Here is a 115,343-nt window from a genome sequence, read left to right on the forward strand (position 1 = left end):
GGCATCGTCGGCTCGCGCAACGCCTCGATCGCCGGTGCGAAATTCGCGGCGATGGTGGCACGCGACTGCGGCCGGGCTGGATATACCGTGGTCTCCGGCCTGGCGCGCGGCATCGATACATCAGCCCACCGGGCGAGCCTCGACACAGGCACGATCGCGGCGCTCGCCGGTGGCCTCGACCAGCCCTACCCGCCGGAGAATGTCGGCCTACTCGAAGAGATAACCGACGGCAACGGCCTGGCGGTGAGCGAGATGCCCTTCGGCTGGGAGCCCCGCGCCCGCGACTTTCCGCGCCGCAACCGGCTCATCGCCGGCATCGGGCTCGGCCTCGTCGTCATCGAAGCGGCATCGCGTTCGGGCTCGCTGATCACGGCACGGCTTGCCGGCGAGTTCGGCCGTCTGGTGTTTGCCGTGCCCGGCTCACCGCTCGATCCGCGTTGCCATGGCACCAACGGCCTGCTGAAGGACGGTGCTTCGATCGTCACCGCACCCGCCGATGTCATTGAGGCCCTGGCGTCGCTTGCGCAATTCGACCTGTTCCCGTCATCGATGGCGGAAGAGCCTGCGCGTGACGGCAAGTCGATATCGGTGCCACCCGGCGATTCCGATCGAAACCGCATCATCGATGTGCTCGGGCCGACGCCGGTCGAGATCGACGACGTCATCCGCCATACGGGCCTGTCGGCATCCGCGGTCTATCTGATCCTTCTGGAGCTTGATATTGCCGGCAGGCTGCACCGGCAGCAGGGCGGCCTCGTCTCGCTTTCCGATTGAACCTTGCGCGACATCAGGCGGCGGCTACGCGAATTGCCGAACCCTGTATCGAAAAACCTTTGATAACCTATCTAAAATTGTATTTTCCCGATAATCTCCCCTCGGCTGCAACAGATGCAAGAGGTAAAATTGTAGCAAACCCCTTGACCGCGGCGATTTCCCTGTCCATGTCGGAGGGCCGATATCCAAGTTGCGGTATGTGTTGCGCTGGTTTCAACGCTGGCGTCGCTTCCTTTTTAGAGAATCATCATGAATGTTGTAGTGGTGGAATCGCCTGCCAAGGCCAAGACGATCAATAAGTATCTGGGTCCGGGATACAAAGTGCTCGCCTCCTTCGGTCATGTGCGCGATCTGCCTGCCAAGGATGGCTCAGTCCTCCCCGATCAGGATTTCGAAATGCTTTGGGAGGTCGACAGCGCCTCCGCCAAGCGGATGAAGGACATTGCCGACGCGGTGAAATCCGCCGATGGCCTGTTTCTCGCAACCGACCCGGATCGCGAAGGCGAAGCGATTTCCTGGCACGTTCTCGACATGCTGAACAAGAAGCGCGTGCTGAACGGCAAGCCGGTCAAGCGCGTCGTCTTCAATGCGATCACCAAGAAGGCGGTGCTCGACGCGATGGCCGATCCGCGCGACATCGACGTGCCGCTGGTCGACGCCTATCTCGCGCGCCGCGCGCTCGATTATCTCGTCGGCTTCAATCTTTCGCCAGTGCTCTGGCGCAAGCTGCCCGGTGCGCGGTCGGCCGGCCGCGTTCAGTCTGTGGCGCTTCGCCTGGTCTGCGACCGCGAATCCGAGATCGAGCGCTTCATTTCCGAGGAGTACTGGAACATCTCGGCGCTTCTGAAGACGCCGCGCGGCGACGAGTTCGAGGCAAGGCTGGTTTCGGCGAACGGCAAACGTCTGCAGCCACGCGCGATCGGCAACGGCGAAGATGCCGGCCGGCTGAAGGCATTGCTCGAAGGTGCGAGCTATGTCGTCGATACGGTCGAGGCGAAGCCGGTCAAGCGCAACCCCGGACCGCCGTTTACGACCTCGACGCTGCAGCAGGCCGCCTCCTCCAATCTCGGCTTCTCCGCCTCACGCACCATGCAGATTGCCCAGAGGCTCTATGAGGGAGTCGATATCGGCGGCGAGACGGTCGGTCTCATCACCTATATGCGAACCGACGGCGTTCAGATGGCACCCGAGGCGATTGATGCGGCGCGCAGCGCCATCGTCGACCAGTTCGGCGAACGCTACATGCCGGAAAAGCCGCGCTTCTACTCGACCAAGGCGAAAAACGCCCAGGAGGCGCACGAGGCGATCCGCCCGACCGATTTCTACCGCTCGCCCGACCGTGTGCGCAAATTCCTCGATGCCGACCAGATCCGGCTCTACGAGCTGATCTGGAAGCGCGGCATCGCCAGCCAGATGGCGTCTGCCGAGATCGAGCGCACGACGGCTGAAATCACCGCCGACAACAAGGGTGAGAAGGCCGGGCTTCGCGCCGTCGGCTCCGTGATCCGCTTCGACGGCTTCATCGCCGCCTATACCGACCAGAAGGAGGATGGCGAGCAGAGCGACGATGGCGACGAGGATGGCCGCCTGCCGGAGATCATTGCGCGCGAAACGCTCGCCAAGCAGAAGATCAATTCGACCCAGCATTTCACCGAGCCGCCGCCGCGTTATTCGGAAGCCTCGCTCATCAAGAAGATGGAAGAGCTCGGCATCGGCCGCCCCTCCACCTATGCTGCGACCCTCGCGACGCTGCGCGACCGCGACTATGTGACGATCGACAAACGCAAGCTGATCCCGCAGGCCAAGGGCCGGCTGGTGACGGCTTTCCTCGAAAGCTTCTTCACCAAATATGTCGAATACGACTTCACCGCCGACCTCGAGGAAAAGCTCGACCGGATTTCGGCCGGCGAGCTGAACTGGAAGCAGGTGCTGCGCGATTTCTGGAAGGATTTCTTCGCCCAGATCGAGGACACCAAAGAACTGCGCGTCACCAATGTGCTCGATTCACTGAACGAGGCGCTGGCACCACTCGTCTTCCCGAAACGGGAAGACGGCAGCGATCCCAGAATCTGCCAAGTCTGCGGTACCGGTAACCTGTCGCTGAAGCTTGGCAAATACGGCGCCTTCGTCGGCTGTTCGAACTATCCGGAATGCAACTACACCCGCCAGCTCTCTTCTGAAAACGGCGGAGACGCAGACGGCGCAGCACTTAACGAGCCGAAGAACCTCGGCACCGATCCGACCACCGGCGAGGAGCTGACGCTGCGTTCCGGCCGCTTCGGCCCCTATATCCAGCGCGGCGACGGCAAGGAAGCCAAACGCGCTTCGCTGCCGAAGGGTTGGAAGCCCGAGGACATCGACTATGAAAAGGCGATGGCGCTGATCTCGCTGCCGCGCGATATCGGCAAACATCCAGAATCCGGCAAGATGATCTCGTCCGGCATCGGCCGCTATGGGCCGTTCCTCCTGCATGACGGTTCCTATGCCAATCTGGAAACCGTCGAGGACGTGTTCTCCGTCGGCCTCAACCGCGCCGTGACTGTTATCGCCGAAAAGGCAAAACAGGCCCCGGGCCGGGGCGCGCGCGGCACGCCGGCGGCGCTGAAGACACTCGGTGATCATCCAGATGGCGGCGCCATCACCGTGCGCGACGGCAAGTACGGCCCCTATGTCAACTGGGGCAAGGTCAACGCCACACTGCCGAAGGGCAAGGATCCGCAGGCGATCACCGTCGAGGAGGCGCTCGCGCTGATCGCCGAAAAGGCCGGCAAGGCACCTGTGGGCAAGGCGGCCAAGGCGAAAGCCAAGCCGAAGGCGGCAGCCGCCGACGCCAAGGCCACCAAGACGGCCGCCAAGCCGAAGGCAACGAAGGCGAAAGCGCCCGCGAAATCGAAAAAGAGCTGACGTGAGCAGGATACCGCGCGATAGAACGAACCCTGCGGGCAAGCGTCCGGGCAAGATCGGCCGCGCCGGCAAGGATGCCCCCGCCGTCGAGCCGCTGAACATCGTCCATGGCGCGCTGCCTTCGCGCGAGGTGATCCTGCGCTTCATCGCCGATCACCCGCAGAAAGCGTCCAAACGCGAACTCGCCAAGGCTTTCGGCCTGAAGGGCGACAACCGTGTCGAACTCAAGCACATGCTGCAGGAGCTCGAGCAGGAAGGCATGCTGCAGAAGAACCGCAAGTCGCTGATCCGTCCCGGTGCGCTGCCGCCCGTCACGGTTCTCGATATCACCACGCGCGACAAGGATGGCGATCTGATCGGCCGGCCGGCGGAATGGCCGGAAGACCAAGGCGTAGCACCCGCCGTCAGCATCCGCCAGCAATCGCCCGCAGGCCGCCAGGGCAAGGGCAAGGCGCCCGTCGCCGGGCTCGGCGACCGCATCCTGGCGAAGATCTTCCCGGCCGTCGATCGCGGCGGGCCAGCCTATACGGCGCGGATCATCAAGGTGATCGACAGGCGCCGCGGCGCCTCGATGGGCGTTTTCCGCACGGCACCGGGCGGCGGCGGCCGTCTGCTGCCGATCGAACGGCGCGGCGAGGAGATGGTGATCGATCCCGACTTCACCGGCGGCGCCACGGACGGCGATCTGGTCGAAGTCGAAATCGCCCGTCTCGGCCGTTTCGGCCTTCCGCGCGCCAAGGTTCTCTCCGTCGTCGGTTCCGTCGGTTCGGAAAAGGCGATCTCGATGATCGCGATTCATGCGCACGGCATCCCGCATGTCTTCCCGCCGGCCGTCATCGCTGAGGCGGACGCCGCAAAACCGGCCAGCATGTCGCATCGCGAGGATTGGCGCGACGTGCCGCTGATCACCATCGACCCGGCCGATGCCAAGGACCATGACGACGCCGTCTATGCCGAGCTCGACCCCTCGCCCGACAATCCCGGCGGCGTCATCGTCACTGTCGCGATTGCCGACGTCTCCTGGTATGTCCGCCCCAATTCACCGCTCGACCGCGAGGCGCTGAAGCGCGGCAACTCGGTCTATTTCCCGGATCGCGTCGTGCCGATGCTGCCGGAGCGCATCTCCAACGATCTCTGCTCGCTGAAGGAAGGCGTCGACCGTCCGGCGCTCGCCGTGCGCATGAGCTTTTCCGGCGAAGGCCGCAAGATCGGCCACACTTTCCATCGCATCATGATGAAGAGCGCGGCCAAGCTGTCCTACCAGCAGGCCCAGGCAGCGATCGACGGCAAACCGGACGATCAGACCGGACCGATGCTCGAGCCAATCCTGAAGCCGCTCTGGCACGCCTATGAGGTGATGAAGCGCGGACGCGACCGGCGCCAGCCGCTCGAACTCGACATGCCGGAGCGCAAGATCCTGCTGAAGCCCGACGGCACGGTCGACCGGGTCGTCGTGCCGCCACGGCTCGACGCGCACAAGCTGATCGAAGAGATGATGATCCAGGCAAACGTCTGCGCCGCCGAGACGCTGGAAAAGAAGCGGCAGCCGCTGATCTATCGCATTCATGACGGCCCGACGCTTGCCAAGCAGGAGATCCTGCGTGAGTTCCTGGCCACGCTCGGCATCTCGCTTGCCAAGGGCGGCAACATGCGCGCCAACAACTTCAACGGCATCCTGGCGAAGGCGGACGGCACGCCGCACCAGACCATGGTCAACGAGATGGTGCTGCGTTCGCAGAGCCAGGCGATCTACGGCCCTGAGAATATCGGCCATTTCGGCCTCAATTTGATGAAATACGCCCACTTCACCTCGCCGATACGCCGCTATGCCGATCTCATCGTGCACCGCGCGCTTGTCGGCTCGCTCGGTTTCGGCGAAGGCGGCATCACACCCGACGAAGAGGCGGCGCTCGACGATATCGCCGCCGAAATCTCGACCTTCGAGCGTCGGGCGATGGCAGCCGAGCGCGAGACCGTAGACCGGCTGATCGCGCATCACCTCAGCGGCCGCGTCGGCGAGGAGTTTGCCGGACGGGTCTCGGGCGTGACGAAATCGGGGCTTTTTGTCGCCCTGCCAGACTATGGCGCCGATGGTTTCGTCCCTATATCGACGCTCGGCACCGATTATTTCATCTATGACGAGGCGCATCAGGCACTCTCGGGTGAACGAACAGGGCTCGGTTATCGCCTGGGCGATAGCGTTGCCGTGAAGCTTGCCGAAGCGATCCCGCTTGCCGGCGCGCTGCGTTTCGAGATGATCAGCGAGGGCCGCGAGATGCCTGCAGCGGTGCGCTCCTTCCACAAGGCGGGCCGCCGCGACAGAGGCCAGGTCCGCAAGAAACCTGGAACAAGGCCGCCACGCGGACGCCACTAAGCATCGCGCCGAAAGCGGACGCTGGTTTTCGGCAAAACGCTGCAACAACGAAGATCGCCGGCGTTGGACGTGGTTCACAAGACGAATCCGACGCTTTCGGTCTGAAAGAGGAACATGCGATGAGCACACCGACCGATCCGGTTGCCCGCTACGGGGATGCGCCCGAGGTCGAGCGTCCGCTTGGGCGCTCCATCATGCGCGGGCTGATGAACCGGTGCCCGGCCTGCGGCAACGGCAAGCTCTTTCGTGCCTTCCTGAAACCGATCGATCATTGCGCGGCCTGCGGCGAGGCGATGCATCACCAACGCGCGGACGACCTGCCGCCTTATATCGTCATCCTCGTCCTCGGCCACGTCGTGGTCGGCGGCTATATGCTGACCGACATGACTTTCGTGCTGCCGGTCTGGGTGCATATCGCCATCTGGGCGCCGATCACCGTCATCACCGCGCTTGCCTCGATCCAGCCGATCAAGGGCGGGGTCATCGGTCTGCAATGGGCGCTGCGCATGCACGGCTTCGGTGGCGAGAGTGACGGTCCGGACGATTATGACATCCCCGGCCGGCCGAATTAGCGCCTTCACCTTCCAGACATATTTAACGTGTAGTGCCAGCCCTCCACCGACCACCACCCGAATGCGAGAGCCGAAGATCCTCAAGACCTGACATGGTAAGCATTTCTTGCCCCAACGGGCTTTACATTCCGCAGATGGTCACTCACATCGGAAATACTGCGAAGCGGCATCCGTCACCTGGATTTGGCACGTCTGTGTCTATCTATCTGACGGGAATCGGCCGTTTCGTTCGCGCAGCTTTCTAAGGATGGATAAATGTCTCAGCCGAGAACCGGCACACCGGGCGATGTCGAAGAAATCCATTGGCCTTCTCTGGTGGCAGCCATCTCGTCCATATCTGCCGTTGGCATAGCAATCGGCCTCGGTCTCCCGCTTCTCAGCATCATCCTCGAAAAACGCGGCATCTCGTCCACCCTGATCGGGCTCAACACGGCGATGGCCGGGGTCGCGGCGATGGCCGCCGCACCGATCACCACCAAACTCGCCCATAAATACGGCGTTGCGCCGACAATGCTCTGGGCCGTGCTGATTTCGGCGCTGAGCGCGCTCGGTTTCTATTACGCCCAGGATTTCTGGATGTGGTTTCCGCTGCGCTTCGCCTTCCATGGCGCGACGACGACGCTGTTCATCCTCTCCGAATTCTGGATCAACGCCGCTTCGCCGCCTTCCAAGCGCGGTTTCGTGCTCGGCATCTATGCGACGGTGCTTTCCCTTGGCTTTGCGGCCGGACCTCTGCTCTTTTCGGTCCTCGGCAGCGACGGCATCTTCCCATTCCTGATCGGCGCCGCCGCCATCCTGCTTGCGGCCATCCCGATCTTCATCGCCCGCGACGAGAGCCCGGTGCTCGAGGAAAAACCGGAGCTGCATTTCATGCGCTACGTTTTCCTGGTGCCGACGGCGACGGCGGCGGTCTTCATCTTCGGCGCGGTGGAGGCCGGCGGGCTGTCGCTTTTCCCGATCTTTGCCGTGCGCGCCCATTTCACCGAATCGCAGGCCGCGCTGCTGCTCACCATGATGGGCGTCGGCAACGTCATCTTTCAGATCCCGCTCGGCCTGCTTTCCGACCGCATCGCCGACAAGCGGCCGCTTCTGGCCGGCATGGCGCTGATGGGCTTCATCGGCTCGATGATGTTGCCGCTACTGCTCGACAACTGGCTTCTGATGGCCGGGCTCCTGCTTTTCTGGGGCGGCTGCGTCTCAGGCCTCTATACGGTCGGCCTCAGCCATCTCGGCTCGCGGCTGACCGGCTCCGATCTTGCGGCAGCCAATGCTGCCTTTGTCTTCTGTTATGCGATGGGGACCGTGGCCGGTCCGCAGGCGATCGGCGCGGCGATCGATGTCGCTGGAAATAACGGGTTTGCCTGGGCGATTGCCGCTTTCTTCGGTCTTTACGCCCTACTTTCGGGCATCAGACTGATGTTCATTCGAAAACGGGCTTGACTTTTCGGGCGGGATTCGTAGTTTCGCGCCAGGATTTGCCGTGGAGCCCATCCGGCTTCCACGGCTTTCATTTTCTTAAAGGCAGGACGACCATGGCCAAGGCTACAACAATCAAGATCAAGCTGCTGTCGACAGCCGACACCGGTTTCTTCTACGTCACCACGAAGAACAGCCGCACGATGACGGACAAGATGACGAAGACGAAGTACGACCCGGTTGCAAAGAAGCATGTCGAGTTCAAGGAAACCAAGATCAAGTAATCACTTGGCCTGACGGATTTCACAAAAGCGCGCGCTTTCGGGTTGCGCGTTTTTTATTGTCCGGCTTTGTGGTTTTCAAGATGATAGCGCAAACAGACAAAACGCCGCCCTTCCATCGTCGGGAAGTGGCGGCGTTTTCTTGAAAGGGGGTCGGCCAGCATGCAAAACGGCACGAGGAACCGCTATAACTTGCCTACTAGCCGACCGACCCCACGACCCAGGAGATGCGGCGGACCTGAGCATCATGGGGTATCGACAACTCCTCAACGGGAGCGCTTCTCTTATGAGCCGATAATTTGCGCAAAAATGAAAGAAAATCAACAAATTCTTAATGATGAATTTTCTCATCTTGATTCTATGGTTAAAAGTCCAGATTTGGGACATACAAAGATTTGTCGTCTCTGCTTTGGATCGAAGCGTAGCACCTGCTCTTTCCAAGAAATTCGACAATATAACTTAATAACTTACGCCACCCCTCCCCTTACGTGAGGTGACGCCGCCGCAATCTATTTGACCCTGTCGGCGGCAGGCATTTTTTATAGTCTTCATTTCATTTTGAGCTACGGCCTGACGCTCTCAAGACTATCGCGCGGCGCCACATCCGCGGCAACGCGGCGAGTCCATTTTTGAGCTATTGAGCTGCAATTTTTTCGCCCCGCAGTGCACAGGCGAAGATTAAAAATCGGTAACAATTCGCTTACCGCAGTGGAAAACCCGCAACTGGCGCATATGGCGGCAAGTGATTCGTCAGGCGGCTGCGGCGACCACACGGTTGCGGCCGGTATTTTTGGCCTCGTAAAGGGCCAGATCCGCCTGTTTCATCAGCTGGTCCGGTGTCAGCACCGACGTAATGCGCGAGGCGATGCCGAACGAAGCAGTGACATTCAGCGCTTCTCCGGCGTGTTTCAGCATGAAGGGAGCGTTTTCGATCGCCGCACGCAGGCGCTCGGCGACGCCGGCGGCAATTTCCGGCGAGGTGTCGGGCATCACAACAACGAATTCCTCTCCACCGTAGCGGCAGGCGAGATCGGCACCGCGGATGGTCGAACGGACGCGATTTGCGAATTCCCGCAGCACCTCATCGCCGCCGTCATGGCCGTAGGTGTCGTTCACATGCTTGAAGCGGTCGATATCGGTGATCAGCACCGAAAGCGGCCGGCCCCGCGCCATAGAACGGTTGAAAAGCACGTTCAGGTGATTGTCGAGATAGCGCCGGTTATAAAGGCCGGTCAGCGGATCGGTCACGGCAAGCTCGATCGTCTGCTTGACGCTGGCGCGCAGCCGGTCGTTGTAGCGCTTGCGGCGGATCTGCGTCAGGCTACGGGCGACCAGTTCGTTGGGATCGACCGGGCGGATGATGTAGTCGTTGACGCCGAGATCGAGCGCGCGCACGACCATGTCGTCAGCGCCTTGCTCAGTGATGATCAGGACCGGCAGAAAGCGCGTGCGCTCCAGCGAACGCAGCTGCGAGCAGAGGCGAAGCGGATCGTAATCGTCGAAGTTGGCATTGACGATGACGAGATCGAAGGCGCTTTCGGCCGCCTCGAAGAGGGCGGCCTGCGGATCGGAGAGGGCAAGCACGTCGGCGACGGGCTTCAGCGCCTTGATGATGCGCTCCTGCGAATTGGCGCGGCCGTCGACGAGCAGGACCTGAGCGGTCTCGTCGGCGCGGCCCTCGCCTGCCCGCGTGAGGTCGTCGATGCCCATCGTATGGGCGGTGTCGGCGCGGATGCGCAGCTCATCGCTCAACGTCTTCAGCCGCAGCAGGCTCTTCACCCGGGAGATCAGCTGCAGATCGTTGACCGGCTTGGTGAGAAAATCGTCAGCGCCGGCCTTCAGGCCGCGTACGCGATCGGTCGGCTGGTCGAGCGCGGTGACCATGACGACTGGAATATGGGCGGTCTTCTGGCTGGCCTTCAGCCGCTCGCAGACCTCGAAACCGTCTATGCCGGGCATCATGATGTCGAGCAGAATGAGATCGACTTGATTGCGCTCGCAGATCGCCAGTGCCGTGTAGCCGTCCGCTGCGGTCATCACGTCGAAATACTCCGCAAGCAGCCGCGCTTCGAGCAGCTTCACGTTGGCCGGAATATCGTCAACCACCAGTATTCGCGCAGTCATAAGCGTCTTTCCGATGCGTCAGGCATCGCCCAGATAGGTCTTGATCGTCTCGATGAATTTCGGAACCGAGATCGGCTTTGAAACATAGGCCTCGCAGCCGCCTTGGCGGATCCGCTCCTCGTCCCCCTTCATCGCAAAAGCCGTAACGGCGATGACGGGAATCACGTGCAGCTCGTCGTCTTCCTTCAGCCACTTCGTAACTTCGAGGCCGGAGACCTCGGGAAGCTGAATATCCATCAGGATGAGGTCGGGACGATGCTTGCGCGCCAGATCGAGCGCCTCCATGCCGTTTCTGGTCTGGATCGTCGTATAGCCGGACGCCTCGATGAGGTCGCGAAAGAGCTTCATGTTGAGCTCGTTATCTTCTACAATCATCACCTGTTTGGGCATGACAAGCTGTCCCTACGTCCGTTCGCGCAGCGGTTCGTCCCATGACAAAGGCACATGCGGACAAATAGCTCCGTGAAACCGATAGCGCACGCTACCGGTATTTGGTTGAAGAAAAGGTAACTTACCCAGCGAAATGCAAAGCAACTTCAAGACTTCGAAACAACAGGCTGCCGACCCGCACGAGACGGCGATCGCCGTGCTCGGCTGGCTTGCCGATGATCCCGAAATGTTCGGCCGCTTTCTCGCCCTGACGGGTGTGGCGCCCGGCCAGGTGCGCAACGCCGTCAACGATCCCGGATTCCTCGCCGGCCTGATGGATTTTCTGATGAACCACGAACCGACAGCCATGGCCTTCTGCGCGGCGAGCGGCATAAGCCCGGAGACGGTGACCGGCGCCTGGCAGCATTTCTCTTCGCCGGGCCTCGATTCCGGAGAATACTGATCGTGGCCTCCGAAGAATTCGATATCTCGCACATCCACCTCGGCGAGCGGCCGTTGATCGTCTGTGACGTCGACGACGTCGTGTTGCAGTTCATCGGTCCCTTCCAGCTTTTCCTTCAGAGCCGGGGCCACACGTTTCTGCCGCGATCGTTCCGGCTTCATGGCAACATCGTCTCGCAAGCCGACGGCGTGGAGATCGAAGATCATGAGGTCAGCCGGCTGATCGAGGAATTCTTCGAGGCCCAAGAGCTGTGGCAGACGCCGCTCGACCGCGTGGTCGAAACGCTCGACCGACTTTCGGAAGAGGCCGACATCCTTTTCCTGACAGCCATGCAGCCGCGCTTCCAGGACCAGCGCCGTCGGCTGCTCGACAGGATGGGCCTGCTGTTTCCGCTGCTTGCCACCGAACAACCTAAAGGGCCGATCGTTCACGCATTGCATGCCAGCCGCTCCCTTCCCGTCGTCTTCATTGATGATATGGCGCGCAATCTGCATTCCGTTAGGGAACACGTCGCCGATTGCCTGCTGATTCATCTGATGCCGAACTCGCCCGTCCATCGTTTCGCGCCAGCGGCGGCCGACGACATCACCCGCGCCACCGACTGGACGCACGCGGCCGAGCTCATCGAGGCGCATTTTGTTTCCGGCACGTTCACGCGCGCAGTTCCAGCCGCATGAGCGGACGACCGTCCTTGCGCCGCGCTACTGTCTCGAAACCGGCCGCATCGAAGATCGCCGTCGAGCCGATGCAGAGCGTCACTGATTTCGACTGCTTCACATGATCGATCGGACAGGCTTCGAGCAGCCGTGCTCCCTGGCGCCGCGCATGGTCGATCGCGCAGGCGAGCAGGCGGTGGCTCATTCCCTTGCCGCGCAGTTTGGGCAGCAGGAAGAAGCAACTGACGGCCCAGATAGATGGATCCTGCGCATCGCCCTCTTCCAGCGGCCGCGAGACGGTGCGCGGCGAATTGAACTGCGCGGCACGTCGTGGCGCGGCCCGACCTGCACCCAGGCGACCGGCGCGCCCTCGGCATAACAGAGGATGCCAGGCGGCGGACCCGCCTTGATCCGTCCCCGCATATGCGCCTTGCGTTCGTCGGCCGCCATCTCAGTCCTTATCGCATGCGGCAGGCGCAGCGCCACGCACCAGCAATTATAGAAGGCACCCTGCGGCCCGAAGACGATTTCGAAATCGTCCCAGCGTTCTGGCGTTACCGGCTCGAAACGAAGATCGTTATCCAAAGGCAAAGCTCCCGCCCTCTCTTGAGACTCGGAAGCTTAAGGCGTAATGTCCCGGCGTTCAATCTTTGTTCTCATCATGACGCCCGCGCCTGACAAGACACCCGGCTTCTGTCGCGACTGCCTTGCCGAGCAGAAGGGCGAGGCGCGCCGCTGCGTTTCCTGTGGCAGCCCCCGTCTCGTGCGCCATCGCGAACTCTACGCATTGACGCTTGCACATATCGATTGCGACGCCTTCTACGCAGCAGTGGAGAAACGCGACAATCCGGAGCTTGCCGACAAGCCTGTCATCATCGGCGGCGGCAAACGTGGCGTGGTTTCCACTGCCTGCTATATCGCCCGTATCCACGGCGTGCGTTCGGCCATGCCGATGTTCAAGGCGCTGGAGGCATGCCCTGAGGCGATCGTCATCCGCCCCGACATGGAGAAATATGTCCGTGTCGGGCGCCAGGTGCGCGCCATGATGCAGGATCTGACGCCGCTGGTGCAGCCGCTATCGATCGACGAGGCCTTCCTGGAGCTCGGCGGTACCGAGAGGCTGCATCACGATCCGCCGGCGCGTACGCTGGCCAAATTCGCTCGTCGCATCGAAAGGGAGATCGGCATCACCGTTTCGGTCGGGCTTTCCTACTGCAAATTCCTCGCCAAGGTCGCCTCCGACCTGCAGAAGCCGCGCGGCTTTTCGGTCATCGGCCGCGAGGAAGCGGTAGAGTTCCTGGCACCGCGTCCCGTCACCACGATCTGGGGCGTCGGCAAGGCCTTTGCGGCGACGCTGGAGGCGGACGGCATCCGCACCATCAGCCAACTACAACAGATGGAGGAGAACGACCTGATGCGCCGCTACGGCAGCATCGGTCAGCGGCTCGCCCGGCTGTCGCGCGGCATAGACGACCGCGAAGTGCATCTCAACGATGCGGCCAAGAGCGTTTCGTCCGAGACGACTTTCTTCGACGATATCTCACGTTATGACGATCTGGTGCCGATCCTGCGCAACCTCTCCGAAAAGGTCTCCTGGCGGCTGAAGAAAAACGGCATTGCCGGCCAGACCGTGGTTCTGAAGATGAAGAGCGCCGATTTCAAATCGCGCACCCGCAACCGCAAGCTCGAAGACCCGACCCAGCTTGCCGACAAGATCTTCCGCACCGGGCTCGAGCTTCTCGAAAAAGAGACTGACGGTACGAAGTTCCGCCTGATCGGCATCGGCGTCACCGATCTCGGCGATGCCGCCCGCGCCGATCCGCCCGATCTGATCGACCAGCAATCGGGCCGGCGAGCGGCGGCCGAAGCGGCGATGGACAAGCTGCGCGACAAATTCGGCAAGCGGACGGTCGAGACCGGCTATACGTTCGGCAACAGCAAGCGCGATCACTAGCGCATAACCCCGAAAATCTGCATCGATTTTCGGGGTTATGCGCAGATTCAAAGTGATAGAGCGTCCTTAGCGCGTCAGAAAAGACGCGCGGCGCTCTAACGCGTGAGGCCTGCCAGCCAGGCGGCCTATAAAATCTTCCTTAAACTTCGTCCCATAATGTGCCGGGCAAGTATTGCGTATGGTTGGGTATCATGTTCTCGCGTCTCGTCTTCGGCCTCGGCTTGCTGTCGGCCACCGCACTCGTGCACCCTGCTCTTGCCGCGGATGCTGCGCGCACGCTGCAGATCTTCGTCTCGAAGGACAAGCAGTCGCTTGCGGTCTATGACGGCACCGAGGTCGTCGCGACCTCGAAGGTCTCGACCGGCAAGGACGGCCACACGACGCCGAGCGGCATCTTCTCGGTGCTGGAAAAGCAGAAATACCACGAATCCAATCTCTATTCGGCGGCCCCGATGCCGTTTATGCAAAGGCTGACCTGGTCCGGCATCGCGCTGCACGAATCCAATTCCGTGCCGCGTTATCCAGCCTCGCATGGCTGCGTGCGCATGCCTGGCGCCTTCGCAAAAATGCTCTATGGGATGACCGATCCCGGTGTCCCCGTCATTATCAGCGACGGTGAACTGGTGCCGCAGCCAATCGATCATCCGACCCTTTTCCATCCGGATGCACCGGCGGCGATGCCGCTGCTTTCGGACGTCGAACTGCGGCCCTCCATGCCCGACAGCCCCGAGAAGCCGGTGCAGGTGGCGATGAACGATACCGCTGCGATGCCGATGCCGGCAGCGCAGCCGATTGCGGCGCCCGAACCCGAGCCGCCGTCCGAGCCGATCAGCATGCTGATTACGCGCCGAACGCTCCGCGAGACGGTGATCGACATCCAGACCCTGCTCAACCAGCTCGGTTTTTCCGCCGGCAATCCGGACGGCCTGCTCGGTCCGTCGACCGTGCAGGCGATCAAGGCTTTCAAGACGCTGCGGCCGGCGGAATTTGCCGCCGACAAGAGCCTGGTCTCCGACACGCTCCTCAGAGAAGTCTATGCCGCGGCTGGCAAGGGCGAGCCGCCGAACGGCGTCATCATGGTGCGGCAGGCCTTCAAGCCGATCTTCGAAGCGCCGGTGACGATCACCGATCCGGGATTGGCGCTCGGCACACATTTCTTCACGCTGCATGCAGTCGATGAAAGGGCCGGCACGGCCGACTGGCTCGGCATCACGCTCGAGAACAATCTGTCTCGCGAGACGATGAAGCGGCTCGGCATTACCAATCAGGAAAGCTCGATCATCACAGGCAAGCCGATCGCCCGTTCGCTCAGCCGGATTACCATCCCCGATGAGACCCGCCGCAAGATCGACGCCCTCATCGCGCCCGGCTCGACGCTGACAATCTCCGATACCGGCCTCGGCCGGGAGACCGGCGAAGGCACGGATTTCATCACAATAACCCGCGGGTGATGGCCATCACGCTAGAACAGGATGATTTTAAGCCGGGTCGGCCTAAAATCTGAATCCTGTTCAACACTAAATAGTTAGAGCATGATGTCGCCCGAAAACCGCTCACACTTTTCGGCATCATGCTCTGATGCGTGTCGCCCAAAAGTGCGCAGCGGTTTCGTGATAAAAACATGCACAAATCAAAGACTTAAAGCGCGTCACATGAATCCGGATTGTCGCGGCGCGCTTTAGGCTGATCAGACAAGCTCGACGTCGACGACGCCGGGGGCGGCGCGAAGGGCGGCGGCGATCTCCGGCGTGATGCGGTATTTCTCCGGCAGCGCCACTTCCACCTCGCGTTTGCCCTCCTCCTTGATGACGATGAAGGAAACGAGGCCGTCGCCCTTGGCGTTCAAATGGCCGGCAACCATTCTCAGCGGTCCGGAATCGCGGACATAGACGCGCAGCGCCTTTTGCATCTGCAGCGACTTTTCCTCCAGCGACTGGATCGTCTGGATGCGCAGGCCGATGCCCTCCGGCCGCTCCTCGCCCGTCGCCGTCAGCACGAAGGATTTGCCTGACTCCAACACGTCGCGATACTGGTTCAGCATTTCCGAAAACAGCACCGCTTCGAACTGGCCCGAAGAATCGGAGAAGACGATGATGCCCATCTTGTTGCCGGTGCGAGTCTTGCGCTCCTGTTTGGAGATGACGGTGCCGGCAAGGCGCGCATTGGCCGCGCCCTGTTTGATGGCGGCGGAAAACTCGGCAAAGGTCTGCACCCGCATCTTCTGCAGGATGTTGTTGTAGGAATCGAGCGGGTGGGCTGTGAGATAGAAGCCCAGCACCTGGAATTCCTTGAGCAGCCGCTCGGAGGGGAGCCAGGGCGAGAACGGCGGCAGGGAGATCTTCTCAGGCCCCGACGTCAACGTACTGCCGAAAATGTCCGACTGGCCGCTCAGCTTGTTCTCCTGGGCGCGCTGGGCATAACCGAGAATGCGGTCGAGGCCGGCTGCTAGCTGGGCGCGGTCCAGGTCGAAACAATCGAAGGCGCCGGCATAGATCAGGCTTTCGAGCACGCGGCGATTGACCTGACGCGGATCGATGCGCAGGCAGAAATCCTCGATGCTGGCAAAGGGCTTGTCGCCACGCACCTCGACGATATGGTCGACGGCGGATTCGCCGACGCCCTTGAGGGCGGCGAGCGCGTAATAGATGCGGTTGTTGCCGGTCTCGAAATGGCGGAAGGAGGTCTGCACCGAGGGCGCGATCACCTCGATGCCGAGGCGCTTGGCATCCTGGCGGAAATCATTGACCTTTTCCGTGTTGGACATGTCGAGCGTCATCGAGGCGGCGAGGAATTCGACCGGATAATGCGCCTTCATGTAGGCCGTCTGGTAGGAGACGATGGCATAGGCGGCGGCATGCGACTTGTTGAAGCCGTAATTGGCGAACTTCGCCAGCAGTTCGAAGATATTGTCGGCCTGCGGCTTCGATACGCCATTCTTGACCGCGCCAACGACGAAGCGTTCGCGCTGCTGGTCCATCTCGGCCTTGATCTTCTTGCCCATGGCGCGACGCAGAAGGTCGGCTTCGCCCAGCGAATAGCCGGACAGCACCTGGGCGATCTGCATCACCTGTTCCTGGTAGACGATGACGCCCTGGGTTTCCTTGAGCAGGTGGTCGATCATCGGATGGATCGATTCCAGCTCTTCGTCGCCGTGCTTGCGGGCATTGTAGGTCGGGATGTTCTCCATCGGGCCGGGACGGTAGAGCGCCACCAGCGCGATGATGTCCTCGATGCAGTCCGGCTTCATGCCGATCAGCGCCTTGCGCATGCCTGCACTTTCCACCTGGAACACGCCGACCGTCTCGCCGCGCGACAGCATCTCGTAGGTCTTCTTGTCGTCGAGAGGAATGGCTGCGAGATCGACCTTGACGCCGAGCTTGGCGACGAAATCGACCGCAACCTTCAGCACCGTCAGCGTCTTCAGGCCGAGGAAGTCGAACTTGACGAGGCCAGCCTGCTCCACCCATTTCATGTTGAATTGGGTGACCGGCATGTCCGAGCGCGGATCGCGATACATCGGCACCAGCTTGGAAAGCGGCCGGTCGCCGATGACGATGCCGGCGGCATGGGTCGAGGCATGGCGGTAAAGCCCCTCGATCTTCTGGGCGATGTCGAGCAGCCGCGCGACAACAGGTTCTTTCGCCGCCTCCTCCTGCAGCTTCGGCTCTTCCTCGATCGCCTTGGACAGCGGCGTCGGATTGGCGGGATTGTTCGGCACGAGTTTGCAGATCTTGTCGACCTGGCCATAGGGCATTTCCAGCACGCGGCCGACGTCGCGAAGGGCGGCGCGCGCCTGCAATGAACCGAAGGTGATGATCTGCGCCACCTGCTCGCGGCCATACTTGGCCTGGACATAGCGGATCACCTCTTCGCGGCGATCCTGGCAGAAGTCGATGTCGAAGTCGGGCATCGAGACGCGTTCCGGATTGAGGAAGCGCTCGAACAGCAGCGAAAAACGCAGCGGATCGACGTCGGTGATCGTCAATGCATAGGCGACCAGCGAACCGGCGCCCGACCCGCGGCCGGGACCGACCGGAATGTCATGCTGCTTGGCCCATTTGATGAAGTCGGCAACGATCAGGAAGTAACCGGGGAAACGCATGCGCTCGATGACGCTGAGCTCGAATTCCAGCCGCTCGCGATAATCCTTCTCCTCGTAACCCGGCGACATGCCCAGCGTCGAAAGCCGCATGTCCAGCCCTTCGACCGCCTGGCGGCGCAACTCGCTCGCCTCGGCGCGCTCGGCCTCCTCGGCATCGTCGGTGGCACCGGTGAAGCGCGGCAGGATCGGCTTTCGCGTCTTCAGCACGAAGGAGCAGCGCCTCGCGATCTCGATCGTATTTTCCAGCGCTTCCGGCAGGTCGGCGAAGAGCTTGGCCATTTCGGCCCGGCTCTTCAGATAATGATCCGGCGTCAGCCGGAAGCGGCTGTCGTCGGAGACGATGGCGTTGTGCGCGACCGCCATCAGCGCATCATGGGCGTCGTAATCGTCGCGTGTCGGAAAGAAAGCCTCGTTGGTCGCAACCAGCGGCAGGTCGTGGGCATAGGCGAGCCCGACAATCTTCTGTTCGTGCCGCTTGTCGTAAGTGCCGTGCCGCTGCAGCTCGACATAGAGCCTGTCGCCGAAGAGACGCTTCAGCGTGAGCAGCCGGGCTTCCGCCTGAGCGGGATGGCCTTCCTTGATCGCCACGTCGACCGGCCCGGTCAGGGCGCCGGTCAATGCGATCAGCCCTTCCGTGCCTGCCTCCTCCAGCCAGGAGGCGCTGATATGAACGGCCTGATTGCTCTCGCCGCCGAGATAGGCGCGGCTGACGAGATCGACCAGCCTTTCGTAACCGGCATCCGTCGCAGCGAGAAGAACGATCGCCGGCAGCTTGACCAGGGCCTGCTGGCCACCGCGCTTTTCCGTTTCCAACCCGTCTTCCATGTCGATCGAGACCTGACAGCCGATGATCGGCTGCAGGCCGTCCTCCATCGCCTTCTGGGAGAATTCGAGGGCAACGAACAGATTGTTGGTGTCGGTAATCGCAATTGCCGGCTGGCTGTCGCCGGTCGCCTTGTAGAGAATCTTCTTCAGCGGCAGTGCGCCCTCGAGGAGCGAATAGGCGGAATGGACCCTCAGGTGGATGAAGCCCGGCGTGCCGCCGGTCGCCTCACCCGTTGAACCCTTTGCCGTATCCGCCATGACATGCCTTCCCAATCACCCGAATGAATCGGACGCATTGTCGGCATAGAGGGCGATGATGTCCAGAAGAAGTCCCGCATCCGGACCGCATGATGACCATGCGGTCCCCTGAAAACTTTAGAGCGCCATGACGATGAGCGAGAAGCTGGCAACGAACATTGCGATGGAGGTGAATGCTGCGATATCACGGATCATGTCAGTCATCGGGCTCTCCTTTACTCGTTATGTTTTCACTTTGTTCCATGTATGTTCTATTGTCAACAGGAATCTTTTCCTTCTTTCTTGTGTTTGAAAAATGCCGGGATGCGCACCTTCGAATCGCTGGGAGCCAGTACCCGATGATATGGGCGGCAGCTGTCCCTTCTGGCCTGCCACAGATCGGTCATGGCGCCTAGACGGCCAGCCTCCTCGAGGCGACCCGTTTATTTCAAATCTTTGTTCCTCTTTTGTTCTTTACACCTCGCAGCATATTTGCCAGCATCCAGCCAAGAAGAGGAGAACGAGATGTTCGATATTCCGATGCTGAACGAATTCGTCGTGGAGGCGAAGGCTGCGACCTATGTCGGCGGCGGCGTGGCGCGCGTACCCTGCCGGCCGAGCTCCCACGATATCGGTTACGAACGCGGCGACTGGCGCTATCTCGACAGCTATTTCGGCGGCACCGATTTCGCTGGACAGGAGGTGGTGTGGCTTGCCGACGAGCCCATCTGGGCGATGAATTATTTCGGCTGCGTCATCGCGCCGAAGCTCATCGACGGCACAGTAGCCGGGACGGTGATCAAGGCTGCACTTTCGGCGATGTATCGAGAGGGCCGATTTCTTGGCGGAATGGAATTCGACCATCCGTTCGGCCGCTATCTCGATCGCAACGAAGGCGGCTGCGAGCGGTTCAGCGGCCACGAATGCATCATGGTCGGCGGCCAGAAGGCCTATGCGCTTGATTATCGCGGCGGGCTGATCGTGCCCTGATCACAGCCTTAAAGCGCATCGCGTCAATCTGGATTCATGCGATGCACATTAAGTCTCTGATTTATGCATGTCGTTATCCCAAAACCACTGCAGGCTTTTGGGCGACATGCATCAGAAATCGACGATCTTGCCGTCGGAGATCGTCACGCGCCGGTCCATGCGGCGGGCGAGCTCGTGATTATGGGTGGCGATGACGGCAGCAAGGCCGGACTGGCGCACCAACGCTTCCAGCGCATCGAAGACGTAGCTTGCCGTTTCGGGATCGAGATTGCCGGTCGGCTCGTCGGCAAGAAGAAGAGTCGGCGCATTGGCGACGGCACGGGCAATCGCAACACGCTGCTGCTCGCCGCCGGAAAGCTCGCCCGGGCGATGCGAGCCACGATGGCCGATGCGCATATAATCGAGAAGCTGGCCGGCCCGCTCTCCGGCTTCCTTCCAGGACAGCCCGGCGATCAGCTGCGGCATCATGATATTTTCGAGCGCCGAGAATTCCGGCAGCAGGTGATGGAACTGGTAGACGAAGCCGATTTCACTGCGGCGGATCGCAGTGCGTTTCTCGTCGCTCAGGCCGTCACAGGCATGGCCGTTGATGTTAACTTCACCGCCGTCCGGATGCTCCAGCAGGCCGGCGATATGCAGCAGCGTCGATTTGCCGGTGCCGGAGGGCGCGACAAGAGCGACGATCTCGCCCTTCGACATCGAAAAATCCGCGCCCTTCAGGATCGGGAGCAGCGTATGGCCCTGCCCGTATTGGCGCTCGACGCCGGTAAGCTTGAGAACGACGTTGCGATTCATGAAGGCGGCATTCCTTATTCGTAGCGCAGGGCCTGCACCGGATCGAGCCTGGAGGCACGCCAGGCCGGGAAAATGGTCGCGATGAAGGAGAGCGTCAGCGCCATGACGACGATCGAGATCGTTTCGCTGAGATCCATCTCGGCCGGCAGCTGGCTGAGGAAATAGACCTGTGGATTGAAGAGCACGGTGCCTGAGATCCAGGAGAAGAACTGGCGGATGGATTCGATGTTGACGCAGACGAGGACGCCGAGCAGAACACCGGCAATGGTACCCACGATGCCGATCGCCGCCCCGGTCATGAAGAAGATGCGCATGATCGCACCGGCGCTGGCGCCCATGGTGCGCAGGATGGCGATATCGCTGCCCTTATCCTTCACCAGCATGATGAGGCCGGAGATGATGTTCAGAGCCGCCACGAGCACGATCAGCGTCAGGATCATGAACATGACGTTGCGCTCGACCTGCAGCGCCGAGAAGAAGGTCTGGTTGCGCTGGCGCCAGTCGGTGATGGCGATCTGGCGGCCGGCTGCCTCCTCCACCTTGGGCCTTAGATTGTCAATATCGTCGGGGTTGTCGACGAAGAGCTCGATCGACTGCACCAGTCCCTCGGCATTGAAAAAGAGCTGCGCTTCCTCGAGCGGCATGAAGATGATCGAGGAGTCATATTCCGACATGCCGATCTCGAAGAGCCCTGAGATCTTGTAGGACTTGATGCGCGGATTGACGCCCATCGGCGTGATGTCGCCTTCCGGCGAGGTCAGCGTGATGAGGTCGCCGACGCGCAGACCGAGCTGGTCGGCCATGCGGGTGCCGATCAGCACGCCTTCGCCGGAGGCATAACCCACCATGTCGCCTGATTTGATGTTGTCGGAGATCGTCTTGAGCTTGGTCAGGTCCTCGGCGCGCGCGCCACGCACCAGCGCACCGGTGCTGCCGCCGGCCTGGGCGGAGGCGAGCACCTGGCCTTCCACCAGGGGTAGCGCCATCTTGATGCCGGGTACGGCGGCGAGCTTGCCGCTGAGGACAGGATAATCGGTGAAGGGGCCGTCGACCGGCTGGACGATCATGTGGCCGTTGATGCCGAGAATACGCGAGACGAGTTCGGTGCGGAAGCCGTTCATCACGGCCATGACGATGATCAGCGTCGCAACACCCAGCATGATGCCGACGAAGGAGAAGCCGGCGATGACTGAAATGAAGGCCTCCTTGCGGCGGGCGCGCAGATAACGCCACGCCACGAGGCGTTCAAAGGTGGAAAATGGCTTGCCAGCCGGACCCAAGCCGGATTTTGAACTCCGGTCCACTGCTGCCTCTGCCATTTCGCCTCCGTTTCCTAAGCCACAAACCGATTGATCGCCGCTTCGATGGTCATCGTTTCGCGGGCGCCGGTCTTGCGGTCTTTCACCTCAACTTCGCCGTTTGCGACCGCGCGCGGGCCGGCGATGATCTGGACAGGCACACCGATCAAGTCGGCGGTCGCGAATTTGGTGCCGGCCCGGTCGTCGGTATCGTCGTAGAGCACATCCTTGCCGGCCTTGGTCAGCGCGGCATAGATCAGCTCGCAGGTATCGTCGCAGGCCTGATCGCCCGCCTTCATGTTGATCACAACGATATCGAAGGGCGCGACCGATGCCGGCCAGATGATTCCGTTATCATCATGCGATGCTTCGATGATGGCGGGAACAAGGCGTGTCGGGCCGATACCGTAGGAACCCATGTGAACGAAGTGTTCCTTGCCATCAGGTCCCTGCACTTTCGCGCCCATCGGCTCGGAATATTTCGTGCCGAAATAGAAGATATGGCCGACCTCGATGCCGCGTGCCGACAGGCGGTCGCCTTCGGGAACGGCGTTGAAGGCCGCCTCGTCGTGCATTTCCGAGGTCGCCGCATAGAGCGAGGTCCACTTGTCGAAGATCGCCTGCAAACCCTCGACACTGTCGAAATCGGTATGTTCACCAGGAATATCGAAATCGACGAAATCCTTATGGCAGAAGACCTCGGATTCGCCCGTGTCGGCGAGGATGATGAATTCATGGCTGAGCTTGCCGCCGATCGGGCCGGTGTCGGCGCGCATCGGTATGGCGCGCAGGCCGAGCCGGTCGAAGGTTCTGAGATAGGCGGCGAACATCTTGTTATAGGAATGCTCCGCCCCTTCGCGCGTCAGATCGAAGGAATAGGCATCCTTCATCATGAATTCGCGCGAGCGCATGGTGCCGAAGCGCGGACGGATCTCGTCACGGAACTTCAGCTGGATATGATAGAGATTAAGCGGCAGGTCCTTGTAGGACTTGATGGAGGAGCGGAAAATATCCGTCACCATCTCTTCGTTGGTGGGGCCGTAGAGCATCGGCCGATCCTGACGGTCCTTGATGCGCAGCATCTCCTTGCCGTAGGCGTCATAGCGGCCGCTTTCCTGCCAGAGCTCGGCCGATTGCAGGGTCGGCATCGAAAGCTCGATGGCGCCGGCACGGTTCTGCTCCTCGCGGATAATGGCGTTGACCTTGTCCAACACGCGTTTGCCCAGCGGCAACCAGGAATAGATGCCCTGTGACTGCTGGCGGATCATGCCGGCGCGCAGCATCAGCCGGTGCGAGACGATTTCCGCCTCCTTGGGATTTTCCTTGAGGATGGGCATGAAATAACGGGACAGACGCATGGCGGATTCCGGAGCAGTTGAGATCCCGCGGCAGGCGGAATCGAAGGCGAGTGTTGATGTGGGAGCGTTCATAGCCGCTTCGCGGCAGGAAGGAAACCCGCAACGGATGTCGGCAACCTCCCGGAAGCGCATGTTCGCACCCGCAAAATGGAAGGGCGTGAAAAAGCGCGTGTTTATAAGGACTTGAACGAAAATCTTGTCAACAGAAAAATTTTGCTAGAGTGTAGCAAAAATGCAAAAAAAGCTGATGACAAAGCCCAATGTTTGAGCTAGTTTTAGCTCACAAAACAGGCAGGGAGTTAAATTCTTGCCGAATTCGCGGTCAAGTCTTGGGAGGATCAGATCTTAGGCGCGCTCGTCGCAGCCCCGGCAACGGTTACAGATCACGCGATACTTAAAACAAGGCTTTTAGCCTTGTTTTTTTTTGGCATTTCGGCCTCGCCCCATCCAAAAGTCCCGCCGACTTCCGTAACGGGATGATCCTCATTCCGTTACGCGAGCTCTTTGCCGCAACAGCATGACGCTGGTATGACGAAGTTCGCTTTCATTAAGCTTGCATCTGCTCAAAGTTTGAGCAAAAGCCACAGTTCAATAGAAGCTGGGGCCGAGTTGCGGCAGTGCGTCGAAGCCCCAGCCGAAATAGGTGTCGCAGACATACCATAGGCCGTAGATCAGAGCCGAAATCAGCGTCGTCAGTGAAAACACGAAAGCAGCGCGAAACCGGGTGGGCGCGCTCGGAACGGTGCCGAGCACCACGTCGTTGTCGTCCGCCTGGGTGCGCAGGCCGATCGGCAGGACGGCAAAAAGCGTCATCCACCAGATGATGAAGTAGACGGCAAATCCCTGAAGAAAGATCTGGAGCATTATGGTTCCCGTTGATGCCGCGCTGATATCGCGTCCTTATACGGCGGAATGGCGACCAACTCAAAGCAGGCGAAGCGTTTAACCGCCTTCTGGTCACTCTGCCGCAGCAGGGCTATCACTCTGCCGCAGGCTCAGGCCTGTTCGAGTTCGATCAGCGTGCCGAAGAAATCCTTGGGATGCAGAAAGAGCACCGGATTGCCATGCGCGCCGGTTTTCGGCTGGCCGTCGCCGAGCACCCTGGCACCCGCCTCTACCAGTCGGTCACGGGCGAGAAGAATATCGTCCACCTCGTAGCAGATGTGGTGCATGCCGCCGGATGGGTTCTTTTCGAGGAAGGCTGCGATCGGCGAAGTATCGCCGAGCGGCTGCAGCAATTCGACCTTGGTGTTCGGCAATTCGACGAAAACGACGGTGACGCCATGCTCCGGCAGAGCCTGCGGCTGCGATACGGCAGCACCCAGCCTATCGCGATAGGCCGCCGTCGCCGCGGCCAGGTCGGGCACGGCGATGGCGATATGGTTGACCCGGCCGAGCATGGTCAGACCCTGGTGACGAAGGCGGTGACGACGGGCTTCTTGCCCCAGGCCTGGTTCGCAGCAGAGCGAATGGCGCGGCGCACGGCCTCCTGCAGCATATCGATATCCTTGCGACGGGCGCGCGGAATGCTCTCGATGGCGCTGATCGCGGCGTCGAAGAGGGTGTCCTCCATCTCCTCGCCCTCGTCGTCATATACCGGCAGGCCGATCGAAACGAGATCGGGATCGCCGACGATGTCATAGCGGGCGTCGAGCACGACGTTAACAGCGACATGGCCGACATAGGAGAGCTTCTTGCGCTCGCCGATACCCATCTCGTCGAAATCGCCGATCAGCGTGCCGTCCTTATAGATGCGGCCATGCGGCGCCTCGCCGATCACCTCGACGGGACCGGGCGCCAGCCGTAGGATATCGCCGTTGCGCACGCGCGGCACCACGGCGATGCCGGATTGCTCGGCAAGTTCCTTGTGCGCCGTCAGATGCGTCGCCTCGCCGTGCACCGGCACGACGATCTTCGGCCGCGTCCACTCGTACATCCTCTGCAACTCGTTGCGGCGCGGATGGCCTGAAACGTGGACCAGCGCCTCGGTATCGGTGATGATGTGCACACCTTGCTCGACGAGGCCGTTCTTGATGTCCTGGATCGCCTTCTCGTTGCCGGGAATGGCGCGCGAGGAAAAGACGACGATATCGCCTGCCGCAAACGCCACATTGCGCATCTCGTCGCGGGAGAGCTTGGCAAGTGCTGCCCGCGCCTCGCCCTGGCTGCCGGTCAGGATGACGACCACCTTGTCGCGCGGGATATAGCCGTATTCGTCCTCGGAGATGAAGGGCTTCACGCCTTCCATCAGGCCGATGTCCTGGGCGACGTTGACGACGCGCTTCAGCGAACTGCCGAGCAGCAGCACTTCACGGCCTGCCGCCTCGGCAGCCTCGGCAACGGTACGGATGCGCCCGACATTCGACGAGAAGGTGGTGATCGCCACCCGGCCCTCGGCATTCTCGATGATCTTACGCAGGCTTTCGGACACATCCTTCTCGGAGGGCGAAACACCGTCGCGCAACGCATTGGTGGAATCGCACATCAGCGCCAGCACGCCCTCGTCGCCGAGTTGGCGGAAACGTGTCTCATCGGTTAGGGGGCCGAGCGAAGGCTCGTGGTCGATCTTCCAGTCGCCGGTATGGATGACATTGCCGACCGGCGTGCGGATCATCAGCGACATCGGCTCGGGGATCGAATGGTTGACGGCCACACCTTCGATGCTGAAGGGGCCGACATTGATCGTATCGCCTGCCTTGAACGGCGTCACCGGCACTTCGCCGATCGTCGCCTTCTCGAAATTGCGCTTGGCTTCGAGCAGGCCTGATGTAAAGCCAGAGGCATAGACCGGCACGTTGAGGCCGGGCCAGAGGTCGGCGAGCGCACCATAATGGTCTTCATGCGCATGGGTGATGATGATCGCCTTGAGGTTCTTTCGTTCGCTGGCGAGGAAGCGGATATCGGGCAAAACGAGGTCGACACCCGGCAGGTCAGGCCCCGGAAAAGTGACGCCACAATCGACCATGATCCACTGGCGATGCTCGGGCGGGCCGTAGCCATAGAGAGCGAGATTCATGCCTATCTCGCCAACGCCGCCCAGAGGCAGGAATACCAGTTCGTCCTGTTTCGCCATAATTTTCGTTTGTTCCGCTATCCAAAAAACACATCACCGGCAGCAATGGGCATTATCCTGCCAGCGCCGGTATCGAGCATCAACAAGCCATTATCATCAATTCCCGCGAATTGTCCGGAAATCGATCTGTCCGGCAAATTCACCGTAATCTTTTCGCCGATGCCGCAGGCGATCGCGCGCCAGAGCGCCGTGATCTCGCCGATGCCGCGGCCCTGGTCCCATATTTCAAGCACTTCCGCCGTGGCGGCGAAGAGGTGCGCGAAGAGTTCCTCCGGCGAAGCCGCGCTTCCCTGCTGGCGCAGGCAGGTGACCGGGTAAAGCGGATTGTCCGGCATCACAGAGATATTGATGCCAATGCCGACGATCAGCGCGTAACGTCCGTCCGGCAGCCCCTCACCTTCGACGAGAATGCCGCAGGTCTTCTTTCGACCGATGAGGATATCGTTCGGCCATTTGACCTCGAGCGGTTCGGCACCGGGCGGCAGCACCCGGCGGATCGCCTGATGAACCGCAACGGCGATCGCCAGCGGCAGAGAGCCCAGGCGCTCCATCGGGGCCGGGTCGATCAGAAGAAGAGAAGCGTAGAGATTGCCGCGCTCGGAAACCCAGAGCCTGCCGCGGCGGCCGCGGCCGCCCGTCTGCCTCTCGGCGGTCACCCAGAGATTGCCGCCATCGCCCGCCCGAGCCCGGGCGAGGCATTCGCTGTTGGTAGACGATGTTTCCGACAGAGCCTCGTGCCTGAAATCGCCGAGCGATATCCGGCGCCGTCTGTCGGAAGCCATCAAAAGAGCGTCGCAGCGGCAAGCTCTGCCGCGCCACCGATCGGGCCGCCGATGAGGACATAGGCGGTGACGAAGAGACCGGAGAGACCGAAGACCAGACGCAGCGTTCCGGAGACACGGGCGAATTCGCCGGTCGCCTCATCGAACCACATCAGCTTGATGACACGCAGATAGTAGTAAGCGCCGACGACCGAGGCGAGAACGCCGATGATGGCGAGCGCATAGAGCTTGGCCTCGATGGCGGCAACGAAGACGAAGTACTTCGCGAAGAAGCCGGCGAGCGGCGGGATGCCGGCGAGCGAGAACATCAGCGCCGTCAGCACCACGGCCATGAACGGGTTCGTTGTGGAGAGGCCGGCGAGATCGTTGACCTCCTCGACGACGGTGCCGTCCTTGCGGCGCATCGACATGATGATCGCAAAGCTGCCGAGCGTCATGACCATGTAGATGACCATGTAAAGCATAACGCCGGTGACGCCGGTCTGGTTGCCGGCGGCAAGGCCGACCAGCGCATAACCCATATGACCGATCGAGGAATAAGCCATCAGCCGCTTGATGTTCTTCTGGCCGATCGCCGCAAACGAGCCGAGCAGCATCGAGGCGATCGAGATGAAGACGACGACCTGCTGCCAGTCCGCCAGAACCGGCTGGAAGGCAGTGATGACGATGCGGGTCATCATCGCCATGGCGGCGACCTTGGGTGCTGCGGCAAGGAAGGCGGTGACCGGTGTAGGCGCGCCTTCATAAACATCCGGCGTCCACATGTGGAAGGGAACGGCAGAGATCTTGAAGGCGATGCCAGCGAGGATGAAGACCAGGCCGAAAATCAGGCCGAGCGAACGCGCACCCTCGACGGACAGCGCCTGGGCAATCTCGGAGAAGTGGGTGTGGCCGGTGAAGCCATAGACCAGCGACATGCCGTAGAGCAGCATGCCGGAGGAAAGCGCGCCGAGGACGAAATATTTCAGGCCGGCTTCGGTCGACTTCAGGCTGTCGCGGTTGATCGCGGCGACGACATAAAGCGCCAGCGACTGCAGTTCCAGCGCGAGATAGAGCGAGATCAGGTCGTTGGCCGAGATCATCAGCAGGATGCCGAGGGTCGCAAGCACCAGGAGAACCGGGAACTCGAACTTGTCGAGCTGATTTTCGCGGGCGTGGCCGATCGACATGAACATGGCAACCAGCGAACCGATGAGCGCCACCAGCTTCATGAAGCGCGAGAAGCCGTCGGCCATGTAGACGCCGCCATAGGCAAGGCCTTCTGCCGGCACGAAGAGCAGCCACAGGCCGGAGGCCAGGAGCAGGACGATGGCCAAGCCGGTGACGACAAGGCCCGACCGCTCGCCTGAGAAGACGCCGACCATCAACAGGACAAGGGCGCCGACCGCGAGGATGAGCTCCGGCGCGGAAAGATGCAGACTGAGGAGAATTGTTTCAGCGGTCATGTCCAATAAGTCCCGTCATCATTTCATAGACAGCGCAACATTCTGCGCTGCGTGCACGGCGGCCGTGTAGTTGTTGACCAGCAGATCCACCGAGGCGGCCGTCGCATCGAAGACCGGAGCCGGATAAACGCCGAAGAAGATGGTCAGCGCGACCAGCGGGTAGAGGATCAACTGTTCGCGTCTGGAAAGATCGAGCAGCGCCTTCAGCTTCTCCTTCTCCAGCGCGCCGAAGATCACCCGGCGATAAAGCCAAAGCGCGTAGGCGGCCGAGAGAATGACCCCAGAGGCGGCAAAGAGCGCTACCCAAGTGTTGACCCGGAAGACGCCGATCAGTGTCAGGAATTCACCGATGAAGCCCGACGTGCCGGGAAGCCCGACATTGGCCATGGTGAAGACCATCATCGCCACGGCATATTTCGGCATGTTGTTGACGAGGCCGCCATAGGCGTTGATCTCGCGGGTGTGGGTACGGTCGTAGACGACGCCGACGCAGAGGAAGAGCGCGCCGGAGACGATGCCGTGCGAGAGCATCTGGAAGATCGAGCCCTGGACGCCCTGCATGTTGGCGGCAAAGATGCCCATGGTCACGTAGCCCATGTGCGCCACGGAGGAATAGGCGATCAGCTTCTTGATATCGTCCTGCATCATCGCCACCAGAGAGGTATAGATGATGGCGATGACAGACATGGCGAAGACGAGCGGCGCGAAATAATCGGACGCCACCGGGAACATGCCGAGCGAGAAGCGGATGAGACCGTAGCCGCCGAGTTTCAGCAGCACGCCGGCCAGGATCACCGAACCTGCCGTCGGCGCCTGAACGTGGGCATCGGGAAGCCAGGTATGGACCGGCCACATCGGCATCTTCACCGCGAAGGAGGCGAAGAAGGCAAGCCATAACCAAGTCTGCAGCGCCGGCGGGAACTTGTAGGCAAGCAGCGCGGTGATATCGGTCGTGCCGGCCTGCCAGTACATCGCCATGATGGCGAGCAGCATCAGCACCGAGCCGAGCAGCGTATAGAGGAAGAACTTGTAGCTCGCATAGACGCGGTCCTTGCCGCCCCAGACGCCGATGATCAGGAACATCGGAATGAGGCCCGCCTCGAAGAAGACGTAGAAGAGCACGATATCGAGCGAGACGAAGACGCCGATCATCATCGTTTCGAGGATGAGGAAGGCGATCATATATTCCTTCAGGCGCTTCTCGATCGAGAGCCAGCTCGCCAGCACGCAGAAGGGCATGAGGAAGGTCGACAGGATGACAAACAGCATCGAGATGCCGTCGACGCCGACGTGGTAGCCGATGCCGGTGCCGAGCCAGTCACGCTTTTCGAGCATCTGGAAGCCCGGATTGGCATTGTCGAAGCCGGTCCAGATGAAGAGCGAAACGACGAAGGTGAAGACGGTGGTGATCAGCGAGATCCACAGCACGTTCTTCCGGCCGGTTTCGCTCTCACCGTTCATCAGTAGCAGGAGCACCACGCCGACCAGCGGCAGGAAGGTGACCGTTGAAAGAATAGGCCAATCGGTCATCAGAAGGAACTCCCGAGCATCATCCAGGTAACGAGCGCCGCAATGCCGATCAGCATGGCGAAGGCGTAGTGATAGAGGTAACCGGTCTGCAGGCGAACCACACGATCGGTGACGGCGACGACGCGGGCGGCGACGCCGTTCGGGCCGTAGGTGTCGATGACGCCGACATCACCCTTCTTCCACAGGAAGCGGCCGAGCGCCTTGGCGGTGCGGACGAAGAGGAAGTCGTAGAGTTCGTCGAAATACCACTTGTTCAGCAGGAACTGGTAGAGCACGCGGTGCTGCTGCGCCAGGATACGCGGCGTCTGCGGCGAGCGGATATACATGTACCAGGCGGTGACGAAGCCGAGCACCATGGCGATGAAGGGGCTCAAAGCCACAAGCGCCGGCACATGGTGGAACTCTTCGACCAGTTCGTTCTCGGCGCCGGTAAAGAGCGCACCCTTCCAGAACTCGGCATATTCCTCGCCGTAGAACCGGCCCTCGAAGAAGTAGCCGGCGAAAACTGCTCCAATTGCGAGGAGATAGAGCGGCACCAGCATGACCTGGGGCGACTCGTGGACGTGGTGCATCACCTCGTGCGAGGCGCGCGGCTTTCCATAGAAGGTCATGAAGATCAGGCGCCAGGAATAGAAGCTGGTGAACAGAGCCGCGATAACCAGCAGCGAGAAGGCAAAGCCCGAGACCGCCGAATGCGAAGCATAGGTCGCCTCGATGATCACGTCCTTCGAATAGAAGCCGGCAAGACCGAATGGTGTGAAAGGAATGCCGACGCCGGTGATTGCCAGCGTACCGACAATCATCATACGGAACGTCCACTTAATATGCGGCCGCAAGCCGCCCATGTAGCGCATGTCCTGCTCGCCATCGACGGCATGGATGACCGAACCGGCGCAGAGGAAGAGCAGCGCCTTGAAGAAGGCGTGGGTGAAGAGATGGAAGATCGCCGCGCCATAGGCCCCTACCCCGAGCGCCACGAACATGTAGCCGAGCTGCGAGCAGGTGGAATAGGCGATGACGCGCTTGATGTCGTTCTGCACGAGGCCGACGGTTGCCGCGAAGAAGGCGGTGATGGCGCCGATCACGGTAACGACAACCAGCGCATCCGGCGACAGTTCGAAGAGCGGCGACATGCGGGCGACGAGGAAGACGCCGGCGGTGACCATGGTGGCGGCATGGATGAGAGCCGAGACCGGGGTCGGGCCTTCCATGGCGTCAGGCAGCCAGGTGTGCAGCAGGAACTGCGCCGACTTGCCCATCGCGCCCATGAAGAGCAGCAGGCAGATGCCGGTCAGCGCATGCGCCTTGTCGAGCTGCATGCCGAAGAGATTGAGGAACACCTCGCCCGCTTCGCCGCCGCCTTCATGCGGAGCGAAGTTCGAGGCATTGGCGAAGATCGTGTCGAGATTGATCGAGCCGAACAGCACGAAGACGCCGGCAATGCCGAGCACGAAGCCGAAGTCGCCGACGCGGTTGACGATGAAGGCCTTCATTGCCGCAGCCGTCGCCGACGGCTTCTTGAACCAGAAGCCGATCAGCAGATAGGAGGCGAGACCGACGCCTTCCCAACCGAAGAACATCTGGGCAAGGTTGTCAGCGGTCACCAGCATCAGCATGGCGAAGGTGAAGAGCGAGAGATAGGCGAAGAAGCGCGGGCGATGCGGATCGGTATGCATGTAGCCGATCGAATAGACATGCACCAGCGTCGAGACCGTGTTGACGACGATCAGCATGACGGAGGTCAGCGTATCCACGCGCAGCGACCAGGAGACGTCGATGCCGCCGGACTGGATCCAGCGCAGCACCTCGACCTTGATCGGGCCACCTTCGGCATGGCCCATGCCGACGGTGAAGAAGACAACCCAAGACAGGATGGCGGCGATGATCATCAGGCCGCTGGTGACATATTCCGAAGCCTTGGCGCCGATCGAGCGGCCAAAAAGGCCGGCGACGATTGCACCGATCAAGGGAAGAAAGACGATAGCCTTATAGAGGAACATGAGCCACTCAGCCCTTCATCATATTGACGTCTTCGACCGCGATCGAGCCGCGGTTGCGGTAGAAGACAACGAGAATTGCAAGACCGATCGCCGCTTCGGCAGCCGCGACCGTCAGGATGAACAGCGCGAAGACCTGCCCGACGATGTCGTTCAGGAAGGAGGAGAAGGCGACCATGTTGATGTTGACGGCGAGCAGGATCAGTTCGATCGACATCAGGATGACGATGACGTTTTTCCGGTTCAGGAAGATGCCGAAGACGCCGAGCGTGAAGAGGATGGCGCTGACCGTCAGGTAGTGGGAAAGTCCGATGACCATGTTCTTTGTTCCTTGACCTGCCTTTAGACGCCCTGCCCGGGCTTGACCGAAACCACCTCGACGGCGGTGGCGGGCGTGCGGGCAACCTGCCTGGGAATATTCTGCCGCTTGATGTTGGTGCGATGCCTCAACGTCAGCACGATCGCGCCGATCATGGCGACCAGCAGCACCAGACCGGCGATCTGGAAGAAATAGACGTAGTTGGTGTAGAGCACGTCGCCGAGAGCGGCGGTATTGGTGCGCTCGCTCAGCGCCGGGATCGGCATGGCGACTGATTTGGCGATCTCAGGCGAGATGACGCTGCCACCGATGACGACGATCAGTTCGGCTGCGAGGATCACCCCGATCAGCCCGCCGATCGGCGCATATTCGAGAACGCCGGCCCTCAGTTCGGTGAAGTCGATATCGAGCATCATCACCACGAAGAGGAAGAGCACGGCGACGGCGCCGACATAGACGACAAGCAGGATCATCGCCAGGAATTCGGCACCGAGCAGCAGGAAGAGGCCAGCCGCATTGAAGAACACCAGGATCAGGAAGAGAACCGAGTGAACCGGGTTCTTCGCCCAGATGACCATGAACGCCGACGCCACCGCGACAAAGGCGAAAAGATAGAAAAATAGAGCCTGCAGACCCATGTTGGTGCCTTTTTCATCTTCCCCCGGGCAGCCGGGAGTTTCCCTGCCCGATGGAGCTTTCCCTGGCGCTAACCGGTAAAGCTCCTGTGCATGTTGACCGCGACAGGAGCACCTGTGCTCCATCGCGGCATTTCAAAATCTCAATCAGCGGTACGGCGAGTCGATCGCGATGTTGCGAGCGATTTCGCGCTCCCACCGGTCTCCGTTATCCAGAAGCCGCGCCTTGTCGAAATAGAGCTCTTCGCGGGTTTCCGTCGCAAATTCGAAATTCGGGCCTTCGACGATCGCGTCGACCGGGCAGGCTTCCTGGCAGAAGCCGCAATAGATGCACTTCACCATGTCGATGTCGTAGCGCACCGTACGGCGCGTGCCGTCATTGCGGCGGGGACCCGCCTCGATGGTGATCGCCTGGGCAGGACAGATCGCCTCGCAGAGCTTGCAGGCGATGCAGCGTTCCTCGCCGTTCGGATAACGGCGCAGCGCATGCTCGCCGCGGAAACGCGGGGAGACCGGGCCTTTTTCGAAGGGATAGTTGATCGTCGCCTTCTGGCGGAAGAAATAGCGCATCGACAGAAAGAACGCGCCGACGAATTCCTTGAGAAACAGCGAGCTGATGGAGCCGGACAAGCTTGCCATCTTCAACCTCCAATTTTGCCGGAAACAAGAGCGGGCATGATCATGCCCAACCCGTCAGTTTCAGCACGAATGCAACGATGACGACCATGGCGAGCGACAGCGGCAGGAAGACCTTCCAGCCGAGGCGCATGAGCTGGTCGTAGCGGTAGCGCGGAACGAAGGCCTTGACCATCGCGAACATGAAGAACACCAGGCAGGCCTTCAGCGTGAACCAGATGATGCCTGGGACCCAGTTGAGGATCCAGATATCGACCGGGGGCAGCCAGCCGCCGAGGAAGAGGATCGTCGTCAGCGCGCACATCAGGCAGACGGCCGCATATTCGCCGAGCATGAACATCATGTAGGGCGAGGAGCCGTATTCGACCATGAAGCCGGCAACGAGTTCCGATTCAGCTTCCGGAAGGTCGAAGGGCGGACGGTTCGTCTCGGCGAGTGCCGAAATGAAGAAGATGATGAACATCGGGAAGAGCGACAGCCAGTGCCAGTCGAGGAACGACGCCGGCAGGCCGAGCATGGTGCCGAGGCCGGTATGCTGCGCATTGACGATATCGGTCAGATTCAGCGAGCCGACGCAGAGAAGCACGGTGACGATGACAAAGCCGATCGAGACTTCATAGGACACCATCTGTGCCGCCGAGCGCAACGCGCCGAGGAACGGATACTTCGAGTTCGAAGCCCAGCCGCCCATGATGATGCCGTAAACCTCGAGCGAGGAGATCGCGAAAATATAGAGGATGCCGACATTGATGTTGGCGATCACCCATCCGTCGGCCAGCGGCACCACCGCCCAGGTGGACAGCGCCAGAAGCACCGTCACCAGCGGGGCAAGCAGGAACACCGCCTTGTTGGCGCCGGCCGGAATGATCGGCTCCTTGAAGACGAACTTCAAAAGGTCGGCGAAGGACTGAAACAGGCCGAAGGGACCGACGACGTTCGGCCCGCGGCGCAGCTGCACGGCCGCCCAGATCTTGCGGTCGGCGAGCAGCACGTAGGCGATGAAGACGAGCAGGCAGACGAGCAGCAGCAGCGACTGACCGATCATGATGATCGCCGGCCAGACATAGGTCGAAAAGAAAGAATCCATAGTCCCCTGCCCTTACTCTGCCGCGACTTTGAAGTTGTTGCGGGCCAATGCCGAGCACTCCGCCATGACAGCCGAGGCACGCGCTATCGGGTTCGTCAAATAGAAGTCTTTCACCGGCGACGCAAACCCGGATTTGTTCATCTTGCCGGCTTTTTTCGCAACTGCGGCAATTTGGGCGCTATCGGTTTCGGCGATCTCGTCGATGGCGGCGAAATGCGGGAAAGCGGCATAGAGGCGGACACGCAATTCACTCAACGAATCGAAGGGAAGCTTCTTGCCGAGCACGTCGGAAAGGGCACGGATGATCGCCCAGTCCTCGCGGGCGTCACCCGGCGCAAAACCTGCGCGATTGCCCATCTGGACGCGGCCCTCGGTGTTGACCCAGGTGCCGGACTTTTCGGTATAGGCTGCCGCCGGCAGGATGACGTCGGCATGGTGTGCGCCGTTGTCGCCATGCGAGCCGATATAGACGGTGAGCTTGGCCTTCTTGGCGGTGAAGTCGAGTTCGTCGGCACCGAGCAGGAAGAGCACGTCCATCGCCGTCAGCATCTCGGCAGCGTTGACGCCCTTGGTGCCCGGCACGAAGCCGAGATCGAGGCCGCCGACACGCGAGGCAGCGGTATGGAGGACGGCAAAGCCGTTCCAGCCTTCGACGACCGCGCCGACCGAACCGGCGAGCTTGGCAGCACTGGCGAGAACGCCGGCGCCATCGGTGCGCGACAGCGCGCCCTGGCCGATGATGATCATCGGCTTGGCAGCGTTCTTCAGGACTTCGGCGAAGGCGTGGGTGCCGTCGACCAGATCCTTCAGCGTGTCGGGACCGCCGCCGAGGTAATCATAGCTGTAGCGCAGTTCACCCGGCTCGCCGATCACGCCGATCGGGAACTTGCCGCGGCGCCAGCGCTTGCGGATGCGGGCGTTGAGGATGGCGGCCTCGAAGCGCGGATTGGCGCCGATGATCAGCAGCGCATCGGCCTGGTCGATGCCCGATATGGTCGGGTTGAACAGGTAGCTTGCACGGCCGAGCGACGGATCGAGTGCCGCCCCATCCTGGCGACAGTCGAGATTGGCTGACCCCAGCGACTTCACCAGTTCGGAGAGCGCATACATCTCCTCGACGGAAGCGAGATCGCCGGCGATAGCGCCGATCTTGTCGCCCGAGGTCGCGCCGACCGCGGCCTTGATGGCGCCGAAGGCTTCGGCCCAGGTAGCGGGCTGCAGGCGGCCGTCGCGGCGAACATAAGGCCGATCGAGGCGCTGGGTCTTCAGGCCGTCCCAGATGAAGCGGCTCTTGTCGGAGATCCACTCTTCGTTGATCGTCTCATTGACGCGCGGCAGGATGCGCATGACTTCGCGGCCGCGGGTATCGACGCGGATCGCCGAACCGACGGCATCCATGACGTCGATCGATTCGGTCTTGTTCAATTCCCACGGGCGCGCGGTGAAGGCGAAGGGCTTCGAGGTAAGCGCGCCGACCGGGCAAAGGTCGACGACGTTGCCCTGCAGCTCGGAGGTCATCGCCTGTTCGAGATAGGTGGTGATCTCGGCATCCTCGCCGCGGCCGATCAGGCCGAGTTCCGAAATGCCGGCGACCTCGGTCGTGAAGCGGACGCAGCGCGTGCAGTGGATGCAGCGGTTCATCACCGTCTTGACGAGCGGGCCGATATACTTGTCTTCGACGGCGCGCTTGTCTTCCTGATAGCGCGAGGTGTCGATACCAAAGGCCATCGCCTGGTCCTGCAGGTCGCATTCGCCGCCCTGGTCGCAGATCGGGCAATCCAGCGGATGGTTGATCAGCAGGAATTCCATCACGCCTTCGCGGGCCTTCTTGACCATCGGCGTGTTGGTGAAGACCTCAGGCAGTTCGCCGTTAGGGCCGCCGCGGATATCGCGCACGCTCATGGCGCAGGAAGCCTGCGGCTTCGGCGGTCCGCCCTTTACCTCGACGAGGCACATGCGGCAATTGCCGGCAACCGACAGGCGCTCGTGGAAGCAGAAGCGCGGAACCTCGGCACCGGCATCCTCACACGCCTGCAATAGCGTGAAATGATCCGGAACTTCGATCTCGTTGCCGTCAATCTTCAGTTTTGCCATCGTCGCTCAGTCCTGTTTCCCGTTTGCCTGATGACGGCAAACAAACCTATTTTTGCAACACTCTCATTGCCAAGCCGGATCTTTCGTCCTGCCGACATCTGATGTCGCCCAAATTCTCTGTCGCGCATTCCAGACCCGGAACCCGCACCGGCATCTGCAGCTTGAGGTCCCCGCCCGTCCGCCGATCTGCCCATCCTTCCGGCCGATTGCACGGCCGGACAGTTCATTTCTTCCTGCGGCCCCGTCCCGCCAGAATTTTCGCCTGACCGGTCCAGTCGTCACGGCCGATGCGGCCGTTAAAGCCGAGTTCGGCGTCGAGCCGGGCGATTTCCTCGTCGGTCCAGGCGGCGATCTCAGCGAAGTTGCGAATGCCCTTGGCATTCAGCACCTGCTCCAGCTTCGGGCCGATGCCGGCGATCAGCTTCAGATCGTCGGCCTTCCTACGCGCAACCGGTTTTGCCTTCACAGCCGGCTTTGGTTGGCTGGTCTTCACTTGGCTTGCTGGCTTCGTGTGGCTGGCTGGGGTCGGCTCGCTGACCGGCTTGACAACAGTCAGGGTCGGCCTTGCCTTCTTCTCGGTCGGCGGCTTAGTGAAAGCCCTGACATCCGGGCGAATATTCTCCGGCCGGATATCGACATCGGGCTTCAGTTCGTCCGGCGGCGTGTCATCGAGGGCGGCCGCGACCTTGCCGGTCGTTTCCAGGGCGCTCTGGAAGGCGCCGAAGAAGGCGCCCGCCATTTGGGTCGAGAAACCGAAGCCGATCGCCGTTGCGGCAGCAAAGGCTGCAGCGGGATGCGCCATCAGCGGATGCACCGGCATCGCCCGTGCATTTTCCAGCATCTCGGCGGCAAGACGGCCGAAACCGGCCGCGAAATCGGTGACTTCTTCCTTCTTCCCAACCTTGGATGCGTTGTCCGCCATGATTATTCAGCCGCCTCCAGAACCGCACCGTGATCGAGGGCGCTTGCCGTATACTGGTCGATGCGCTTTTCGATCTCGGGACGGAAGTTACGGATCAGACCCTGCACCGGCCATGCGGCTGCATCGCCCAGCGCACAGATGGTATGGCCCTCGATCTGCTTCGTCACCTGGAACAGCATGTCGATTTCGCGCTTCTGGGCATTGCCCTTGGCCATGCGTTCCATCACGCGCCACATCCAGCCGGTGCCTTCGCGGCAGGGCGTGCACTGGCCGCAGCTCTCATGCTTGAAGAAGGCGGAGATACGGGCGATCGCCTTGATGACGTCGGTGGACTTGTCCATGACGATCGCGGCGGCAGTACCGAAGGAAGAGCCGACGCCGCGCAGGCCGTCGAAATCCATCGGGCAATCGATGATGTCCTTGGCCGGAACGATCGGGCAGGACGCCCCGCCCGGAATGACGGCAAGCAGGTTGTCCCAGCCGCCGCGGATGCCGCCGGCATGGCGGTCGACCAGTTCGCGGAAGGTGATACCCATTTCCTCTTCGACCGTGCACGGCTTGTTGACGTGGCCGGAGAGCATGAACAGCTTGGTGCCGACATTGTTCGGGCGGCCGATGGCCGAGAACCAACCGGCGCCGCGGCGCAGGATCGTCGGCGCAACAGCGATCGATTCGACATTGTTGACCGTCGTCGGGCAGCCGTAGAGGCCCATATTGGCCGGGAACGGCGGCTTCAGGCGCGGCTGGCCCTTCTTGCCTTCGAGGCTTTCGAGCAGCGCGGTTTCCTCGCCGCAGATATAGGCGCCGGCGCCGTGATGGACGAAGATGTCCATGTCCCAGCCGAGCTTGTTGTTCTTGCCGAGCAGGCCATAATCATAGCATTCGTCGATCGCCGCCTGCAGCGCTTCGCGCTCTCTTATATATTCGCCGCGCACATAGATATAGGCCGCATTGGCACCCATGGCGAAGCTCGCGATGACACAGCCTTCGATCAGCGTATGCGGATCGTGGCGCATGATATCGCGGTCCTTGCAGGTGCCGGGCTCCGATTCGTCAGCGTTGACGACGAGGTAATGTGGGCGGCCGTCGCTTTCCTTCGGCATGAAGGACCATTTGAGACCTGTGGGGAAACCGGCGCCGCCACGACCGCGAAGACCAGACGCCTTCATCTCGTTGATGATCCAGTCGCGGCCCTTTTCGAGGATCTGCTTGGTGCCGTCCCAGTGGCCGCGGCTCATCGCGCCCTTCAGGGATTTGTCCTTGAGGCCGTAGATATTGGTAAAGATGCGGTCTTTATCTTGTAACATGCTTCACCTCTTACCGCGGCTTCTTGCCGAAGACCTTGATATATTCCGCTTCCCCGCCCTTGGCGAGCGCCTTGGCCTGCTTGACCCAGTCATCGCGCTCGATGCGGCCGCGGAAGTTCAGGTAGCCGTCGACCCATTCGCGTTCGGCCTTCTTCCAGCCTGCGACCTGCGCAAAGGTGAAGATGCCGATTTCGTTCAACGTCGCCTCGATTTTCGGGCCGACACCCGAGATCATCTTCAGATCATCCGGTGCGGCAGGCTTTTCGACGCCGGCCGGACGGTTCTTGTCGGTCAGAGCAGGCTTTGCCGCAGGGGCAGCTTCAGCCTTGACGGCAGCTTTCGGCGCCGGTTCGGCGGCCGCAGTGCCTGATATCGGCTGCTGCTCGGCAGCCTTTGCGTTTTTCGCAGCCGCCTTCGGCGCCGTTGCCGGCGTCTTCAGGGCAGCATTGGTCTCGGCATCGGTGCTCTTCGGGCGGGCGGCCTCGGAGGGCGGAACCGGCGCGGCGTCGACTGGAGCCGACACGGTTTCGGTATTGGCCTTCTTGGCGCGCGTCCTTGCCTTCGGCTCTTCCGTCGTCAGCGAGGTCAGGCCGCCTTCAGGCGCCGAAAACACGCGGTCGATCTGGGTGCCGGGCTTGATGCTGGCGCCATTGCCGGCGGCAAAGACGTCGATGATCTCTTCGAGACGCTCGGGCGTCAGGTCCTCATAGGTGTCCTTGCCGATCATCACCATCGGGGCGTTGACACAGGCCCCGAGACATTCGACCTCTTCCCAGGACAACGTTCCTTCGGCGTTACGCTCGAAGGCATGGGCATGGATCTTGCTCTTGCAGACCGACATCAGCACTTCCGAGCCGCGCAGCATGCAGGGCGTCGTGCCGCAGACCTGGACATGGGCGCGCGTTCCCACAGGGTGCAGCTGGAACTGCGTATAGAAGGTCGCGACCTCGAGCACTCTTATATAGGCCATGTCGAGCATGTCGGCGATCTTTTCGATCGCCGCGCGCGTGACCCAGCCGTCCTGCTCCTGCGCCCGCATCAACAGCGGAATGACCGCCGATTGCTGGCGGCCGGCGGGGTATTTCTGGATCGTCTTGTCCGCCCAGACCGCATTCTCATCGCTGAAGGCGAATGCGGCAGGCTGGAATTGATCTTCGGCTAATCGACGAACGGACATTCTTCCTCACGCCTTGTCAGTTTAGGGTTCCACACCGCGAAGCGGTCAAAGACTGCATTTCGCAGGCATAGGCCGACTGGTCTTTTTGCATAAACACTACGAATTTGCTGCCGTTCGGAATGGCAGCCTTGATCTGATAGCCCTTGGACAAAAGCTCGCCCATGGACGATTGCTGCGCCGGCGGCGTCTCTTCCTTACGGCCCAGCGGCGTGCCGAGGCCATCGGACTCCTGAGCCGAAACCCCGGATGCCGAAAGAAGGATTACGACGGCCAGCGGCAGAAGCTGCATCAGCGGTCCACCTCACCGAAGACGATGTCGAGCGAGCCGAGGACGGCCGCGACGTCGGCAAGCTGGTGGCCGCGGCACATGAAATCCATGGCCTGCAGATGGGCGTAGCCCGGGGCGCGGATCTTGCAGCGATAGGGCTTGTTGGTGCCGTCGGAGACCAGATAGACGCCGAACTCGCCCTTCGGCGCCTCGACGGCGGCGTAAACCTCGCCGGCCGGCACGTGGTAGCCTTCGGTATAGAGTTTGAAGTGGTGGATCAGCGCTTCCATCGAACGCTTCATCTCGCCGCGCTTCGGCGGCACCACCTTGCCGTCAATCGACGAGAAGGGACCGGTCTTGGCATCCGAGAGCAGCCGGTTGACGCATTGCTTCATGATGCGAACCGACTCGCGCATCTCGATCATGCGGATCAGATAGCGGTCGTAGTTGTCGCCATTCTTGCCGATCGGAATGTCGAATTCGAGATCGGAGTAACATTCATACGGCTGGGCGCGACGCAGATCCCAAGCCGCACCCGAACCGCGCACCATGACGCCGGAGAAGCCCCAAGCCCAGCATTCCTCCAGCGAGACGACGCCGATATCGACGTTGCGCTGCTTGAAGATACGATTGCCGGTCAACAGGTTGTCGATGTCGTCGAGCGCCTTCAGGAACGGGTCGCACCAGTTGCCGATATCCTGCACGAGCTGTTCGGGCAGATCCTGGTGGACGCCACCCGGACGGAAATAGGCGGCGTGCATGCGTGAGCCGCTGGCGCGCTCGTAGAACACCATCAGCTTTTCACGCTCTTCGAAGCCCCAGAGCGGCGGCGTCAGCGCGCCGACGTCCATGGCCTGCGTCGTGACGTTCAGAAGGTGCGAGAGTATACGACCGATTTCCGAATAGAGAACGCGGATCAGCTGGCCGCGAATCGGGATCTCAATGCCGAGCAGCTTTTCGACGGCCATCGCATAGGCATGTTCCTGGTTCATCGGCGCGACGTAGTCGAGACGATCGAAATAGGGCACGGCCTGAAGATAGGTCTTTGTCTCGATCAGCTTCTCGGTGCCGCGATGCAAAAGGCCTATATGCGGATCGACACGCTCCACAATTTCGCCGTCAAGCTCCAGGACAAGACGAAGAACGCCATGCGCCGCCGGATGCTGCGGTCCGAAGTTGATGTTGAAGTTGCGGACGTTATGTTCTGTCATGGCGATGGGCTCGCGTTCTCAGATAACCAGTGAATGGCGGGCTAAGCCCACCAGCCGCCTTGAATTTATTGCTTCGCTTTTTCGTCGCCGGGCAGCACATACTCCGTGCCTTCCCAAGGCGACATAAAGTCGAAGTTGCGAAATTCCTGCTTCAGCTCGACCGGCTCGTAGACGACGCGCTTTGCGGCGTCGTCGTAACGCACTTCGACGAAGCCGGTGGTCGGGAAGTCCTTGCGCAGCGGATGGCCTTCGAAGCCATAGTCAGTCAGGATGCGGCGCAGGTCCGGATGGCCGGTGAAGAGCACGCCATACATGTCCCAGGTCTCGCGCTCGAACCAGTCGGCACCTGGATAGACGGGGCAGGCCGACGGAACCGGCGTATCCTCGTCGGTCGCGACCTTGACGCGGATGCGCAGGTTCTTCTTCGGCGACAACAGGTGGTAGACGACATCGAAACGCAACTCGCGCTGCGGCCAGTCGACCCCGCAAATATCGATCAGGTTGACGAAACCGCATTTGGCGTCGTCGCGCAGGAAGGTCAGAAGCGCGACCAGGTTTTCACCCGTCGTCGTCAGCGTCAGCTCGCCATACTTCATCTGCGATGCGGCGATCAGGTTGGCGCGCGCTTCGCCAAGGTAGGACGCAAGCTCAGTCAGGGCTTCACTCATATGCCTTGTCCTTAACCCTTAGCGTTCGATCGTGCCGGTACGCCGGATCTTCTTCTGCAGCAGAAGCACGCCATAAAGCAGCGCCTCTGCCGTGGGGGGACAGCCCGGCACGTAGATGTCGATCGGCACGATGCGGTCGCAACCGCGCACCACCGAATAGGAATAGTGATAATAGCCGCCGCCATTGGCGCAGGAGCCCATCGAGATGACATAACGCGGCTCGGGCATCTGGTCATAGACCTTACGCAGCGCCGGCGCCATCTTGTTGGTCAGCGTGCCGGCGACGATCATCACGTCGGACTGGCGCGGCGAGGCGCGCGGCGCAAAACCAAAGCGCTCGACGTCGTAACGCGGCATCGACAGCTGCATCATTTCGACGGCGCAGCAGGCAAGGCCGAAGGTCATCCACATCAGCGAGCCGGTGCGGGCCCAGTTGATCAGCTCGTCGGTGGAGGTGACGAGAAAACCCTTGTCGGCGAGCTCGTTGTTGATCTCACCGAAAAATGGGTCGTTGCTGCCGATCGGCTTGCCGGTCGAAGGATCGATGATCCCTTTTGGCTGCTGTGCGACGAGCGGCTGATTGCTCACAGGGGCTACTCCCATTCCAGGGCTCCCTTCTTCCATTCATAGATAAAGCCGATGGTCAGCACGAGAAGGAAGACCATCATGGACCAGAAGCCGAACCAGCCGATGGCGCCGAAGGAAACGGCCCAGGGGAAGAGGAAGGCGACTTCGAGGTCGAAGATGATGAAGAGGATCGACACGAGGTAGAAGCGGATGTCGAACTTCATGCGGGCGTCGTCGAAAGCGTTGAAGCCGCATTCGTAAGCCGAGAGCTTTTCCGAATCTGGCGCTTTGAAAGCCACGGCGAACGGCGCGATGAGCAGCGCCAGACCGATCACGAGCGCAATAGCAATGAAGATAGCGATTGGAATATAAGAACTGAGTAGTTCAGTCATCATGTTCATCCCTGCTTGCCGGAGACGCCAGGTGGCGCATTTGGGCAAATGCCCGGCAAGCGAACGTGCGTTGCAACAAGCCGTGGTTAGCGCAGCCGAAGCCCCGGCGCAAGACTTTTACAGAAGCAATTCGACGAGTAGCCGAGGGACACTATCAAGCACATGCAATGATGTCGCGACAAATCCGCGCAAGCCGCTTCAGCGCGCATGCCTGACCACTGGAAACTGCATAGCTTTCAAGAGAAATGGCGCGAGTGACGGGGCTCGAACCCGCGACCTCCGGCGTGACAGGCCGGCACTCTAACCGACTGAGCTACACCCGCGCATTGATCGGCCATTTTGCGGCCGCGAGGAAGAAGAGAACCGGACAAACGACAAATCGCATTTGCGTTTTACAAGACTTGAAATGGCGCGAGTGACGGGGCTCGAACCCGCGACCTCCGGCGTGACAGGCCGGCACTCTAACCAACTGAGCTACACCCGCAATTCATTTCAAGCAGTCCGGATGCCTTCGCACCCTCTCCAAAACGGCTGCCCGTTTCGATGAGCGGCTAACTACGGGGTTCGCCTTTTAGTGTCAAGCAGGTTTGGAGACAAAACCATGACAGTCCGTGAAATGTTTCTGCGGGTTGGGTGCCAGACGAACAAAAGCCGGCACTTCCGTCTTCCGCAGCGATGCTCAGGCGCAGACGCAGCGCCTTCGAAACGGAGATGCTCGCCGCCCTCCCCTCACTTTTCCACAGCCGAGCCAAACCTAAGCGGCATTGAAGACACGGGACCACCGCCAAAAAAATCAAAAAATCTTCACAAACACTCTTGCGGTTTTGCCGCGATCCGCATAGATCACGGCCACCAACGCGGCAGGCCGATCCGGCTTCGTTTGCGATGGGCGATTAGCTCAGTTGGTAGAGCGCCTCGTTTACACCGAGGATGTCGGGAGTTCGAGTCTCTCATCGCCCACCATTTTCAATCTTTCCTGCTGCTTGTTCATCGGAATTAGACTCCCGAATTAGCTCGCTAATCCGATCAGGATCTGCGCAAGGTGTTTTGTCAGGAGACACCTCATGAAAACCGTTGCCATCATCTCTACGCTGCTTCTCGCCAGCGTGGCTGCGCCGCCGTGCATTGCCAGAGAGCCAGCGCAAGAGGTGTTCCTGTCTGCCGGGGATCAGGCGATTACAACCTCGGGAGAAACCCCGGCGCGTGAAGCCAGAACATATCTGCTGAGAATGCAGTCCGATCTGCCGATTAATTTTTCGGTCGATGCCGACAATTCAGCCTGCAGCTTGGAAATCAGCAAGGCCAGCCAGCGCGGCGTCTTAAGCACCATCAGCCGATTCCCCGCGTCTTTCAGAGACAGCGGTCAAAGTGGCGACAGATATACGTTTTCGTTTTTCCAAAATCGCGTTTCATTTATGAGCGGCGCCCGGTGCGCCTTCTCATTTTCTCTCACGCAGAAGTGACTGTGGGGTGATGGGCATCCCTCGCCGTTTGGAGGACGCCCATCGTCTGCCATTTCATGGCGATTACATCCACGCCGAAAACCCACCCGCTGCCTATCGCTTCGTCACGACTCTCCGTATCCGGTGAACTGGCTGCCGATGCCCCCGTTCGGCGGCACACCACGGTCCGAGTTCTGGGCAGGACTGCGTTCTCGAGGCAGCATGCGGCAAGACGTTCCGGCGCAGCAAGGCGTACATCCCGGCAGCTTCAGATGCGCGCCGTCCCGCCAGCGCTCCGTAAAACGGACTACTCCCAGCCACCGCGCCACCTCCTATTGGGCGAATGGATAGGGGCCGGCAAAAGTGGGAGAATTCGCCGCCCGGAAAGTCTCCGCGCTTGAAGGTTCATCACGCCTGGAGGTGTGCCATGAGGACCCTGCGCTCCGTATTGATGCTGTGCATCGCGATTGCCCTTGGCACGCCAAGTGCCACATACGTCGCCCTGCCCGGATATGCATTCAAGACGAATCCGACATGCCAGCGCCACGAACCAAAGACGAAATTCGACAAGAGGTGCGACTGGCCGAGGGTGGGCTTCAAGAACTTTACGCCCCCGCTTGTGACCGTGCTTGGGATCTGAGGATCTTGGAACGGCGCCGGATGCGCTTTCTCATTTTCTCCGACTGAGATGTGAGAGCGTGATCGGGGTAATGAGCATCCCGCTGTCCGGTGGGTGCTCATGGCCCACCATTCATCCCTTCGCCAGTTCTTTATCCACAGCGGAAACCAGCCGCGAATCGTCCGCCGTCACGTCAGGCGCGAAACGGGCGGCGACTTTGCCGTCGCGGCCGATCAGGAATTTCTCGAAGTTCCAGAGGATGTCGTCCTCATCTCCGCCTGTCATGCCATGGGATTTCAGGCGTTCGCGCATCGGGCCGTCACCCGTCGTCGCGACACCCGACTTGGTCAGCTGCCGGTAAAGCGGGTGCTGGGCCTCGCCCTTGACCGAGATCTTCGAGAAGATCGGGAAGGTGACGTCATAGGTGCTGGTGCAGAAATCGAGGATCTCGGCGTCGGTGCCGGGCTCCTGACCCTTGAAGTCGTTGGCGGGGAAAGCTGCGATGACGAAGCCGCGCTCGCGCTTTTCCCCATAGAGCTTTTCCAGCCCCTCATATTGGACGGTCAGCCCGCATTTCGAGGCGACATTGACGACCAAGAGCACCCTGCCCCTGTATTCGTTGAGCGTGGTCTCACGACCATCCACAGTCTTGACCGGGATATCCAGCACGTTGCCCGTCACGGGAACCTCCAATTTCGTAAGGATATGTTTCGCCCAAGCTTACCGATATCGCCGCCGTTGTCATCAGCGTCGGGATCAACTTGGCTTCCACAGGACGCCGGTGCGGCTTCCGGCCGCACCGGGCCTTAGCACCTCAGGCGGGAGACGTTTCCTTCACGTCGTCGAGCAGGAAGTGCACGACGAGATAATCCGTCTTGTAATGGCGGCCACTGTCCGACACGGAATCGACGCTGCCGCCGTCCTTCGGGTGCCACGCGTGGTAATGGGGATTGGTGGTGATCAGCGTGATGGCCTTGCCATCTCTTTCACCAAGCCGGAAGCGCATCTCGGCGAGCGGCCAGATCCGCTCGTAATCCTGCATGGTGATTCGCGCCTTCAGCGCCTTGCGCTGCAGCGGCGCTTCGCCGGCCTCGGCTGGTGTTTCCAACATCACCTCCTCAGCTCCGCTGATGATGGCGTTGAATTCTTCAGGCCACATGCGTCTCATGAAATCGCTCCTCCCGAGGCTTTTTCGTCAGTTCACAGATGGAACTTAGCGGTTTGTCCGAAAGAAGCAAATTCCTGTCATCCGGTTGTCATCGGTGCCGGCTGCTCCTACCTTCCCGTCAAACCGCATCAGGGCTGTCAGTCGCCCGCAATCCCGAGATCAGAAATGAAGACACGTGAAGAAAGGCAGGTGCTCCGGGCGAGCATGCCGCGCACTCCGCTCAGCGCCTATCATATGGAAAACGCCCGGCTGCTGCCGGATCGCGGCGAATTGCTTTATCGGATCCCGAACGGCGGCATCGGCGTCGAGGTCGGGGCAGCCTTTGGCGAATATACGGCGGAGATCCTGGAAAAGAATCGGCCGGCGCAGCTCTACCTCATCGATCCCTGGTCAATGGATCGCTACAGCTCCGGGCTCGATGCGATCCACACGAATTTCGCGGCCGAGATCGCGGCCGGCCGGCTGCATCTGATGCAAGGCACATCGCTCGACAAGCTTGCCGAATTCGAGGACGATTTCCTCGATTGGGCCTATATCGATACCGACCATTCCTTCGAGCTCACCTGGCAGGAACTCCTGCTCTGCGAAAAGAAGGTGAAGCGGACGGGGCGTATTGCCGGGCATGATTTCTGCACCGGCAATACGGTCAAGCCGATCGTCTATGGTGTCGTCGAGGCGGTCACCAAATTCTGCAAGGATTACGGCTGGCAATTCGAGTTCCTGACGGTCGAATCGCACGCGCATTTTTCCTATTGCCTGAAACGGCTCTGATCAGCTCACATTTTACCGGAATATTGCTCGTCGCTGACCTTTTCCATCCAGTCGACGTGGCTGCCGTCCAGCGCTTCATGGATGGCGATATGCGTCATCGCCGTGTCCGGGGCAGCGCCGTGCCAATGTTTTTCGCCTGGCGCGAACCAGACGGTATCGCCGGGGCGGATCTCGCGGATATCCTCGCCCCAGCTCTGGGCGAGGCCCTTACCTGATGTCACGATCAGTGTCTGGCCGAGCGGATGCGTATGCCAGGCCGTGCGGGCGCCGGGTTCAAAGGTGACGGAGACCGCCCTCGCCCGTGCCGGCGCCGGCGTTTCCATCAGCGGATCCTGGCGAACGGCGCCGGTGAAATAGTCGGCCGGTGGCTTCGTCGAAGGGCGAGAGCCGGCGGGTTTGATCTCCATGATCTTTCCTTTTCCATTCATTGCGGTTGAAGCCTTATATCGCGACGATATTTCATCGAGGCGACCAATCAAAGCCGGATCGGCAATTGCCGCGGACTCACCCGCCTGATAGTTCCAGTGGCTTTCATCACCAAAGCGCGTCACATCGTGCTTGATTCATGCGACGCGCTTTGGCTCTTTGTTTTTATGCATGTCGTTGTCCCTGCACACTTCCGGGCGACATGCAGTAGGGAGGATTTTTCATGAAACACCATGCTTTTGGCCGCATGCCCTTCACCGTCACCAATGTCGGCTTCGGCGCCTGGCAGATCGGCGGCTCCTGGGGCGATATCAGCGAGGCGGACGGGCGCGCTGCGCTCAATGCCGCGCTCGATGCCGGCATGACCTTCATCGATACGGCTGACGTTTATGGCGACGGGCGCTCGGAAAAGATCATTGCCGACGTGCTGAAGACGCGCGGCGGTGTGCGTCCGATGGTCGCTACCAAGGCGGGCCGCCGCCTCAATCCGCATGTCGCGGAAGGCTACACCAAGGCTAATCTCGAAGGTTTCATCGACCGCAGCCTGACGAATCTTGCCGTCGACAGTCTCGACCTCGTGCAGCTCCACTGCCCGCCGCGTGAGGTGCTTTACCAGCCGGAGGTCTTCGAGGACCTGAACGAGCTGCAGAAGGCCGGCAAGATCAAGGGTTACGGCGTCAGCGTCGAGAAGGTCGAGGACGGTCTGAAGGCGATCGAATATCCCGGCGTCGTCAGCATCCAGATCATCTACAACATCTTCCGCCAGCGCCCCGACCATCTGTTCTTCCAGGAAGCACGCCGCAGGAACGTGGCGATCATCGTCCGCGTACCGCTCGCCAGCGGTCTTCTCTCCGGAAAGATCACCCGGGACACACATTTCGCCAGCGACGACCACCGCAATTTCAACCGCAACGGTGAAGCCTTCGATGTCGGCGAGACCTTTGCCGGCGTGCCCTTCGAGATCGGCCTGCAGGCGGTGGAAGAGGTGCGCAAGCTGGTGCCCGAGGGCGCCACCATGGCCGCCTTCGCGCTCCGCTGGATCCTGATGAGCGACGCCGTCACCGTCGTCATCCCCGGCGCGCGTAACGCCGAGCAGGCCAAGGGCAATGCGGCGGCTGCCGATCTGGCGCCGCTTTCGGCCGATGTCATAGCGGCAACGCGCGAGATCTACGAGCGGCTGATCGCGCCGCATGTGCATCAGCGCTGGTAGGCCGTCCGACATTTCGAAACGAAAATGGCCGGGCGAATACCCGGCCATTTTCGTGTCATCGATCCGTCAAGGTCAGTTGGTGGGCTCAGTTCGTGCCGACGAGATCGACCGGAAAGAACAGGGTCTCGCCGGAGGAGTCGCTGACGCCGTCATTGTCGGTGACCGTGTAGGCCTTGCCCGATGCGTCGAAGCTGAAGCCTTCAAGCTTGTCCAGCACATAGCCGTTAGTCGCGGTCTTCAGCTCACCGAGGAAGTCGTGGGCTTCGGTCTTCTTGACGACCGGTAGCTCGCCGCCGAGCTTGGCGGGCTTCAAGTCTGAAATCGCGACCTTGTAGAGCTTCTTCAGCCTGGCGGCATCACCGACGAGGTTGTCGCGCTCGATGATGTAGACGCTGTCGCCCTGAGCCGAGATTTCCGACAGGCCGACCCAGCCGCTTTCCGTCTTGTCGAGCGGATAGCGCACAGCACCCCATTCCTTCTTCTTCGGATTGTAGGAGACGAGCTTGACGAAGCCCTTCTCGTCATCGCTCCACTCACGCTGGACCGCCATCCAGAGCGTCGCATCGTCGCCGGTGCCGACAATGGTCACGCCTTCGAAGCCGTAGCGGATTTCGTTGGCGACGAGCTCCTTCGGCAGGGCAATCTCGGCCTTGATGTCGCCCTTGGCATTGACGTTGTAGAGGGCATGCGGAACGAGACGCTCGCTGTAACCTTCCGAGGCGAGCCAGAAGGAGCCGTCGGCAGCAGCCGCGATGCCTTCGATGTCGAGCTTCTGGGCCGGGGCGCCGTCACGCTTGACGACGAGGGCGTCGGTGATGACGGCCGGCTTCTTGCTGGCATCGATCGTGTAGATCGTCGGCTGCGAGCCCAGAACGCTGTCGCTGACGGCGTAGAGCATGCCCGGCTTGCCCGGAACGGCTGCGAGACCCGAAAGGGCTGCAAAGCCGATCGGATTGCCGTCCTTCTCGGCGGAGACGATCTGCGGATAGGCCTTTTCGCCTTCCGAGCGCTCGTAGATCATCACATGCGAGCGCGCGCCGCCATCCTTGCCGAGGTCGAGTTCGTTGGCAGTCGCGAGGAGATTGCGCTTAGGGATGGCGATCGCGCCTTCCGGCGAAATGCCGGACGGCAGCAGCTGGACAAGCTCGGGATCAGCGCCGGTATCTTTGTAGACGCCGACGACCGAAGCACGCTCGGCGAGCAGGAAGAAATACTGATCGTCCCCGAACTTGGCGGCTTCGAGGCCTTCCGGCTCGACGCCCTTCGATCCTGACCGGCTTTCCGGATAGTGGCCGATATGGGCGACGGCGCGTTCGAAGGATGCGCCCGATTCGTAGAGAAGCTTGCCCGTCTTGTCGAAGATGGTGAAGCCGCGCGAGCCGCCCTGGTAGTCGCCTTCATTGGCGACGACAAGGCGGTTGTCGTCCAGCCACTTCACGGCGTCGGGTTCGCGCAGCACGCCTTTGGCTTCGCCCGAGAATTTCAGGGCGCCGTCACGCTTGGTGTCGATACCGGTGAGATCGACGCTGCCGGCGGAGAAATGCGTCTTCACTTCAGCCGTGTTAGCGTCGATGATGACGATCTCATTGTTTTCCTGCAGCGTCAGAGCAATCTCGTTCAGGCTGTTGAAGGCGACGAATTCCGGCTCCGGATCCTCCGGGGCGACGCCGGCAAGCCCGGTCAGCGCCACGTGCTTGATAGTGCCGCAATCGACGGTGCCGTTCTTGACCTGGAAGACGACGAGGTCGCCAGCCGGCATTTGCGGGATCTTGCCGTCATTGACCTTTTCGTCGCGCTCGTTTTCGATCGCGATGGTGCCGAGCGTCTTATCCTTGTTGAGGGCGATCGAATCCGGCTGGCCGCCGAGATCACAGCTGTTCTCGATCTTCTTGGTCGCCACGTCGACGATGGCGAGACGGCCCGAGGGCTTCGCCTTGCTTTCGGAGGTGTTGACGGCAACGAGCGCATTGTCGGCGCTGGAGGTGACCGATGTCGGCTCGCCGTCCATGATCACCGCGCCGCCGGCCTTCGGAGCCTTGGCATCGGTAATGTCGATGAAGCCGATCGCGCCGAGCGGGCTGTCGCTATAGATCAGCGTGTTGCCGTCGTCGGTCGCGGTGATGATTTCGGCGGAGCTCACCGAAAGCGTGTCCTTGTCAGCCGGCAGGTTTTGCGCAACCGGAAAGGAAGCGATGCGGTTGAAAACCGGTTCGGCCGTGGCAGGAAAGGCAACGGATGCGAGAAGCACGGCAGCAAGCGCTGCCTTGCGCGATGAAATTGTCATGAAATCCCCCATGTGTCGAACATTCGAAACAGGAGTTTTCTGCGGGAGCGACATGACAGAGGCATGACAGAATCGACATTTTGTACCTGAGCGCGTCAGGCTGGTTTGCGCTCCCGGCGCATCTCGTTTCGCATGATGAAGAGCGAGGCACACAGGATGAGAGCCGCTCCCAGCCAAAGGTAACCCGCCGGCGCATAGCCAAAGAACAGCCAACCGGCCAGCACGTTCAACGGCAGCTTCAGATCGTCGAACGGCTGGACGTAGGCGGCATCGGCTGCGGCATAGGCAAGCGTCAGGAAATACTGCGCTGCGGCGGTCAGCAGCCCCGCCAGCAAGAACAGGGCAAGGGTTGCGCCCGTCGGCACTGCAAAACCTGCCGCAAGCGCCAGCCCGCCGTTTATCGGGGTCAGCAGAACGAGCAGCCAGACGGTGATCGTCTCCGGTCGTTCAATGCCCGTCAGGCTTTTGGTGATCAGCGACGAGGCGCCCCACAGCATCGCCGAGAGCACAGGCAGGAGTGCCGCCCAGCCAAAGCCGTCCGACCATGGCTGCAGGATGATCATCGCTCCGGTGAAACCCGCCGCCGTCGCGGCCCAGCGGGCCGGGCCGACGCGCTCACCGAGGAAAAGCCGGGCACCCAGAATGATGAAGAAGGGCGAGGTCATCACCAGTGCGATCGCCTGCCAGATCGGCACGGCGGCAAGGCTGGCGACCCAGGCCTCGACGCCGAGCGCGGCAAGCGCGACGCGCGCGAGGTGACGCCAGGGATAGTGCGTGCGCATCGCCGCAAGGCCGAGCCTCTTAAGGAACGGCACCGAAAACAGGAAGGCGAAGCCATATTGCCAGAAGGCAGCCGACGCCGAGGGAAAGGCAAGCTTCATCGTCAGCCATTGGGTGACGACGTTGAGAAGCGAAAAAGCAATGCCGGCAAGCACCATCCAGAGTGCACCGACAACGGCGCGGGACGGCGAGACTGCAAGGGAAGTCTGATTCATGTCTTTCATCCAAAACAGGGACCAACATAAATCAGGACGCATAAGCCACGACCAAGCGACACAGGACAGACCCCTGCCCTTCGCACGACCGACACTCATTCTCTTCCATCCGGACTTTAACCGTCGGCTCCGGAATCGCACCGGATCTGCTGACCCTTCCCCCGCTTGGACACGAGGGAAGGCGCTCGCGGGCTCGAGCCGAAACTCTTACCGCCGGTGGGGAGTTTCACCCCGCCCTGAGAACAGAAATGTCGTAGATCAAAGCCCGCGCGGCGGCAAGAGTGCTCCTAGAAGCAAAAGGGGTCCGGCAAAGCCGAACCCCTCTCAAATCCTTCACAACCGGTCTCGTTTCCGGCTGACGGATAATATCATATCAGCCGTTGACGGCGTCCTTCAGGCCCTTGCCAGGCGTGAATTTGGGCACGTTGCGAGCCGGAATGTCGACTTCAGCGCCCGTCGACGGATTACGGCCCTTCGTTGCGGCACGATGAGAAACGGTGAAGCTGCCGAAACCCGCGAGGCGGATGTCGCCCTTGTTCTTGAGTTCAGCCTGGACAACGTCGAAAACCGCGTCAACAGCGGAAGCCGCGTCAGACTTCGTCAGTCCTGCCTTTTCGGCTACTGCGGACACGAGTTCATTCTTGTTCATGTTTCCACCCCTTTCTAAATGGTATGAAACGACTCAAAAGTAAGCTAGGCGCAGAATAGGTTTCATCAGGCCCGCCGAAAACCCAAAAGCCCTGCAAATCAAGGAAAAGCAAGCGTCTACATGACGTTTTCACAAAAAAGGCTGGCGTTTCCGCCAGCCTTTTTGCGTGTTTTGCCCCAATTGGGCGTAAATGTGGCAAAGGCCACTCAATGCGCTATGGTTGCGCCTGTCTCATCGAGGCCTTCGACCGTTGCGATGACGGGCGTTTCTACCGTGCCGTCCCATTCGATCGGCTCCGGTCGCCGGATCAGCGCATGCTTGATCACCTCGCCCATGCGGGATACCGGGATGATCTCCATGTTGTTCTTCACGTTATCGGGAATCTCCGCCAGGTCCTTGGCGTTTTCCTCCGGAATCAGCACCTTCTTGATGCCGCCGCGAAGCGCTGCGAGCAGCTTTTCCTTGAGACCACCGATCGGCAGCACACGACCGCGAAGGGTGATTTCACCGGTCATGGCCACATGCCTGTCCACCGGGATGCCGGTCATGATCGAGACGATCGCGGTTGCCATGGCGACGCCGGCCGAGGGGCCATCCTTCGGCGTCGCGCCTTCCGGCACGTGCACGTGGATGTCGCTCTTGTCGAAGCGCGGCGGCTCGATGCCGAAATCGACGGCGCGCGAGCGGACATAGGAAGCCGCTGCCGAGATCGATTCCTTCATGACTTCCTTCAGATTGCCGGTGACCGTCATGCGGCCCTTGCCCGGCATCATCACGCCTTCGATGGTCAGCAGCTCACCACCGACTTCCGTCCAGGCAAGACCGGTCACGACGCCGACCTGATCCTCGCCCTCTGCTTCGCCATGGCGGAAGCGCGGGACGCCCAGGTAGTCGGAGATGTTGGCAGCCGTCACATGAACGGCCTTCGTCTTGCCCTTGATGATCTCGGTGACCGCCTTGCGGGCGAGTTTCATCAGTTCGCGTTCGAAGTTGCGGACGCCGGCTTCGCGGGTGTACTGCTGGCTGATCGCCATCAGGGCGTCGTCGCTGACCGAGAATTCTTCCGGCTGCAACGCATGTTCCTTGATGGCCTTCGGCAGCAGGTGCCGCTTGGCGATTTCGCGCTTTTCATCCTCGGTGTAGCCGGCGATACGGATGATCTCCATGCGGTCCATCAGGGGCGCCGGAATATTCAGCGTATTTGCCGTCGTGATGAACATCACATCCGACAGGTCGTATTCGACTTCCAGATAGTGGTCCATGAAGGTCATGTTCTGCGCCGGATCGAGCACTTCCAGCAGGGCCGAGGACGGATCGCCGCGATAATCCTGGCCGAGCTTGTCGATCTCGTCGAGCAGGAAGAGCGGGTTGGACTTCTTCGCCTTCTTCATCGACTGGATGACCTTGCCGGGCATCGAGCCGATATAGGTGCGGCGGTGACCGCGGATTTCAGCTTCGTCACGAACGCCGCCAAGCGCCATGCGGACATACTCACGGCCGGTCGCCTTGGCGATCGACTGGGCGAGCGAGGTCTTGCCGACACCCGGAGGACCGACGAGGCAGAGGATCGGGCCCTTGATCTTGGTGGCACGGGCCTGTACGGCCAGATATTCGACGATGCGCTCCTTGACCTTGTCGAGACCGAAGTGATCGGCTTCGAGGATCTTCTCGGCATTGTTGAGATCGGCCTTGATCTTCGACTTCTTGCCCCAGGGGATGCCGAGCAGCCAGTCCAGATAGTTGCGCACGACGGTGGCTTCCGCCGACATCGGGCTCATCTGGCGCAGCTTCTTCAGTTCCGCATCGGCCTTTTCACGGGCTTCCTTGGACAGTTTGGTCTTGGAGATGCGCTCTTCCAGTTCGCTCATCTCGTCGCGGCCTTCCTCGCCGTCGCCGAGTTCCTTCTGGATCGCCTTCATCTGTTCATTCAGGTAATACTCGCGCTGGGTCTTCTCCATCTGGCGCTTGACGCGCGAGCGGATGCGCTTTTCGACCTGCAGGACCGAGATCTCGCCTTCCATGAAGCCGAGGGCCTTTTCGAGGCGCTGCTTGACGCTGGTGGTCTCCAGCATCTCCTGCTTCTCGGTGATCTTGATCGACAGATGCGAAGCGACCGTATCGGCGAGCTTGGAATAGTCGTCGATCTGGCTGGCGGCGCCGACCACCTCGGGCGAAATCTTCTTGTTGAGCTTCACGTAGCTCTCGAATTCGGAGACGACCGAACGCGACAGGGCTTCCAGTTCGACCGGATCGTCATGCGGCTCCTCGAGCACATGGCCGAGCGCCTCATAGAAATCCTCGCGGCTGGTATAGGTGTCGATCTCGGCGCGGGCGCGGCCTTCCACCAGAACCTTCACGGTGCCGTCGGGCAGCTTCAAGAGCTGCAACACGTTCGCCACGGTGCCGACATTGTGGATCGCGGAAGGATCCGGATCGTCGTCGCTGGCGTTGATCTGCGTTACCAGCATGATCTGCTTGTCGGAACCCATGACCTCTTCGAGCGCACGGATCGACTTTTCCCGTCCTACGAACAGCGGCACGATCATATGCGGGAAAACCACGATGTCGCGCAGGGGCAGAACAGGGTAGGCAGTGCTGCTCGCTACAGACGTTTTCTTCGTCATTTTATGTCCTTTCCATCGTCCCGTTGCCGGGCTCTTTGCACGGCCGCTTGGGACCGGCCGGCACTCTCACTTGTTGCTACAAGTGGAGGTTCTGACTACGCTTTTCAAGCCACGCAAACGCCCGCGTCCCTCGGATGTGACAGCTTTATTACAACGGAACGCCAACACTATGAAGCGCGTGGCTGGACCGGCGCTTACCACTTCCGACCCGGCTAAAATACAAACGCCAGCAAGAGACTTACGGAATCATTGCATGATTGCCAAGCACTACCCCTTGCGCAACATCGGCAAAGGCAATGTCGGTTCCCACCGGCAAATACTAGCAGCGCTTCGCATGGTTTTTCAAATAGAAAGGGGCCTGCCTATGGCAAGCCCCCAAAATAATCACACGAAAGCCCAAGCTCACGCCGAAGCGTTGGCTTTTTCTTCCTGGCGATCGGCATAGATGTAAAGCGGACGGGCCGAACCGCGCACCACTTCCTCGGAGATGACGACCTCGCGCACCCCTTCCAGCGTCGGCAATTCGAACATCGTGTCGAGCAGGATCTTCTCCATGATCGAGCGAAGGCCGCGGGCGCCGGTCTTGCGCACGATCGCCTTGCGGGCGATTTCGCGCAGAGCATCCTCGTGGAAGTTCAGTTCCACGTCTTCCATCTCGAACAGGCGCTGATACTGCTTGATCAGCGCGTTCTTCGGCTCGGAGAGGATCTGGATCAGCGCGTCCTCATCGAGGTCTTCAAGCGTCGCCAGAACCGGCAGACGGCCGATGAACTCAGGGATGAGGCCGAACTTGACCAGATCTTCAGGCTCCAGTTCGCGCAGGACCTCACCGACGCGGCGGTCATCCTGCGACTTGACGGTCGCACCGAAGCCGATCGAGGTCTTCTCGCCGCGGGCAGAGATGATCTTGTCGAGGCCGGCAAAGGCGCCGCCGCAGATGAACAGGATGTTCGTCGTGTCGACCTGCAGGAATTCCTGCTGAGGATGCTTGCGGCCGCCCTGCGGTGGAACGGAAGCGACCGTGCCTTCCATGATCTTCAGCAGTGCCTGCTGCACGCCCTCGCCCGAGACGTCGCGGGTGATCGACGGGTTGTCGGACTTGCGCGAAATCTTGTCGACTTCGTCGATGTAGACGATGCCGCGCTGCGCACGCTCGACGTTGTAGTCGGCCGACTGCAGGAGCTTCAGGATGATGTTTTCGACATCCTCGCCGACATAACCGGCCTCTGTCAGCGTCGTCGCATCGGCCATGGTGAAGGGAACGTCGATGATGCGGGCGAGCGTCTGGGCAAGATAGGTCTTGCCGCAGCCGGTCGGGCCGACGAGCATAATGTTCGACTTCGCCAGTTCGACTTCGCCGTTCTTGGAGGCATGCGCCAGGCGCTTGTAATGGTTGTGAACGGCGACCGACAGGATCTTCTTCGCCTGCCGCTGGCCGATGACGTATTCGTCGAGGACCTTGATGATGTCCTGGGGCGTCGGAACGCCGTCACGGGACTTGACCATCGAAGACTTGTTCTCCTCGCGGATGATGTCCATGCACAATTCGACGCATTCATCGCAGATGAAGACGGTCGGTCCGGCAATCAGTTTCCGGACTTCGTGCTGGCTCTTTCCGCAGAACGAACAATAAAGCGTGTTCTTGGAGTCGCCGCCGTTGCTGCCGCTGACCTTGCTCATATCACTTTCCTTCCAGCACGCCGCATTTCAAGGCGAAATCGCGGTCCACTCTATCAGCTCCTGGCGGCACTCCGTTTCCGGAGCCTTTGCCGAGAAGGGCTTCAGGGGGTACGAACCGGGCCCAACCAATCATGTCCGGGTTCCGGCGGCAACGAATTCCCCTTCGAATGCCGAATGCTATGTCATAAAAATTCAACATAGCATTAATAGTTACTATTAGCGTCTTCGTCGCCGTATGAAAGCCCCTGTTCAATCACAAATGGGATAGAACTGTGGCGACAAAAACACCATCCCTATTAATTACTAGGCCTGTTCGCCTTCCATTTCGAGGCGCGACGTCAGAACCTTGTCGATCACGCCCCAGCTCTGGGCTTCGTCCGCATCCATGAAATGGTCACGATCGAGCGTCTTTTCAACTTCTTCGTAGGTGCGGCCGGTGTGCTTTACGTAGACCTCGTTCAGGCGGCGCTTCATTTTGAGGATGTCGCGGGCGTGCCGCTCGATGTCCGAGGCCTGCCCCTGGAAGCCGCCCGAGGGCTGGTGCACCATGATGCGGGAATTCGGCGTGGCAAAGCGCATGTCCTTGTGGCCGGCAGCCAGCAGCAGCGAGCCCATGGATGCGGCCTGGCCGATGCAGAGCGTCGAAACCGCGGGCTTGATGAACTGCATCGTATCGTAGATCGCCATGCCGGCCGTGACGACGCCACCGGGCGAATTGATGTAGAGGGCGATTTCCTTCTTCGGGTTTTCGGCCTCGAGGAAGAGCAGCTGGGCGCAGACGAGCGTCGCCATATGGTCTTCGACGGCACCCGTCAGGAAGATGATGCGTTCCTTCAACAGGCGGGAATAGATGTCGTAGGAGCGTTCACCGCGGTTGGTCTGTTCCACGACCATCGGCACGAGGGCCATTGCGGTATCGACTGGGTTTCTCATGTGCGTCCTTTGTCAACGTCTCGCCGGCCGGCGCCGGGAATCAAAGAAAAATATCTTACCCCTACATAGAGTGTCCCGGCCCTCCTCTTCAAGACACGCATGAGGATAACGTTAAGAAGGCGGGGCAAGGCGGCTCCAGGCAGCCTCTTTCCCCCAAACGCCTGTTAACGGCGAGCCCTTGCTACGATCTCCCCCGGCTTTTCTCCATGACAGTGTGAAGGAAGGCTTACTCTATTCGACTGTGCTCATACACGTTTACCCAACGGAAAGCCTACCGGCAGATATCGGCCTGAAACAATGCCGCAGCGCAGCGACATTAAGGAACTGGCGAGCTTCCTCGGCAAGGATGAGAACCGACAGACAAGGGGTTGCTGCCGTGTTCAATATTGCTACAGGTCTCGCCATCTGGTGTTCCGAGGCCATGACGCTCGCTTTGGTGCTGTTCGTCGCCTGGCGCCATAACGTCAGGAACGAGGCCTATCTCTATTGGGGCTTGGGCTTCCTCCTGACCGGTATTGGCTTTGCGATGGTCGCGCTGCGCGGCGAAATCCCCAGCGTGCTTTCCATAGAGGCGGGCAATGCCATCGCCCTGCTCGGCCAGAGCGCCTGGGTGGCGGGTTTTCTGGCGCTCGACCGCAAGCGGATCGAATGGTGGGCGCTGCTGCCGCCGGTCATCTGGCTCGCCGGGGTCTTCCTGCCCTGGGTCAACAGCGATTATTCAAACCGGGTGGTGCTCTATAACCTTGCTTCAGCGACGGGTGCGACGGCACTTGCCATGGCGGTCGCCGCCGGCGACATGCGCCGCGAGCGTACCCGCGTCAAGCTGATGGGCGTGTTCGTCATCCAGGGCTGCCTGTGCTTCGGCTCAGCGCTGATGATGGCGCTGACGCTGCCGAGCGATATCGAAGCGACCAATCTCGGCGGCGCCTCCGCCATGGCCAGCGCCTTCCTGCTCACAATCGCCTTCGCGTTCACCTGCCGGCTGATCATGGAGCGCTCCGAACGGCACCTGCGTGCGCTCACCCTGACTGATTCGCTGACCGGCGTGCTCAACCGCCGCGGCCTGCTCGGCTATTTCGACGGCATCCAGGAAAAGGCCCATGACGACCAGCGCCAGGTCGCGGTGATGCTCTTCGATCTCGACCATTTCAAGCGTGTCAACGACCGTTTCGGCCACCAATCCGGCGATGCAGTGCTGACCGCATTCGCGCGGATGGCCCGCCAGTATATTCCAAACAACATCTTCGGCCGCATGGGCGGCGAAGAATTCGCCGCCTTCGCCGCGGTCACGGACCAGACGGAAGCCGAGGCGATCGCCGAAGCGATCCGCACCGAATTCTGCCGTCTTCCCGTCAGCACCGGCGAAGCGATCGTCCCGGTCACGGTCAGCATCGGCATCGCGCTTGCCTCCTCGATCGAAGCCAATATCGACAAACTGATCTCGGCCGCCGACCGGGCGCTCTATGCGGCGAAGGCGGCCGGCCGCAACTGCACGGTCACCTTCGGCGAAGCGGAGGCCGCTGCCCCGGCACCGGCCACGCCGAGCGGCACCGCCGGCGAACTCGTGCCGACGGTCGACGACCAGGTCGAGGCGCTGCGACGCATGGGTACGCTGTCACGGGCCGGGTAGTCCTGGGTCCCTCACCCCGCATCTTTCCGAGGCTCGGCAAATCCGATAAGCCTCGTGGCATGATGATCCCATCCTTTCTCTCGATCGACCGCGCCAACCGCCATGTCTCGCTGGACGGCCGCAATCCGGCCTTCTACGGCAACCCGAATGCCGTCTATGCCGCACTTCACGCCCATTGCCCGACCTTCTACTGGAGTGAGCAGAAGCAGTGGTTCTTCACGGGTTACGACCATGTAAACGGCCTGCTGCGCGACCGCCGCTTTGGCCGGCAGATCCTGCATATCGCCAGCCGCGAGGAGCTCGGCCTTGCCGAGCCGATGCCGCATCTTGCCAGTTTCGATCTCTCGGAACGTTATTCCCTGCTCGAACTCGAACCGCCGGAGCACACGCGGCTGCGCACGCTCGTCAACCGCGCCTTCGTCTCCCGCCATGTCGAGAAGATGAAACCGGAGCTTGCCGAACTCGCCAACCGGCTGATCGACGGTTTCGCGGAGAAGCGTGAGGTCGAGCTACTCTCGGCCTTTGCCGACATCATCCCGGTGACCATGATCGCCCGCATGATCGGCATTCCCGAAGAGATGGGACCGCAACTGCTTACCTGGTCGCACGCCTATGTTCGCATGTACATGTTCGGCCGCACGCGCGAGCAGGAGGAGGAGGCCGAGCGGGCGGCGAAGGAATTTTCCGACTACGTCAAAACGGTCATCACAGAACGCCGCGCCGAACCGCGTGACGACCTGCTGACCCACATGATCCATACCGAGCACAAGGGCCAGTATCTGACCGATGAGGAGCTCGTGTCGACGACGATCGTGCTGCTCAATGCCGGGCACGAGGCGACCGTGCACCAGATCGGCAATTCCGTGCGTACCATCCTCGACAGCGGCTGCGATCCGGCAGAACTCTTCCGGGACGAAGCGACGACAGAGCGCACCGTCGAGGAAACCTTGCGCATCTGCGCGCCGGTCCACATCTTCCAGCGCTGGGCGCTGGAGCCTGCGGAAATCGATGGGGTCTCCTTCAAGCGCGGCGACAAGGTGAGCCTCATCCTCGCCGCCGCCAATCTCGACCCGACAAAATTCACCGATCCGCTGACCTTCCGGCCCGATCGTAACGAGGCGGCGAACCTCTCCTTCGGCGCCGGCATCCATTTCTGCATCGGCGCGCCGCTGGCGCGGCTGGAGCTCAACGTCGTGCTGCCGATCCTGTTCGAGCGGCTTGCCGGCCTGAGGCTAGCGAAGACGCCGGTGGTCAAGGATGTCTACCATTTCCACGGGCTGGACCGGCTGGATTTGCAGTGGTGATCCATCCCTCGCAGAGGTGATCCACCGCGCGAGGATCAACCGTAACGTCCGGTAATGTAGTCTTCCGTACGCTTGACCTTCGGCGACTGGAAAATCTCAGCGGTCGGGCCGTATTCGACCAGCTCGCCCAGATACATGAAGGCGGTGTTATCGGAGATGCGGCTTGCCTGCTGCATGTTGTGGGTGACGATGACGATGGTGAACTCCGTCTTCAGCTGGGCGACCAGCTCTTCCACCTTGGCGGTCGAGATCGAGTCGAGGGCGGAGGTCGGCTCGTCGAGGAGAAGCACCTCGGGGCGAAGCGCCACGGCACGCGCGGCTTTTGAAATGCTGCAGAGGGCAACCGGTCCAGGTTAACGGTCAGGACATCGGGCAGCGAATGAAAGGGAGCCGTGTTCAGCGGTCACCGCTCTGCTGGAACGCCGGCGACAAGCCATCAATACCGAGCATATTGCCACGATCTTGGCGGCATCATGCGGCTGACTCTTCTTCCAGTTTACTGGATATGTCATATGCCGACATAGGTTTTCCAATCAGATATCCTTGAAGCTGGTCGCAGCCGGCATCGCGCAAGATCGCCGCCTGGCGGGTAGTCTCGATACCTTCCGCGGTAACCGGAATCCGCAGCGCGGTCGCGAGCGAGATGGTTGCCCGAAGAACATCGGCGCCATTTGCACCTTCGTCGAGAGCCCACACGAGCGAGCGGTCGATCTTCATGCGATCAAACCCGAACTGCCGCAAGGCGCCAATGCTTGCGTAGCCGCAGCCAAAGTCGTCGAGCGCGAACTTAATGCCGACGCGTTTGAGCTGGTCTATCGACCGCCGGGCCTGATCCGGATTGGTCATCAGAACACCTTCGGTGATTTCCAATGTCAGGCGGTTTGGATTGAAATCAAGCTCCTGCAGGACCGAGATCACTTCTGCGGCAAATTCCGGATTGCAGAGCTGGATTGGCGAAACGTTCACCGACAATGCCAGATCGGGCCAGCTCTTGGCATGCTCGATCGATGTTCTCAGCATGTGAACGCCGAGGGCATCGATGAGGCCGCACCTCTCGGCAAGAGGAATGAAAATCTCCGGGCTGATGTTTCCGGTTGCAGTTCGCCAGCGCGCCAGTGCTTCAAGACCAGTCACAGCGCCGGTCGAAGCCGAGACGAGAGGTTGGAAAACGGCTTCGATTGCGCCGCTGTTGATGGCGCTCTTCAACAGGCCCTCCAGTTCGGCGACCTGTTGGCGTTCCCGGTCCAGCTCGGGATCGTATTCGATTGCCTGGCCTCTGCCATTTGCCTTGGCCCGATAGAGGGCCATGTCTGCTCTGCGGAGAAGCTCCAGGGGCGGGACGTCGCCGTTGCGAGCAGCGGCTCCGATGCTTGCGCCAATTTCGATCGTTCGCCCGTCGATTTTGAAGGGCTCGGCAAACAGTGCCAAAATCGTCTTTTCGATCTCTCCGCACGGGGCAGAACCGATGTGTACCAGCGCAAATTCGTCGCCCCCGAGCCGCGCCACGGCAATGATTTCGGGGTGGCAGCCTGTCAGCGCCTTCGAAACCAACCGGATCAAATCGTCCCCCACCGCATGCCCCCAGGCATCGTTGACGGCCTTGAAGCCATCAAGGTCGACTAAATAGAGCCGGGGTGGCGGAGAGCCAGAATTATCCAGCTCTGCCAGCAGGTTGAGAAGCCCATGTCTGTTCAACAGGCCACTCAAGCTGTCATGGCCCGCTTCGAAAAGCGCTGTTTGCGCCAGTTGGCGCAGGCGCCGCGCCTCGGAGGCCCCAACCAACAGAACGCCGATCAAGAATAGCGAAAGGATGACGGTAGAAGCTGCAAGATAAGGATAGACCTGATGAAACACGGCGCTTCCGGGCGCTTTGCTGGGCCAAACGAGATAGCCGATGACGGCTCCCTTCATGTCGGTGATCGGCGTATTCAGGGATCCCGGCTTGGGCGTCGTCTCGAGGCTCAGCCCCTCGAGTTCATGTTCGTTGGAGAGAGTGTCGAGAACCTCCGACGTAAACTCCTTGTAGAAAGTCAGCACGCTGAACTTCGGAACCTCGACGGCGGCGTCGAACGGCTGGATCGCCTGCGAGGCGATCAGCGCTATACCGCTTTCGGTCTTGATGAAATTGACCACCGGCGCCTTCGCCGGATCTGCAGCCGCATTGATCTGCTGATAAAAGGCTTCCCCGAAAAACGTGCCCGGCTGGAAGGGCTTGCCCTTGGCATAGGCCGAGACGACCGAAGACCGCTCAGGGCCGGTCACTATCGCACCGTCATAAAGCGCGTAATCCTCGCTGGTCTTTCCCCAATTCTCATAGGCCCAATCCGCGGCGGTGGGAGACGAGATCGCGCTATAGGCATCGTCCCATACGGCGTTATCAGTCGTTGTCGCGCCGAGGCGAGCCACAAACGCACCGATTGCCGCGCGGGCGGCGCGACTGGCCCTGGCATCATCGATCTCGTTGGCCGACCGGGTCATCGTGACGACGACGTGTGCCACAAGGCCAGTCAGGACGAGGGCGACGACAAGGAAGCAGACCGTTGTCGCGATGATGGAAGACGTCTGGGTCCGAACGTGCCGACCTGCAAGATTCGACGACATGCAAATTCCGAAAAGATTAATTGCAAGGCCATGTCTGTGGGACGGCAGGAGACATCATGTCCGCAATGCGCTGCAGATAAGGTTTAGCATTTGACGATGTAGGCACGATTAATGGGAATGGTTAAAAGCGTTCTATCCCGGAAACAGGCGCGGCCATTCGCTGAAAGACGGGCCATCATCGCCGCAAATCGGGACAAGCGCGGAATCGTCAACGTCGATTTTCTGGCCCGCTCAAACCTTGATCACATAATCCTTGCGAGTCGTTTCAACGACTTCCCACGTTCCCTTGAAGCCGGGTCTGAGGATCATCCGGTCGCCCGCCTTCAGATGAACCGGCTCACCGCCGTCCTCCGTCACGATCGAATGGCCGGACAGCAGGCTGAAATATTCCCACTCCTCGTAGACGATCCGCCACTTGCCCGGTGTCGCCTCCCAAATGCCGGAATAGAGGCCGCCTTCGGCCTCCTCCAGATTCCAGGTACGGAAATGCGGATCGCCCGAGATGATCCGGCCGGGCTCCGGGGCGCCGAACTCGGGTTCGACGCCGTCGATGCTGAGGGTGATGTAATTTGCCGTGGTCACATGGGTCCCTCTGATCTCAGATGTGGTTCGTCACATACCTTTGACACGTACCCATTTGAAATCGTAGAGTTTTTTCAGTGGAGGCGTCAGGTACGTCTGGTTGTTTCCTCACATACCTTTGCTCAAGTATGTGCCTTTCGTCAAATACCCTTGAGCAACTCTGCAACCGCAAGTTAAACCATTGTTTTCTTGACGATTTATCGCAGGCTTGCCTTGCGCCGAACTGGCTGTCGTACAGCCGCGAGGGGAGGACGATGAGAGTTGTTGTTTCCGAAACCGTAGTCGTTGAGTTCCAGAGCTCATGACCCGCACCTACGAACAGCTTATCCCGCGCGCCTAAAGGGAGAAGCTCGAGCTAGCCCTTGAAATGGGCCAAGGTTACGTCCTCGATCTTTCGGACCGGACCTTCAACGATTTCTTCTATGAGAGACTGGGCATCGACCCAGAGACTGAAGGCCGCCTCTTCAACGGGCGCGGCACGTCGAAAGCGAAGCGCCTTAGGTCCTTCATTGAGCGCCCCCCGGCGTCCTTAATTGCGAAGCTGCTCCGCGAACTCTGGAACTATCGCAGCTCCATCGCCACCCGTGCGACGACGCCCGCTGATCAGGTGCTCGAGGCCAGCTATTTCATCACCGTTGGCAGGTTCGAAGGGGTAAGCCAGGACATCGACAGCTCGGTGATCGAGTCTTTCGAACCCAGTGAAACACTCGACGAACTCGTGGCATCAATCCGCCGCGACCTCGACGCCAAGAAGCCGCACGCCGCGCTTGATCGACTTCACACATACTGCATGAAGCGCTTCGCATCACTGGTCAGAAAGAATGGCGGCGGAGAGTGGGCGGGTAGCGTTGCCGACGGCGAGAACGTGCAGGCGTATCGCGAAGACCGAGCCTGCTCACAACTCCGTCTTGCCCTCCTCCACTCGCTCCCGCCTCGCCTGCAGTCGGTCGAACTTGCCAAAATCGGTCATGATGCTAACGAGAACGCTTCCAGTCCAACCGAAGGTGAACAGGCCCGACATACCGATGATAGGACCGAGCAGACGCCATCGGTCTGGAAGAGTGACGTTGCCCTCGCCGAGAGTGGTATAGCTTTCGAGGACGTAGTAGTAGCTATCGCGCATCGAAGGGATAATGTCCCTGACATACAGGGGAACTGCCCAAATAAGAGTCTCCGCGAAGTGCAGAACCGCTAGCGCGGCGATTGTTACGGCGAGCATCAAATTCAGCCGCCAATGCGGCGTGGCTGGGGTGACGTGTGCCCATGACTTGCTGAACTGAAGCCCGATGCTTCGGATTCCGACGCCATGCACAAAGATCACAACGATCAAAAACACGGTGCCTACAAGAATCTCCAGAACTGGATTCGGGTGGGTGAGATGGTCCAATCGTTTGCGTCCTCAGTGATCAGCCTGCGGTGGGACGCGTCGTGCGAGCGTCCCACGACCGAACCCAGCGCGAGCATGGACTTTGCCCTGAGTGCTAGTAGCAGGGCGGATACGGATAATAGCCACATGCCGGAGGCGGGTAATAACGTCGCTCCGCAGCGGCCGCACCAATCGCCGCCCCCGCCACGACGCCCGCCCCATAGTACGCGCCTGGATGGGCGTACCATCCGCCACGCCAAACCGGCGCGCGGAACCCAGCGCCTCCCACGGCGACGCCCCCATAGGGACCACGTGCCGCGAACCAGTCGATAAACAGCGATGCGGGCCCATCGGCTCCGGCGAGGTCCCCTTCGAGCACTGCTACGTCGAACGTCAGGTCTCCGCCCTCAAGCTTCGGCATTTTCAGGACGACCACCGCGTCGGCAACGGAATCACCCTTGGCGCTGAGTACCGATATCGTCGCGTTGGGTGGGTCCTTCGCGAAGCTGTCGGGCCCCTCACCCCATTGCTTGATGAACTCGGAGGTCAGCACGTGGCCCGCCGATCGGACCGGGCGGTCGGCAAACACGATCGACACCGCCGAGATGCCACTCATCGTTAGCTTGCCACCCTCGAGCTTCGCCCCACCGGAATTCAGCACGGCAAGCGACGGCACCATTTTTGACTTGGTCGCTCCTATCGTCTTTTCCGCTGGAGCCGAAATGGCGTCCTGCGCGAAGACAGGCGATGCCGCTAGAAGGCTCGCCGCGACGGCGATCATGCTTATTGCTGAGAGTCTTAGCATCATACATCCTCCAGTTTGATTATGACCACTCCCTATTTCAGGAGCCCTAGATTGATCAATTGAACGCGCCTGTTGTCGGCAGACTCCGGGTGACCGGGCTCGATCGGCCATTCCTCACCGGCCCCAACCGAGAACAGGCGATCAGGCGAAACTGCGAAAGTCGTTGACAGCGCCTCATTGATCGCGTCGCCTCGATCAGTTCCTTATACTCGGCGATACGCTCGTCGCGCTCTGGAGCGGTTGATTGCCTCCATCGCTCTTCTTCATTGTTGGCAATTTCGAAGTCGTCGCAGAGGTCGCGAAACCCCTCATTGCGCGCGGCGAGTTCATCAATGACTTTGTCGCGCTTCTCGAAGGCGCGCTTTACGAATCCAACACCGTTCCCCATCCGTTTTTATCCATTCGTATATGTCGCCTGACATCAGGCGCTCATGACGTATTCGGCTCCCGATTTAGAACGCAGCCACCCGCTCGACGAACCAGAATGCCGACATCGCACCGATTGCGTATGTCGCCGTCGTGAAGGCATTCCGTCCCAGCCACTCCGGATATCTCGTCTGCCTCACCAACGCGATTAACCCGATCACAGTGGCGATGAACATCAACTGCCCGATCTCGACGCCTACATTGAAGAACAGCAAGGCAAGCGGAATGTCCCCTGAAGGAAGGGCCAGTTCAGACAGTGCCCCCGCGAACCCCAGCCCGTGCAGCAGCCCGAACGCAAAGGCGACCAGCCAAGGGCGTTTCGCAGTGAGGCTGGCCTGCCCATTCTGAATACGAATGATCTCGCAGGCGAGCAGCAGGATACTGAACGCGATCGCGGCTTCCACGGGCGGCCCGGGAACGTGCACAAAGCCAAGGGTTGCCAGCGTCAGTGTGATGGAATGCGCCGCGGTAAACGCCGTCACCGTCCACAAAAGCGCCCGCCAGCTTCGTACGATGAACATCAGCGCCAGGACGAAGAGAAGATGGTCGTAGCCAAAAAGGATGTGCTCGATACCGTGCACGATGAATATCCTCGCCACATCGAGCCGTCCAGGTCGAGCCGCGACGTCGACCCACGGCTGGGACGGATGGATCATGGCCGTCATCACGGCCCCGTCCAGCAGGCGGGTACGCACCAGCACGTCGGTAATCGTTGCCTGCAGACCTACGAATTCGACGCGCTTGCCCGCAAGGCTCCCGTCCACCGTTTCGACGACGCGGCTCTCCACAAGAGAATCCGGAAGTTCGCGCTCGGCAGGTGGCGTCACGTTGCGAACACTGTCGGGGAACCGCAAGGCCACGGGAAGACGCATGCCCGAAAGCAGGGGTGTGCGCCAGACGACCTTGAAGCGGTTGGCCGTCATCTCGTCGATCTGAAGATAGGCGGGTCGTATCTCATGTGCTGTAGCCAGCCCAGCTTGCGCCAGGAAGGCCGCAGTGACAGCCAGGAATATCGTTGCCACTATTCGCCGGACGTTCATTGTGCCGACACCTCAAGTCCCAGATTGTACCCAGGGGGAACCTGCAAGTCTTGGAAGTCTGCTGCTTCGATTGGGGGAACAATGACAGAATAGCGGGACCGCGTCTCCTCCAGGGAGGTGCGCTTTATTTCTTGATACTGGTCCCGAACCCAGCCGGCCTTCACGTTGGGCATTACCTCAGCGTAGGTCGGGATGCGCCCCGGCTCGATGGAATCGATCCAGACGAGATGCCACCCGTAACCTGATTTAACGGGACCAACCCACTTGCCCGCTGGAAGCTGGAACAGCGCCTTGGAGAACTCAGGCCCGAATTCCTTCGCCATCTGGTCGGGGGTGGCGTCGCCATAGTGGTTCTGGAACATGAAGGGGTCGCCGACCGCTGCAACTTCACTGGAGTCGGGTGATTTTCCTCCCAACAGAGCTAGAGCTGCCGCCGCGACCCCCTCGGTACCCCTCCCGTGTTTGTCCGTGGAAAAGTAGAGATGGCGGAAGGTAGCATGGGCGGGTAGCGCGAAGGTCTCCGCGTTCTTGTCAAACCATGCCTTCAGATCGGCATCCGTCGGTTCCTGCATGGAGGCAACATCCGAGGCGAGGAAGTCCATCTTCTGCGCCAGTCTGCGCTTGACCACCTCGTCGTCGCGGTCAAGACCGAGGGCTACGGCTTCCCGGAAGAGGATTTCCTGCGTCACCTTCTGGTCGACAAGACCGCGAATCTGCTCGGGTGTCGGGGACGACCGTCCCTGCGCCAGCCAACTGATCGCCAGTTGCCGCAGGTCGTCCTTCGTCAGAACGATCTGGTGCGTATTCGCCGCCTCTTCCTGTGACGGCGTCAGCAGGTGGTATGCGCCGAACAGGACCGCACCAACGACGAGGAAATGGAGCAGCGGTTCGCGGAGGACTCGCCGCCACCCGCTCATTGGCGACTCCCTTATCCATACATGACTGGCTTCAGGTGCGATGGGAAACAGTTCCACAGCGACTGCCTCCGTTTACTGAATGACGGCCTGGACTTCATAGTTGGCGTAGCCGAATTCATTGCTTCTGGCGGCCACGAATTTATCTCCCGATGTGTAGACGGTCAGCTCGAACGGGCTCCCGTCGATCTTGGTGATGATGTGGCCATTCTTGATCTCGTAGTCGGCCGTCGATCCAGAGGTGCTCGGATGCATGATCTGCAAGACGTCGTCCGCGCTCGGCGCGCCACCGTTCAACTCGGTGATGACGCGTTGTCCATGCTCCCCAAACAGAACATCGAAAGTCTTCCCGGTCACCCTGTTGCGAACTTTTGCCGTCTTGCCAACGACGAGTTTCTTCAGTCGATCATCTGTGAGCGCGACAGCTCCTGCCTTGGTCAGGTCTTCGACGGTTAGGCCGCGCTCCGCCTTGGCGACGGCAGCAGGCGTCGGCGTGTACCAGATCGGCGACGTCCACGCGCGCTCCTGAACCGTCGCGGCCACGCTGCTGGGCGGAAGTATGCCGAGCTTGGCGGCGTCATATGTGCTCCAGCGCGGTGTCGGAATTTGGAGAACACGCGAGTAGTAGAAGGCGTGCAGGCTGGGGTCGAACTCCGGGTCTGTCCATACGGCCTTCAGTTCCACCGCGCCGATGTCGTTGGTGTAGGTCGCCTTTGTGATATCGACCGTGCTTCCAATCGGTGGCAGTTTCCCGGTGACCGGATCGGGCTGGCGGTTTCCAGCCCAGGCGACGTCGAATATCTTTTCGAATATCTGTCCCTGTTTCGTCCAGCCCTTGACGATCTGGATGCGATCGAGATTGCCGTCGTCGGGGTCTTTCACCGCCGACACGATGAAGGAAGGAACCTTGTCGTCGGCGGCAGGAAGATCGCCGCCCATCGGCACACCGCTGGCATAGGCGGTCTTCGCCCAATCCGCATTGGCGAGAACACCCTTGTCATAATCCCAGCCGCCGAACATCCGTGCCTGGATGCGCACGCCGCTGGTGGCGTAGACCTCCTTGCGTTGCATGGCATTGAAGATGGAGTCGCGGGTGTTCTGTTCCGCCCAGACGACGGTCAGACCAGAGGTTCCTGTTTCGAGGACATTCATTCCCGACGCGACCGTACCCGCCAGTCGGGCGGCAGGGGTCGCGTCGATGAGGCCATGATCGCCGAAAAAGTTCGACTGCGAATAGGCCGTGACCGTGTTGTGCGAGTCCCCAGCACCGACCACCCCGAACTTGTAAGGGTTGTAGCCGCGGGTCGCTTGCAGGGCCAAACCGTTCTCGTAGGCTTCACGGGCATAGCTGCCGTGAATTTTAGCCGTACTGTTATCGATCCCGATCAGGTAGTTCATGATCTCGAAGTTGGCGAACTCGTCATTCGGCGAGAGATCGGGATGAGTTTCAGACGCACCCTTTACCTGCTTGAGTTCCGTCAACGGCTCGTTGGTCATTCGTTGTTGCGCCCAGGCGGCGTCGAGCGGATTGCCCTTGCTGTCGACATCGGTGGGAAACATGATGCCGTTCGACAGGTTCGCATTGTGGGAGATGGCCAGCACCTCGTTTCCGGCCTTTCGCTGACCGTCCATCCAGGTCCAGAGGTCTTCCGGATGGTCTGACTCGAGAGCCGAGAACGGCGCGGGCGGCACCTTCGCACAGTCCTTGAAGAAAACGTTGCGATGCATGTTCTGGTTATTGGGCATTGATGTCCACTCGTACGAGCAGAATGCAGTGAACTGGCCCGGTTTGTTGTACTTGTCAGCGATGGCGACGTTCTGCTTCCAAATAGAACCAGTAAGTTCCGGGTTCACCAGCTCGGAGAGCGGCTTGCCGCTGGCTATGCTGTCCGCCAGAAACGAGAAAATCTTCGTGGCAGGATTATCTTTGGTCACCTTCAACTTCGCCGCGATCGGCAGTTTGCTGACCGGAGACGTGGGATCGTTAGCAAGCCTGATGACGCCGACATATTCCGAGTGATCGGTCACACCCTGAAAATCGAGGGGCGTCTTGATCTTAACGTCGAACCCGGCCGGATGCTTGATGGTCTGGCCCATCGAGTACTGGTAGGCCTCTTCCGGTCCGGTAACCGTGTTGCCGATGATGTAAGCGTCCAATGACCAGCTCGTGTGCTGGTGGGTCTGCCCGAAGTATGCATGCCGCTCCTGCGCCGAAGCCGCTCCGACGCCCACCGTTAAAACCGTGGAAGATAACAAGAGAATTAGGAGATTCGACTTGCGCATTGCTTCGACCCTTCATGAGTTGAGGTTTGCAGTCGTCATTGGAAGTTCAGCGGACAAGCTCGATTTCGGTTGGACGCCATTCCTTCGTGAAGAAGGGTTCGAGCGGGCTGTAGAGCCGCAGGATCGTGAACCAGCCCTTGCCGGGAACCGTCTGCACCCAGTTGCCTCGCTTGACGTATTTCGGCTGATCGGGGCCGAAATAGATCGTGATAGAGCCATCCGCGGCTGCGAGTAACGAGACCGTTCTTCTAAGCGCCGTCATGATGTTCCCTCGGTTGCAGACCTATCATCCAGCGGCTCTGTCATGCTGACTCAGGACACGGAGCTACTCATCGTGACCGTGCATCGCGAATGCGCAAGTATGTAACGGTAACATACGGGGTAGTTGGTGGTACGGGACGCTATGTTCGAAGCCATTTCTTGGATGGCGGAACTTCGGGTAGGTAAGAACTTGAGTGGTGTAGGTACGTGGACGGCGGTCGACATCTGCAGCAAGTTACATCTGACGAAGGTAATGAAATCTGTGGTAGAAAGTCCCTCAAGAGCGCGTGAGGTGCAAGGCCGTGCAGAACGAATTGCCGCCAGGAGCCGCCGCTGCCTCGCCGCGTCCTGCTTCCAGTCCCGAAGAAATACGCGCTCAGCTCGACCGCATCGTCAGAAGTCCTGAATTCCCTCCATCGGGTCGAAGCGTCGCATTTTTCATCTATGTGATGGAGGAGGTCGCGCAGACCGTATCAACGGCTATTCCAGTGTTCAAACGCGGCGCGGGGTTCGCGCCCGGTTGTGCGCATCGAGGCCGGACGGCTGCGTCGGATACTGGAGCGATACTACCTCGTTGCAGGGTCAAAACGACCCGATCCTGATAGACATCCCGAAAGGCGGATATGCGCCGTCTATCCGCTGGCGTGATCTGGCTCCAGATGCTGTCGTGGTCATGTCTGAGGAAGACGCTGCGATGGCGACGGCAGGCCCTGGCCTCCGCCTGCCTGCCGTGCGACGGAGATGGCTGGCTCTCGCACCGGGAGCGGTCGTCATCGGAAGCAGCTACGCGCTGGCCCAGCAATCTATCTCGACGAGGGGCGTTTCAGGTTCAATACCAAGGCCGACGCTGCAACGCCGATCGAACGCAGCCTTAGAGCGGCGCGCCGAGCATAGGGTTCCTCATTTCAAACTGCTACTCGCCTGTCAGCGTAGCGTTGCCCGTGCGAGATCACGTCGTGGGCCTGCAAAGCATAGGCTACGATTGCTAAAGCTCGTCTGCCTGCGACACCGGAGACAATGGTCGACCATAGGGCTCGCGTGATGTCACCATAATCTGGTCGTTCACCAGTGGCCGGGCGAGCGTCTTCGCTTCCTTCCAGTGCGTACGAATCCAGACATCCGTTTCCTCCTTCGTTAGGAGCAGGACCGGCATTGCCTTCTGATGGATCGGCTTGACCACATCGGGCCGACAAGACACACCCTTGGCGCTGTTCGTGTCTACGAAAGACTGTTTTCTGGCGATTCGGACGACTGTGGCCATTTGACATTATATCTTGGTGGACGCTGCTACAGAGGACGAACCGTCGATAAAACTAAACTCGCTCCACAAACGGTAAGATTACTTCAGACACTCGAGCCCGTTCGTCTGTTTTGAAAACCAACAAGTGTAACCCTTGGCTGCCGTTTATAAGCGAATTGTCGGTCCGAGATCGACGTCTTCCATTCAGCAGGACCGCGAGGTCTTGAAAAAGCGATGACAGCCCTCGTGATGTCGGCACGGTAGCGCTCCCGTGCGTTTCGCACGAGACACACCGAGTTCTTTATTTTTCACGGCTCCTTTCGAGCGCTTTTGGAGACGACCCCGATAAGTGGCCCCTTTGTCGGCGCTTCTCCAGCGCAGATTTGCCACCTCGATCTCGGTGCAGGCGTTAACAAAACCGCCGTTGAGCACAACCAAAAAAAATTTCGCAAGGTCGATTTTTTGAAGATTCGGCCGCCGAAAACGCCCTGTTTTCAGGGGTTTCTCGGCGGCCGAATCATTGCAACCAGTTTAAAAAAGTTGTCAAAGGAACTGACGTACGTGTCAGAGGTATGTGACGAACCGCATCAGATCTTCGAGAGCGCCTGTTCAAGATCGGCGATGATGTCCTTGACGTCTTCGATGCCGACGGAAAGGCGTACCACGTCGGGGCCGGCGCCGGCAGCGATCCGCTGCTCGTCGGTCAACTGCCGGTGCGTCGTCGAGGCCGGATGGATGACGAGCGAACGGGTGTCGCCGATATTGGCAAGATGGGAAAAGAGCTCCAGCCCCTCGACCAGCGTCTTGCCCGCCTCATAGCCGCCCTTGACGCCAAAGGTGAAGACGGAGCCTGCGCCCTTCGGCGAGTAGCGCTGCTGCAAGGCATGGTTCGGGTCGTCGTCGAGACCGGCATAATTGACCCAGGCGATCTTGCTGTGCGCCTTCAGCCACTTCGCGACGGCGATCGCATTGTCGCTGTGGCGCTGCATCCTGAGCGGCAGCGTCTCGATGCCGGTCAGGATCAGGAAGGCGTTGAAGGGCGAGATCGCCGGCCCGAGATCGCGCAGGCCGAGCACGCGGGCAGCGATCGCAAAGGCGAAATTGCCGAAGGTCGCGTGCAGGACCATGCCGTTATATTCCGGCCGCGGGCTCGACAGCATCGGGTAATTGCCGGATTTCGACCAGTCGAAGGTGCCGCCGTCGACGATGAGGCCACCCATCGAGTTGCCGTGGCCGCCAAGAAACTTCGTCAGTGAATGCACGACGATGTCGGCGCCATGCTCGATCGGACGGATGAAATAGGGTGTCGCCATCGTATTGTCGACGATCAGCGGCAGGCCGTGGCGATGCGCGACGTCGGCGATGGCAGCGATATCGACGAAGGTGCCGCCGGGATTGGCCAGGCTCTCGATGAAGATGCCGCGCGTCTTGTCGTCGATCTGGCTTTCGAAGCTTGCCGGATCGGCGGCATCGGCCCAGCGCACCTGCCAGCCGAAATTCTCGAAGGCGTGGCCGAACTGGTTGATCGAGCCGCCGTAGAGCTGGCGGGCAGCGATGAAATTCTCGCCAGGACGCATGATATTGTGGAAGACGATCACCTGCGCCGCATGGCCGGAGGCGACGGCAAGGGCGGCCGTGCCGCCCTCGAGCGCTGCGACGCGCTCCTCGAGCACGGCCTGTGTCGGGTTCATGATGCGGGTGTAGATGTTGCCGAAAGCCTGCAGACCGAAGAGGGCGGCGGCATGATCGGAATCATTGAAGACGAAAGCGGTCGTCTGGTAGATCGGCGTTACCCGCGCGCCGGTCGCCGGGTCGGGCTGCGCGCCGGCGTGGATCGCCAACGTGTTGAATCCCGGATCATTCTTGGCCATGTCGTCCTCCCGTTATTGCTGACGGGAGGGATCATAGCCTCTCGCGAACGAAAGTTAATCGCGATCCGTTTCAACCCATGGGCGTTCCGTGGAAAATCCGTCTCCGCGAACCGCAACTCAGGCAATGAGACGAGGATATTCGATCGCGGGGCAGCGGTTCATCACCACCTTGATGCCGGCGGCCTCCGCCTTTGCCGCTGCCGCATCGTCGCGGACACCAAGTTGAGACCAGATGATCTTCGGCAGCGGCCTCAGCGCCAGCGCCTCCTCGACGACTCCGTCCAGATATTCGGAAGCGCGAAATACGTCGACCATGTCGATCGGCATGGGAACGTCGGCGAGCCGGGCATACACGGTACGGCCCTGGATCTGTTTGCCCGCCTGCCCCGGATTGACAGGAATGACCTCGTAGCCGCGCGACAACAGATAGCCCATGACGCCGTTGCTCGGCCGGGCCGGATTGGGTGAGGCGCCGGTCAGCGCGATGGTCTTTACCGAATGCAGAATTCCGGCCAGGTAATCATCCGTGTAGACGTCGTGATTCATATCCGTTTCTCCACTCCCGAAAGCCCTTCGCCACGGCGCGCAGTTTTTTTGCGTTTCCGTGAAACCGGCTGGGCATCTTTTCCGTATATATGAATGGATACTCCCTGAGGATGATTCGATGAAAAAAATCGCTCTTGCCCTCATGCTCGTGCTCGCCGCATCGCCGGCGCTGGCGATCTCGCGCTACAATCCGCTCACCATGAGCTGTGCCAGCGTGCGCGCCGCCATCCACAATCAGGGCGCCGTCATCTTCCGCTACCAATCTCCCCGTGGCTTGCCGCTCTACGATCGCTATGTCCGCAATAGCAATTATTGCGACGCGACCGACTATGCGGAATGGACGCATATCCCCTCAAAGGACAATCCGCGCTGCCAGGTCCTGAACTGCCAGAGCATGGACAACCTTGACGGGATGCTCTTCGTTCCGCATCATCAGCTTTGATGTTTTCAACGTCATGACAGCCGCCGAAACTGTACGTCTTTCGCGTTTGCGAAAGGTTTTGGCTCAATTGTGCGCTGCGATTTCTTGAAGATTGCACAATCGGAAGCTTCAATTTCCCCCTATGTCAAAGCTATAGAATAATATCTATATTTCAGCAGCATAGAATAATCGGCTCCCTCGCTCCTGTAGATATTTTCTCTTTTTGTTCGTGGTAATTCCGCTCTTTGTTCTTCCATCCATTAGAAACATCTCATAGTTGAAAGGATCGCGCGGATTGAACGCATGTCGCGCGCACGTAAAAATTGCTCCAATGCCCCGCCATTGTTCACATAGTGGAAGGATGCTATTCGACATATGAACGCATAAGCGACCGCAGCCGTACATTTTCGTGCAAATCCCAGTTGTCTTTTCAGGAATTTGAAACGCCGAAGGCGAGACGTATTCCGCTTCCTGTCATCCTTTCCGGATTTACTCCCTTGCCTCTCGACGTCATCCTGCTCGTTCTCTTCGGCGCACTGCTGCACGCGACATGGAACGCCATCGTCAAGGCGGGGAGTGATAAATCCCTGGATGCGGCGCTGATCTCTGCCGGCGGCGCTGTTTCGGCGTTGCCTTTCCTGGCGTTCCTGCCGTTGCCGCACGCCTCGGCCTGGCCGTTCATCGGCGCCTCTGCCATCCTGCAGTTCGCTTATTTCCAGTTGGTCGCCGCCGCCTACCGGGCCGGCGATATCGGTCTCGTCTATCCGCTGATGCGCGGCTGCGCACCGCTACTGATCGCCGCGACAAGCGGTTTCATCCTGAAGGAAAATCTTTCCAGCGGCGCCCTTGCCGGCACGATGACGATTTGCGCCGGCGTCCTCACGCTCGCTCTGGAGGCACGGCGCGGCAGCAGCCGCGCCGTCATGCTGTCGCTTGCCAATGCCTGTGTCATCGCCAGCTACACCTATGTCGACGGCATCGGCGCGCGTATCTCCGGCAATGCGGTTTCCTACACTTTGTGGATGTCGCTGCTGCCACCCGTCCTACTGTTTTCCTGGGCGGTTTCGCAACGCGGCACTGTCGCCGTCGTGCGTCACGTTCGTCGCAACTGGTGGCGCGGCCTCATCGGCGGCGCCGGCTCGATCGCCTCCTATGGGCTGGCACTCTGGGCGATGACGAAAGCCCCGGTCGCGACCGTCGCAGCGCTGCGGGAAACCGCGATCCTCTTTGCGCTGGTGATCTCGATCACCGTCTTCAAGGAAAAAGCCAGCATCTGGCGCTACGTCGCCGGCGTCGTCATCGCCATCGGCGGGCTGATTTTGAAACTGGCGTAGTCACTCGCCCTTCCAGTCCGGCTTGCGCTTGCCGAGGAAGGCACCGATCCCTTCCTGAGCATCCTGCGTCAGCATGTTCTGGACCATCACCCTGGCGGTATAATCATATGCCGCCTCCACTGGCAGTTCGAGCTGCCGGTTGAAGGCTTCCTTGCCAATCTTCAGCGTCAGCGGTGACTTGCTGGCGATCACAGCCGCATATTTGGAAACCACCTGCGCCAGATATTGCTTGGGCACGATACGGTTGACGAGGCCGAAATCCTTGGCAGTTGAGGCGTCGATCGTCTCGCCGGTCAGCAGCATCTCCATCGCCTGCTTGCGGTGCGCGGCACGGGAAACGGCCACCATCGGCGTCGAACAAAACAGGCCGATATTGACGCCCGGCGTGCAGAATGTCGAACTATCCGTGCAGATCGCCAGATCGCAGGAGGCAACGAGCTGGCAGCCCGCAGCCGTTGCAAGCCCGTCGATCTCGGCGATGACAGGCTTCGGCAGATGCGCGATCTTGAGCATCAGATCGGCAGCGAGCCGAAAAGTCTTTTCGAAGAAATCGGCACCCTGATCTTCATCGGCGCGATGGGTCGTGAGTTCCTTGAGATCATGCCCGGCGGAAAAGACGTTACCGGTCGAGGCGATGACGACGACGCGTACATCCGGCTCCGCCTCGGCCGTCTCCAGCTCGCCCATCAGCGCTTCGAGAAGTGCGATCGAAAACACATTCGCCGGTGGGTTGTTGAGCACCAACCGCAGCACGCCGTCGCGCAGCGAGCGGATCAACAATCCGCCCTCTTCCGCTCTGGCTGCGTCCGGGAAAGATACGATTTCGGCTATGATGCTGCTCCCTGCGCTCGATTCAGGCAGACGTTTTGCCACAAGGCGCCGGCAATTTCGAGCAGGATCCGCACCCCGCCTTGGCCGCTGAAGTCAGGACCAGAACCACGACTTCGATGTCTCGGCCCTCGCCTGCGCACGGGTCAGACCGACATCGCAAAGCTCGTCGTCGGTGAGTTCCGAAAGCGTGCGACGGCTGCGGCGCTTTTCGAGGTGATGTTCGACCGTCATCAGCAGCCGCCGGCTCCATCGCGCCATCCAGCGAATTCTCGACCGAACGATATCGCGAGGTGTTTCGAAGATCTCGCTCAATTCCAGAGCCATCGCTTCTTCCTTTCTTGAACGGGTGAAAGATGCGCTGGAAAATGCCGCGAGAGAAGCTTATTGATATTATAATATGCATAAGGATTTCTTTGGTATGCCTCTCAATCTTGATCAGCTTGCCACCTTCGTCAATGTTGCCGATCTCGGAAGCTTTACGGCTGCGGCCGACAAGGAAGGCCTGACGCAACCGGCCGTCAGCCTGCAGGTCAAGGGGCTCGAACAGCGGCTCGGCGTCCGGCTGATCGAGCGCGTCGGACGGCGAGCACAGCCGACCGCTGCAGGCCTCGACCTGCTCGCGCATGCAAGGCGGCTACTTCAGGAATCGGCCGCCGCGGAAGAAGCGATGGTGCCGTACAGAGATGGTGCGAGCGGCCGCGTGCGCATCGGCAGCGGCGGCACGGCGTCGATCCATCTGCTTCCTCGCGCCATTGCTGCCGCCAGAAAACGCATGCCCGGGCTCGAAATCACCGTGCGCATCGGCGATGCCGACGACATTCTGCACGAACTGGAAGCCAACAGCCTCGACATCGCCGTCGTTGCCCTGCCGGCATCGGGACGGAACTTCGAGATCGAACCGTTCTACGAAGAGGAATTGCTGGCCGTCGCCCCCGCCGGCAGCCTCATGCCCGAAGAGGGACCGGACGCCGCATTCATGCGCGACAGGACGCTGCTGCTCTATGAAGGCGGCAATACCAGGCGCGCAATCGACGCGTGGTTAGCCGCCCCGGATACCAGGATCCGACCTGCGATGGAGTTTGGCAGTATCGAGGCGATCAAGGAGCTGGTGGCTGTGGGACTTGGCTGGTCGATCCTGCCGGGGCTGGCGCTGAAGCGCGACCGCGCCGGCCTCGTGACGACATCATCGCTGAACCCGCGGCTGACGCGCCGCCTCGGCATGGTTCTACGCCGGGACAAACATCTGACACGCGGCCTTCGCGAAATGATGAAATGCCTGCGCGCGTTCAAAGGTTGAGAGCTGCTTTCGACCGTCGGACGTTACGTCAAACCGGCAGAGGCGACGCCAAAAACGTCCGGCGCAGCAGCCTGGGACCTCGACAAATATGAGGTATTATAATACCATATATCTAACTAATTGTTTTTGCTTTATTTTTTTTCCAAACCTCGGGAAAGTCGATATTGACCCCATGTCGTATTCCCTTTATACACCGCGCCAGAACGCAGCCTATCCGGGCTGCTTTCTTTTTGGCATGCCTCGAGCGTGCCAATCCAAGCAACAAGAAACGCCCTTCAAGCCTTCGGGCCAAGGGTCCCAAAAGAGAGTATTCACTATGGCAACCTTCTCCCAGAAGCCTGCAGAGGTGGAGAAGAAGTGGGTGATCATCGACGCCGAAGGGCTGGTCGTTGGCCGTCTCGCTTCCATCATCGCTATGCGCCTGCGCGGCAAGCACAAGGCAACCTTCACGCCTCACGTTGACGACGGCGACAACGTCATCGTCATCAATGCCGAAAAGGTCGTTTTCACCGGCAAGAAGTATTCCGACAAGGTCTACTACTGGCACACCGGTTATGCCGGCGGCATCAAGGAACGCAGCGCACGCCAGATCATCGAAGGCCGCTTCCCGGAGCGCGTCCTCGAAAAGGCCGTCGAACGCATGGTTCCGCGTGGCCCGCTCGGCCGTCGCCAGATGAAGAATCTGCGCGTTTACGCCGGCTCCAACCATCCCCATGAAGCCCAGCAGCCGGTCGCCCTCGACGTTGCCGCGCTCAACAAAAAGAACGTAAGGAGCGCCTGATATGGCTGACCTCTCCTCCCTGAAGGATCTCGGCACGGCTTCCGAAGCTGCTGCTCCGGCCCACGTCCGCAAGGTCGATTCGCTCGGCCGCTCCTACGCGACCGGCAAGCGCAAGAACGCCGTCGCCCGCGTCTGGGTCAAGCCGGGCTCCGGCAAGATCATCGTCAACGGCAAGGAATTCGCGGAATATTTCGCACGTCCGGTGCTGCAGATGATCCTGCGCCAGCCGATCGTCGCGGCTGCCCGTGACGGCCAGTTCGACATCATCGCAACCGTTGCCGGCGGCGGCCTCTCCGGCCAGGCCGGTGCCGTTCGCCATGGCGTGTCCAAGGCGCTCACCTACTTCGAACCGGGCCTGCGCGCGGTGCTGAAGAAGGGCGGCTTCCTGACCCGCGACAGCCGCGTCGTCGAACGCAAGAAGTACGGTAAGGCAAAGGCCCGCCGCTCGTTCCAGTTCTCCAAGCGTTAATCGCTTCGGACAGACAGGATTTACGAAGGCCGGGGCAACCCGGCCTTTTTGTTTTGCTCTGTTAAGCCAATTGGAAGCGTGCCGGCATGCCATTGTCGCATTCCGGTTCTGCTGGTAGAAACTTGGCAAAACGCTTCAGGAATAAGCGAGGCCACATTCAAGGGTCGAATCATGGGAATAACCAAGTCCGCAGACAAATAGGCCGCAACAACTTTGCCCTGTTGTTGCGGCGTCTGTCCGGCCAATCCCGATACTGATGAAGAGACAGATCGCCGCCGAATGAAATCATTTGAGCGGGTTCTTTCCCATGTCCTATCCCAAAATCCAGCCCTGGACCTATTCCCTGCCGGCAGCCTTGTTGCTGATGGCACCGTTCGACATCCTGGCTTCGCTTGCCGTGGATATCTATCTGCCGATCGTGCCTGTCATGCCGGAGGCGCTCGGTACATCGCCGGCCGTCATCCAACTGACCCTCAGCCTATACATGCTCGTGCTCGGCGCCGGGCAGATCGTCTTCGGGCCGATTTCCGATATTGTCGGACGACGGCCTGTCCTGCTCGGAGGCGCGGCACTCTTTGCCGCTTCATCCTTCCTGCTTGCCATCTCCTCGTCAGCACCAATCTTTGTAGTGTTGAGATTGGCGCAAGCCATCGGTGCGTCGGCGACACTGGTTGCAACTTTCGCAACAGTGCGCGACGTCTATGCCGGGCGTCCCGAAAGCAGCACGATTTATGGCCTTCTCGGCTCCATCCTCTCCTTCGTGCCTGCATTAGCTCCGATCGCCGGAGCCCTGATCGCCGATCGCTTCGGTTGGCGCGCCATCTTCCTCGTCATCGGCCTCCTTTCGGTTGCCGCCCTTTTCAATGCCGGCATGCGGTGGCATGAAACCCGCCCCGCCGCCACTGCAAAGATCGCTCTCCGCCCGATCCTTACAAGCTTACCCTTCTGGGTTTATACAGTGGGCTTCAGTACAGCGATGGGCGCCTTCTTCGTCTTCTTCTCGACAGCACCCCGCATCTTGATCGATAAAGCCGGATTCTCCGGCATCGCCTTCAGCTTCGTCTTTGCCACGGTGGCGCTGGTAATGATCGTGACGGCGCGTTTTGCCAAACACTTCGTCATGCGCTGGGGCATTGCAGGCAGCCTTGCCAGAGGCATGGCCGTGCTGCTTTCCGGCGCTATGCTGCTTATCTTCGGAGAGTTGTTTCTGCAGCCTTCCCTGGTCAGCTTCGTCGTGCCGATGTGGATCATCGCGATCGGCATCGTCCTTGCGACCGCGGTCACCGCCAACGGCGCGCTCGACGCCTTTGGCGACACGGCAGGAACGGCGGTCGCGCTTTATTGCTGCGTCGAGAGCATCATCGTCGGAGTTGCCGGAACTTTCTTCGTGCTTCTGCTCGGCGGCGACAGCGCCTGGCCGCTCGCGGCCTATGTCTGTGCGACCGCGCTGACGACGCTAGCTGGATTGTGGTGCCTGCCGGAGCCGGCCCGATAGGCAGACGAGCAAATGAAGGTCGCTCGACGATAACGAGCGGCCGTCGTCCGAACGATCGCTTGAAATCTGTACGCACCTCGCCTACCCCTTTCTGCGCGCAGGGGATCGGCCAGTTCCTTCGCGAGAGAACCGCCGCCTGGCACCCTCACGTCAACGGCGATCATGCAATGCAGCGTCCGCATCGAACGCGACTACGGTTTTGCGACCGAAAAAAGGAGCATGACTTGGCGAACAGATCGATTGACCACGCCTTCACGGCGACCAGCCTCACCTCCGCTGCCAGCGACCCGACATTTGCCGGCGCCCTGTCCTTCATGCGCCGCCGCTTCACCAAGGAACTCGCCGGCGTCGACGTTGCCGTCTGGGGTATTCCCTTCGATGCCGCGACATCGAACAGGCCGGGCACACGTTTCGGGCCGCAAGCGATCCGGCGCGCCTCGGCGATCTTCGACAATGATGCGCAATATCCCTTCCACCGTGATCTCTTCGCCGAAATGGCCGTGATCGACTACGGCGATTGCCTGCTCGATTATGGCAATCATCAGGACACGCCAGCCGCTATCGAACGACAGGCGAATGTCATCCTCGACAGTGGCGCCTTCCTGCTGACGCTCGGCGGCGATCATTACGTCACCTGGCCGCTGCTGAAAGCCCATGTGGCAAAACATGGGCCGCTGGCGCTCGTGCAGTTCGACGCGCACCAGGACACCTGGTTCGACGAGGAACGCCGCATCGACCATGGCTCATTCGTGGCGCGGGCCGCCCGCGAGGGCATCATCGATCCCGACCGCTCGATCCAGATCGGCATCCGCACCCATGCGCCGGAGGATTGCGGCGTCAACATTCTCTACGGTCATCAGGTCGAGGAGATGAGCGCCAGCGATATCGCCTCGGCGATCATCTCCCACACACGCGGGGCGCCGGCCTATCTCACTTTCGATATCGATTGCCTCGATCCGGCCTTTGCGCCGGGCACCGGCACGCCGGTTGCCGGCGGACCGTCGAGCGCCAAGATCCTCTCGGTACTGCAGCGCCTGCACCAGCTCGATATCCGCGGCGCCGATGTCGTTGAGGTGTCGCCGCCCTACGATCATGCTGATATCACCGCCATTGCGGGGGCAACGGTGGCGATGTATATGCTGGGTCTTCATGCTGAGCGACGCGCCATCGCCGTGTCACAAGGCTGACCTATCATCCTCAAACTGAATCCGGAAACCTTCAGAACCCATTGAAAGCGCAGGTTTAACATGGCACCGAAAATCTTCATCGACGGCGAACACGGCACGACGGGTCTGCAGATCCGCACGCGCATGGCCGGCCGCCGCGATGTCGAGCTTCTGTCCATACCCGAAGCCGAGCGGCGCAACGCCGCCATGCGCGAGGACATGCTGAACAGCGCCGACATCGCCATTCTCTGCCTGCCCGACGATGCGTCGAAGGAAGCGGTGCAGATGGTTTCGGCCAACAACAATGTGCGCGTCATCGACACCTCGACCGCCTTCCGCGTCAATCCCGGCTGGGCCTATGGCTTTGCCGAGATGGACGGCGCGCAGGCCGACAGGATCAAGGCCGCCCGTTTCGTCGCCAACCCCGGCTGCTATCCCACCGGAGCGATCGGCCTCATCCGGCCGCTGCGCGCCGCCGGCATTCTGCCCGACGGCTATCCGGTCACGGTCAACGCGGTCTCCGGCTATACCGGCGGCGGCAAGCAGATGATCGCGCAGATGGAAAACCCGGATCACCCGGATGCGATCACCTCGCCGCATTTCCTCTATGGCCTGCCGCTCACCCACAAACACGTGCCCGAGATGACCGTGCACGGCCTGCTCGACCGCGCGCCGATCTTCTCGCCGTCGGTCGGTAAGTTCGCGCAGGGCATGATCGTGCAGGTACCACTGCATCTCGACGATCTCGCCGAGGGCACGACGATGGAAAGCATCCATGCCGCACTCGTCGCCCATTATGCCGGCCAGGATATCGTCAGTGTCGTGCCGCTGACCGAAAGCAAGGCCCTGCCCCGCGTCAACGCCGTCGAGCTCGAAGGCAAGGACACGATGAAGCTCTTCGTCTTCGGCACCTCAGGCGCTTCGCAGGTAAACCTCGTGGCGCTGCTCGACAATCTCGGCAAGGGCGCCTCGGGCGCCGCCGTCCAGAATATGGACCTGATGCTCGCCTCATAAGGCGCGAGCGGCGACATCGACGTCGATGCCGCTCAGGCTTTGTGTCGATCTCTTCATCATGATCTTTCTCGCGGCTGCTTGCCTCGGCCGCCGTTGCATCGCTTTCACCTCGATCATCGGCGACGATTGGGCTATGAGAGCGGACCTTCCTCGCTGCCAATCCCGAATCACGGAGCCGATGTCATGACGCTGGATGCGCTTATCGCTGGCGTAAGCGCATGGTTTGACGCCGCCCTTCCCGATCATGGCATCTATGCGCTGATGGCGTTTGCCTTCATCGCCGGGCTCGCCCGCGGCTTTTCGGGCTTCGGCGCCGCATTGATCTTCATTCCGCTCGGCGGTGCGATCGTCGGGCCGAAGCTGATCTCGCCGATCCTGCTCGTCATCGACGGCATTGCGGCGCTTGGGATGATCCCTCCCGCCTGGCGCGGCGCCAACCGGCCCGAGGTCTTCGTCATGGCGGCTGGCGCCGCCGTCGGCGTGCCGGCCGGCACGGCGATGCTGGCTCTGCTCGATCCGATGCTGCTGCGCTGGAGCATCACGATCATCGCCATCACCCTACTCGCGCTTCTCGCATCCGGATGGCGCTACCACGGCGCCCCTTCTGCACCGCTCAGCAGCAGCGTCGGCCTGATCGCCGGGCTTTTCAGTGGCGCCGCACAACTCGGCGGACCGCCAGTCGTCGCCTACTGGCTTGGCGGCAAGAGCGACTTCACCCGTGTCAGGGCGAATGTCGTGCTCTACTTCTCGATCTCGTCCGTCTTCAGCGCCATCAGCTATTATGTCGGCGGACTTTTCGTGCCTGCCGTCTTCGCGCTGACCGCCGTGATCCTGCCGAGTTATGCGGTCGGGCTCTACGGCGGCTCGAAACTGTTCGGGCTTGCCGAGGAGCGGACCTTCCGCATCGCCTGCTACATCCTGATAGCCGCCGCCGCGATCATCGGCATGCCGCTGCTCGATGGGGTGTTGCGATAGATCCGCCCCGAGAAGGCAGCTCGCTTCAATCGCGTTCGGCGATCATCGTCCCATGCGGATATTCGCCGTAAAAGCCGCGCCAATTGGCGACGGCGAAACCGAAAACCACCAGCGCACCGGCTTGGTGCAGCAGGCCCCAGTGAAGCGGCACCTGCATCAGCAGCGTGGCGATGCCGATCGCCGCCTGCAGCGTCACCAGCGCGAAGAGCAGGACGGCGCGGCGTGCATGGGTGGTCCAAGGTGCTGCGCGAAGGGCGATCACCATGTTGATCAGCGTCAATGCGAAGAGGGTATAGGCGCCGATGCGGTGGATGAACTGCACCGTCTTCGGGTTCTCGAAGGCATTGATCCAGAAGGGCTGCTGGATCAACAGATCGGAGGGGATGACGGCGCCATCCATCAGCGGCCAGGTATTGTAGGAAAAACCGGCGTCGAGCCCCGCCACCAGCGCGCCGAGATAGATCTGGAACAGTGCGAAAATGGCGATCGCGGCGGCAAAACCGCGCGAGCTTCGTGCCGGCGCCGGATCATCGGAATGTCTGGCGAGACCACGCATGATCCACATGCAGCCGGCAAAGATCAGGCAGGCCATGACGAGATGCGTTGCCAGCCTGTACTGGCTGACGTCGGTGCGGACGGAAAGGCCCGAGGACACCATCCACCAACCGATAAAACCCTGCAGGCCGCCGAGCGCCAGGATGCCGACGAGTGGCCAGCGCAGACGCTTTTCGATCCGTCCGGTCAGCCAGAAATAGATGAGCGGCAGCGCGAAGATCACGCCGATGCCGCGGGCGATCAGCCGGTGCGCCCATTCCCACCAGAAGATGCCTTTGAACTCATCGACGGTCATGGAATTGTTCAGCTGCTGAAATTCGGGAATACGCTGGTAGAGGCGGAATTCCTCCTCCCATTCGGCAGCCGACAGCGGCGGGATGACGCCGTGGATCGGCTTCCATTCGGTGATCGACAGGCCGGAATTGGTCAGCCGCGTGGCGCCGCCGACGAGGACGAGACAGAAGAGCGCCAAAAGCACGAAACCGAGCCAGAGGCGCAAGGCGCGGCGGTCACGATTTTGTCTGCGCACTTCGCTCAGGATCGCCTGTTCCGTGGTCGGGTTTGCGACGGCCATGATGTCTCCTTCTACCCGGCAGTTGATTTGCCCCACCGGCTCATGCAAAACAAGCCCCGAACCTTTGCGGCATGCCGTCGCGCCGGTTCGACCCATCCATTGCAAGAGATAGCCGATGCCCATCCGCCTCCGCAAATTTATCGGCACGATCCTGATCATCGTGCTCGTGCTCGTCTATGCGCTGGTGGCGAATACGATCGCGGTGGCAACGCTCGGCAACGCGCCCTGGTGGGGACACTTGCTCTACTTCCTGTTCACCGGCCTGCTTTGGGTGTTGCCGGCGATGGTGCTCATCAAATGGATGGCCGGGCCGCCGCAGAAGTAGGGCCATTAACGGCCGAATAACCGTGATCCGCGGAAAACCTCGTCCATCGCGTGCGGTTAAACCAAATATACGTCTGGCATACCTACCTTCCCGTTCAGCATTCTTGACCGGAGAAAACCGTGCAGACGCAAAAGCTCGATGTCCATGAACAGCCGTCCGACAAGGCGCTGGCCGAAGCGGCCATTTCGCGCCTGCGCCAGCTGAGCATGAAACTCGCCATGGCCGAAATCGACATCGAAGTCTTCGATACGATGCAGCCGCTGGAGGATGAGTGGCGGGCGCTGGAGCGCGACAATCTCCAGTCCCTGCATCAGAGCTACGACTGGTGCACTGCCTGGGTGAGCGCCTTCCAGCGGCCGCTTGCAATCCTCAAAGGCACCCATGCCGACCAGACGGCTTTCATTCTGCCGGTCGAAATCGTCAAGTCCCGGGGGCTCGCGGTCGCGAAGTTCATCGCAGCCGATCACAGCAACATCAATACCGGCCTGTTCTCCGAGAGTTTTGCAGAAAGCGGCGGAACCATCGACGCCGGCAAATTCGCCGGCCAGCTTCAGCAGGCACTCAAGGGCCGGGCCGATCTGCTGCTGCTGCAGAACATTCCGCTGGAATGGCGCGGGCGACAGACCCCGCTCACGGGGCTGCCGATCGTGCAGAACCAGAACCATGCCTACCAGCTGCCGTTCTTTCCCACGTTCGAGGAAACGCTGAAGCAGCTCAACGCCAAGAACCGGCGCAAGAAATTCCGCGTTCAATCGAAACGTCTCGAGGCGGCCGGCGGCTTCGAATACCTCATTCCCGGGACATCGGAAGAACAGCACCGCCTGCTCGATATCTTCTTCTGCCTGAAGAGCGCCCGCTTCGCCAACCTCGGCCTGCCCGACGTCTTCGCCGACAGGGAAACGCAGGCCTTCCTGCACGGCCTGCTCGACAAGCTGGATGACAGCAAGCAGTATTTCGGGCTGCAGATGCATGTACTCCGGCTCAAGGACGGGCATGAGGGTAAGATCGCAGCGATTTCAGGTATTTCGCGCAAGGGCGACCACATCATCTGCCAGTTCGGCGCGATCGATGAAGAACTCGTGCCGGATACGAGCCCCGGCGAATTCCTCTATTGGCAGACCATTTCGGGACTGCATGGCAAGGGTGTCGCGCTGTTTGATTTCGGCCTCGGCGACCAGACCTACAAGCGCTCCTGGGCGCCGGTCGAGACCCCACACTACGACGTGGTGCTGCCGGTCTCGCCGTTCGGTGTGATCGCCGGCGCCGCGCACCGGATCGTCACCCGCGGCAAGGCGCATATCAAGGCGCGCCCGAAGCTCTATAAATTCACCCAGGGCATCCGGGCACGGATCGGTTGATCCCGTTCATGCCGCCCGGCCGAGCGTCTGCTCGGCCCCTTCGCCGCCTGACATCAGCACGACGCGCTCATAGCCTGCGGCCTGGAATTCCGTCATCAGTGCAACGAAAATGGTCTCCTCGACCTCAGGCAGCGAGAGGATGATCTCGACGTCCCGGCTGCGCGTCAGCCGCGAGACGCCAGCGACATCGGCCGAACCGCATTCGACCACCACGAGATCGTAGGCGGCGGCGAGCGCATCGAGAAGCAACGACAGCCGGTCGACACCGCGCATGGCGCGGCGCACGTCGCTCTGGCCCTGAGGGATGAGATGGCCATCGGAAAGGCGGTCGCCGTGGATCGTATCGCCGAAGGCGGCCTCACCGCAAAGCAGATCGGTGACGCCGAGGGCGGCCTGGTCCTCGGCCATCAGTTCTGTGGGGTAGCCGGAACCGGTCATGTCGATCAGGATGACGCGGCGGCCGGCGTCGGCGAGCATGCGGGTTAGCGAAACCGTCGCCGCCGAGCCATTGTCACCAGTCGGAGATATGGCGATTGCCAGCGGCGCGCGGCTGCCAGTCAGATAGTCTGCAACTGAGGCGACGGAGAATTCATTCTCATCCTCTGGCGCCTCCTCGGCAGCCTCCGCGTCCTCGGTCGCATACTCTTCGTCCGCGACAACGGCGAGCATGCTCGGCTGAACGGGTTTTCTGGCGGGAGTGGCAATCGGAGCAGCCTGCGGCACATGCTTCTCCTCGACGACCGCTTCTGCCTCGATTGCCTCCGGGGTCACATCTGCTGGGCGGAGCGCCCGGCCGCTGAAGAGTTCGGCCAGCATAACGACGATGGCGCTCATGATCAGCGTCGCGACAGCAGCGACGACAACGATCGGCACCACCTTGGGGAAATAGGGATCGACCGGCTCAACAGCCCTGGAAACGATCCGCGCATCCGCAGGGCTCGAATTGCTGTCGGCACGGGAGGCGGCCTCGCGGTAGCGCACCAGATAGGTTTCGAGCAACTGACGCTGGGCGTTTGCCTCACGCTCCAGCGCATTGAGACCGACCTCGTCCTCACCGGCGCGCGCGCTCGTGGCCTGCACCGTCTCCGACTGTCGCTCGAGTTCGCTCGCCCTCAAATCCGCGACCTTGGACTCGTTCTCGATGCTTGCCAGGATCTTCTGCGTCTCCTGGCGGATCTGGGTGCGGATATCCGAGAGCTGAGCACGCAGGCTTTTCAGCCGTGGATGATTGTTGAGAAGGCTGGTCTGCAGATCGGAGATCTGCGATTGCAGGCCGGATTCCGTCCCCTTCAGCCGCTGGATCGCCTGTGAGGACATGATGTCGGGCAGCGTATCGAAGGCCTCGCCCGAAGACAGTGCGTTTCGCACCGCCTGCGCCCTCGCCTCAGCATTGGCCTTGTCGCCCCGCACGCGGGTCAGCTCGGCGGAGATATCGTTCAATTGCTGGGCCGGAAAAGTGGTCGTGCCGTTCGTCTGCAACAGCCCGTGCGACGTGCGGTATTCGGCGACCTTCTTCTCGGCTTCGCTGACCTTCCGGCGCAGGCCTTCGATCTCCGGCTCCAGCCAGCGGGTCGCCTCGGAATTGGAATCGAGCTTGGCGCCGCTCTGGGTCGAAAGGTAGACATTCGCCATGGCGTTCGGAATGGCGGCGGCGAGCTTCGGATCCTTGGAGGTGAAATTGATGCCGATGACGCGTGAACCCGGCACCTGATAGACCTGCAGGCGCTCGACGAAGGCGTCGATGACGCGCTCTTCAGGCGGATTTTCCAGCGGGTTCTTCTTCAGGTGCAGCTTCACCAGGATACTGCTCATGGCCGAGCCGCTGGCGGCATCGTCAAATTCCGGCAGGTTATAGAGCTTCAGGTCGTTGATGACCCTCTTGAGGAGATCGGCCGATTGCAGAAGCTGCACCTGGCTGGCGATGTTCAGTTCATCCATCAGCGGACCGGCGCTGGCGTCATTGATCTGCTGCGTGCTGGCGAAGGCCGGCGCTCGGGGTTCGATGAGGATGCGTGTTTCGCTGCGATATTGCGGCGACATGATTTTGGCGCCGGCAAAGGCGACACCCGCCCCCAGGAGGGTGATTGTCAAAATCCGCAGACGGCGCGCCCAGACCGCACGGACCAACTGGCCGAGGTCGATGTCCACATCCTGATCACGAGCTACGCCGGACATGCTCTTACTCCACAACAAAGGTGCCGTAAGCGTAAACGACCATGGTAACTCAACGGTTAATGGCGATCTCGCCGAGAAATGAGCGATGATCGATGAAGGAAACCAGGAAATTGCAAGCACCCTTTACCGGGCATTAACCCTAACGGATCGATAACGACTGCACCGAGTTCATTTTTGTGAGCACAAGCGGATGTCTGTCGTCCAGCCCAAGATCCTTTTGGCCCTGAGCCTTGCAGCCATGATGGCGGCATTGGGCGGCTGCACGACGTACAAGCCGGCACCGAAGGCCTTCAACGAGGCGACTATTCAGCCTTATACGCTGGACAGCGGCGATCGACTGCGCATCACCGTCTTCGACCAGCAGAGCCTTACCAACACCTATACGGTGGATCAGGCCGGCTATGTCGCCTTCCCGCTCATCGGCCAGGTCCCTGCCCGCGGCCGAACCCTGCAGCAACTCTCGGGACAGATAGCCCAGAAACTGCAGCAGGGCTATCTTCGCGATCCCGACGTCACCATCGATGTCGATCGCTATCGTTCGGTCTTCATCATGGGTGAAGTCGGCCAGCCCGGCCAGTATGCCTATGTTCCCGGCATGACAGTGCAGAATGCCATCGCGGTTGCCGGCGGCTTCACCAGCCGCGCCAACCAGCGCATGGTCGATGTCACGCGCAAGATCAATGGACAGGTGCTGACCGGCCGCATCAATATATCAGGGCCGATCATCGCAGGTGACACGATCTACGTTCGCGAACGGCTTTTCTGAGCGATGGAAAAACAGCAGCCGCTCCGCATCCTTCATTGCTTCAGGTCACCGGTCGGCGGAATTTTCCGCCATGTCCGCGATCTCGTCGAGGAGCACAGCAAGGCCGGCCATGAAATCGGCATCCTCTGCGACAGCTCGACCGGCGGCGAGTACGAGGACAGCCTGTTCGATGATATCCGTCCCTATCTCTCGCTCGGCCTGACACGCGTGCCAATCCGGCGTTCGATCAGCCCGTCCGACATTGCGACGATGTGGGACACATACAAGAAAATCAAAAGTTTGCGGCCGGATGTGCTGCACGGACACGGCGCCAAGGGCGGCGTGCTCGCGCGACTTGCCGGCTCAGCGTTGCGGGTGAACAGGTATCGCGTAGCCCGCCTCTATACCGCGCATGGCGGAAGCCTGCATTATTCGCGCTCCTCCCTCGGAGGACAGTTCGTCCTCAAGATGGAGCGCCTGCAGGAATATTTCACCGATGCGCTGGTCTTCATCTGCGAATATGAGCGCGATACCTACGCGCGCAAGGTCGGGCGGCCGCGGACGAAGACGAGACTGATCTACAACGGCATCGGCGAGCGCGATTTCGAGCCGATCCCGACCCGCTCGGATGCCGTGCATTTCATCTATGTGGGAATGCTGCGGGACCTCAAGGGTCCCGATCTGTTTGTCGATGCCTTCGCCAAAACGGAACGGCTGCTCGGCAGGCCACTGTCGGCGCTGATGATCGGCGACGGGCCGGATCGCGACCGCTACCGCGAAATGATGGTCGAACGCGGCCTTGGCAAACGCATCGGCATGCTGCCGGCAATGCGGGTCCACGAAGCCTTCTCCATGGCGCAGAACCTCGTCGTTCCCTCGCGCGCCGAAGCCATGCCCTACATCGTGCTCGAGGGGCTCGGCGCCGGCAAGACGATCATCGCAAGCCGTGTCGGCGGCATTCCCGAGGTGCTTGGCGCCGACAGCGCAGCCCTGGTGGAGCCCGGTAATTCCGACGATCTCGCCCGCGTCATGGCGGAAACGCTGAGCACGCCCGATTGGCACACCAGGACGATGCCGAAGCCCGAGGCGGTGAAGGCGGTGTTTTCATCCGCCGTCATGGCACGCGATGTCCTGAAATTGTATCATGAGCTTGTCAACCCGGCTGCCAGCCAAGCAATGCCCGTCGCCTCGTAAATATTTCTTAGGGGCTTTCTGGTACTTCGCTTGCTGACAACGAGCGACGATGCCCCATGAACAAGCTGGCCCCATGAACAAGCTGGAAAAAGGCGATCAATTCGACGTCGAAGCGCTGCGCAAGCAGGTCTCCGACATCGAAGTGCGCGGCGACACGGGTGAGGAGAAGCCTTCCGACCCGACCGAAATCAACCCCTATGCCCGGCAGATTGCCGAACAGTTCCGCGACGGAACCAATTCGCCTGCCATCATCATCGGGCAATTGCGGCTGCTGGAATTCCTGGCGCTCTTCGCGATCGCCCTGATCGTCCACTATTTCTGGCCCGGCGACGGCAGCGATTCCCTGCTGATGCGGACCGGCATGGCGGCGATCGCTTCGGCCTTGACCGTCATCAGCCTGCAGCTGGCCGACACCTACACCATTCCCGCGCTTCGGGCGAAGCTGCGGCTGATGCCGCGCATCGTCGCCTCGTGGACATTCGCGCTTTTCCTCACAGTCGGGCTGTTCGCGCTCTTTCGCGGCACCACATGGGCGATGGTCGACGCCTATATTCCATGGTTCGCCGCAGGCGCGCTCTTCCTTGCGGCCGAGCGTTTCCTCGTCGCCTACGGCATCCGCAACTGGGCGCGCAACGGCCTCATGGAACGCCGCGCCGTCATCGTCGGCGGCGGCGAGCCGGCCAAGGCCCTGATCCGCGTCCTCGAACAACAGGCCGACAACGACATCCGCATCTGCGGCATCTTCGACGACCGCGGCGAGAAGCGCTCGCCGATCATGGTCGCCGGTTATCCGAAACTCGGCACCGTGGCCGAACTCGTCGAATTCGTACGGCTGACGCGCATCGACATGCTGATCATCGCCCTGCCCCTGTCGGCCGAGGCCCGTATTTACGACCTTTTGAAGAAGCTCTGGGTTCTGCCGGTCGATATCCGCCTTGCCGCGCATGCCAACCGGCTGCGCTTCCGGCCGCGCGCCTATTCGCATGTCGGCTCGGTGCCGATGCTCGATATTTTCAAGAAGCCGATCCGCGACTGGGATTCCGTCGCCAAGCGCGGTTTCGACATCTTCTTCGCGCTCGTCGCGCTTGCGCTTCTCTGGCCGATCATGGTCGCGACCGCGATCGCCATCAAGGCGACATCGGAAGGCCCGGTCTTCTTCATGCAGAAGCGCCACGGCTTCAACAATGAAATCATCAACGTCTTCAAGTTCCGCTCGATGTACACCAACATGGCCGATCCCACGGGCAAGGCCGCGGTGACCAAGGGCGATCCGCGCGTCACCCGCGTCGGCCGCTTCATCCGCAAGACCTCGATCGATGAACTGCCGCAGCTCTTCAACGTGCTGAGAGGCGATCTCTCGCTGATCGGCCCACGCCCGCATGCCGTTCTCGCCCAGGCGCGCGACCGCGCCTTTGGCGACGTCGTCGAGGGTTATTTCGCCCGCCACCGCGTCAAGCCCGGCGTCACCGGCTGGGCACAGATCAACGGCTGGCGCGGCGAAGTGGACAATGACGAGAAGATCAAGTTCCGCACCGCTTACGACCTCTATTACATCGAGAACTGGTCGCTCTGGTTCGATCTCAAGATCCTGTTCCTGACGCCGATCCGACTGCTCAACACGGAAAACGCCTATTGAGCGCGAATGTCAACGGAACATTCTTGTATGTTTTCAGCCGCTTAGACATTGGTGTCCAAGGGCAGTGTCCAAATTGCGTAGGTGAGTGTCCGTGAGCAATCGCCAACGTCCGTAGACGGACACCAAGATAACTCTTAGGATTGCGCCCTATCCAAACGTCAATTCAAAGGGGAAATCTTCAATGGGCGATTCAAACGCAGATATTATTGAGCGAGTTGGCAAGGCCATGCAAGCTGCAACAGCCGCGTATTTTGCCGCTGAGACGCAGACGGGCGGTCCAGTTGGCTATATGCAGTTCGGCAAGCCCGAAAGGGTTTCGGTGACCATTCACATTGAAGGAGCGTCTATCACCCTGGAGATGCCGGTAAAACGCGGTTAGCAGGGCTAGGTCCGTTAGCTCGCATTTGATGATCACGGAACAAGACTGAAGTTACCTTCTGAGGTAATCCATGAAGTGATTTCCCGTCACTTAGGATTTCGGCATCAAAGGCGAGTAAGCGCGGCAGCTGTGTGAGGCTGATTATTTTAAGTTGCACGCTCTCGTCTTGTTCGTCGTTCATTGCTATGACAGTCGCGTTACGCAACTGCAGGGAGCAGCATGTTTAAGTTAGCGCGAATAGATTTGGCAGGGTTCAAAGATCTGCTTACACAGTGGGAACCACACTTTGACGGCGATTCCGGTCTCTTGTATGATCACTGCCGTCCGTTTCTCGATCATGCTGAACGCATCTGCGGGGAAAAGCCACAAGACCCGACGTATGGCATATGGGCGCTCATCGATGAGAATGGTGGCAAAAAAACCTATGAAGGTTTTACCCATATCAACCACAAACTTCCTCGAACTCCACACGCGGAAGTCCGCCTAGTTTGGAATGCGCTTCATCCCCGATATGAAAATGAATTAAAACCGGAAACATTAGCGCAATTTACCGTTTCTTATATCGTTGGAGCGATAAAGCTTGCAAAAGGCGATCTTTTAGCGCAATCAGTTCGCATCTATCTTGGAAATGCAACTGATAGAAGCTACGCGCAAGGAATTGTCGCTTCAATGAAAAGCGAAATGAATGGGACGTCTCCCATTGAATTTGCTGGAAACTGGTTACATATTGTTGACGTGACCAAGATCGACGTATCCTAATGGAGATCGAAATGTTTGTCGCCGCTCTGAAGAAATCTTGCTTAAATTCAGCGAAAAGCTTAGGCACCGATATCAAGAAAATTTCGTGGCTTATGAGCAATCAATCGCGAATTGAGTATACGGACGATCAATCGAAGGCTGCGTGAGTCGCCTTTAATATGCGCCATTAGCCGCCGCGAGGCGGCTTTTGTGTTTTTAGGTAGCGCTTTAATCGTAGATGTTTTGTAGCGTCGTATTCAATGCCCGGGATCATCAGTAAAATCGCCTCAAGGAAACTTGAGGGATACGACACCGTGGGCATTCTCGCCGAACAACTGAAAAACCAAAAGGAAGCGCAGGTTCCGCAAGGGATCGTTTCCGTCACACCGTCCGATACGGTGCCGCTTACCAAGCCGATCCGCGCGTTCATGGTGACCGCGCCGGGCAACGTCTCGGTTCTGATGGCTGACGGTTCCACCGGCGTTTTCCCCGGATGCGTTGCCGGTACTCAGTACATGGGCAAGATTCTTCGCATCAACACGAACGGCACCGTGGCGACTGGCATCAAGGGCTTCATTTAGCTAGCCGATTTGCTTGATGACTTCTTGACGAAGCCAAATCCGGTACTGCGCGCCCCATTCGACCTGGGGCGTTTCTTTCTTTTTCGATCGTGCCCAATCGCGGCAACTGCGAACAGCTTCTCTCGCTTCGGCCAAGCTAAACCCGAAACGTTCGGCTATCGCTTCGAGCCCATAGGAATCTGACAGCATCAGAATCGTCCGGCGCTGACGATCATTTAAAAGCTGCTCTTGTCTCTGGCGTTTTGCCATTCTTCACTTTCACCAATTGAAAACGGCACCGCCCGAAGACACTGTAGGTTCATCTTCGGGCGGATCAATCGCGGCGACGGTCGAAACGCTCAGATCGCGGCGATGATTGATGGCGGCGGGAACTGTTCAGGACTCCCGCCGCCTGATGGCGCGCAAAGGGGCAAACGCGTCATCAAGGAGAAAGAGCAAGCCGACCGGGCCTATTCGGCTTGCTGAAAAACGTCGATCGACAATCGGGCCACATCGCGAGTGGCCTGTGCCCCCGATCAACGCCGGACTTTCGTTAACGCCGGTTTGCTTCGGCGAAACGGCGCTTGACGGCTTCTTCCTCGTCGCGGTCGTACGCGTCAGCGACCGCGACGGGATCGTCTTGCAACAGCTTTTGCGCCGCTTTCCCGATGCTAACGGCGTGGCGTTCCGCATAAGATTTCGTCAGCCGTTCGTAATGGGTTTCGTTGCTCATGTTGTGGGGTTCCTCATTATGGGATTTGGTGATGGCTTCGCCACGGATCGCAGCGAGCAATTTGGATATCAGCGCCTTCCCTTCCGGGCTCACTTCACACGGATTGAATGTCGCCGGAGGCGTAACGACCGGGTCGGCTGATTTCATTATGGTTACGAGCGCCCCGGACTGCGCGGGGATCGTGACGCCGCTGATTTCCCGGAGCGTCAGGTTCTTCACGATCTTCCGTTCCGGCTTCATGGGGACTTACCTTTGCGCGTCGGTTTCGCATTGGTCAGATCGAACACCTGAAGGAACTTCAAATCATGCTCGGTCAGGCTGAGACCACCGCGAACAGGCATTCTCAGGTAATAGCCAACGCCGGAATGTGTGATGGCGCTGCTCGGTGCCGAGTTATGTTCGAAGACGTTGCCGGCACCCCACTTTTCAGGGGCGATGCGGCGAATTTCGCGTGCAAGCTCGACACGGGCGCGGAGATGTTCGGAAACTTCAGCAAGAAGCTTGTCGATCGCGGCGGTGTGGACCATCAATTGCCGCGCTGATGCGTCGGCTTCGGCATGTCGTTCCGCCCGGTTCGCTGCCTGCTCAGCTTCGCGCTTCTCAGCCGCGACGCGTTCAGCTTCTTCTTGCTGATCAAGGAGAAGCCTTTGCTGCGCTTCGTAGAAGCTTTTCAACTTCTCAAGCTCGGCCTGGATATTTTCGGGGTTGGCAATCGTCGTGCCCATGTATTAATCTGCCATTTCTGTTTTGCTGACAGTCAATATAGCCGCCGGATAACCCATTGCCTACGGGTTCACCCGGCGGCTTTACTGTGTCTATAGTTGACACCCGACAACACTTACCAATCGACTAGCGGAATCAGTTGTGGCGCAACCAACATCGGCGGTGCGACCTGTCGACGAACAGCTTCAATCGCCGCACCACACACCGAAACGGCCACGTCATCATGACCACCGGGGGGATGCCCGATCAGTTCCCGGCCACCGCGCGAAGACCGGCGTTCGAGCGCGGCAAGCTGACGGATCACCACGGCATGTTCGACAATCCCGATGTTCTGTGAGTTGAACATCGGGACGGCGGCGGCAAAGATTTCGGACGCCGTCTTCGGCGACAATCGATATTCGATGTTGCGCTTCCGGAACTGTTCGCGCGGCCACTCGCCCGCGTATCGGTCGCCGGTAACGGCTGCGATCCCGTATGTCGCCAAAAGCTCGCAAAACTCGGCTGCGACCGCTTCCGGGCTGAACGGCGGCTTGCGTTCCCGGATTGCATCGATGACTGCGACACTCTTTTCGGCATGGGCGATTGCCAGTGTGAAGCTATCAACACTACCGCCTGACGGATCAACGAACGCGACATACTTCACACCGGCGACTGGTGCGCGTTCGAATGTCCCGTGATCGATGGAGCTATCAACGACTTCAGCGGTCAGGAGGGAAGAAATACCGTCCCGGAATTCGGCTCCATATTCGGCAGCGGCGCGGAAAGCGTCCTTCTCATAGGCACGATCGACAACACGTTGCGGCAGAGTCGGATTGAAGGTTCGTGAAGTCCCTTTCGCAACGATGACGGTCGGATCGCCGTTCGGTCCAAAGTGCTGACGATACGATGTCCACAGTTCGCCCTTCTTGGCCCAAGGCGACGAAAACATGTAGAGCAAACCGCCGGTCGTACCGAGCGCCGGACGCGCAGCATTCAGGATTTCCACATCGGCATTCGCGCTCGTTTCATCGTTATGCCATGTGGATATTTCGTCCGCGCACACCAGCGGACTTGTCACCCCACGGATCGTGCGAAACGACGCCGGCCGAACGGAAACGTCGCAGCGGGTTTTGAGCTTGATCATCTCTGTGTTGGATGTTTCGATCTGCCTCGACAGGACCGGGGACTCTTCCAAGACACCGAGAACAGCTTGAAACGCGTTGTTCGCTTGAATCGTTGAACCGGCAAGGATCGGAATGACCGCGCGTTCGCCAGCGGCGAGGTAGTCGTGAACGCATAGAGTCGCCACGTATGCGGCAAGCGTCCCGGCTGAACGGGTCTTTCCAGCGCGACGACCGAGAACAGCCACCAGTTCGTCAGCTTGAACGCCCGGTTCGCGGTCGCGCCCCGTGATCATGTGGAAGACTTCCCGCTCCTGATCGGTCAGTTCCTCTCCCATCGCAGCGATCAGAAGGGTTCGGTGCGGAAGCCACGTGTCGCCGGGGAGTGCTGAACCAAGTAGGTCCGACCGCTGAAGGGCGTCGCGGATGGGAACACGCTTGTTCAGGGACATGCAGCGCCCCCCGATAGGTAGGCGTCTAGGTCGGTGATGTCCTTCGCAACACGTTCAAGCCCCAAAAGCTGTGCGTCTCGACGGCGGGCGTTTGACAGCGTGGCTATCTCGGCAAGGCTGACCGGTTCGCCACGAAGCCACCGGGCGTTCGCATCCGTGACGATCGCGCTCATGATAGCCACAGAGTTGACCAGTTCGCGCTTCAGGGCGCTTAGGCTATCCATGCCGCCAAGGTCCGCCGCAATCGCGTCACGGAGCGCATAGGCCATCTGTGCGGCGCTCGTGCGCCCGTCCAGGTCGTCAAGCGTGAGCAACCTCGCCTTTGTGCTTTGCGAGTGGGTGGCTTTGGATGGCCTTTCGTTTTGTATCGTGGGCGCAACGCCCGGTAAGTTCTGCATTCAACACCTGTATTCGGCACCATTGGGCACTATCATACGGCTCAAACGGATGATTGCCTATTGTTTACAGTTGTTTAGAAGTGCTCATAGATGTTCAGTTTACGCCTTCAATGGGCGTTGTCGGCGCATTTGTCGGATAGTCACAGGTGGCGCGCGAAGAAAAAGTCGGCTGATCGGTCTTTGCGGACGTTCGCGTTCCGAGCGCTCAAAATGAACCAAACGAACTGATCTTCGCTGATGGACCGGCTTCGTCATGTCCACAACAGCGTCGTGACGTTTGTGACGTTTGTGACGTGTTTGCTGGTTAAGCTGCTATAGGATGAATCTGAACGATGTAACGAACGCTGATGCTTGGATTCTATTTCGTTTTATATGTCGAATAATACGTCACAAACGTCACAAACGTCATTTCCGTTGTTATTTCAAACGATTGCTAAATGACGTTTCCCATTCCCGAACGTCACACTCATCGATCAAACGTCACAACGAACTAGCCCCGGCGTTTTAACCGGGGCTACTGTTGCTTTAGGCCGCTGCGAATGATCGACTTGTATCACCCGGTGGCGGCAACGGTCTGAACGAACGACCTTTCCAGCCGCGCGTTGCGCCTGACCTTGATTCCATCAGCCCACGTTTGCGCAACTGCTTCCCGAGCCTTCGCATGTTGCCTACCTCATGACCGTTAGAGCTTGCCCAAAACGTCCACGAACCGAAGATTTCGGAGTTCGAAGCCACAGCCGTCGAATCAAGGGTCGATACGTCCTCCAGCCACTGACCAACCACATCTTCGGAGTCGATGTATTCAGCGGTGGCGCGCAAGACAGCATCAGGGGCTTGAAGCCCGAGCGACTGCCATTCGACACAGCCATTCAATGCCCACCGAAGAATCCCCGGCCATTCCGCGCGAAGTTTTTCGACAAGATGCTTGTCGCGTTGCTCCGGTGTGACCGTGGTCGTGAATGGTAGGAAATTGAAACGGCGACGAACGTCGTTCCCGGCGCTGGTGAGACTTGGCGGTTCGTTACACGCAAACAGCAGTTTGCAAGCCGGAGTAAATTCGAAGGGATCGCCACGCATGGAATTCGCTTGGATGGGATCGCCCGCCGAAATCTGTTTGATGCGGCCAAGGTTCCAAGTGACCTGATCGGGCATTTCCGGGACGGAAACAAGCCGTTTGCCCTTCAATGACGCAATGAACGTCAGGTGCTGAGAGTTCCGCGTGTTGACGAACGTTTCGGTTGCAGCGGTCGTCGCATAGCTTGCAAGTAAGCTGCCGATCGTTGACATGAACACGCCCTTACCGTTGCCCCCATGACCGTGAAGAACGAAGACGGCGTGTTCCGCTGAAATGCCGGTCAGACTGTAGCCGACGACGCGCTTCAGATAGGAAATCATCGCACTATCGCCCCCCGTGGTCGTGTGAAGGAACCGGAGCCACGTCGGGCAGTCCTCTTCAGCGGATGGCGCAACGGCGGTCATTTGTTTGAATCGGTCTTCGGGCGTAGCTTTGCGAACGATCCCCGTTCGGAGGTCAATCACTCCTGACGGTGTATTCAATGACCAAGGGTCGCGATCGAACTCCGTCAGTTGGACATGCATTTCCGGGTTCGCTTCGGCCAATGCCTGCGTGTTGCGGATCGTTGGCAGCGACCGAATTTTGTTGCGCTGCGCCACGCTGATTTCAGGAAGGCGTTCAACTAGGTCGGCGCAGGTCTTACGGATATCATCGCGAACCGTATAATCATGACGCCATACGGCCCCGTCGAACCGCAACCACTCGCCCGTTTGCGGGCAATACCTGATCGTATCCGAGTGGGTTCGAACGAAGAACTGGGAAATCTGATCTTCCGAAGCCCCAACCTCGTCAGCTTGCAAGCTGACGCTTGTCATTCCCGGCAATCCAGGAAGGCCGGGCAGCGTCGCCGGCGCGGCGGTGCGGGTCTCGCGGACCACATTGTAAAACGAGCCGGAGCCTTTCAGCGCCTTGCCGATGGAGATTGCCCGATAACTGTCCCTGTCCCATTTGTCGCGCATCAGCCCGGACTTGCGGAACAGCCGATCCATGCGCCGGGCGTCGCGGCCGGTGTAGAATGCCAGATGGGCAAGCAACGCTAAATCGGCGTCAGACCGGCCGAACACATCCGAATCAGACGGATAGAACTTTTTCATCGCTTCGGGGTCGCCGGTCCACAGATCGCGGAACGACGCCTTGTTGCCGAACATGACGTCGTTGCTTCCCTTACTCGAAAGCATCAGCCGAATAAGTTCTTCATCGCTCGCCGGCCCGGTGTATCCGTCGCACGGACCGTCCGGCAGTTCTTCGATGTGGCTTTCAGCAACCGGTGACGCCGGGAAGGCGGCTAGGAGCGCCGCCGGCGCGTATGTCGCACCATTGAAGGGCACCGACAGCCCGGCGGGTGACGGAACGCGCCCTAGAGCTTGCTTGCGCTTGTCAGGGTGATTGATTGTGCCGGGAAGGCGTAGCAACCGATCGACGTTCCAGCAATGGTCGGCTTGGAAGCGATCGGAGATTCCCCGGTTGATTTGTTCGATCGTGGCGACGTCGGTCGATTCGGTCAGCCACCACAGCCCTTGAAGCCCGTTGCCCGAATCGATGACCACGGACGGCGCACCGCGTGCGATCAGATCAGCAAGCGCGGCTTCTTTGTCCCATGCGGGGTTATCCTTCGGCGGGTCGATATCGACATGCGCGCAACGAATGCCGACAATGTCGGTTTTCTTCGGCTTGTTCTTGCTGAACCCGGTCGGAACGAAATTCACCGTCCAATAGGTGTTTCTGCCCTTCGCGTTTTCGGCCTGGACCCACGACACGGCGGATTGCCAGTCGTTGCCGAACCAAGCGCCGCTAACGGCGTGCGCCGGGTCGAATGCGTCCGGAGTAATGGCGACCACGTGAATCGAGCCGGAAGGCGCAAGGTAGTCGCGAAGGAATGTGTCAAGCTGATCGCTCATGCCTCACCGCCGATCACGTCGCCGAAAAAGCCTATCGGATCATCGATTGCGACATGGACAAGGTCAGTGCCAGCGATTGAAAGCCAGTGCTCCACCCGCTCCGGGGTCGTCACGACGATCGCTGCGTGTCGATTGTTTCGAACGGCTGAAATGAGGGCTGGCATCAGGTCGCCTACGTTGGCGGGCCTTGTTATTAGCGTCCACGTCGGAGCGGCGTCGCAAAGTTCCGTCAAAGCAGTAGCGGTCACTTCATCTGACAGGAAAACGACCGAAGCTTCGAATGGAACGCGAACGCCACGCGTCAGCGCTATGATCTCAACGCCGTTATTTTCGCATATCGCCATTGCAGCTGAAGCTAGATCAAGTGGCCCCTCGAACGGGCCGGGGTGGTATAGAGCGCGCGGAACTTGAATCTCCGCGCCGGAGATATTGCTTCCCATTTAGTGCATTTCCTAATTTCGCTGAACTTCACAGCCGCTTCGACTCTCCAACCGAAGCGGCTGTTTCTGTTGAACTCGAAAATTTCTCCGGCTTTCGAGGTATCTCATAAGCTTACTGCGCAGCTTGGAGTCGCTTTGCTTCCCAAGCTTTGATGGCCGATACCGGGATGACAACCCGTCGTCCGATCCGAAAAAATCCGGCGCTTCTCCGCGAATTCTCATGTTGTACCAAGTACCCCTTCCGATGTCGTATCGGTTGCAAAACTCGGTGACTGAAACTGCACTTTCTATCTGATGGCTCATGGTGGACCTTATTGCTGTTGCTTCAACTACAATGAAGATAGTTGAACGGTTCCCACGGTTCAATACCTCTTACTTTTCAATGGCTTGCGTTTATAAGTCGTTTCCGAATTTTTTGTTGTCGCTTGTCAACAGCCGTTGTCGCTTGTCAACATCTACTGGTTGCAATGACTTAGCGCAATTTCAGGGTTATCCAGTCAAAAATGGTGCGGGCATCGGCGAGGTAGGAAATTCCTGTCTGTGCCGATAATTGGAAAACAAATTCATCAAAAAACCCGCCCGAAGCGCTTCGGGCGGGTCAGCAATTTTGTTGCTAACGGCAACTAGGCGGCAATACCGAACGTAACAGCCGCAATCATGTCATCTGAAGCGTCCACAATGAAGGCCGCGTAGTGTTTCGAAATCATGGCGGGACTGGTGTCATGGAGTGCCGCAACCATGGTCACGGGTAGTCCCGCTTTCAGCTGCCGGACAATGGATGTGTGCCGAAGCGCATAGGGGATAGTATGCCCTGGGATGCCCGCCCGTTTTACGATCTTCTTCCACACCCGATCTATCTCCGAAGCCGACCGCCAAGCCACTCGCGCGCCTGACTGCCAGACCAAGGGCGCGATTTCGACATTCTGAAGGCGGGTTAGAAGCGGCTCATTCGCTGCGATCGATTCATCGGGTCTGATAATTTCGAAATCTGTCGCCGCCACGATGCGTTTGATCGGCTTGGTTGCCGATTTCTTCCGCCCCTTGCGGGATGCTGGGACCATCAACACGCAGTCGCTCCCAAGCCCACGCTGTTGGATTCTTGCGTCCGAACCCGTCATGCGCGCCAACTGGGAGAATCGCATCCCGGTTGCCGCTAGCGCAGTGAAAAGACGATAGAGATGGCCTTCCCATCCTTCGCTACGATCGACTTCTTTGATCGTCGTCATCAGAGTCGTCATTTGCTCCGGCGACAACACTTGGATTTCCCGACTGTTTTCGACGTCATCGCCGGTCTTGAGGCCAATGGTTACTTCGTCCCGCCAATCGATCGGAAGCGCTTTCCTGTACTTTTCCCATGCCGCGCGCAATGCGGCCTTCAGGTCAGCACAGAGACGCTTCTTGTTCGCTGGCTTCAATGCCAGACCATCCGTGAATTCACGCAAGGTGTCCGCCGTCACCTTTCGCAACATCGTGTCCGCCAGTTCCGCGTCAGAGAGCACGTGCTTCGTCAGGCGGGTGTCGGCGTCTGACCTAACTTCGCGACCTTTGATATTCGCGTCACGCGCGTTTCGAACAGCGATGTATTCTTCAATCACAAGCCGCACGGTCACAGGGATCGCCGAGCGAGAGATAGGAACTTTCGCCGCTTCAGCGATCTTTAACGCTGAAGAGGTAGCTTGCGTGAACGTCTGCGTTTCAACGCCAGTTGCGACTGTTTCGAGATCATCCGCATTTGCGAACACCGACATCACATAGGGGCGACCGTACCGGACCAGCCATTTCCGAGCTTCCGGCGACCTACGATAGCCAAGGAACACGCCGGGGGCGATCCTCGCCCATACCGGTTTCTTCGCAATTGGAAGCTTCGACCGCTTCGCTGGCGTGTCAAATTCGAATGCCATTTTCGTGCCTCTTAGTGACCAAAAGTGCCCAAAAGCGAGGGCAAGCAACGGTGAACAACCATGCTCATTAAAGCACAAATATCCAATAATATCAAATGCTTGAGTGAACACCAATGAACGCCGGTGAACAATCAATACGCCTATTGAGCGCGATCGAGGCGACATATTCCCGTGTCGCCCAGCCGCAGCGGATGACGCTGCGCCTGATCGGCTCGGCCTTTGTCGCCTTCGGCGTCTTCCTTTCCGGCTTCGTGATCGACGAGCCGGCGCCCTATGAACTCTGGATGGCGGGGCTAATCGGCCTCTGGTTCATCCTGGGCTTAAGGATTTCGCGCGGCGTGGCGCCGCTGCTCGCCCTTTTGCTTACTTTCAATATCGGCGGGATGCTGTCGCTGACGCAGATGAAGGACCTGGCGACCGGGCCGATGTATATCGCGGTGTCGACCTTCCTGGCGCTGACGGCAGTCTTCTACGCGGCGATCATCGAGGACAGCCACAAGCGGCTGCCGCTGATCTTCAACGCCTGGACCTTCGCCGCCGTCGCCACCTCCGCGCTCGGCATACTCGGCTATTTCCAGGCCTTTCCGGGCGCGGAAGTCTTCACGCTCTACGACCGCGCCAAGGGCGCCTTCCAGGACCCCAACGTCTTCGGCCCCTTCCTGGTGCCGCCATCCCTTTATCTCATCCACGGCATCCTGGCCGGCGACCTGAAGAAATCGCCGCTGAAGGCCGCGGCCCTGCTCGTGCTTGCGCTCGGCATCTTCCTCTCCTTTTCCCGTGCCGCCTGGGGGCTCTTCGCGCTTGGCGTGGCGCTGCTGATCTTCATCATGCTGCTGAAGGAGCGCAGCGGCGCCTTTCGCTTGCGAGTCCTGGTCCTGTCGCTGGCGGCGATCATTCTGTTGGTCGCCTCGCTCTTGGTGGCACTGCAGATCCCGAAGGTCGCCGAACTGTTTTCGGCGCGCGCCCAGCTGGTGCAGCAATATGACGGCGAACATCTCGGCCGTTTCGAGCGCCACCGGATCGGCTTCACCATGATGATGGAGCGCCCGTTCGGTATCGGCCCGCTGGTGTTCGGCACGATGTTTCCCGAAGACGAGCACAATATCTGGCTGAAATCGCTGACCACCTATGGCTGGCTCGGCTTCGTCAGCTATGTCGGCATGCTTCTCTGGACGCTGGCTCTCGGCTTCCGAAACCTGCTGCTCGACCGGCCGTGGCAGCCCTTTCTGATGATCGCCTGGATCTCGGTTCTCGGCCATGCGACAATCGGCAACGTCATCGACATCGACCACTGGCGCCATGTCTATCTGCTGCTTGGCACGGTCTGGGGCTGCGCGGCGCTGGAAGTGCGCCACAAGCGTGAGCGAAGAGTGAGGGGAGCGGTGTGAGACCATGCCGCCGACCGCATCGGCTGTCTATTTCGTCGCTCCCGCCGTCAGGCCGGCAATGAACCGTCGCTGGAAAACCAGATAAGTCACGATGAGCGGGAAAATCACGATCACCGCGCCGGCGGTCAAAACCGGCGTGTTGACGGTATAACGCCCTTGGAAAAACAGCATGCCGAGCGGCAGCGTCCGATAAGCGTCGTCATTGACCAGAATGAACGGAATGAGAAACTCGTTCCAGGTCCATATGAACAGAAACAGCGCCAGCGTCGACATTGCCGGCACCATGAGGGGGATAACGATCTTGCGCAGGATATAGAAGCGTCCGGCGCCATCGAGAACCGCCGCTTCGAGAACTTCTTCCGGCAATTGCTGCATCGCGCTGGCGAGGAAGATCGTTGAGAATGGGATCGACATCGCGATCTGCGGCACAATCAGAGCCGCATAGGTGTTGATCAGTCCGAGATATCGCATTTCATAATAAAGCGGGATGATGAAGGCTTCCGCCGGCACCATCATGCCGAGGGTCAGGATAGCGAACAGCGTACGCCGCAGCGGAAATGACAGGTATGCGAACGCAAAGCCGGTCAGCAGGCCCAAAAAGACGCTTGCAGCGACGACGGGTATGACAACGATGATCGAATTCCAAAAGTAGATGTTGAAATGTCCGGCATTCCAGGCATCGACGTAATTTTCGAAATGTGGATATGCCGGCAACGCGAATGCACCCTGCAGAACGTCAGCCTTGCTCTTTATTGAGGTTAGAAGCAGGAGCAGGAAGGGGATGATCGTGACGAAAGCAAGAAGCCAGAGGACAATGCGGAGGAATAGCGGACCGGCGGAAATGTTAAATGAACGGCCCATCAAGCCAATCCTTTATGCTGCGATCCTACAAATCGGTGAATTGCATAGTTGATGACGAATGTGAGTATCGCGCCCACAATGGCGATGGCCGCCGCGGCGCCGAACCGATTGAGCTCGAAGCCGAGCTGATACATGTAGATATTCGGCACGAGCGTAGCGTTGGCTGGTCCACCCCGGGTCATTGTAAAAATCAGGTCGAAGCTTTTGATTGACGCTATGACCGTCAGAAGCAAAACCACCCTTATTTCAGGCAATAGAAGCGGCAGCGTTATCCAGAAAAAGGTTTTGCGCGCCGAAGCGCCATCGACCTTGGCAGCGTCGAAAAGAGACGGGTCGATGCGCTGAATTCCGGTCAGAAAGATGACCATGCAAAAACCGAAGAAATACCATGTGGCAACGATCCCGACCGCGGGGAGCACAAAATTGAAATCGCCCAGCCACGGCAGTGCGAAGGCGCCTAACCCCACCGCTCTCAGAAACTGATTGAACGGGCCAAATGCAGGATTGTAGAGCCATGCCCAGATGATGCCCAACACGGCAGTCGGCATGATGTAAGGCAGGAACAAGAAGGTCCGCAGGGCGAGTTGTTCGCGTTGCTTCAGATTCCAGACGCAAGCAGCAAGAGCGATGCCGAGCACAAGCGGCAGGACACAGTAGAAGATCATAAGCTCGGCATTGTTACGCAAGGCAATATAAAAACGACTGTCAGAAAAGAGATCGGCGTAATTGCCCAAACCAACCCACTTGGGCATGCTCAGGCCGTCCCAGCTTGTCAGGCTCAAACCCAAAGCCGCGAGGATCGGTCCAAAGACAAAAGCCGCGTAGAACAGCAATCCAGGCAATAAATAGATAAAATTGGTCTGTTGCGAGCCATCAAGTGCGGAGCGTTTCATCCAGTACTCCATAAAGCCAAAGCTGTGATCATCGCGCAGCAAGCCGATTGCAGTGCTCATTTATTTGGATCGACGAGACTCAGGCCACGACCGCAAGGGACGGTCGTGACCAGCGCTCGCAGTCTTTATTTCTTGTCCTTCAGGTACGCCTGATAATCCTTGTCCATGGCATCGACGAAGGCTTCGGGCGTGATATTGCCGGACAGAAGAAGCGGCGTGTTGTCGTCGACTGTCTTCAGCATCGTTGGGCTCGACCAATCGGGGTAATGGCCGAGCGCGTCGTTCGCGTTGAGTGTCTTCCACATTTCGATGCCGGAGCTGAGGAGCGGCGTGAGCTTTGGCTTTGCGTCGGCCGCCAGCGAAGTTGCCGGAAGATAGCCGGCAGCGGCCCAGGTTTCAGCAGCCTTTTCCGAAACCATATAGTCGATATAGTCGCCTGCCAGGTCCTGCGTTGCCTTGGTTTTGGCAAGGCTCGTTATCGCCCAGGCAAGATCCACGCCTCCGACACTCAAAGGTTTGGAGATGCCTTTCGGGGCAGGAATGGCCATGAACCCGATATCCGGATTATGTTGCATGTCACCGAAATACCAGGTCCCGGAGATCAGGAACGCGCCCTGCCCGGAAATGAAAAGCTGGACGGCGTCGTCACCCGAGATGCCCTCGAAACCGGGGAAAAAATAGCCGCCCTGTGCCCATTGCTGCACGAGTTTTGCGGATTCGATGTTCCCCTTGGTGTTCCAGGAACCGCCCCTGCCGTAGATCAGATCATCAAGTTCGGCGCGATTGCTCGCGTCGATATGCGCTTGGTCGATGGCGCCGATCATGTGCAGGGCCAGATGCTCCTTTGCCGAGCCCATCATGAAGGGCGCAACGCCTTTTTCCTTCAGCTTATCAAGATCGGCCAGAAACTCCTCGAAGGTTTGCGGCAATGCTACTCCCGCATCGTCGAGGATCTTTTTATTGTAAAATAGACCAACGATCTCGCCGAGCCCTGATATGCCGTAGGTCTTGCCGACCCCGAACTTTCCATCCTCCCAGCGGTCTCGAGCAAGCACTGAATCTGACTGGCGCTTGTCCCAGCTGTATTTCTTGATGTAGTCGTCAACCGGCAGGAGCAATCCTTGCTTGACCATCGCCCCCATGTCACCGGCACCTTGGTTGACCTTCGTGATGACAGGGCCGTCACCCGCCGAAACCGCAAGCTTCAGCGTCAGCTTCATGTCATCAAAGGTGCGGGCGGTGCGTTTGATTGTGACGCCGGGATGGGCAGCTTCGAACTCCTTGTTAAGCAGCTCTATGACCGCACTCTGGCCTTCATAGGTTTGGTCATCCCACACAGCCAGGTCGTCAGCGCGCGCGGCTGCCGAAAGGCCAAAACTCAAAAGCGCCGCGCCAGCAAGCGCGACAGCTGCTTTCAATCCGTATGCCGGCAGTATGCTGATCGATTTCACGGTTCTTGTCATCTGCTCCACCTCATCTGGTTTATTCTCCACTCCCGCTCAGGCCGTGCGCCAAGCACCGGCCGAACGTTTTCTTCCCCCAGAGCTTTGCCTGGCTGGCGAATCTGAGGTAATCGTCAATGCATCCGCACCTCTCGCGACCTAAAATGACAAAGCGCCACGCAGGAGGTGGCAAAGTGATGGACACCAGCTGCTTCATCCGCCCCGCGATTGAAGCGGATATCGACGCCTTTTTCGACATCTGCCTGAAAACCGCAAATGGCGGTCATGATGCCAGCACGCTTTATAGCGACCCGCATCTGCCCGGTTACATCTGGTCGGTACCCTACCTCAAGTTCGCCAGAGACTTTGCCTTTGTCCTCGTTCAGGACGGCCAGCCGGTTGGCTATGTCGTGGGGGTACCGGACACCGGCGGGTTCGACAGAGACTTGCAGACAAACTGGTGGCCGTTCGTCCGCCAGCAGCTTGCGGGACTGGCACCCACCCGTCCGCGCGACGCCGACGTGATGGAACGAATTCAAAATCCGCGCAGCGGAACGGCGTGGCTTCAAGACCAGTATCCGGCGCATCTTCACATCAACATCCTTCCCGGACTTCAGGCAAGCGGTTGGGGACGCAGGATGATCGGCACGGAGCTTCAAGCGCTTCGAAACCGCGGGGTCGGAGCCGTGCATCTCGGGGTCGACCCAAACAACGAACGCGCCAAGGGTTTCTACCGTCACCTTGGCTTTTCCGAATTCGAGCGCGATGGCTCCGTCGCCTTTGCTATGCGGATTGACCAGGCATTGGGTTGAAGTACTTCCTGGTTTCTGCGAGGCACGGCAAGGCCCTGTCTCGTAGGTATAAGGACCCTTGATTGGAGAAAATCTCACACGCCCAGAGCTGCCTGCTCGCCACAAGGCGAGATCAGCGTACCTATCTGGATGAACATCCGCCTGAAGGCGTGGTGCCATAATCGGCAGTAGAACAGGTTGCTCGGCGGAAAGCTGTCCATCAATCGAGGGCTTCATCATGAGCAAATCCTCGGCAGCCAGGTTCAAGGGGTCGGCGGGGCGCAAAAAGGGAAATAGCCAGGTAAGCCTCGGCCGGTTCCTCTTTGGGCGATCTTGGCGAGCGCACGGCTGACCAGACGATACGTATGGCGCATACTTCTACTCGACCCTCTTTATTTCATCGCGCATTTTCATCGCACGTTAATCCAAAGCCTACAGCTGGCCTCTCATTTGTCAAGGACATAGACAAATTACTTACTTCGATGTATTGAACTCCGGTTGGTCGCGATAGTTGCGAACCCAATATCGTCCCATTAAGTATGCGCTCCGAACTAATTGGACTGAGCTAGCCGGATGGCAATGACATCTTCTGTCGCACAGACTCCGATCGCACGAAAAATTTCAACCAATGCCGTCATCCGAACCGTGTTCGCGAACGGATCGATCTCTCGCGCCGATATTGCCAAGCTGACCGGCTTGTCAAAGCAGACGATTTCCGATGTCGTGCGCGACCTCGAGGATGACGGATGGCTGAAACCAGTCGGGCAGACTGATGGTCGCCCGGGCCGGAATGCGATCACCTATGAAATCAATGCCAGGGCGGGACTGGCCGTCTCTATCGATCTCGGGAGCACCAAGATTGCTGCGGCTATTTGCGATCTGTTAGGGAATGTGGTTGCTGAAACCAAAGTATCCACCGATCCGCGCGGCGGAATGCATCTCGTCAATCAGTTCAGTGATCTTATCGTGGAACTCGCATTTGCGGCCGGGACGACTGCCGACAAACTTCGTCTCGTCGTTCTCGGCAGTCCCGGTGTGCTCGATCCGGCCACCGGACATATCAACGTAGCGCCAAGCATCCCCGGCATCGACGCCATAAATCTGCGGCAAGTCTTCAGCGACAGAATGGGGATACCCGTGATCGTTGAAAATGACGTCAACCTGGCCGCGCAAGGGGAGAAATGGCGGGGACACGGTGTCGAAACCAGCAATTTTGCTTTCGTTGCTCTCGGCACGGGCGTCGGCATGGGCATCATCGCCAACGGAACTCTGTTGCGCGGCGCGCGTGGGGCGGCCGGTGAAATCGCCTATCTTCCGATCGGTGGAGATGCTTTTGATCCTGGTGGATTTACGCTTGGAACCTTTGAGAGTGCGGTCGGCAGCGTCGCTATGTTGCGCCGCTACGTCGGTTTCGGCGGGCGTAATGCATCCACCGTGGCCGATCTCTTCGCCGCGTTTAATGCGGGAGAAACAAGCGCCGTGGCCGCAATCGAAGAGACGGCAAGGCTGGTCGCAGTCGCCATTGCTGCGATCGGAGCGGCACTCGATCCTGAACTGGTAATCACCGGTGGCAGCATCGGCGCAAGACCGGAACTCGTAAACGCCATCCGCGGTTTCCTGCCGCGTTGCACACCTTATCCGCCGCGCATCGAGATCAGTCGCTTTGGGAACCGGGCCGCCCTCATGGGAGGAATGGGAATCGCGGTCGAGCGCATGCATGACGATCTATTTGGGGTAAAATTGAGGGAAGTTTGAAGAGTGTGTCCCTTAGGAAGCGAAACCGGCCAACGTGACAGCGCGGCCACTTGAGAAGCGCTGGAAATGCGCTAGATTTTCGATCATGATAACAGCAACGCAGATACGCGGCGCGCGCGCCATGATCGGAATGAGCATCGAAGAGCTCGCCGCCGCCAGCGGGCTGCCGGTCGAGACCGTGACAGCGCTGGAAAACGGCGAATTCGCGGGCGAGCCGCACGCGCTGTTCGATGTGCGCAGCACGCTCGAGGCGAACGGCATCATCTTCCTGTCGAGCGGCAATCAGGATGAAGGCGGGCCCGGCATCCGGTTACGCGCACGCAGTTCCAGCGATGACGGCATCCGACCGGAAAACCTCAACGCCGCCAACGACGACTGACGGAACCAATCGGTCGCCCGAGCGTTTTGCTGTCCCATAACATATCGGGGGCAATCTCTTGAATCGCAGCAATGGTCTCTACGTCATCATCGGCGTTCTTGTCGTCGCCGTCATCGGCCTCGGCGCCTATATCTTCCACGAGGAAAACAAGCCGCAGGGGATCGAGATGAGCATCGGTAAGAACGGTGTCTCGATCGAACAGAACTGATCTTCAAAGATAGGTTTTTGCAAGGTCGGCGAGTTTGCCGCCGTCCTTCACGCCCTGCCTGTAGAGCTGAATGATGACCGCACCAATCCGCTCGGCCTCCGGCGTCGTTTTGACGAGGCCGCGTTCATCGCAGACCTTGTCGAGCACTTGTGAAAGCAGATCGAGATCTTCCGAAAATAGCGGTAAATCATGCGGATGAATTGATGACCGTAACATCATGCCGCAATCCTCCGAGGGCAAACGCATCCACACTTGGATCGCCGGCCGCCCTCCGCAACCGTCATAAAGTCATTATGCGCGAGGGCCTGAACTTTAGCAACTGCGCAAATTCCCGTGGGACAAAATTTGGAACAAAATTTTGTCCCACGCGTTGTGGCCGCGTTTTGTAGCAGGAATCCATGAGTGCAGATGTGAGTGAAAAACGCTTTCCCTCCCCCGTCCGGGTCGTTTCTCCAAACAGCAGCCTGATCGTTTCCACCGTCTGGGAGGCCGCCGAATATCTGAAACGGTGGCCGAGCAAGCGTGGGCGCGATTATCGCGTTGCGCGCCAGCACTGCCTGGATGCGCTCGACGGATTGTGCAGCCCGCGCGCAGCACAGACTTCCTTTATCACGGCAGCGAAAACGGCAGGATTGCTGGTGTAACAGTGGTTAGCTGTTGCGGCCGCCCGCGGCGACTCGTTGGGGATGGATGGAGCCTTCCATGATCACCTTGGCGGCAATCTCAATCACCCGCTCCTCGGCGAGTTCGGCAAGCGCGAGGGCGACATCGCCTTCCGACCAGCCGGCTTTGACGGCCTCGTCCGACAGTGCCTGGAACGCGCTGGCGAGGCTCTGCCTGCAAGTTAGATTGTGCTTCATATCCGCCATGCGCTCGACTAGGCTATCTGTGATCGGGATAATGTTAATCTACACATATTCGCGAGAATGCGAAGAGGTTTCAGATTTTTTTCAATCCAAAATTGGGTTGATAACTTCAAAACTGGGTATAGCCTTAACAAAAGGCAACAAATACCGCCTCCCCCACTGAGGGAGTACCAAAAAGAACTAAAGGATTTATTTGCGATGCACTCTCAAAGAGTATTTCATCGCCTTATTTATTTTAAATGGTCGACGCGGCCGGAGCCGATGCAGCGGCCCGTTGGGCCACGAGAATGCGGAAAACCCGAATGCGGCCCGTTTTCAGCATCTTCTCGGCACCCTGTCAATCAGCTTCGGGATCCCGATGGAGCGGGCGTCGGGCGCATTGGAGGATGTCGCGCGCAGTCGGTACAGCCAAACGGCGGGCGCTCCCTTAGCCTAAGTAGCCGCGAACGCCTTCGGTGTTAATCACCTTAATACCACAACGACACCACACTCCCGTCAAAGTCCGCCCTACCATTGCGGTGGCGGCTCACTTCTTCAGATTTTCAGGAGGTAAAATGTCTATCGAACTAGACGCGACTACCTATGTACACGCCAAGCCGGCGACAGCCCATTCCTATATTTTGCCGGCCGTTGTCGATGTTCTCGAGAACAGTTTCCAGGAGGCAAATGAAACGGCAGTCTTCGACCTCGGTTGTGGCACCGGCGGTGCTGCCGCCGTGCTTGCGGAAAAAGGCTATGACGTCGTCGGTGTCGATCCCTCCCAGGACGGCATCGCGAAAGCGAGAACGGCCCACCCTGATCTTTCGCTGGAAATCGGTTCCGGTTACGAAGATCTTTCCAGCCGGTATGGAACCTTCGATGCGGTCATCAGTCTCGAGGTGGTGGAGCATGTCTATGATCCCAAGGCCTTCTCGACCACCATTTACGATCTGGTGAAGCCTGGCGGCATCGCGGTCGTATCGACGCCTTTCCACGGCTACTGGAAAAATCTGGCTCTGGCCGTGAGCGGAAAGATGGACGACCATTTTATGCCCCTCAAGGACCATGGCCATATCAAATTCTGGTCTCCCGAAACGCTCAGCACGCTGCTGGTCGAAACTGGCTTCGAAGACGTCGAATTCGAATATGTCGGAAGAATTCCGTTGCTGGCGAAATCGATGATCGCGATCGCTCAGAAACCGCACTGAAGGCGGCCCCAAGGCCCGCCGCCGTTTGCAATGGCGGCGCTATAGCTCGCCTGCAACATGAACAAATGACATTGTCGTTCGGGACGTTCGGTTCCCGTTTCAGCATTTCTGCCTATGTCTCGTTCCGTTTCCGCCGCTAGCGGGACGCAAAAAAATGAGATTCTGACTGGGATTTCAAGGGGATAAATGGTCGGGGCGACTGGACTCGAACCAGCGACCCCTTGACCCCCAGTCAAGTGCGCTACCGGGCTGCGCTACGCCCCGACCTGCCGAAACGGCTTGCTTCGTTTAGTTTTTCAGCGCGTGCAATGCAAGCGGAAAAACTTCGCCTCCAACAAAAAGGAAGCAGTTTGCCGGAATGGTCAGATCGTGGCGAGCTTCAGCCGGCCTTCGGCGGTTTGGATTGGCTGCCATGCCTGGTAGTTGGCGATCGAAAAATGCGGTGTTTCGAAGGGTGTGGCGTGGGTTTCGGTGATGACGGTAACGCCGGCGCCGGCAGCTTCGCCAGCGAGGATGCCGGCGACGGCATCTTCGAAGACCAGGCATTTTTTCGGATCGACGCCGAGGCGGCTTGCGCCGAGCAGATATCCTTCGGGGCTGGGCTTGCCTGATTTGACCTCCTGGCCGCTGACGATGACCTTCGGCATCGGGATGCCGGCGGCGGCCATGCGGCGCCTGGCAAGCTCGATCGGCGCCGAAGTGACGATTGCCCACCTGCCCTCGGCGATGGCGGAGAGGAAGCGGACGGCGCCGGGGATCTCGACGACGCCGGAGACATCCTGCATTTCCTCGGCGAGCAGCAGATCCGCCTCGTGGGCCGGATCGACGCCGGGCAGGCCGAGCCCGCGTATGACGTCGGAGGCGCGGATGCCGTGGATCGTCTTCAGGAAGACCTCCGGCTCGAAGCCGTGGCGTCTTGCCCATTCGCTCCAGACGCGTTCGACAACGGCAATGGAATTCAGCAGCGTTCCGTCCATATCGAAAAGGAAGGCATCGTAGGACCTGTCGAGGATGTCATGGAGAGCGGGCACGGGCGTTTCCTTGCGGGTCCACAGCGCGCCGCTCGTCTTTGAAGACGCGCAAAGGACGCTGGGACATTTTGAAGCTAAGCAGGCGAGTAACGGAGAGCGGCGGCAGCGTCAACGTCAGTCGTTGACGTCGGGATGCGTGACGTTTCTAACGTCGGCCAGACCGCGGGCAGCATCGCGGCTGCCAGTCGCAGCAGCGGCTTCGAAGATGCGGGTCGCATCGCCGTACATTTTGAGATTGAGATAGCAGTAGCCGCGCAGAACCATCAGGTCGATACGCTCCTGCTGCAGTTGGGCGCGCTGATCGAGGTAGATGAGGGTTTCGCGATAACGACCGGCGTCAAAGGCTGAAAGCGCACGGTCGGCGAGGATCGCCACCTGAAGCTCGGCGGCACGCTGGCGGTTTTGCGGCGCCTTGGTGGCTGCGACGGCGGCATTGCCGGAGAGGCCGGCGCGGAGATAAGCGAGGCTCTGGCCGTAGGCTGCGTCTTCACGGACCTTGCGGGCCGGGCTTCGCAATGCCGCCTCGAA

The 115,343-nt window shown here is 59.9% G+C and carries 105 protein-coding genes, 4 tRNA genes, 5 pseudogenes and 1 riboswitch (2 of these 115 cut by a window edge); of the genes and pseudogenes, 42 read left to right on the forward strand and 72 right to left on the reverse strand.

Annotated elements, in window-relative coordinates:
- The 6 genes from dprA to rpmG all read left to right on the forward strand — a co-directional run.
- On the forward strand, window positions 1-774 hold the 3' portion of the coding sequence (dprA, locus tag BS629_RS13910; protein ID WP_018241619.1) for a DNA-processing protein DprA. The gene continues 369 nt to the left of window position 1, outside the view; only the last 774 of its 1,143 coding nucleotides appear in the window; its start codon lies beyond the left edge, outside the window; it ends in the stop codon at window positions 772-774.
- Between the two features lie 249 nt (window positions 775-1,023).
- Window positions 1,024-3,678 carry a type I DNA topoisomerase gene (topA, locus tag BS629_RS13915; protein WP_018241618.1) on the forward strand — a complete coding sequence of 885 codons (2,655 nt, stop codon included), beginning with the start codon at window positions 1,024-1,026 and terminating at the stop codon, window positions 3,676-3,678.
- 1 nt (window position 3,679) lies between these two features.
- Window positions 3,680-6,052 carry a ribonuclease R gene (rnr, locus tag BS629_RS13920; RefSeq protein WP_018241617.1) on the forward strand — a complete coding sequence of 791 codons (2,373 nt, stop codon included), beginning with the start codon at window positions 3,680-3,682 and terminating at the stop codon, window positions 6,050-6,052.
- Between the two features lie 119 nt (window positions 6,053-6,171).
- Window positions 6,172-6,624 carry a DUF983 domain-containing protein gene (locus BS629_RS13925; protein WP_018241616.1) on the forward strand — a complete coding sequence of 151 codons (453 nt, stop codon included), beginning with the start codon at window positions 6,172-6,174 and terminating at the stop codon, window positions 6,622-6,624.
- Between the two features lie 255 nt (window positions 6,625-6,879).
- Window positions 6,880-8,064: an MFS transporter gene (locus BS629_RS13930; protein ID WP_018241615.1), complete on the forward strand. Its 1,185-nt coding sequence runs from the start codon at window positions 6,880-6,882 to the stop codon at window positions 8,062-8,064.
- Between the two features lie 92 nt (window positions 8,065-8,156).
- Complete coding sequence (rpmG, locus tag BS629_RS13935) at window positions 8,157-8,324, forward strand: 50S ribosomal protein L33 (protein WP_003547442.1); 168 nt, start codon at window positions 8,157-8,159, stop codon at window positions 8,322-8,324.
- Window positions 8,325-9,071: 747 nt separating this feature from the next.
- Here the strand turns inward: rpmG and BS629_RS13940 are convergent.
- Window positions 9,072-10,445 (reverse strand): PleD family two-component system response regulator, encoded by a 1,374-nt coding sequence (locus BS629_RS13940; protein WP_018241614.1) that lies wholly within the window; start codon window positions 10,443-10,445, stop codon window positions 9,072-9,074.
- An 18-nt stretch (window positions 10,446-10,463) separates the two neighbouring features.
- Window positions 10,464-10,835 carry a response regulator gene (locus BS629_RS13945; RefSeq protein ID WP_003547430.1) on the reverse strand — a complete coding sequence of 124 codons (372 nt, stop codon included), beginning with the start codon at window positions 10,833-10,835 and terminating at the stop codon, window positions 10,464-10,466.
- Between the two features lie 133 nt (window positions 10,836-10,968).
- Between BS629_RS13945 and BS629_RS13950 the strand changes: the two genes are divergently transcribed.
- Window positions 10,969-11,277, forward strand: a complete 309-nt coding sequence (locus BS629_RS13950) for a DUF3572 domain-containing protein (protein ID WP_018241613.1) — start codon at window positions 10,969-10,971, stop codon at window positions 11,275-11,277.
- Window positions 11,278-11,279: 2 nt separating this feature from the next.
- Window positions 11,280-11,954: a hypothetical protein gene (locus BS629_RS13955; RefSeq protein ID WP_018241612.1), complete on the forward strand. Its 675-nt coding sequence runs from the start codon at window positions 11,280-11,282 to the stop codon at window positions 11,952-11,954.
- On the opposite strand, the pseudogene BS629_RS13960 reads toward BS629_RS13955, so the two are convergent.
- Window positions 11,929-12,518, reverse strand: a pseudogene (locus BS629_RS13960) (N-acetyltransferase family protein). The gene BS629_RS13955 and the pseudogene BS629_RS13960 overlap by 26 nt on opposite strands.
- A gap of 76 nt (window positions 12,519-12,594) precedes the next feature.
- Here BS629_RS13960 and BS629_RS13965 point away from each other — a divergent pair.
- Window positions 12,595-13,887 (forward strand): DNA polymerase IV, encoded by a 1,293-nt coding sequence (locus tag BS629_RS13965; RefSeq protein ID WP_026188361.1) that lies wholly within the window; start codon window positions 12,595-12,597, stop codon window positions 13,885-13,887.
- 191 nt (window positions 13,888-14,078) lie between these two features.
- Window positions 14,079-15,338 carry a L,D-transpeptidase family protein gene (locus tag BS629_RS13970; RefSeq protein WP_018241610.1) on the forward strand — a complete coding sequence of 420 codons (1,260 nt, stop codon included), beginning with the start codon at window positions 14,079-14,081 and terminating at the stop codon, window positions 15,336-15,338.
- Window positions 15,339-15,574: 236 nt separating this feature from the next.
- On the opposite strand, the gene dnaE is transcribed toward BS629_RS13970, so the two are convergent.
- Complete coding sequence (gene dnaE, locus BS629_RS13975; RefSeq protein ID WP_018241609.1) at window positions 15,575-19,072, reverse strand: DNA polymerase III subunit alpha; 3,498 nt, start codon at window positions 19,070-19,072, stop codon at window positions 15,575-15,577.
- 504 nt (window positions 19,073-19,576) lie between these two features.
- Here dnaE and BS629_RS13980 point away from each other — a divergent pair.
- Window positions 19,577-20,041 (forward strand): DUF5680 domain-containing protein, encoded by a 465-nt coding sequence (locus BS629_RS13980; RefSeq protein WP_018241608.1) that lies wholly within the window; start codon window positions 19,577-19,579, stop codon window positions 20,039-20,041.
- Between the two features lie 111 nt (window positions 20,042-20,152).
- Here the strand turns inward: BS629_RS13980 and BS629_RS13985 are convergent, their stop codons facing one another.
- The 25 genes from BS629_RS13985 to BS629_RS14110 form a co-directional block, all read right to left on the reverse strand.
- Window positions 20,153-20,836, reverse strand: a complete 684-nt coding sequence (locus tag BS629_RS13985; protein ID WP_077988279.1) for an ABC transporter ATP-binding protein — start codon at window positions 20,834-20,836, stop codon at window positions 20,153-20,155.
- A 14-nt stretch (window positions 20,837-20,850) separates the two neighbouring features.
- Window positions 20,851-22,155 carry a lipoprotein-releasing ABC transporter permease subunit gene (locus BS629_RS13990; protein ID WP_018241606.1) on the reverse strand — a complete coding sequence of 435 codons (1,305 nt, stop codon included), beginning with the start codon at window positions 22,153-22,155 and terminating at the stop codon, window positions 20,851-20,853.
- A gap of 14 nt (window positions 22,156-22,169) precedes the next feature.
- Complete coding sequence (gene proS, locus BS629_RS13995; protein WP_018241605.1) at window positions 22,170-23,492, reverse strand: proline--tRNA ligase; 1,323 nt, start codon at window positions 23,490-23,492, stop codon at window positions 22,170-22,172.
- 588 nt (window positions 23,493-24,080) lie between these two features.
- Window positions 24,081-24,356, reverse strand: a complete 276-nt coding sequence (locus BS629_RS14005) for a DUF1467 family protein (protein WP_018241603.1) — start codon at window positions 24,354-24,356, stop codon at window positions 24,081-24,083.
- 131 nt (window positions 24,357-24,487) lie between these two features.
- Window positions 24,488-24,892, reverse strand: a complete 405-nt coding sequence (gene mce, locus BS629_RS14010) for a methylmalonyl-CoA epimerase (RefSeq protein WP_018241602.1) — start codon at window positions 24,890-24,892, stop codon at window positions 24,488-24,490.
- A gap of 2 nt (window positions 24,893-24,894) precedes the next feature.
- Window positions 24,895-26,565, reverse strand: a complete 1,671-nt coding sequence (locus BS629_RS14015) for a ribonuclease J (RefSeq protein WP_018241601.1) — start codon at window positions 26,563-26,565, stop codon at window positions 24,895-24,897.
- A 17-nt stretch (window positions 26,566-26,582) separates the two neighbouring features.
- Entirely contained in the window at window positions 26,583-27,347 is a 765-nt protein-coding gene (locus BS629_RS14020; RefSeq protein ID WP_018241600.1) for a biotin--[acetyl-CoA-carboxylase] ligase, read from the reverse strand.
- Window positions 27,347-28,792: an NADH-quinone oxidoreductase subunit NuoN gene (nuoN, locus tag BS629_RS14025; protein ID WP_018241599.1), complete on the reverse strand. Its 1,446-nt coding sequence runs from the start codon at window positions 28,790-28,792 to the stop codon at window positions 27,347-27,349. The genes BS629_RS14020 and nuoN overlap by 1 nt, the downstream gene beginning before the upstream one ends.
- A gap of 18 nt (window positions 28,793-28,810) precedes the next feature.
- Window positions 28,811-30,322 (reverse strand): NADH-quinone oxidoreductase subunit M, encoded by a 1,512-nt coding sequence (locus BS629_RS14030; RefSeq protein ID WP_018241598.1) that lies wholly within the window; start codon window positions 30,320-30,322, stop codon window positions 28,811-28,813.
- Window positions 30,322-32,322 (reverse strand): NADH-quinone oxidoreductase subunit L, encoded by a 2,001-nt coding sequence (nuoL, locus tag BS629_RS14035; RefSeq protein WP_018241597.1) that lies wholly within the window; start codon window positions 32,320-32,322, stop codon window positions 30,322-30,324. Before nuoL ends, BS629_RS14030 begins: the two co-directional genes overlap by 1 nt.
- Before the next feature lie 7 nt (window positions 32,323-32,329).
- A complete protein-coding gene (nuoK, locus tag BS629_RS14040) occupies window positions 32,330-32,638 on the reverse strand; it encodes an NADH-quinone oxidoreductase subunit NuoK (RefSeq protein ID WP_003547388.1) in 309 nt (102 codons plus the stop codon).
- Window positions 32,639-32,661: 23 nt separating this feature from the next.
- The gene (locus BS629_RS14045; protein WP_003547387.1) at window positions 32,662-33,276 is read right to left on the reverse strand and encodes an NADH-quinone oxidoreductase subunit J; all 615 of its coding nucleotides are present in this window, start codon (window positions 33,274-33,276) and stop codon (window positions 32,662-32,664) included.
- A 144-nt stretch (window positions 33,277-33,420) separates the two neighbouring features.
- Window positions 33,421-33,912, reverse strand: coding sequence for an NADH-quinone oxidoreductase subunit NuoI (gene nuoI, locus BS629_RS14050; RefSeq protein WP_003547385.1), 492 nt, complete (start codon window positions 33,910-33,912; stop codon window positions 33,421-33,423).
- Between the two features lie 40 nt (window positions 33,913-33,952).
- The gene (gene nuoH, locus BS629_RS14055; RefSeq protein WP_018241596.1) at window positions 33,953-34,996 is read right to left on the reverse strand and encodes an NADH-quinone oxidoreductase subunit NuoH; all 1,044 of its coding nucleotides are present in this window, start codon (window positions 34,994-34,996) and stop codon (window positions 33,953-33,955) included.
- A 12-nt stretch (window positions 34,997-35,008) separates the two neighbouring features.
- Window positions 35,009-37,090, reverse strand: coding sequence for an NADH-quinone oxidoreductase subunit NuoG (gene nuoG / locus BS629_RS14060; protein WP_018241595.1), 2,082 nt, complete (start codon window positions 37,088-37,090; stop codon window positions 35,009-35,011).
- Between the two features lie 223 nt (window positions 37,091-37,313).
- Entirely contained in the window at window positions 37,314-38,012 is a 699-nt protein-coding gene (locus BS629_RS14065) for a 5' DNA nuclease (RefSeq protein ID WP_018241594.1), read from the reverse strand.
- 2 nt (window positions 38,013-38,014) lie between these two features.
- Entirely contained in the window at window positions 38,015-39,319 is a 1,305-nt protein-coding gene (nuoF, locus tag BS629_RS14070; RefSeq protein ID WP_003547378.1) for an NADH-quinone oxidoreductase subunit NuoF, read from the reverse strand.
- Window positions 39,320-39,329: 10 nt separating this feature from the next.
- On the reverse strand, window positions 39,330-40,496 hold the full coding sequence (locus BS629_RS14075) for an NADH-quinone oxidoreductase subunit E (RefSeq protein WP_018241593.1): 1,167 nt from the start codon (window positions 40,494-40,496) through the stop codon (window positions 39,330-39,332).
- 16 nt (window positions 40,497-40,512) lie between these two features.
- Complete coding sequence (locus tag BS629_RS14080) at window positions 40,513-40,785, reverse strand: hypothetical protein (protein ID WP_077988280.1); 273 nt, start codon at window positions 40,783-40,785, stop codon at window positions 40,513-40,515.
- A complete protein-coding gene (locus BS629_RS14085) occupies window positions 40,785-41,975 on the reverse strand; it encodes an NADH-quinone oxidoreductase subunit D (RefSeq protein WP_018241591.1) in 1,191 nt (396 codons plus the stop codon). The genes BS629_RS14080 and BS629_RS14085 overlap by 1 nt, the downstream gene beginning before the upstream one ends.
- A gap of 65 nt (window positions 41,976-42,040) precedes the next feature.
- Window positions 42,041-42,643, reverse strand: coding sequence for an NADH-quinone oxidoreductase subunit C (locus BS629_RS14090; protein WP_018241590.1), 603 nt, complete (start codon window positions 42,641-42,643; stop codon window positions 42,041-42,043).
- A gap of 18 nt (window positions 42,644-42,661) precedes the next feature.
- Window positions 42,662-43,246 carry a NuoB/complex I 20 kDa subunit family protein gene (locus BS629_RS14095; protein WP_003547368.1) on the reverse strand — a complete coding sequence of 195 codons (585 nt, stop codon included), beginning with the start codon at window positions 43,244-43,246 and terminating at the stop codon, window positions 42,662-42,664.
- A complete protein-coding gene (locus BS629_RS14100; protein ID WP_010055493.1) occupies window positions 43,237-43,602 on the reverse strand; it encodes an NADH-quinone oxidoreductase subunit A in 366 nt (121 codons plus the stop codon). The genes BS629_RS14095 and BS629_RS14100 overlap by 10 nt, the downstream gene beginning before the upstream one ends.
- A gap of 246 nt (window positions 43,603-43,848) precedes the next feature.
- Window positions 43,849-43,925, reverse strand: a tRNA-Asp gene (locus BS629_RS14105).
- An 84-nt stretch (window positions 43,926-44,009) separates the two neighbouring features.
- Window positions 44,010-44,086: transfer RNA gene (locus BS629_RS14110), tRNA-Asp, on the reverse strand.
- Window positions 44,087-44,489: 403 nt separating this feature from the next.
- Here BS629_RS14110 and BS629_RS14115 point away from each other — a divergent pair.
- From BS629_RS14115 to BS629_RS40335, 3 genes are all read left to right on the forward strand, one after another.
- Window positions 44,490-44,565, forward strand: a tRNA-Val gene (locus tag BS629_RS14115).
- A gap of 101 nt (window positions 44,566-44,666) precedes the next feature.
- Window positions 44,667-45,065 (forward strand): hypothetical protein, encoded by a 399-nt coding sequence (locus BS629_RS14120; RefSeq protein ID WP_018241589.1) that lies wholly within the window; start codon window positions 44,667-44,669, stop codon window positions 45,063-45,065.
- Window positions 45,066-45,471: 406 nt separating this feature from the next.
- Window positions 45,472-45,684, forward strand: a complete 213-nt coding sequence (locus BS629_RS40335; RefSeq protein WP_018241588.1) for a hypothetical protein — start codon at window positions 45,472-45,474, stop codon at window positions 45,682-45,684.
- 111 nt (window positions 45,685-45,795) lie between these two features.
- On the opposite strand, the gene BS629_RS14130 is transcribed toward BS629_RS40335, so the two are convergent.
- Both BS629_RS14130 and BS629_RS14135 read right to left on the reverse strand, forming a co-directional pair.
- Entirely contained in the window at window positions 45,796-46,344 is a 549-nt protein-coding gene (locus BS629_RS14130; protein ID WP_018241587.1) for a glutathione peroxidase, read from the reverse strand.
- A gap of 133 nt (window positions 46,345-46,477) precedes the next feature.
- A complete protein-coding gene (locus tag BS629_RS14135) occupies window positions 46,478-46,831 on the reverse strand; it encodes a hypothetical protein (RefSeq protein WP_018241586.1) in 354 nt (117 codons plus the stop codon).
- 165 nt (window positions 46,832-46,996) lie between these two features.
- On the opposite strand from BS629_RS14135, the gene BS629_RS14140 reads away from it, so the two are divergent.
- Window positions 46,997-47,602: a class I SAM-dependent methyltransferase gene (locus BS629_RS14140; protein ID WP_018241585.1), complete on the forward strand. Its 606-nt coding sequence runs from the start codon at window positions 46,997-46,999 to the stop codon at window positions 47,600-47,602.
- Between the two features lie 5 nt (window positions 47,603-47,607).
- On the opposite strand, the gene BS629_RS14145 is transcribed toward BS629_RS14140, so the two are convergent.
- Window positions 47,608-48,009 carry a (R)-mandelonitrile lyase gene (locus BS629_RS14145; protein ID WP_018516857.1) on the reverse strand — a complete coding sequence of 134 codons (402 nt, stop codon included), beginning with the start codon at window positions 48,007-48,009 and terminating at the stop codon, window positions 47,608-47,610.
- Window positions 48,010-48,251: 242 nt separating this feature from the next.
- On the opposite strand from BS629_RS14145, the gene BS629_RS14150 reads away from it, so the two are divergent.
- Window positions 48,252-49,238, forward strand: coding sequence for an aldo/keto reductase (locus BS629_RS14150; RefSeq protein ID WP_018241583.1), 987 nt, complete (start codon window positions 48,252-48,254; stop codon window positions 49,236-49,238).
- Window positions 49,239-49,323: 85 nt separating this feature from the next.
- On the opposite strand, the gene BS629_RS14155 is transcribed toward BS629_RS14150, so the two are convergent.
- From BS629_RS14155 to clpP, 6 genes are all read right to left on the reverse strand, one after another.
- Entirely contained in the window at window positions 49,324-51,534 is a 2,211-nt protein-coding gene (locus BS629_RS14155) for an esterase-like activity of phytase family protein (protein ID WP_018241582.1), read from the reverse strand.
- A gap of 83 nt (window positions 51,535-51,617) precedes the next feature.
- Window positions 51,618-52,526: a riboflavin transporter RibN gene (ribN, locus tag BS629_RS14160; RefSeq protein WP_018241581.1), complete on the reverse strand. Its 909-nt coding sequence runs from the start codon at window positions 52,524-52,526 to the stop codon at window positions 51,618-51,620.
- Window positions 52,527-52,610: 84 nt separating this feature from the next.
- Window positions 52,611-52,765, reverse strand: a riboswitch (FMN riboswitch).
- Between the two features lie 125 nt (window positions 52,766-52,890).
- Window positions 52,891-53,166 carry a DNA-binding protein HupB gene (gene hupB, locus BS629_RS14165; RefSeq protein ID WP_003558438.1) on the reverse strand — a complete coding sequence of 92 codons (276 nt, stop codon included), beginning with the start codon at window positions 53,164-53,166 and terminating at the stop codon, window positions 52,891-52,893.
- Window positions 53,167-53,372: 206 nt separating this feature from the next.
- Window positions 53,373-55,790: an endopeptidase La gene (gene lon, locus BS629_RS14170; protein ID WP_017959927.1), complete on the reverse strand. Its 2,418-nt coding sequence runs from the start codon at window positions 55,788-55,790 to the stop codon at window positions 53,373-53,375.
- 402 nt (window positions 55,791-56,192) lie between these two features.
- Window positions 56,193-57,470, reverse strand: a complete 1,278-nt coding sequence (gene clpX / locus BS629_RS14175) for an ATP-dependent Clp protease ATP-binding subunit ClpX (RefSeq protein ID WP_017963839.1) — start codon at window positions 57,468-57,470, stop codon at window positions 56,193-56,195.
- A 303-nt stretch (window positions 57,471-57,773) separates the two neighbouring features.
- Entirely contained in the window at window positions 57,774-58,403 is a 630-nt protein-coding gene (gene clpP, locus BS629_RS14180) for an ATP-dependent Clp endopeptidase proteolytic subunit ClpP (protein ID WP_003547334.1), read from the reverse strand.
- Between the two features lie 214 nt (window positions 58,404-58,617).
- Between clpP and BS629_RS14185 the strand changes: the two genes are divergently transcribed.
- Window positions 58,618-60,033 (forward strand): GGDEF domain-containing protein, encoded by a 1,416-nt coding sequence (locus tag BS629_RS14185; RefSeq protein ID WP_018241580.1) that lies wholly within the window; start codon window positions 58,618-58,620, stop codon window positions 60,031-60,033.
- Between the two features lie 59 nt (window positions 60,034-60,092).
- Complete coding sequence (locus BS629_RS14190; protein WP_018241579.1) at window positions 60,093-61,337, forward strand: cytochrome P450; 1,245 nt, start codon at window positions 60,093-60,095, stop codon at window positions 61,335-61,337.
- A 35-nt stretch (window positions 61,338-61,372) separates the two neighbouring features.
- Here BS629_RS14190 and BS629_RS14195 read toward each other — a convergent pair.
- The 13 genes and pseudogenes from BS629_RS14195 to BS629_RS14255 form a co-directional block, all read right to left on the reverse strand.
- Window positions 61,373-61,654: pseudogene (locus BS629_RS14195) on the reverse strand (phosphate ABC transporter ATP-binding protein); the annotation flags it as partial.
- Between the two features lie 154 nt (window positions 61,655-61,808).
- On the reverse strand, window positions 61,809-63,938 hold the full coding sequence (locus BS629_RS14200) for a bifunctional diguanylate cyclase/phosphodiesterase (RefSeq protein WP_018241577.1): 2,130 nt from the start codon (window positions 63,936-63,938) through the stop codon (window positions 61,809-61,811).
- Window positions 63,939-64,169: 231 nt separating this feature from the next.
- Complete coding sequence (locus BS629_RS14205) at window positions 64,170-64,520, reverse strand: cupin domain-containing protein (RefSeq protein ID WP_018241576.1); 351 nt, start codon at window positions 64,518-64,520, stop codon at window positions 64,170-64,172.
- A gap of 895 nt (window positions 64,521-65,415) precedes the next feature.
- Window positions 65,416-65,907, reverse strand: coding sequence for an ion channel (locus BS629_RS40340; RefSeq protein WP_047622577.1), 492 nt, complete (start codon window positions 65,905-65,907; stop codon window positions 65,416-65,418).
- A 94-nt stretch (window positions 65,908-66,001) separates the two neighbouring features.
- Entirely contained in the window at window positions 66,002-66,691 is a 690-nt protein-coding gene (locus BS629_RS14215; protein WP_026188359.1) for a hypothetical protein, read from the reverse strand.
- A gap of 32 nt (window positions 66,692-66,723) precedes the next feature.
- Window positions 66,724-66,885 (reverse strand): annotated as a pseudogene (locus tag BS629_RS39725) (OmpA family protein); the annotation flags it as partial.
- 258 nt (window positions 66,886-67,143) lie between these two features.
- Window positions 67,144-68,157 (reverse strand): HupE/UreJ family protein, encoded by a 1,014-nt coding sequence (locus tag BS629_RS14225; protein ID WP_018241572.1) that lies wholly within the window; start codon window positions 68,155-68,157, stop codon window positions 67,144-67,146.
- Window positions 68,154-69,074: a peptidyl-prolyl cis-trans isomerase gene (locus BS629_RS14230; protein ID WP_018241571.1), complete on the reverse strand. Its 921-nt coding sequence runs from the start codon at window positions 69,072-69,074 to the stop codon at window positions 68,154-68,156. Before BS629_RS14230 ends, BS629_RS14225 begins: the two co-directional genes overlap by 4 nt.
- Before the next feature lie 72 nt (window positions 69,075-69,146).
- Window positions 69,147-71,354, reverse strand: coding sequence for a DUF3604 domain-containing protein (locus BS629_RS14235; RefSeq protein WP_018241570.1), 2,208 nt, complete (start codon window positions 71,352-71,354; stop codon window positions 69,147-69,149).
- A gap of 46 nt (window positions 71,355-71,400) precedes the next feature.
- Window positions 71,401-71,619 carry a DUF1214 domain-containing protein gene (locus BS629_RS14240; protein ID WP_280806749.1) on the reverse strand — a complete coding sequence of 73 codons (219 nt, stop codon included), beginning with the start codon at window positions 71,617-71,619 and terminating at the stop codon, window positions 71,401-71,403.
- Window positions 71,620-72,600: 981 nt separating this feature from the next.
- Window positions 72,601-72,798, reverse strand: a pseudogene (locus BS629_RS14245) (hypothetical protein); the annotation flags it as partial.
- Window positions 72,799-73,442: 644 nt separating this feature from the next.
- Complete coding sequence (locus BS629_RS14250; RefSeq protein WP_017993606.1) at window positions 73,443-74,726, reverse strand: O-acetylhomoserine aminocarboxypropyltransferase; 1,284 nt, start codon at window positions 74,724-74,726, stop codon at window positions 73,443-73,445.
- Between the two features lie 117 nt (window positions 74,727-74,843).
- Window positions 74,844-75,272, reverse strand: a complete 429-nt coding sequence (locus BS629_RS14255) for a CoA-binding protein (RefSeq protein ID WP_018241567.1) — start codon at window positions 75,270-75,272, stop codon at window positions 74,844-74,846.
- Window positions 75,273-75,390: 118 nt separating this feature from the next.
- Between BS629_RS14255 and BS629_RS14260 the strand changes: the two genes are divergently transcribed.
- Window positions 75,391-75,714: a hypothetical protein gene (locus BS629_RS14260; RefSeq protein WP_018241566.1), complete on the forward strand. Its 324-nt coding sequence runs from the start codon at window positions 75,391-75,393 to the stop codon at window positions 75,712-75,714.
- A gap of 476 nt (window positions 75,715-76,190) precedes the next feature.
- Window positions 76,191-77,027, forward strand: coding sequence for an EamA family transporter (locus tag BS629_RS14265; RefSeq protein WP_026188358.1), 837 nt, complete (start codon window positions 76,191-76,193; stop codon window positions 77,025-77,027).
- Here BS629_RS14265 and BS629_RS14270 read toward each other — a convergent pair whose 3' ends face one another.
- Both BS629_RS14270 and BS629_RS14275 read right to left on the reverse strand, forming a co-directional pair.
- Complete coding sequence (locus tag BS629_RS14270) at window positions 77,028-77,858, reverse strand: enoyl-CoA hydratase (protein WP_026188357.1); 831 nt, start codon at window positions 77,856-77,858, stop codon at window positions 77,028-77,030.
- A gap of 93 nt (window positions 77,859-77,951) precedes the next feature.
- Complete coding sequence (locus BS629_RS14275) at window positions 77,952-78,182, reverse strand: DUF1127 domain-containing protein (protein ID WP_018241563.1); 231 nt, start codon at window positions 78,180-78,182, stop codon at window positions 77,952-77,954.
- A 94-nt stretch (window positions 78,183-78,276) separates the two neighbouring features.
- Here BS629_RS14275 and BS629_RS14280 point away from each other — a divergent pair, with 94 nt between their 5' ends.
- The 7 genes from BS629_RS14280 (at window position 78,277) to BS629_RS14310 (ending at window position 85,055) form a co-directional block, all read left to right on the forward strand.
- Window positions 78,277-79,155: a LysR family transcriptional regulator gene (locus BS629_RS14280; protein WP_032980260.1), complete on the forward strand. Its 879-nt coding sequence runs from the start codon at window positions 78,277-78,279 to the stop codon at window positions 79,153-79,155.
- Window positions 79,156-79,471: 316 nt separating this feature from the next.
- A complete protein-coding gene (gene rplM, locus BS629_RS14285; RefSeq protein ID WP_003558420.1) occupies window positions 79,472-79,936 on the forward strand; it encodes a 50S ribosomal protein L13 in 465 nt (154 codons plus the stop codon).
- A 1-nt stretch (window position 79,937) separates the two neighbouring features.
- Window positions 79,938-80,405 carry a 30S ribosomal protein S9 gene (gene rpsI, locus BS629_RS14290; protein WP_018241561.1) on the forward strand — a complete coding sequence of 156 codons (468 nt, stop codon included), beginning with the start codon at window positions 79,938-79,940 and terminating at the stop codon, window positions 80,403-80,405.
- 307 nt (window positions 80,406-80,712) lie between these two features.
- Window positions 80,713-81,900, forward strand: coding sequence for a CmlA/FloR family chloramphenicol efflux MFS transporter (cml, locus tag BS629_RS14295; RefSeq protein ID WP_077988282.1), 1,188 nt, complete (start codon window positions 80,713-80,715; stop codon window positions 81,898-81,900).
- 224 nt (window positions 81,901-82,124) lie between these two features.
- Entirely contained in the window at window positions 82,125-83,087 is a 963-nt protein-coding gene (speB, locus tag BS629_RS14300) for an agmatinase (RefSeq protein ID WP_018241559.1), read from the forward strand.
- Window positions 83,088-83,147: 60 nt separating this feature from the next.
- Window positions 83,148-84,080 (forward strand): N-acetyl-gamma-glutamyl-phosphate reductase, encoded by a 933-nt coding sequence (gene argC / locus BS629_RS14305; RefSeq protein WP_018241558.1) that lies wholly within the window; start codon window positions 83,148-83,150, stop codon window positions 84,078-84,080.
- A gap of 183 nt (window positions 84,081-84,263) precedes the next feature.
- The gene (locus BS629_RS14310; protein WP_018241556.1) at window positions 84,264-85,055 is read left to right on the forward strand and encodes a sulfite exporter TauE/SafE family protein; all 792 of its coding nucleotides are present in this window, start codon (window positions 84,264-84,266) and stop codon (window positions 85,053-85,055) included.
- A 25-nt stretch (window positions 85,056-85,080) separates the two neighbouring features.
- On the opposite strand, the gene BS629_RS14315 is transcribed toward BS629_RS14310, so the two are convergent.
- Window positions 85,081-86,184 carry a COX15/CtaA family protein gene (locus BS629_RS14315; protein WP_018241555.1) on the reverse strand — a complete coding sequence of 368 codons (1,104 nt, stop codon included), beginning with the start codon at window positions 86,182-86,184 and terminating at the stop codon, window positions 85,081-85,083.
- 115 nt (window positions 86,185-86,299) lie between these two features.
- Between BS629_RS14315 and BS629_RS14320 the strand changes: the two genes are divergently transcribed.
- Both BS629_RS14320 and BS629_RS14325 read left to right on the forward strand, forming a co-directional pair.
- Complete coding sequence (locus BS629_RS14320; RefSeq protein WP_018241554.1) at window positions 86,300-86,509, forward strand: DUF2842 domain-containing protein; 210 nt, start codon at window positions 86,300-86,302, stop codon at window positions 86,507-86,509.
- Between the two features lie 119 nt (window positions 86,510-86,628).
- Window positions 86,629-87,867, forward strand: a complete 1,239-nt coding sequence (locus BS629_RS14325; RefSeq protein ID WP_018241553.1) for a GNAT family N-acetyltransferase — start codon at window positions 86,629-86,631, stop codon at window positions 87,865-87,867.
- Window positions 87,868-87,873: 6 nt separating this feature from the next.
- Here the strand turns inward: BS629_RS14325 and BS629_RS14330 are convergent, their stop codons facing one another.
- Window positions 87,874-90,042, reverse strand: a complete 2,169-nt coding sequence (locus BS629_RS14330) for a GumC family protein (RefSeq protein ID WP_018241552.1) — start codon at window positions 90,040-90,042, stop codon at window positions 87,874-87,876.
- 190 nt (window positions 90,043-90,232) lie between these two features.
- Between BS629_RS14330 and BS629_RS14335 the strand changes: the two genes are divergently transcribed.
- The 6 genes from BS629_RS14335 (at window position 90,233) to BS629_RS14360 (ending at window position 95,315) form a co-directional block, all read left to right on the forward strand.
- The gene (locus tag BS629_RS14335; RefSeq protein ID WP_018241551.1) at window positions 90,233-90,808 is read left to right on the forward strand and encodes a polysaccharide biosynthesis/export family protein; all 576 of its coding nucleotides are present in this window, start codon (window positions 90,233-90,235) and stop codon (window positions 90,806-90,808) included.
- 3 nt (window positions 90,809-90,811) lie between these two features.
- Complete coding sequence (locus BS629_RS14340) at window positions 90,812-91,981, forward strand: glycosyltransferase family 4 protein (RefSeq protein ID WP_018241550.1); 1,170 nt, start codon at window positions 90,812-90,814, stop codon at window positions 91,979-91,981.
- Between the two features lie 73 nt (window positions 91,982-92,054).
- Entirely contained in the window at window positions 92,055-93,617 is a 1,563-nt protein-coding gene (locus BS629_RS14345) for an undecaprenyl-phosphate glucose phosphotransferase (protein ID WP_018241549.1), read from the forward strand.
- Between the two features lie 181 nt (window positions 93,618-93,798).
- A complete protein-coding gene (locus BS629_RS14350) occupies window positions 93,799-93,996 on the forward strand; it encodes a hypothetical protein (RefSeq protein WP_077988283.1) in 198 nt (65 codons plus the stop codon).
- A 219-nt stretch (window positions 93,997-94,215) separates the two neighbouring features.
- A complete protein-coding gene (locus BS629_RS38325; protein ID WP_143529703.1) occupies window positions 94,216-94,755 on the forward strand; it encodes a hypothetical protein in 540 nt (179 codons plus the stop codon).
- A gap of 293 nt (window positions 94,756-95,048) precedes the next feature.
- Window positions 95,049-95,315 carry a spike base protein, RCAP_Rcc01079 family gene (locus tag BS629_RS14360; RefSeq protein ID WP_077988285.1) on the forward strand — a complete coding sequence of 89 codons (267 nt, stop codon included), beginning with the start codon at window positions 95,049-95,051 and terminating at the stop codon, window positions 95,313-95,315.
- Here the strand turns inward: BS629_RS14360 and BS629_RS14365 are convergent, their stop codons facing one another.
- The 8 genes from BS629_RS14365 to BS629_RS14400 all read right to left on the reverse strand — a co-directional run bounded on the left by BS629_RS14365 (window position 95,316) and on the right by BS629_RS14400 (window position 104,014).
- The gene (locus tag BS629_RS14365) at window positions 95,316-95,564 is read right to left on the reverse strand and encodes a hypothetical protein (protein ID WP_077988286.1); all 249 of its coding nucleotides are present in this window, start codon (window positions 95,562-95,564) and stop codon (window positions 95,316-95,318) included.
- A 283-nt stretch (window positions 95,565-95,847) separates the two neighbouring features.
- Window positions 95,848-96,267 carry a hypothetical protein gene (locus BS629_RS14370; RefSeq protein WP_077988287.1) on the reverse strand — a complete coding sequence of 140 codons (420 nt, stop codon included), beginning with the start codon at window positions 96,265-96,267 and terminating at the stop codon, window positions 95,848-95,850.
- Window positions 96,264-96,752, reverse strand: coding sequence for a hypothetical protein (locus tag BS629_RS14375; RefSeq protein WP_077988288.1), 489 nt, complete (start codon window positions 96,750-96,752; stop codon window positions 96,264-96,266). Before BS629_RS14375 ends, BS629_RS14370 begins: the two co-directional genes overlap by 4 nt.
- Window positions 96,753-96,865: 113 nt before the next feature.
- Window positions 96,866-98,302, reverse strand: a complete 1,437-nt coding sequence (locus tag BS629_RS14380; RefSeq protein WP_245315084.1) for a hypothetical protein — start codon at window positions 98,300-98,302, stop codon at window positions 96,866-96,868.
- The gene (locus BS629_RS14385; protein WP_245315085.1) at window positions 98,293-98,571 is read right to left on the reverse strand and encodes a hypothetical protein; all 279 of its coding nucleotides are present in this window, start codon (window positions 98,569-98,571) and stop codon (window positions 98,293-98,295) included. The genes BS629_RS14380 and BS629_RS14385 overlap by 10 nt, the downstream gene beginning before the upstream one ends.
- Window positions 98,572-99,225: 654 nt before the next feature.
- A complete protein-coding gene (locus tag BS629_RS14390; protein ID WP_077988290.1) occupies window positions 99,226-101,673 on the reverse strand; it encodes a phage/plasmid primase, P4 family in 2,448 nt (815 codons plus the stop codon).
- Entirely contained in the window at window positions 101,670-102,113 is a 444-nt protein-coding gene (locus BS629_RS14395) for a hypothetical protein (RefSeq protein WP_077988291.1), read from the reverse strand. The genes BS629_RS14390 and BS629_RS14395 overlap by 4 nt, the downstream gene beginning before the upstream one ends.
- Before the next feature lie 623 nt (window positions 102,114-102,736).
- Window positions 102,737-104,014 (reverse strand): tyrosine-type recombinase/integrase, encoded by a 1,278-nt coding sequence (locus tag BS629_RS14400; RefSeq protein WP_158081459.1) that lies wholly within the window; start codon window positions 104,012-104,014, stop codon window positions 102,737-102,739.
- 143 nt (window positions 104,015-104,157) lie between these two features.
- Between BS629_RS14400 and BS629_RS14405 the strand changes: the two genes are divergently transcribed.
- Window positions 104,158-105,402: an O-antigen ligase family protein gene (locus BS629_RS14405; protein WP_018241548.1), complete on the forward strand. Its 1,245-nt coding sequence runs from the start codon at window positions 104,158-104,160 to the stop codon at window positions 105,400-105,402.
- A gap of 27 nt (window positions 105,403-105,429) precedes the next feature.
- Here BS629_RS14405 and BS629_RS14410 read toward each other — a convergent pair whose 3' ends face one another.
- From BS629_RS14410 to BS629_RS14420, 3 genes are all read right to left on the reverse strand, one after another.
- Window positions 105,430-106,263, reverse strand: coding sequence for a carbohydrate ABC transporter permease (locus BS629_RS14410; RefSeq protein ID WP_018447497.1), 834 nt, complete (start codon window positions 106,261-106,263; stop codon window positions 105,430-105,432).
- The gene (locus BS629_RS14415) at window positions 106,263-107,156 is read right to left on the reverse strand and encodes a carbohydrate ABC transporter permease (RefSeq protein ID WP_026188356.1); all 894 of its coding nucleotides are present in this window, start codon (window positions 107,154-107,156) and stop codon (window positions 106,263-106,265) included. The genes BS629_RS14410 and BS629_RS14415 overlap by 1 nt, the downstream gene beginning before the upstream one ends.
- A 125-nt stretch (window positions 107,157-107,281) precedes the next feature.
- The gene (locus tag BS629_RS14420) at window positions 107,282-108,619 is read right to left on the reverse strand and encodes an extracellular solute-binding protein (RefSeq protein WP_018241545.1); all 1,338 of its coding nucleotides are present in this window, start codon (window positions 108,617-108,619) and stop codon (window positions 107,282-107,284) included.
- 176 nt (window positions 108,620-108,795) lie between these two features.
- Here BS629_RS14420 and BS629_RS14425 point away from each other — a divergent pair, with 176 nt between their 5' ends.
- The gene (locus tag BS629_RS14425) at window positions 108,796-109,410 is read left to right on the forward strand and encodes a GNAT family N-acetyltransferase (RefSeq protein ID WP_020493384.1); all 615 of its coding nucleotides are present in this window, start codon (window positions 108,796-108,798) and stop codon (window positions 109,408-109,410) included.
- 42 nt (window positions 109,411-109,452) lie between these two features.
- On the opposite strand, the pseudogene BS629_RS40345 reads toward BS629_RS14425, so the two are convergent.
- Window positions 109,453-109,629 (reverse strand): annotated as a pseudogene (locus tag BS629_RS40345) (glycogen debranching protein); the annotation flags it as partial.
- A gap of 333 nt (window positions 109,630-109,962) precedes the next feature.
- Here BS629_RS40345 and BS629_RS14430 point away from each other — a divergent pair.
- From BS629_RS14430 to BS629_RS39215, 3 genes are all read left to right on the forward strand, one after another.
- Window positions 109,963-111,144 carry an ROK family transcriptional regulator gene (locus BS629_RS14430; protein ID WP_018241543.1) on the forward strand — a complete coding sequence of 394 codons (1,182 nt, stop codon included), beginning with the start codon at window positions 109,963-109,965 and terminating at the stop codon, window positions 111,142-111,144.
- An 85-nt stretch (window positions 111,145-111,229) separates the two neighbouring features.
- Window positions 111,230-111,523, forward strand: a complete 294-nt coding sequence (locus BS629_RS14435) for a helix-turn-helix domain-containing protein (RefSeq protein WP_018241542.1) — start codon at window positions 111,230-111,232, stop codon at window positions 111,521-111,523.
- Between the two features lie 58 nt (window positions 111,524-111,581).
- The gene (locus BS629_RS39215; protein WP_018241541.1) at window positions 111,582-111,731 is read left to right on the forward strand and encodes a hypothetical protein; all 150 of its coding nucleotides are present in this window, start codon (window positions 111,582-111,584) and stop codon (window positions 111,729-111,731) included.
- A gap of 3 nt (window positions 111,732-111,734) precedes the next feature.
- On the opposite strand, the gene BS629_RS14440 is transcribed toward BS629_RS39215, so the two are convergent.
- The gene (locus BS629_RS14440) at window positions 111,735-111,950 is read right to left on the reverse strand and encodes a hypothetical protein (RefSeq protein WP_018069423.1); all 216 of its coding nucleotides are present in this window, start codon (window positions 111,948-111,950) and stop codon (window positions 111,735-111,737) included.
- Window positions 111,951-112,129: 179 nt separating this feature from the next.
- Between BS629_RS14440 and BS629_RS14445 the strand changes: the two genes are divergently transcribed.
- Window positions 112,130-112,375, forward strand: coding sequence for a DUF982 domain-containing protein (locus BS629_RS14445; RefSeq protein WP_018241540.1), 246 nt, complete (start codon window positions 112,130-112,132; stop codon window positions 112,373-112,375).
- Window positions 112,376-112,381: 6 nt separating this feature from the next.
- On the opposite strand, the gene BS629_RS14450 is transcribed toward BS629_RS14445, so the two are convergent.
- On the reverse strand, window positions 112,382-112,600 hold the full coding sequence (locus BS629_RS14450; protein ID WP_018241539.1) for a hypothetical protein: 219 nt from the start codon (window positions 112,598-112,600) through the stop codon (window positions 112,382-112,384).
- Window positions 112,601-113,151: 551 nt separating this feature from the next.
- Between BS629_RS14450 and BS629_RS14455 the strand changes: the two genes are divergently transcribed.
- On the forward strand, window positions 113,152-113,784 hold the full coding sequence (locus BS629_RS14455; protein WP_018241538.1) for a class I SAM-dependent methyltransferase: 633 nt from the start codon (window positions 113,152-113,154) through the stop codon (window positions 113,782-113,784).
- A 187-nt stretch (window positions 113,785-113,971) separates the two neighbouring features.
- On the opposite strand, the gene BS629_RS14460 is transcribed toward BS629_RS14455, so the two are convergent.
- From BS629_RS14460 to BS629_RS14470, 3 genes are all read right to left on the reverse strand, one after another.
- A tRNA-Pro gene (locus BS629_RS14460) sits at window positions 113,972-114,048 on the reverse strand.
- Between the two features lie 98 nt (window positions 114,049-114,146).
- Window positions 114,147-114,815 carry an HAD family hydrolase gene (locus BS629_RS14465; protein WP_018241537.1) on the reverse strand — a complete coding sequence of 223 codons (669 nt, stop codon included), beginning with the start codon at window positions 114,813-114,815 and terminating at the stop codon, window positions 114,147-114,149.
- 114 nt (window positions 114,816-114,929) lie between these two features.
- Window positions 114,930-115,343 carry the 3' end of a cellulose synthesis protein gene (locus tag BS629_RS14470; protein WP_018516855.1) on the reverse strand. It continues 1,956 nt past the right edge of the window, so the window shows 414 of its 2,370 coding nt (coding positions 1,957-2,370); the start codon falls outside the window, past its right edge; the stop codon is at window positions 114,930-114,932.

Origin of the sequence: Rhizobium leguminosarum bv. viciae USDA 2370 (genome assembly GCF_002008365.1) — a bacterium.
GTDB lineage: Bacteria > Pseudomonadota > Alphaproteobacteria > Rhizobiales > Rhizobiaceae > Rhizobium > Rhizobium leguminosarum.

Bases quoted from the DNA above. Each gene is read 5' to 3' on its own strand.
- mce (WP_018241602.1), bottom strand. From the start codon at position 24,892: ATGCTCGGCCGGGTCAACCATATCGCCATCGCCGTGCCCGACCTGGCC.
- BS629_RS14135 (WP_018241586.1), bottom strand. From the start codon at position 46,831: ATGAGACGCATGTGGCCTGAAGAATTCAACGCCATCATCAGCGGAGCT.
- BS629_RS14315 (WP_018241555.1), bottom strand. From the start codon at position 86,184: ATGGCCGTCGCAAACCCGACCACGGAACAGGCGATCCTGAGCGAAGTG.
- BS629_RS14445 (WP_018241540.1), top strand. From the start codon at position 112,130: ATGAGTGCAGATGTGAGTGAAAAACGCTTTCCCTCCCCCGTCCGGGTC.
- dnaE (WP_018241609.1), bottom strand. From the start codon at position 19,072: ATGGCGGATACGGCAAAGGGTTCAACGGGTGAGGCGACCGGCGGCACG.
- BS629_RS14365 (WP_077988286.1), bottom strand. From the start codon at position 95,564: ATGGCAAAACGCCAGAGACAAGAGCAGCTTTTAAATGATCGTCAGCGC.
- clpP (WP_003547334.1), bottom strand. From the start codon at position 58,403: ATGAGAAACCCAGTCGATACCGCAATGGCCCTCGTGCCGATGGTCGTG.
- BS629_RS14145 (WP_018516857.1), bottom strand. From the start codon at position 48,009: ATGGAGATCAAACCCGCCGGCTCTCGCCCTTCGACGAAGCCACCGGCC.
- BS629_RS14030 (WP_018241598.1), bottom strand. From the start codon at position 30,322: ATGACCGATTGGCCTATTCTTTCAACGGTCACCTTCCTGCCGCTGGTC.
- BS629_RS14375 (WP_077988288.1), bottom strand. From the start codon at position 96,752: ATGGGCACGACGATTGCCAACCCCGAAAATATCCAGGCCGAGCTTGAG.
- BS629_RS14155 (WP_018241582.1), bottom strand. From the start codon at position 51,534: ATGGGGGATTTCATGACAATTTCATCGCGCAAGGCAGCGCTTGCTGCC.
- BS629_RS40335 (WP_018241588.1), top strand. From the start codon at position 45,472: ATGAGGACCCTGCGCTCCGTATTGATGCTGTGCATCGCGATTGCCCTT.
- BS629_RS14340 (WP_018241550.1), top strand. From the start codon at position 90,812: ATGGAAAAACAGCAGCCGCTCCGCATCCTTCATTGCTTCAGGTCACCG.
- BS629_RS13965 (WP_026188361.1), top strand. From the start codon at position 12,595: ATGACGCCCGCGCCTGACAAGACACCCGGCTTCTGTCGCGACTGCCTT.
- BS629_RS14090 (WP_018241590.1), bottom strand. From the start codon at position 42,643: ATGAGTGAAGCCCTGACTGAGCTTGCGTCCTACCTTGGCGAAGCGCGC.
- BS629_RS38325 (WP_143529703.1), top strand. From the start codon at position 94,216: ATGTTTAAGTTAGCGCGAATAGATTTGGCAGGGTTCAAAGATCTGCTT.
- BS629_RS14200 (WP_018241577.1), bottom strand. From the start codon at position 63,938: ATGTCGTCGAATCTTGCAGGTCGGCACGTTCGGACCCAGACGTCTTCC.
- BS629_RS14415 (WP_026188356.1), bottom strand. From the start codon at position 107,156: ATGAAACGCTCCGCACTTGATGGCTCGCAACAGACCAATTTTATCTAT.
- BS629_RS13925 (WP_018241616.1), top strand. From the start codon at position 6,172: ATGAGCACACCGACCGATCCGGTTGCCCGCTACGGGGATGCGCCCGAG.
- BS629_RS14190 (WP_018241579.1), top strand. From the start codon at position 60,093: ATGATGATCCCATCCTTTCTCTCGATCGACCGCGCCAACCGCCATGTC.
- nuoL (WP_018241597.1), bottom strand. From the start codon at position 32,322: ATGTTCCTCTATAAGGCTATCGTCTTTCTTCCCTTGATCGGTGCAATC.
- BS629_RS13970 (WP_018241610.1), top strand. From the start codon at position 14,079: ATGTTCTCGCGTCTCGTCTTCGGCCTCGGCTTGCTGTCGGCCACCGCA.
- BS629_RS14345 (WP_018241549.1), top strand. From the start codon at position 92,055: ATGAACAAGCTGGAAAAAGGCGATCAATTCGACGTCGAAGCGCTGCGC.
- BS629_RS14350 (WP_077988283.1), top strand. From the start codon at position 93,799: ATGGGCGATTCAAACGCAGATATTATTGAGCGAGTTGGCAAGGCCATG.
- BS629_RS14440 (WP_018069423.1), bottom strand. From the start codon at position 111,950: ATGATGTTACGGTCATCAATTCATCCGCATGATTTACCGCTATTTTCG.
- BS629_RS14430 (WP_018241543.1), top strand. From the start codon at position 109,963: ATGGCAATGACATCTTCTGTCGCACAGACTCCGATCGCACGAAAAATT.
- nuoH (WP_018241596.1), bottom strand. From the start codon at position 34,996: ATGGATTCTTTCTTTTCGACCTATGTCTGGCCGGCGATCATCATGATC.
- rpmG (WP_003547442.1), top strand. From the start codon at position 8,157: ATGGCCAAGGCTACAACAATCAAGATCAAGCTGCTGTCGACAGCCGAC.
- BS629_RS14280 (WP_032980260.1), top strand. From the start codon at position 78,277: ATGCCTCTCAATCTTGATCAGCTTGCCACCTTCGTCAATGTTGCCGAT.
- BS629_RS14080 (WP_077988280.1), bottom strand. From the start codon at position 40,785: ATGCAGCTTCTGCCGCTGGCCGTCGTAATCCTTCTTTCGGCATCCGGG.
- BS629_RS14410 (WP_018447497.1), bottom strand. From the start codon at position 106,263: ATGGGCCGTTCATTTAACATTTCCGCCGGTCCGCTATTCCTCCGCATT.
- BS629_RS14395 (WP_077988291.1), bottom strand. From the start codon at position 102,113: ATGGGAAGCAATATCTCCGGCGCGGAGATTCAAGTTCCGCGCGCTCTA.
- lon (WP_017959927.1), bottom strand. From the start codon at position 55,790: ATGACGAAGAAAACGTCTGTAGCGAGCAGCACTGCCTACCCTGTTCTG.
- BS629_RS14370 (WP_077988287.1), bottom strand. From the start codon at position 96,267: ATGAAGCCGGAACGGAAGATCGTGAAGAACCTGACGCTCCGGGAAATC.
- hupB (WP_003558438.1), bottom strand. From the start codon at position 53,166: ATGAACAAGAATGAACTCGTGTCCGCAGTAGCCGAAAAGGCAGGACTG.
- BS629_RS14095 (WP_003547368.1), bottom strand. From the start codon at position 43,246: ATGGGAGTAGCCCCTGTGAGCAATCAGCCGCTCGTCGCACAGCAGCCA.
- BS629_RS14100 (WP_010055493.1), bottom strand. From the start codon at position 43,602: ATGACTGAACTACTCAGTTCTTATATTCCAATCGCTATCTTCATTGCT.
- BS629_RS14075 (WP_018241593.1), bottom strand. From the start codon at position 40,496: ATGTCCGTTCGTCGATTAGCCGAAGATCAATTCCAGCCTGCCGCATTC.
- BS629_RS14015 (WP_018241601.1), bottom strand. From the start codon at position 26,565: ATGGCGAAACAGGACGAACTGGTATTCCTGCCTCTGGGCGGCGTTGGC.
- BS629_RS14275 (WP_018241563.1), bottom strand. From the start codon at position 78,182: ATGGCTCTGGAATTGAGCGAGATCTTCGAAACACCTCGCGATATCGTT.
- BS629_RS14400 (WP_158081459.1), bottom strand. From the start codon at position 104,014: ATGGCATTCGAATTTGACACGCCAGCGAAGCGGTCGAAGCTTCCAATT.
- nuoF (WP_003547378.1), bottom strand. From the start codon at position 39,319: ATGTTACAAGATAAAGACCGCATCTTTACCAATATCTACGGCCTCAAG.
- nuoG (WP_018241595.1), bottom strand. From the start codon at position 37,090: ATGGCAAAACTGAAGATTGACGGCAACGAGATCGAAGTTCCGGATCAT.
- topA (WP_018241618.1), top strand. From the start codon at position 1,024: ATGAATGTTGTAGTGGTGGAATCGCCTGCCAAGGCCAAGACGATCAAT.
- BS629_RS13940 (WP_018241614.1), bottom strand. From the start codon at position 10,445: ATGACTGCGCGAATACTGGTGGTTGACGATATTCCGGCCAACGTGAAG.
- nuoI (WP_003547385.1), bottom strand. From the start codon at position 33,912: ATGGCAAGCTTGTCCGGCTCCATCAGCTCGCTGTTTCTCAAGGAATTC.
- BS629_RS13985 (WP_077988279.1), bottom strand. From the start codon at position 20,836: ATGAATCGCAACGTCGTTCTCAAGCTTACCGGCGTCGAGCGCCAATAC.
- BS629_RS14120 (WP_018241589.1), top strand. From the start codon at position 44,667: ATGAAAACCGTTGCCATCATCTCTACGCTGCTTCTCGCCAGCGTGGCT.
- proS (WP_018241605.1), bottom strand. From the start codon at position 23,492: ATGCGTCTGTCCCGTTATTTCATGCCCATCCTCAAGGAAAATCCCAAG.
- BS629_RS14450 (WP_018241539.1), bottom strand. From the start codon at position 112,600: ATGGCGGATATGAAGCACAATCTAACTTGCAGGCAGAGCCTCGCCAGC.
- BS629_RS14005 (WP_018241603.1), bottom strand. From the start codon at position 24,356: ATGCTCCAGATCTTTCTTCAGGGATTTGCCGTCTACTTCATCATCTGG.
- BS629_RS14140 (WP_018241585.1), top strand. From the start codon at position 46,997: ATGAAGACACGTGAAGAAAGGCAGGTGCTCCGGGCGAGCATGCCGCGC.
- BS629_RS14085 (WP_018241591.1), bottom strand. From the start codon at position 41,975: ATGACAGAACATAACGTCCGCAACTTCAACATCAACTTCGGACCGCAG.
- BS629_RS14390 (WP_077988290.1), bottom strand. From the start codon at position 101,673: ATGAGCGATCAGCTTGACACATTCCTTCGCGACTACCTTGCGCCTTCC.
- BS629_RS14385 (WP_245315085.1), bottom strand. From the start codon at position 98,571: ATGGCCTATGCGCTCCGTGACGCGATTGCGGCGGACCTTGGCGGCATG.
- BS629_RS14150 (WP_018241583.1), top strand. From the start codon at position 48,252: ATGAAACACCATGCTTTTGGCCGCATGCCCTTCACCGTCACCAATGTC.
- nuoK (WP_003547388.1), bottom strand. From the start codon at position 32,638: ATGGTCATCGGACTTTCCCACTACCTGACGGTCAGCGCCATCCTCTTC.
- rplM (WP_003558420.1), top strand. From the start codon at position 79,472: ATGGCAACCTTCTCCCAGAAGCCTGCAGAGGTGGAGAAGAAGTGGGTG.
- BS629_RS14250 (WP_017993606.1), bottom strand. From the start codon at position 74,726: ATGGCCAAGAATGATCCGGGATTCAACACGTTGGCGATCCACGCCGGC.
- BS629_RS13930 (WP_018241615.1), top strand. From the start codon at position 6,880: ATGTCTCAGCCGAGAACCGGCACACCGGGCGATGTCGAAGAAATCCAT.
- BS629_RS14230 (WP_018241571.1), bottom strand. From the start codon at position 69,074: ATGAGCGGGTGGCGGCGAGTCCTCCGCGAACCGCTGCTCCATTTCCTC.
- BS629_RS14260 (WP_018241566.1), top strand. From the start codon at position 75,391: ATGAAAAAAATCGCTCTTGCCCTCATGCTCGTGCTCGCCGCATCGCCG.
- BS629_RS14255 (WP_018241567.1), bottom strand. From the start codon at position 75,272: ATGAATCACGACGTCTACACGGATGATTACCTGGCCGGAATTCTGCAT.
- ribN (WP_018241581.1), bottom strand. From the start codon at position 52,526: ATGAAAGACATGAATCAGACTTCCCTTGCAGTCTCGCCGTCCCGCGCC.
- BS629_RS14330 (WP_018241552.1), bottom strand. From the start codon at position 90,042: ATGTCCGGCGTAGCTCGTGATCAGGATGTGGACATCGACCTCGGCCAG.
- BS629_RS13980 (WP_018241608.1), top strand. From the start codon at position 19,577: ATGTTCGATATTCCGATGCTGAACGAATTCGTCGTGGAGGCGAAGGCT.
- BS629_RS13945 (WP_003547430.1), bottom strand. From the start codon at position 10,835: ATGCCCAAACAGGTGATGATTGTAGAAGATAACGAGCTCAACATGAAG.
- BS629_RS14065 (WP_018241594.1), bottom strand. From the start codon at position 38,012: ATGGCGGACAACGCATCCAAGGTTGGGAAGAAGGAAGAAGTCACCGAT.
- BS629_RS14045 (WP_003547387.1), bottom strand. From the start codon at position 33,276: ATGGGTCTGCAGGCTCTATTTTTCTATCTTTTCGCCTTTGTCGCGGTG.
- argC (WP_018241558.1), top strand. From the start codon at position 83,148: ATGGCACCGAAAATCTTCATCGACGGCGAACACGGCACGACGGGTCTG.
- BS629_RS14420 (WP_018241545.1), bottom strand. From the start codon at position 108,619: ATGACAAGAACCGTGAAATCGATCAGCATACTGCCGGCATACGGATTG.
- nuoN (WP_018241599.1), bottom strand. From the start codon at position 28,792: ATGACCGCTGAAACAATTCTCCTCAGTCTGCATCTTTCCGCGCCGGAG.
- BS629_RS14020 (WP_018241600.1), bottom strand. From the start codon at position 27,347: ATGGCTTCCGACAGACGGCGCCGGATATCGCTCGGCGATTTCAGGCAC.
- clpX (WP_017963839.1), bottom strand. From the start codon at position 57,470: ATGAGCAAGGTCAGCGGCAGCAACGGCGGCGACTCCAAGAACACGCTT.
- BS629_RS14435 (WP_018241542.1), top strand. From the start codon at position 111,230: ATGATAACAGCAACGCAGATACGCGGCGCGCGCGCCATGATCGGAATG.
- BS629_RS14335 (WP_018241551.1), top strand. From the start codon at position 90,233: ATGTCTGTCGTCCAGCCCAAGATCCTTTTGGCCCTGAGCCTTGCAGCC.
- BS629_RS14215 (WP_026188359.1), bottom strand. From the start codon at position 66,691: ATGCTAAGACTCTCAGCAATAAGCATGATCGCCGTCGCGGCGAGCCTT.
- rpsI (WP_018241561.1), top strand. From the start codon at position 79,938: ATGGCTGACCTCTCCTCCCTGAAGGATCTCGGCACGGCTTCCGAAGCT.
- BS629_RS13950 (WP_018241613.1), top strand. From the start codon at position 10,969: ATGCAAAGCAACTTCAAGACTTCGAAACAACAGGCTGCCGACCCGCAC.
- BS629_RS13990 (WP_018241606.1), bottom strand. From the start codon at position 22,155: ATGGCAGAGGCAGCAGTGGACCGGAGTTCAAAATCCGGCTTGGGTCCG.
- BS629_RS14455 (WP_018241538.1), top strand. From the start codon at position 113,152: ATGTCTATCGAACTAGACGCGACTACCTATGTACACGCCAAGCCGGCG.
- cml (WP_077988282.1), top strand. From the start codon at position 80,713: ATGTCCTATCCCAAAATCCAGCCCTGGACCTATTCCCTGCCGGCAGCC.
- BS629_RS14225 (WP_018241572.1), bottom strand. From the start codon at position 68,157: ATGAACGTCCGGCGAATAGTGGCAACGATATTCCTGGCTGTCACTGCG.
- BS629_RS14235 (WP_018241570.1), bottom strand. From the start codon at position 71,354: ATGCGCAAGTCGAATCTCCTAATTCTCTTGTTATCTTCCACGGTTTTA.
- BS629_RS14320 (WP_018241554.1), top strand. From the start codon at position 86,300: ATGCCCATCCGCCTCCGCAAATTTATCGGCACGATCCTGATCATCGTG.
- BS629_RS14425 (WP_020493384.1), top strand. From the start codon at position 108,796: ATGGACACCAGCTGCTTCATCCGCCCCGCGATTGAAGCGGATATCGAC.
- BS629_RS14380 (WP_245315084.1), bottom strand. From the start codon at position 98,302: ATGTCCCTGAACAAGCGTGTTCCCATCCGCGACGCCCTTCAGCGGTCG.
- BS629_RS14310 (WP_018241556.1), top strand. From the start codon at position 84,264: ATGACGCTGGATGCGCTTATCGCTGGCGTAAGCGCATGGTTTGACGCC.